General features: G+C 74.1%; 116 protein-coding genes (1 of these 116 cut by a window edge). 84 read left to right on the forward strand and 32 right to left on the reverse strand.

Annotation, left to right across the window (positions count from 1 at the left end):
• The first annotated feature begins 41 nt into the window (after positions 1-41).
• Positions 42-557, forward strand: coding sequence for a hypothetical protein (locus HC251_RS10630; RefSeq protein WP_219945263.1), 516 nt, complete (start codon positions 42-44; stop codon positions 555-557).
• Positions 558-695: 138 nt separating this feature from the next.
• On the opposite strand, the gene trpS is transcribed toward HC251_RS10630, so the two are convergent.
• On the reverse strand, positions 696-1676 hold the full coding sequence (trpS, locus tag HC251_RS10635; protein WP_219945264.1) for a tryptophan--tRNA ligase: 981 nt from the start codon (positions 1674-1676) through the stop codon (positions 696-698).
• Positions 1677-1904: 228 nt separating this feature from the next.
• On the opposite strand from trpS, the gene HC251_RS10640 reads away from it, so the two are divergent.
• The 5 genes from HC251_RS10640 to aroA are packed head-to-tail and all read left to right on the forward strand — an operon-like array spanning position 1905 to position 5914.
• The gene (locus HC251_RS10640; RefSeq protein ID WP_219945265.1) at positions 1905-2705 is read left to right on the forward strand and encodes a ScpA family protein; all 801 of its coding nucleotides are present in this window, start codon (positions 1905-1907) and stop codon (positions 2703-2705) included.
• The gene (gene scpB / locus HC251_RS10645; RefSeq protein ID WP_219945266.1) at positions 2705-3460 is read left to right on the forward strand and encodes an SMC-Scp complex subunit ScpB; all 756 of its coding nucleotides are present in this window, start codon (positions 2705-2707) and stop codon (positions 3458-3460) included. Before HC251_RS10640 ends, scpB begins: the two co-directional genes overlap by 1 nt.
• On the forward strand, positions 3444-4193 hold the full coding sequence (locus HC251_RS10650) for a pseudouridine synthase (protein WP_255566678.1): 750 nt from the start codon (positions 3444-3446) through the stop codon (positions 4191-4193). The genes scpB and HC251_RS10650 overlap by 17 nt, the downstream gene beginning before the upstream one ends.
• 55 nt (positions 4194-4248) lie before the next feature.
• Positions 4249-4617 (forward strand): chorismate mutase, encoded by a 369-nt coding sequence (gene aroH / locus HC251_RS10655; RefSeq protein ID WP_219945267.1) that lies wholly within the window; start codon positions 4249-4251, stop codon positions 4615-4617.
• A 1-nt stretch (position 4618) separates the two neighbouring features.
• Positions 4619-5914: a 3-phosphoshikimate 1-carboxyvinyltransferase gene (gene aroA, locus HC251_RS10660; RefSeq protein WP_219945268.1), complete on the forward strand. Its 1296-nt coding sequence runs from the start codon at positions 4619-4621 to the stop codon at positions 5912-5914.
• 65 nt (positions 5915-5979) lie between these two features.
• On the opposite strand, the gene HC251_RS10665 is transcribed toward aroA, so the two are convergent.
• Both HC251_RS10665 and HC251_RS10670 read right to left on the reverse strand, forming a co-directional pair.
• On the reverse strand, positions 5980-6495 hold the full coding sequence (locus HC251_RS10665; RefSeq protein ID WP_219945269.1) for a dihydrofolate reductase: 516 nt from the start codon (positions 6493-6495) through the stop codon (positions 5980-5982).
• Positions 6496-6499: 4 nt separating this feature from the next.
• Positions 6500-7345 (reverse strand): thymidylate synthase, encoded by an 846-nt coding sequence (locus HC251_RS10670; protein WP_219945270.1) that lies wholly within the window; start codon positions 7343-7345, stop codon positions 6500-6502.
• A 73-nt stretch (positions 7346-7418) separates the two neighbouring features.
• Here HC251_RS10670 and cmk point away from each other — a divergent pair, with 73 nt between their 5' ends.
• Both cmk and HC251_RS10680 read left to right on the forward strand, forming a co-directional pair.
• Positions 7419-8054, forward strand: coding sequence for a (d)CMP kinase (gene cmk / locus HC251_RS10675; protein WP_219945271.1), 636 nt, complete (start codon positions 7419-7421; stop codon positions 8052-8054).
• Positions 8051-8854 carry a 1-acyl-sn-glycerol-3-phosphate acyltransferase gene (locus tag HC251_RS10680; RefSeq protein WP_219945272.1) on the forward strand — a complete coding sequence of 268 codons (804 nt, stop codon included), beginning with the start codon at positions 8051-8053 and terminating at the stop codon, positions 8852-8854. Before cmk ends, HC251_RS10680 begins: the two co-directional genes overlap by 4 nt.
• Before the next feature lie 57 nt (positions 8855-8911).
• Here the strand turns inward: HC251_RS10680 and HC251_RS10685 are convergent, their stop codons facing one another.
• From HC251_RS10685 to HC251_RS10695, 3 genes are read right to left on the reverse strand one after another with little or no spacing between them, the layout of a single operon-like run.
• Positions 8912-9319, reverse strand: coding sequence for a hypothetical protein (locus tag HC251_RS10685; protein WP_219945273.1), 408 nt, complete (start codon positions 9317-9319; stop codon positions 8912-8914).
• A gap of 26 nt (positions 9320-9345) precedes the next feature.
• Positions 9346-9609 carry a hypothetical protein gene (locus tag HC251_RS10690; RefSeq protein ID WP_219945274.1) on the reverse strand — a complete coding sequence of 88 codons (264 nt, stop codon included), beginning with the start codon at positions 9607-9609 and terminating at the stop codon, positions 9346-9348.
• On the reverse strand, positions 9599-10312 hold the full coding sequence (locus HC251_RS10695) for a hypothetical protein (RefSeq protein WP_219945275.1): 714 nt from the start codon (positions 10310-10312) through the stop codon (positions 9599-9601). Before HC251_RS10695 ends, HC251_RS10690 begins: the two co-directional genes overlap by 11 nt.
• A 174-nt stretch (positions 10313-10486) precedes the next feature.
• On the opposite strand from HC251_RS10695, the gene HC251_RS10700 reads away from it, so the two are divergent.
• Positions 10487-11326 (forward strand): IS5 family transposase, encoded by an 840-nt coding sequence (locus tag HC251_RS10700; protein ID WP_255566721.1) that lies wholly within the window; start codon positions 10487-10489, stop codon positions 11324-11326.
• Between the two features lie 29 nt (positions 11327-11355).
• Here HC251_RS10700 and ispH read toward each other — a convergent pair whose 3' ends face one another.
• Positions 11356-12387: a 4-hydroxy-3-methylbut-2-enyl diphosphate reductase gene (ispH, locus tag HC251_RS10705; protein WP_219945276.1), complete on the reverse strand. Its 1032-nt coding sequence runs from the start codon at positions 12385-12387 to the stop codon at positions 11356-11358.
• Between the two features lie 63 nt (positions 12388-12450).
• On the reverse strand, positions 12451-13647 hold the full coding sequence (eis, locus tag HC251_RS10710; protein WP_219945277.1) for an enhanced intracellular survival protein Eis: 1197 nt from the start codon (positions 13645-13647) through the stop codon (positions 12451-12453).
• 308 nt (positions 13648-13955) lie between these two features.
• On the opposite strand from eis, the gene HC251_RS10715 reads away from it, so the two are divergent.
• The gene (locus HC251_RS10715; protein ID WP_219945278.1) at positions 13956-15437 is read left to right on the forward strand and encodes a DUF512 domain-containing protein; all 1482 of its coding nucleotides are present in this window, start codon (positions 13956-13958) and stop codon (positions 15435-15437) included.
• 12 nt (positions 15438-15449) lie between these two features.
• Positions 15450-16871, forward strand: a complete 1422-nt coding sequence (gene der, locus HC251_RS10720; protein ID WP_255566679.1) for a ribosome biogenesis GTPase Der — start codon at positions 15450-15452, stop codon at positions 16869-16871.
• A gap of 53 nt (positions 16872-16924) precedes the next feature.
• Here der and HC251_RS10725 read toward each other — a convergent pair whose 3' ends face one another.
• The gene (locus HC251_RS10725; protein WP_255566680.1) at positions 16925-17692 is read right to left on the reverse strand and encodes a glycerophosphodiester phosphodiesterase; all 768 of its coding nucleotides are present in this window, start codon (positions 17690-17692) and stop codon (positions 16925-16927) included.
• 59 nt (positions 17693-17751) lie between these two features.
• Between HC251_RS10725 and HC251_RS10730 the strand changes: the two genes are divergently transcribed.
• Positions 17752-18573: a transglutaminase-like domain-containing protein gene (locus tag HC251_RS10730; RefSeq protein WP_219945279.1), complete on the forward strand. Its 822-nt coding sequence runs from the start codon at positions 17752-17754 to the stop codon at positions 18571-18573.
• A 67-nt stretch (positions 18574-18640) separates the two neighbouring features.
• Here the strand turns inward: HC251_RS10730 and HC251_RS10735 are convergent, their stop codons facing one another.
• Positions 18641-19855, reverse strand: a complete 1215-nt coding sequence (locus tag HC251_RS10735) for an acyl-CoA dehydrogenase family protein (RefSeq protein WP_219945280.1) — start codon at positions 19853-19855, stop codon at positions 18641-18643.
• A gap of 26 nt (positions 19856-19881) precedes the next feature.
• Complete coding sequence (locus HC251_RS10740) at positions 19882-20475, reverse strand: histidine phosphatase family protein (RefSeq protein WP_219945281.1); 594 nt, start codon at positions 20473-20475, stop codon at positions 19882-19884.
• A gap of 56 nt (positions 20476-20531) precedes the next feature.
• Between HC251_RS10740 and HC251_RS10745 the strand changes: the two genes are divergently transcribed.
• The 4 genes from HC251_RS10745 (at position 20532) to HC251_RS10760 (ending at position 22844) form a co-directional block, all read left to right on the forward strand.
• Positions 20532-21542, forward strand: coding sequence for a patatin-like phospholipase family protein (locus HC251_RS10745; RefSeq protein ID WP_219945282.1), 1011 nt, complete (start codon positions 20532-20534; stop codon positions 21540-21542).
• Positions 21543-21654: 112 nt separating this feature from the next.
• Entirely contained in the window at positions 21655-21849 is a 195-nt protein-coding gene (locus tag HC251_RS10750) for a Flp family type IVb pilin (protein ID WP_219945283.1), read from the forward strand.
• A 215-nt stretch (positions 21850-22064) separates the two neighbouring features.
• Positions 22065-22259, forward strand: a complete 195-nt coding sequence (locus tag HC251_RS10755; protein WP_219945283.1) for a Flp family type IVb pilin — start codon at positions 22065-22067, stop codon at positions 22257-22259.
• Positions 22260-22391: 132 nt separating this feature from the next.
• The gene (locus HC251_RS10760) at positions 22392-22844 is read left to right on the forward strand and encodes a DUF3151 domain-containing protein (protein ID WP_219945284.1); all 453 of its coding nucleotides are present in this window, start codon (positions 22392-22394) and stop codon (positions 22842-22844) included.
• A gap of 39 nt (positions 22845-22883) precedes the next feature.
• Here the strand turns inward: HC251_RS10760 and HC251_RS10765 are convergent, their stop codons facing one another.
• The gene (locus tag HC251_RS10765; protein ID WP_219945285.1) at positions 22884-24326 is read right to left on the reverse strand and encodes an aldehyde dehydrogenase; all 1443 of its coding nucleotides are present in this window, start codon (positions 24324-24326) and stop codon (positions 22884-22886) included.
• A gap of 111 nt (positions 24327-24437) precedes the next feature.
• On the opposite strand from HC251_RS10765, the gene HC251_RS10770 reads away from it, so the two are divergent.
• The 9 genes from HC251_RS10770 (at position 24438) to HC251_RS10810 (ending at position 32221) form a co-directional block, all read left to right on the forward strand.
• Positions 24438-25208, forward strand: a complete 771-nt coding sequence (locus HC251_RS10770) for an SDR family oxidoreductase (RefSeq protein ID WP_219945286.1) — start codon at positions 24438-24440, stop codon at positions 25206-25208.
• 58 nt (positions 25209-25266) lie between these two features.
• Complete coding sequence (locus tag HC251_RS10775) at positions 25267-26646, forward strand: glutamine synthetase family protein (protein ID WP_219945287.1); 1380 nt, start codon at positions 25267-25269, stop codon at positions 26644-26646.
• Between the two features lie 13 nt (positions 26647-26659).
• On the forward strand, positions 26660-27220 hold the full coding sequence (locus tag HC251_RS10780; RefSeq protein WP_219945288.1) for a flavin reductase family protein: 561 nt from the start codon (positions 26660-26662) through the stop codon (positions 27218-27220).
• Positions 27221-27275: 55 nt separating this feature from the next.
• Positions 27276-27914: a thymidine kinase gene (locus HC251_RS10785; protein WP_255566682.1), complete on the forward strand. Its 639-nt coding sequence runs from the start codon at positions 27276-27278 to the stop codon at positions 27912-27914.
• Positions 27915-27968: 54 nt separating this feature from the next.
• On the forward strand, positions 27969-29234 hold the full coding sequence (locus HC251_RS10790; protein ID WP_219945289.1) for an aminotransferase class V-fold PLP-dependent enzyme: 1266 nt from the start codon (positions 27969-27971) through the stop codon (positions 29232-29234).
• Positions 29231-29803, forward strand: coding sequence for a molybdenum cofactor guanylyltransferase (locus HC251_RS10795; RefSeq protein ID WP_219945290.1), 573 nt, complete (start codon positions 29231-29233; stop codon positions 29801-29803). The genes HC251_RS10790 and HC251_RS10795 overlap by 4 nt, the downstream gene beginning before the upstream one ends.
• Positions 29804-29906: 103 nt before the next feature.
• Positions 29907-30524, forward strand: coding sequence for a histidine phosphatase family protein (locus tag HC251_RS10800; RefSeq protein ID WP_219945291.1), 618 nt, complete (start codon positions 29907-29909; stop codon positions 30522-30524).
• A gap of 167 nt (positions 30525-30691) precedes the next feature.
• Positions 30692-31015, forward strand: a complete 324-nt coding sequence (locus HC251_RS10805; RefSeq protein ID WP_255566683.1) for a rhodanese-like domain-containing protein — start codon at positions 30692-30694, stop codon at positions 31013-31015.
• 9 nt (positions 31016-31024) lie between these two features.
• Positions 31025-32221 carry an HRDC domain-containing protein gene (locus HC251_RS10810; protein ID WP_219945292.1) on the forward strand — a complete coding sequence of 399 codons (1197 nt, stop codon included), beginning with the start codon at positions 31025-31027 and terminating at the stop codon, positions 32219-32221.
• Positions 32222-32302: 81 nt separating this feature from the next.
• On the opposite strand, the gene HC251_RS10815 is transcribed toward HC251_RS10810, so the two are convergent.
• A complete protein-coding gene (locus tag HC251_RS10815) occupies positions 32303-33853 on the reverse strand; it encodes an alpha-amylase family glycosyl hydrolase (protein WP_219945675.1) in 1551 nt (516 codons plus the stop codon).
• Positions 33854-34028: 175 nt separating this feature from the next.
• Here HC251_RS10815 and HC251_RS10820 point away from each other — a divergent pair, with 175 nt between their 5' ends.
• Positions 34029-34223: a hypothetical protein gene (locus tag HC251_RS10820; RefSeq protein ID WP_219945293.1), complete on the forward strand. Its 195-nt coding sequence runs from the start codon at positions 34029-34031 to the stop codon at positions 34221-34223.
• A 120-nt stretch (positions 34224-34343) separates the two neighbouring features.
• Entirely contained in the window at positions 34344-36197 is a 1854-nt protein-coding gene (gene typA, locus HC251_RS10825; protein ID WP_219945294.1) for a translational GTPase TypA, read from the forward strand.
• Between the two features lie 98 nt (positions 36198-36295).
• Here the strand turns inward: typA and HC251_RS10830 are convergent, their stop codons facing one another.
• Positions 36296-36550 carry a hypothetical protein gene (locus HC251_RS10830; protein WP_219945295.1) on the reverse strand — a complete coding sequence of 85 codons (255 nt, stop codon included), beginning with the start codon at positions 36548-36550 and terminating at the stop codon, positions 36296-36298.
• A gap of 185 nt (positions 36551-36735) precedes the next feature.
• On the opposite strand from HC251_RS10830, the gene HC251_RS10835 reads away from it, so the two are divergent.
• Complete coding sequence (locus HC251_RS10835) at positions 36736-38697, forward strand: penicillin-binding transpeptidase domain-containing protein (protein WP_255566722.1); 1962 nt, start codon at positions 36736-36738, stop codon at positions 38695-38697.
• A 145-nt stretch (positions 38698-38842) separates the two neighbouring features.
• Here HC251_RS10835 and HC251_RS10840 read toward each other — a convergent pair whose 3' ends face one another.
• The 3 genes from HC251_RS10840 to HC251_RS10850 form a co-directional block, all read right to left on the reverse strand.
• Positions 38843-40021, reverse strand: coding sequence for an HNH endonuclease signature motif containing protein (locus tag HC251_RS10840; protein WP_219945297.1), 1179 nt, complete (start codon positions 40019-40021; stop codon positions 38843-38845).
• Positions 40022-40338: 317 nt separating this feature from the next.
• A complete protein-coding gene (locus HC251_RS10845; RefSeq protein ID WP_219945298.1) occupies positions 40339-41079 on the reverse strand; it encodes a hypothetical protein in 741 nt (246 codons plus the stop codon).
• A 52-nt stretch (positions 41080-41131) separates the two neighbouring features.
• The gene (locus tag HC251_RS10850; protein WP_219945299.1) at positions 41132-41875 is read right to left on the reverse strand and encodes a ParA family protein; all 744 of its coding nucleotides are present in this window, start codon (positions 41873-41875) and stop codon (positions 41132-41134) included.
• A gap of 14 nt (positions 41876-41889) precedes the next feature.
• On the opposite strand from HC251_RS10850, the gene HC251_RS10855 reads away from it, so the two are divergent.
• Positions 41890-42102, forward strand: a complete 213-nt coding sequence (locus HC251_RS10855) for a hypothetical protein (protein WP_219945300.1) — start codon at positions 41890-41892, stop codon at positions 42100-42102.
• Positions 42103-42159: 57 nt separating this feature from the next.
• On the opposite strand, the gene HC251_RS10860 is transcribed toward HC251_RS10855, so the two are convergent.
• From HC251_RS10860 to HC251_RS10875, 4 genes are read right to left on the reverse strand one after another with little or no spacing between them, the layout of a single operon-like run.
• Positions 42160-43242, reverse strand: coding sequence for an LOG family protein (locus HC251_RS10860; protein ID WP_219945301.1), 1083 nt, complete (start codon positions 43240-43242; stop codon positions 42160-42162).
• Between the two features lie 7 nt (positions 43243-43249).
• Positions 43250-43474, reverse strand: coding sequence for a hypothetical protein (locus HC251_RS10865; RefSeq protein WP_219945302.1), 225 nt, complete (start codon positions 43472-43474; stop codon positions 43250-43252).
• 37 nt (positions 43475-43511) lie between these two features.
• The gene (locus tag HC251_RS10870; protein ID WP_219945303.1) at positions 43512-44138 is read right to left on the reverse strand and encodes a LytR C-terminal domain-containing protein; all 627 of its coding nucleotides are present in this window, start codon (positions 44136-44138) and stop codon (positions 43512-43514) included.
• A gap of 42 nt (positions 44139-44180) precedes the next feature.
• Positions 44181-46532 carry a bifunctional FO biosynthesis protein CofGH gene (locus HC251_RS10875; RefSeq protein ID WP_219945304.1) on the reverse strand — a complete coding sequence of 784 codons (2352 nt, stop codon included), beginning with the start codon at positions 46530-46532 and terminating at the stop codon, positions 44181-44183.
• Positions 46533-46776: 244 nt separating this feature from the next.
• Here HC251_RS10875 and HC251_RS25990 point away from each other — a divergent pair, with 244 nt between their 5' ends.
• Positions 46777-49539, forward strand: a complete 2763-nt coding sequence (locus HC251_RS25990; protein ID WP_219945305.1) for a protein kinase — start codon at positions 46777-46779, stop codon at positions 49537-49539.
• 39 nt (positions 49540-49578) lie between these two features.
• Here the strand turns inward: HC251_RS25990 and pgl are convergent, their stop codons facing one another.
• Genes pgl through tkt form a run of 3 tightly spaced genes read right to left on the reverse strand, consistent with a single transcriptional unit; the run spans position 49579 to position 53428 of the window.
• Positions 49579-50256 carry a 6-phosphogluconolactonase gene (pgl, locus tag HC251_RS10885; protein ID WP_219945306.1) on the reverse strand — a complete coding sequence of 226 codons (678 nt, stop codon included), beginning with the start codon at positions 50254-50256 and terminating at the stop codon, positions 49579-49581.
• The gene (tal, locus tag HC251_RS10890; RefSeq protein ID WP_219945307.1) at positions 50253-51389 is read right to left on the reverse strand and encodes a transaldolase; all 1137 of its coding nucleotides are present in this window, start codon (positions 51387-51389) and stop codon (positions 50253-50255) included. Before tal ends, pgl begins: the two co-directional genes overlap by 4 nt.
• A 38-nt stretch (positions 51390-51427) precedes the next feature.
• Positions 51428-53428 carry a transketolase gene (gene tkt, locus HC251_RS10895; protein ID WP_219945308.1) on the reverse strand — a complete coding sequence of 667 codons (2001 nt, stop codon included), beginning with the start codon at positions 53426-53428 and terminating at the stop codon, positions 51428-51430.
• Positions 53429-53485: 57 nt separating this feature from the next.
• Between tkt and HC251_RS10900 the strand changes: the two genes are divergently transcribed.
• From HC251_RS10900 to HC251_RS10925, 6 genes are all read left to right on the forward strand, one after another.
• The gene (locus HC251_RS10900) at positions 53486-54196 is read left to right on the forward strand and encodes an acetoacetate decarboxylase family protein (protein ID WP_219945309.1); all 711 of its coding nucleotides are present in this window, start codon (positions 53486-53488) and stop codon (positions 54194-54196) included.
• A complete protein-coding gene (locus tag HC251_RS10905) occupies positions 54193-55026 on the forward strand; it encodes a matrixin family metalloprotease (protein ID WP_219945310.1) in 834 nt (277 codons plus the stop codon). Before HC251_RS10900 ends, HC251_RS10905 begins: the two co-directional genes overlap by 4 nt.
• Positions 55027-55450: 424 nt before the next feature.
• Positions 55451-56251: a hypothetical protein gene (locus HC251_RS10910; RefSeq protein ID WP_219945311.1), complete on the forward strand. Its 801-nt coding sequence runs from the start codon at positions 55451-55453 to the stop codon at positions 56249-56251.
• Positions 56252-56377: 126 nt separating this feature from the next.
• Positions 56378-57829 (forward strand): aldehyde dehydrogenase, encoded by a 1452-nt coding sequence (locus HC251_RS10915; RefSeq protein ID WP_219945312.1) that lies wholly within the window; start codon positions 56378-56380, stop codon positions 57827-57829.
• Positions 57830-57834: 5 nt separating this feature from the next.
• Entirely contained in the window at positions 57835-58944 is a 1110-nt protein-coding gene (locus HC251_RS10920; protein ID WP_219945313.1) for a phosphotransferase family protein, read from the forward strand.
• 216 nt (positions 58945-59160) lie between these two features.
• Positions 59161-60246, forward strand: coding sequence for a hypothetical protein (locus HC251_RS10925; RefSeq protein WP_219945314.1), 1086 nt, complete (start codon positions 59161-59163; stop codon positions 60244-60246).
• Positions 60247-60284: 38 nt separating this feature from the next.
• Here HC251_RS10925 and HC251_RS10930 read toward each other — a convergent pair whose 3' ends face one another.
• The 3 genes from HC251_RS10930 to HC251_RS10940 are packed head-to-tail and all read right to left on the reverse strand — an operon-like array spanning position 60285 to position 62964.
• A complete protein-coding gene (locus HC251_RS10930; RefSeq protein ID WP_219945315.1) occupies positions 60285-61439 on the reverse strand; it encodes an FIST N-terminal domain-containing protein in 1155 nt (384 codons plus the stop codon).
• 13 nt (positions 61440-61452) lie between these two features.
• Positions 61453-61839 carry a hypothetical protein gene (locus HC251_RS10935; protein ID WP_219945316.1) on the reverse strand — a complete coding sequence of 129 codons (387 nt, stop codon included), beginning with the start codon at positions 61837-61839 and terminating at the stop codon, positions 61453-61455.
• A 27-nt stretch (positions 61840-61866) separates the two neighbouring features.
• Positions 61867-62964 carry an N-acetylglucosamine-6-phosphate deacetylase gene (locus HC251_RS10940; protein ID WP_219945317.1) on the reverse strand — a complete coding sequence of 366 codons (1098 nt, stop codon included), beginning with the start codon at positions 62962-62964 and terminating at the stop codon, positions 61867-61869.
• A 48-nt stretch (positions 62965-63012) separates the two neighbouring features.
• Between HC251_RS10940 and HC251_RS10945 the strand changes: the two genes are divergently transcribed.
• The 10 genes from HC251_RS10945 to HC251_RS10990 all read left to right on the forward strand — a co-directional run bounded on the left by HC251_RS10945 (position 63013) and on the right by HC251_RS10990 (position 70847).
• On the forward strand, positions 63013-63633 hold the full coding sequence (locus HC251_RS10945; protein WP_219945318.1) for a TetR/AcrR family transcriptional regulator: 621 nt from the start codon (positions 63013-63015) through the stop codon (positions 63631-63633).
• 36 nt (positions 63634-63669) lie between these two features.
• Entirely contained in the window at positions 63670-65826 is a 2157-nt protein-coding gene (locus HC251_RS10950) for an acetate--CoA ligase family protein (RefSeq protein WP_219945319.1), read from the forward strand.
• A 68-nt stretch (positions 65827-65894) separates the two neighbouring features.
• Complete coding sequence (locus HC251_RS10955) at positions 65895-66524, forward strand: LON peptidase substrate-binding domain-containing protein (RefSeq protein WP_219945320.1); 630 nt, start codon at positions 65895-65897, stop codon at positions 66522-66524.
• A gap of 162 nt (positions 66525-66686) precedes the next feature.
• Complete coding sequence (locus tag HC251_RS10960) at positions 66687-67025, forward strand: hypothetical protein (protein ID WP_219945321.1); 339 nt, start codon at positions 66687-66689, stop codon at positions 67023-67025.
• On the forward strand, positions 67022-67252 hold the full coding sequence (locus HC251_RS10965) for a hypothetical protein (protein WP_219945322.1): 231 nt from the start codon (positions 67022-67024) through the stop codon (positions 67250-67252). The genes HC251_RS10960 and HC251_RS10965 overlap by 4 nt, the downstream gene beginning before the upstream one ends.
• A gap of 4 nt (positions 67253-67256) precedes the next feature.
• On the forward strand, positions 67257-67685 hold the full coding sequence (locus HC251_RS10970) for a hypothetical protein (RefSeq protein ID WP_219945323.1): 429 nt from the start codon (positions 67257-67259) through the stop codon (positions 67683-67685).
• A 67-nt stretch (positions 67686-67752) separates the two neighbouring features.
• Positions 67753-67956 (forward strand): MoaD/ThiS family protein, encoded by a 204-nt coding sequence (locus tag HC251_RS10975; protein WP_219945324.1) that lies wholly within the window; start codon positions 67753-67755, stop codon positions 67954-67956.
• Positions 67953-68897 carry an adenine nucleotide alpha hydrolase family protein gene (locus HC251_RS10980; protein ID WP_255566685.1) on the forward strand — a complete coding sequence of 315 codons (945 nt, stop codon included), beginning with the start codon at positions 67953-67955 and terminating at the stop codon, positions 68895-68897. The genes HC251_RS10975 and HC251_RS10980 overlap by 4 nt, the downstream gene beginning before the upstream one ends.
• Positions 68894-69682: a tRNA (adenine-N1)-methyltransferase gene (locus tag HC251_RS10985; RefSeq protein ID WP_219945325.1), complete on the forward strand. Its 789-nt coding sequence runs from the start codon at positions 68894-68896 to the stop codon at positions 69680-69682. The genes HC251_RS10980 and HC251_RS10985 overlap by 4 nt, the downstream gene beginning before the upstream one ends.
• A gap of 7 nt (positions 69683-69689) precedes the next feature.
• Positions 69690-70847: a MarP family serine protease gene (locus tag HC251_RS10990; protein ID WP_219945326.1), complete on the forward strand. Its 1158-nt coding sequence runs from the start codon at positions 69690-69692 to the stop codon at positions 70845-70847.
• Positions 70848-70966: 119 nt separating this feature from the next.
• Here HC251_RS10990 and HC251_RS10995 read toward each other — a convergent pair whose 3' ends face one another.
• Positions 70967-71206, reverse strand: coding sequence for a ferredoxin (locus HC251_RS10995; protein WP_219945327.1), 240 nt, complete (start codon positions 71204-71206; stop codon positions 70967-70969).
• A 211-nt stretch (positions 71207-71417) separates the two neighbouring features.
• On the opposite strand from HC251_RS10995, the gene arc reads away from it, so the two are divergent.
• The 12 genes from arc to lepB all read left to right on the forward strand — a co-directional run bounded on the left by arc (position 71418) and on the right by lepB (position 83136).
• Entirely contained in the window at positions 71418-73187 is a 1770-nt protein-coding gene (gene arc, locus HC251_RS11000; RefSeq protein WP_219945328.1) for a proteasome ATPase, read from the forward strand.
• 41 nt (positions 73188-73228) lie between these two features.
• Complete coding sequence (gene dop / locus HC251_RS11005) at positions 73229-74737, forward strand: depupylase/deamidase Dop (protein WP_219945329.1); 1509 nt, start codon at positions 73229-73231, stop codon at positions 74735-74737.
• Positions 74738-74776: 39 nt separating this feature from the next.
• Positions 74777-74971: a ubiquitin-like protein Pup gene (locus tag HC251_RS11010; RefSeq protein WP_219945330.1), complete on the forward strand. Its 195-nt coding sequence runs from the start codon at positions 74777-74779 to the stop codon at positions 74969-74971.
• Positions 74972-75012: 41 nt separating this feature from the next.
• On the forward strand, positions 75013-75837 hold the full coding sequence (gene prcB, locus HC251_RS11015) for a proteasome subunit beta (protein ID WP_255566686.1): 825 nt from the start codon (positions 75013-75015) through the stop codon (positions 75835-75837).
• Positions 75834-76640 carry a proteasome subunit alpha gene (gene prcA, locus HC251_RS11020; protein WP_219945331.1) on the forward strand — a complete coding sequence of 269 codons (807 nt, stop codon included), beginning with the start codon at positions 75834-75836 and terminating at the stop codon, positions 76638-76640. The genes prcB and prcA overlap by 4 nt, the downstream gene beginning before the upstream one ends.
• Before the next feature lie 192 nt (positions 76641-76832).
• Positions 76833-77585: an AzlC family ABC transporter permease gene (locus HC251_RS11025; protein WP_219945332.1), complete on the forward strand. Its 753-nt coding sequence runs from the start codon at positions 76833-76835 to the stop codon at positions 77583-77585.
• A complete protein-coding gene (locus tag HC251_RS11030) occupies positions 77585-77884 on the forward strand; it encodes an AzlD domain-containing protein (RefSeq protein ID WP_219945333.1) in 300 nt (99 codons plus the stop codon). Before HC251_RS11025 ends, HC251_RS11030 begins: the two co-directional genes overlap by 1 nt.
• Before the next feature lie 44 nt (positions 77885-77928).
• A complete protein-coding gene (pafA, locus tag HC251_RS11035) occupies positions 77929-79287 on the forward strand; it encodes a Pup--protein ligase (protein WP_255566688.1) in 1359 nt (452 codons plus the stop codon).
• Between the two features lie 6 nt (positions 79288-79293).
• Positions 79294-80325: a DUF3866 family protein gene (locus tag HC251_RS11040; protein ID WP_219945335.1), complete on the forward strand. Its 1032-nt coding sequence runs from the start codon at positions 79294-79296 to the stop codon at positions 80323-80325.
• Positions 80326-80351: 26 nt separating this feature from the next.
• Positions 80352-81350 (forward strand): YafY family protein, encoded by a 999-nt coding sequence (locus HC251_RS11045; protein WP_219945336.1) that lies wholly within the window; start codon positions 80352-80354, stop codon positions 81348-81350.
• Positions 81347-82327 carry a YafY family protein gene (locus HC251_RS11050; protein ID WP_219945337.1) on the forward strand — a complete coding sequence of 327 codons (981 nt, stop codon included), beginning with the start codon at positions 81347-81349 and terminating at the stop codon, positions 82325-82327. The genes HC251_RS11045 and HC251_RS11050 overlap by 4 nt, the downstream gene beginning before the upstream one ends.
• 11 nt (positions 82328-82338) lie before the next feature.
• The gene (gene lepB, locus HC251_RS11055; RefSeq protein WP_219945338.1) at positions 82339-83136 is read left to right on the forward strand and encodes a signal peptidase I; all 798 of its coding nucleotides are present in this window, start codon (positions 82339-82341) and stop codon (positions 83134-83136) included.
• Between the two features lie 193 nt (positions 83137-83329).
• On the opposite strand, the gene HC251_RS11060 is transcribed toward lepB, so the two are convergent.
• Positions 83330-84052 carry a glycerophosphodiester phosphodiesterase gene (locus HC251_RS11060; protein ID WP_219945339.1) on the reverse strand — a complete coding sequence of 241 codons (723 nt, stop codon included), beginning with the start codon at positions 84050-84052 and terminating at the stop codon, positions 83330-83332.
• A 159-nt stretch (positions 84053-84211) separates the two neighbouring features.
• On the opposite strand from HC251_RS11060, the gene HC251_RS11065 reads away from it, so the two are divergent.
• The 23 genes from HC251_RS11065 (at position 84212) to HC251_RS11175 (ending at position 106416) form a co-directional block, all read left to right on the forward strand.
• Positions 84212-84544 carry a hypothetical protein gene (locus HC251_RS11065; RefSeq protein WP_219945340.1) on the forward strand — a complete coding sequence of 111 codons (333 nt, stop codon included), beginning with the start codon at positions 84212-84214 and terminating at the stop codon, positions 84542-84544.
• Between the two features lie 34 nt (positions 84545-84578).
• Positions 84579-84827: a hypothetical protein gene (locus tag HC251_RS11070; protein WP_219945341.1), complete on the forward strand. Its 249-nt coding sequence runs from the start codon at positions 84579-84581 to the stop codon at positions 84825-84827.
• 89 nt (positions 84828-84916) lie between these two features.
• Positions 84917-85447, forward strand: a complete 531-nt coding sequence (gene tatB, locus HC251_RS11075; RefSeq protein ID WP_219945342.1) for a Sec-independent protein translocase protein TatB — start codon at positions 84917-84919, stop codon at positions 85445-85447.
• Positions 85448-85492: 45 nt separating this feature from the next.
• A complete protein-coding gene (gene tatC, locus HC251_RS11080) occupies positions 85493-86290 on the forward strand; it encodes a twin-arginine translocase subunit TatC (protein WP_219945343.1) in 798 nt (265 codons plus the stop codon).
• Positions 86287-88899: an RNA helicase gene (locus HC251_RS11085; RefSeq protein ID WP_219945344.1), complete on the forward strand. Its 2613-nt coding sequence runs from the start codon at positions 86287-86289 to the stop codon at positions 88897-88899. The genes tatC and HC251_RS11085 overlap by 4 nt, the downstream gene beginning before the upstream one ends.
• Entirely contained in the window at positions 88896-89507 is a 612-nt protein-coding gene (locus HC251_RS11090; protein ID WP_219945345.1) for a hypothetical protein, read from the forward strand. Before HC251_RS11085 ends, HC251_RS11090 begins: the two co-directional genes overlap by 4 nt.
• A 67-nt stretch (positions 89508-89574) precedes the next feature.
• Entirely contained in the window at positions 89575-90762 is a 1188-nt protein-coding gene (locus HC251_RS11095) for a M20 family metallopeptidase (RefSeq protein WP_219945346.1), read from the forward strand.
• Between the two features lie 67 nt (positions 90763-90829).
• A complete protein-coding gene (locus HC251_RS11100) occupies positions 90830-92437 on the forward strand; it encodes an FAD-dependent thymidylate synthase (protein WP_219945347.1) in 1608 nt (535 codons plus the stop codon).
• Positions 92438-92629: 192 nt separating this feature from the next.
• A complete protein-coding gene (locus tag HC251_RS11105) occupies positions 92630-93460 on the forward strand; it encodes a transglycosylase SLT domain-containing protein (protein ID WP_219945348.1) in 831 nt (276 codons plus the stop codon).
• Positions 93461-93583: 123 nt separating this feature from the next.
• Complete coding sequence (locus HC251_RS11110; protein ID WP_219945349.1) at positions 93584-94456, forward strand: ABC transporter ATP-binding protein; 873 nt, start codon at positions 93584-93586, stop codon at positions 94454-94456.
• Positions 94456-95265, forward strand: a complete 810-nt coding sequence (locus tag HC251_RS11115) for an ABC transporter permease (RefSeq protein ID WP_219945350.1) — start codon at positions 94456-94458, stop codon at positions 95263-95265. Before HC251_RS11110 ends, HC251_RS11115 begins: the two co-directional genes overlap by 1 nt.
• A 1-nt stretch (position 95266) precedes the next feature.
• Positions 95267-96133: an ABC transporter permease gene (locus HC251_RS11120; RefSeq protein ID WP_219945351.1), complete on the forward strand. Its 867-nt coding sequence runs from the start codon at positions 95267-95269 to the stop codon at positions 96131-96133.
• Positions 96130-97422 (forward strand): MlaD family protein, encoded by a 1293-nt coding sequence (locus HC251_RS11125; RefSeq protein WP_219945352.1) that lies wholly within the window; start codon positions 96130-96132, stop codon positions 97420-97422. The genes HC251_RS11120 and HC251_RS11125 overlap by 4 nt, the downstream gene beginning before the upstream one ends.
• On the forward strand, positions 97419-98534 hold the full coding sequence (locus HC251_RS11130) for an MCE family protein (RefSeq protein WP_219945353.1): 1116 nt from the start codon (positions 97419-97421) through the stop codon (positions 98532-98534). Before HC251_RS11125 ends, HC251_RS11130 begins: the two co-directional genes overlap by 4 nt.
• 5 nt (positions 98535-98539) lie before the next feature.
• On the forward strand, positions 98540-99742 hold the full coding sequence (locus tag HC251_RS11135) for an MlaD family protein (protein ID WP_219945354.1): 1203 nt from the start codon (positions 98540-98542) through the stop codon (positions 99740-99742).
• Positions 99739-101259 (forward strand): MCE family protein, encoded by a 1521-nt coding sequence (locus tag HC251_RS11140; protein WP_219945355.1) that lies wholly within the window; start codon positions 99739-99741, stop codon positions 101257-101259. The genes HC251_RS11135 and HC251_RS11140 overlap by 4 nt, the downstream gene beginning before the upstream one ends.
• Entirely contained in the window at positions 101256-102233 is a 978-nt protein-coding gene (locus HC251_RS11145; protein WP_219945356.1) for an MlaD family protein, read from the forward strand. The genes HC251_RS11140 and HC251_RS11145 overlap by 4 nt, the downstream gene beginning before the upstream one ends.
• A gap of 3 nt (positions 102234-102236) precedes the next feature.
• Positions 102237-103559 carry an MCE family protein gene (locus HC251_RS11150; protein ID WP_219945357.1) on the forward strand — a complete coding sequence of 441 codons (1323 nt, stop codon included), beginning with the start codon at positions 102237-102239 and terminating at the stop codon, positions 103557-103559.
• A complete protein-coding gene (locus HC251_RS11155; RefSeq protein WP_219945358.1) occupies positions 103556-104368 on the forward strand; it encodes a hypothetical protein in 813 nt (270 codons plus the stop codon). The genes HC251_RS11150 and HC251_RS11155 overlap by 4 nt, the downstream gene beginning before the upstream one ends.
• Positions 104369-104494: 126 nt before the next feature.
• Complete coding sequence (locus HC251_RS11160) at positions 104495-104974, forward strand: DUF4193 family protein (protein ID WP_219945359.1); 480 nt, start codon at positions 104495-104497, stop codon at positions 104972-104974.
• On the forward strand, positions 104971-105519 hold the full coding sequence (locus tag HC251_RS11165) for a hypothetical protein (protein ID WP_219945360.1): 549 nt from the start codon (positions 104971-104973) through the stop codon (positions 105517-105519). Before HC251_RS11160 ends, HC251_RS11165 begins: the two co-directional genes overlap by 4 nt.
• 4 nt (positions 105520-105523) lie before the next feature.
• Positions 105524-106009 carry a GNAT family N-acetyltransferase gene (locus tag HC251_RS11170; protein WP_219945361.1) on the forward strand — a complete coding sequence of 162 codons (486 nt, stop codon included), beginning with the start codon at positions 105524-105526 and terminating at the stop codon, positions 106007-106009.
• Positions 106006-106416 carry an NUDIX hydrolase gene (locus HC251_RS11175; RefSeq protein ID WP_219945362.1) on the forward strand — a complete coding sequence of 137 codons (411 nt, stop codon included), beginning with the start codon at positions 106006-106008 and terminating at the stop codon, positions 106414-106416. The genes HC251_RS11170 and HC251_RS11175 overlap by 4 nt, the downstream gene beginning before the upstream one ends.
• Positions 106417-106484: 68 nt before the next feature.
• Here the strand turns inward: HC251_RS11175 and HC251_RS11180 are convergent, their stop codons facing one another.
• From HC251_RS11180 to HC251_RS11190, 3 genes are all read right to left on the reverse strand, one after another.
• Positions 106485-107258: a crotonase/enoyl-CoA hydratase family protein gene (locus tag HC251_RS11180; RefSeq protein ID WP_255566689.1), complete on the reverse strand. Its 774-nt coding sequence runs from the start codon at positions 107256-107258 to the stop codon at positions 106485-106487.
• A 105-nt stretch (positions 107259-107363) separates the two neighbouring features.
• On the reverse strand, positions 107364-108959 hold the full coding sequence (locus HC251_RS11185; protein WP_219945364.1) for a hypothetical protein: 1596 nt from the start codon (positions 108957-108959) through the stop codon (positions 107364-107366).
• Between the two features lie 99 nt (positions 108960-109058).
• The gene (locus tag HC251_RS11190) at positions 109059-110198 is read right to left on the reverse strand and encodes a serine hydrolase (protein WP_219945365.1); all 1140 of its coding nucleotides are present in this window, start codon (positions 110196-110198) and stop codon (positions 109059-109061) included.
• Positions 110199-110250: 52 nt separating this feature from the next.
• Between HC251_RS11190 and HC251_RS11195 the strand changes: the two genes are divergently transcribed.
• The 3 genes in view from HC251_RS11195 to HC251_RS11205 are tightly spaced (at most 5 nt apart) and all read left to right on the forward strand, a layout consistent with a single transcriptional unit that may run on beyond the window.
• Positions 110251-110700 carry a helix-turn-helix transcriptional regulator gene (locus HC251_RS11195; protein ID WP_219945366.1) on the forward strand — a complete coding sequence of 150 codons (450 nt, stop codon included), beginning with the start codon at positions 110251-110253 and terminating at the stop codon, positions 110698-110700.
• Between the two features lie 5 nt (positions 110701-110705).
• Positions 110706-111116 (forward strand): VOC family protein, encoded by a 411-nt coding sequence (locus tag HC251_RS11200; protein WP_219945367.1) that lies wholly within the window; start codon positions 110706-110708, stop codon positions 111114-111116.
• On the forward strand, positions 111113-113465 hold the 5' portion of the coding sequence (locus HC251_RS11205) for an excinuclease ABC subunit UvrA (RefSeq protein WP_219945368.1). 8 nt of this gene lie beyond the right edge of the window; 2353 of the gene's 2361 nt are visible here — the first part of the coding sequence; its start codon is at positions 111113-111115; its stop codon lies off the right edge, out of view. Before HC251_RS11200 ends, HC251_RS11205 begins: the two co-directional genes overlap by 4 nt.

The raw sequence follows: 113465 nt of genomic DNA on the forward strand, positions 1-113465 counted from the left end.
CGGTGACCGCCGTCCAGCGCGCCCTGCCGTAGGTTCATGGGATGAGCGCGGGGCACCTGGTCAGGCGGTTCCTCGGCTCGCTGGCCCCGCGCCGGCTGTCCGAGGACGAGGCCGTGTGGGTGGCGAGCCACCTCCAGCCCGCCGAGGCCGAGCTGTGGGGTCGCATGAGCCGCGCCGACCGGCGCCACGCCGTCGGCGTCGCCCGGCGGGCCCAGGCCGCCCTCGGCGACGCCGCCACCCGCCCCGTCATGGCCGCCGCCCTGCTCCACGACGTGGGCAAGGTCGAGGCCGACCTGGGCACCTACGGCCGGGTGATGGCCACGCTCTCGGCCAAGGCCGCCGGTCGGGGCACCGCCCACGCCTGGTCCCAGACCCGCGGCATCACCCGCCGCATCGGTCTGTACCTCCTCCACGAGGAGCTGGGCGCGGACCTCCTGGCCCTGGCCGGGTCCGACCCGCTGACGGTCACCCTCGTGCGGGAGTGGTCCGTCGACCCCGCCGACCGCACCGCCCCGGCCGCCCTCCTCGACCCCCTCCGCGCCGCCGACGACGCCTGAGCACGCCACGCAGTGCCCGAGCGGTCCAGGGTCAAGGGCGCCCGAACGATCTCCGTCGCCGGCCTCGGTCCTGTTCGCGCCAGGCGACACGCCTGGCCGGCAGCGGTGTCGGAACGGCGGTGGCCGGGCCACCCGAGGTCAGGCGTCGAGCAGGCCGATGTGCTCCCGGGCCCGGGCCAGGGTGGCGGCGGCCGTCCCCCGGGCCTTGGCGGCCCCGACGGCGAGCAGGCGCTGGGTCTCGGCCGGGTCGGCCTCCAGCTCGCGGAACCGGGCCTGGATGGGCTCGAGCAGGGCGACCACGGCAGCAGCCGTGTCGGCCTTGAGCGGGCCGTACTGGGTGTAGCCGGCGGCCGCCTCCTCCGGGGTGCGACCGGTGGCCCCGCCCAGGATCGACAAGAGGTTGGAGACGCCCGGCTTGGCCGCGACGTCGAAGCGGACCTCGGACTCCGTGTCGGTCACGGCCCGCTTGATCTTCCGCTCGACGACCTTGGGCTCATCGAGCACCAGGATCGTCCCCGACGCCGTGGCCGCCGACTTCGACATCTTCGAGGTCGGGTCCTGGAGGTCCATCACCCGGGCGCCGGCCTTCGGGAACGTCGCCCGGGGGACGGTGAACGTCGGCCCGTAGCGGGAGTTGAACCGCTCGGCCAGGTCACGGGCCAGCTCCACGTGCTGGCGCTGGTCGTCGCCGACGGGTACCTCGTCGGTGTCGTAGAGGAGGATGTCGGCGGCCATGAGGGCGGGGTAGGTCAGCAGCCCGCCGGAGACGAACGAGGCCCGGCCGCCCTTGTCCTTGAACTGGGTCATGCGCTGGAGCTCGCCGATCGAGGCGGTGCACTCCATCAGCCAGGCGAGCCCGCTGTGCTCGGCCACGTGGCTCTGGACGAACACCGTGCAGACATCCGGGTCGAGGCCGACGGCCAGGAACATCTGGGAGAGCCGCAGCGTGGCGTCGCGCAGGGCGGCCGGGTCCTGGGGGACGGTGAGGGCGTGGAGGTCGACCACGCAGTGGATGGCGTCGGTCGTGTGCTGGTCGTGGACCCAGCGCTGCAGCGCCCCCAGCAGGTTGCCGAGGTGGACGTCGCCGGTCGGCTGCATGCCGGAGAAGACACGGGTCATGGGCGGCGAGCGTAGGGGCCGACGCCCGGAGCACCAGCCTCCGTTGCTCGACCTCGCAGCGGGCCAGCGTCGGGCCGGCGGCCGCGACGGCACCGGCGGAGCTCCTCGTCGCCCTGAACGCCGTGCTCCGGCACGGGGCAGACCGCTGACCAGGGCGTGGGCCGCCGCGCCGCCGCGCGGGAGGGAGGGGGTGCGGCAAACCACACCGGTGTCATATGATCTGCGGCGATGACCTACCAGGTGCAGACCCCCGTCTACGACGGGCCCTTCGACCTCCTGCTGCACCTGATCCTCCGCGAGCAGGTCGACCTGTACGAGGTCTCGCTGTCGGGGTTGGTCGAGGCCTACCTGGCCGAGCTCGACAAGCTCGACGGCCTCGACCTCGAGATCGCCACCGAGTTCCTGCTCATCGCGGCCACGTTGGTCGAGCTCAAGGCCCGCCGCCTCCTCCCCGGCGACGCCGAGGTCGACCTCGACGACGAGCTGGCCCTCTGGGAGGAGCGAGACCTGCTCCTCGCCCGGCTGCTCGACTGCAAGACGTTCAAGGACGCCTCCCACGTCCTGGCCGGGCTCGCCGACACCGCCGCCCGCTCGTGGGCCCGCCGGGCCGGGCCCGAGGACCGGTTCCTCGACCTCACCCCCGACTGCCTCGACGGCGTCACCCCCGACGACCTGCGCTCGGCCTTCCTGCGGGCGACGGCCCCCCGGCCCGTGCCCCGGGTCGACCTCGAGCACGTCGCCCCGATCCGCCTCTCGGTCGCCGACGCCGTCGCCGAGCTCGTCGACGAGCTGCCCCGGGTGGGCACCATCGGCTTCCGGGCCCTGACGGCCTCGCTGGTCGAGCGGCTCGAGGTCGTGCTCCGGTTCCTCGCCGTGCTCGAGCTGTGCAAGCAGGGCCTGGTCGACCTCGACCAGGCCGAGCTCTTCGGCGACATCCGCATCACCTGGACCGGCGGCGCCGAGGACGACGACGAGCGGGGCAGCGTGCTCGCCGGCGCCGCCCGCAGCGTCGACGACTACGAGGGCTGATGGCCGACCTCCCGGCCGGGGCCCCGGCCGACCTGCCCGTCGAGACCCGTCGCGCCCTCGAGGCCATCGTGCTGGTGGCCCCCGACCCGGTCGAGCCGCAGATGCTGGCCCAGCTGCTCGAGATCTCCGTCGAGCGGGTCGAGCAGGCCTGCGCCGCCCTGGCCGCCGAGTACGAGGCCCAGCAGCGCGGCTTCGTCCTGGTGCGGGTCGCCGGCGGCTACCGGTTCCAGAGCCACCCCGAGGCCTCCCCCTACGTCGAGCGCTACGTCCTCGAGGGCCAGTCGGCCCGGCTGTCGAGCGCGGCGCTGGAGACCCTCGCCATCGTGGCCTACAAGCAGCCCCTCTCCCGGGCCCAGGTGGCGTCGATCCGGGGCGTCAACGTCGACGGCGTGATGCGCACCCTCACCCACCGCGGCCTCGTCGCCGAGGTCGCCCGCGACCCCGGACCCGGCCAGGCGGTCCTCTACGGCACCACCCCGCTGTTCCTCGAGCGGCTGGGGCTCGACTCGCTCGAGGACCTGCCGTCGATCGCCTCGTTCGTGCCCGGCGCCGACGTGGTCGAGGCCCTCGAGCACAGCCTACGGGTCACCCCCGACGACGACCCCGCCCCGGACGACCCCGCCCCGGACGACCCCCCCGAGCCCGACGACGAGGCCGCCACCGATCCGACGGGACCCGAGGCGGCCGAGGACGTCGACCTCACCGCCCTGGGCGACGCCCAGGACTGGGAGGACCCCGATGCCGGAGGCGTCTGACCCCGACCAGGGCCGCATCCGGCTGCAGAAGGTCCTGGCCCAGGCGGGCATGGGCAGCCGGCGGGCCTGCGAGGAGCTGATCGCCGACGGCCGGGTCACCATCGACGGCGAGGAGGCGATGCTGGGTGACCGGGTCGACCCCGAGGTCTCGGTGGTCGAGGTCGACGGCGTGCCCATCGGGATCCGGCCGGGGTCGGTGTACTACCTGCTCAACAAGCCGACGGGGGTCGTCACCACCGCCGACGACCCCCAGGGCCGGCCCGTCGTGGTCGACCTGGTCCCGGAGACCCCGCGCGTGTTCCCGGTCGGCCGTCTCGACCTCGACACCGAGGGCCTCCTGCTGCTCACCAACGACGGCGACCTCACCCACCGGCTGACGCACCCGTCGTTCGGCGTCGAGAAGGAGTACCTGGCCGAGGTCGAGGGGACGCCCGGGCGGGGGGCCCTGCGCCGGCTGCGCGAGGGCGTCGAGCTCGACGACGGCCTCACCGCCCCCGCCACCGTCGGCACCGTCGGCCCGTCGGTCCTGCGGATCGTGATCCACGAGGGCCGCAACCGCCAGGTCCGCCGCATGTGCGAGGCGGTGGGCCACCCCGTGCGCCGGCTGGTGCGCACCCGCATCGGCCCCGTCACCGACCACTTACTGGCCCCCGGGGCGTGGCGGGAGCTCACCCAGGCCGAGGTCCGCGCCCTGGAGCGGGCCGCCGCCGAGTCCGCCACCGACGAGGGGTGACCCGGTCGGGGTCGCGATGGCGGGGCCCGGGGGACCGCTTCGGTAGGGTCGACGGATGGCCCCTGCGGTGCGAGCCCTCCGGGGCGCCACGACCGTCGACGTCGACACCCCCGACCACATCGAGGAACGCGTCGTCGCCCTGCTCGACACCCTGATCGAGCGCAACGGCGTCGACCACGAGGACCTCATCAGCATCCTCTTCACCGCCACCGAGGACGTGGTCAGCACGTTCCCGGCGACCGCCGCCCGCAAGAGCGGGCTGGGCGACGTGCCCCTGATCTGCGCCCGCGAGCTGTCGATCGAGGGGGGCACGCCCATGTGCATCCGGGTCATGGTCCACCTCACCACCGAGCGCACCCGCGACGAGCTGCACCACGTCTACCTCGAGGGCGCCCGCGGCCTCCGCGACGACCTGCCCGACTGAGGTGGACGACCCGCGGCCGATCACGCCGCTGGCGGCACCGCCGGCCGGTGTCGAGGTGCGGGTCCCGGGCGGGCGCAGCGTCACCAACCGCGCCCTGGTGGCCGCGGCCCTGGCCGAGGGCACCTCGGTGCTCCGGGGCGCCGGCCTGAGCGACGACAGCGAGGCCATGATCGACTGCCTCCGGGCGCTCGGCGCGACCGTCACCGTCGCGGGCACCGACGTCACCGTCGTCGGCGTCGCCGGCCGGCCCCAGGGCCGCACCGAGGTCTTCACCCGGCTGTCGGGGACCACGTCCCGGTTCGTCACGGCCGTGGCCGCCCTCGCCGACGGCCCGGTGCGGATCGACGCCCTGCCACCCATGCGGGCCCGCCCCATGGGCGACCTGGTCGACGCCCTGCGGGGCCTCGGTGTCACGGTCGACGAGCACGGCGAGCCTGGCCACCTCCCGCTCACGGTGGCCGGGCCGATCGCCGGGGACCGGGTCGCGGTGCCGGGCACGATCTCCAGCCAGTACACCTCCGGGCTGCTGCTCGCAGGTGGTGCCCGGATCGGCGGGCTCACGGTCGAGCTCGGGACCGACCGCCTCGTCTCGGCTCCCTACGTCGCCATGACCACCCAGGTGATGGAGGCGTTCGGGGTCGTCGCCGAGGCGACCGCGGCCGGGTTCGCGACCCGGGGCGGGGGCTACCGGGCCTCGGACTTCGACGTGCCCGCCGACGCCGCCACCGCGGCCTACCTCCTCGCCGCCGCGGCCGTCACGGGGGGCACGGTGACGGTCCCCGCCCTACCCACCGCCGACCTGCAGGCGGACGTCGAGCTGGTCGACGTGCTGGGGGCCATGGGCTGCACGGTGTCGTGGTCGGGTCGCGACGTGACCGTCACCGGGCCGGCCCGAGGGCGGCTGACCGGCGGCCGGACGTTCGACCTCACCGCCTTCTCGGACATGGCGCCCACCGTCGCCGTGCTGGCTGCCTTCGCCGACGGGCCCGTCGAGGTCGCGGGCGTCGGCTTCATCCGGGGCAAGGAGACCGATCGCATCGCCGCCTCGGTGGCCGAGCTGCGGCGGATCGGCGTCGCCGCCGACGAGACCGACGACGGCTTCGTCGTGTGGCCCGGCGGTCGCCCGGAGGGGGTCGACCCCCACGGCGCCGTCATCGAGACCTACGACGACCACCGCACGGCCATGTCGTTCGCCCTGGTCGGCCTGGTCGTCCCCGGCATCTCGATCAGCGACCCGACGGTCGTCGGCAAGACCCACCCCGGGTTCTGGGCCGACCTCGACCGTCTCCGCCCGTGACCCCCACCTCCTGCGTCACCCGCGGGAGGTTCTCCTGTCGGTGACGCAGGAACGCGTCGGGGTGATCAGCCGAGGGGGACGATGCGGTCGAGGACGTCGAAGGTGAGGCGCTCGTCGACGCCGGGCCGGCGGCTCACCAGCTGCCAGTCGGTGGTCGGGAGGGCGGGGAACCAGGTGTCGGCGTCGGGGACGTCGAGGGCGATGGTGGTGCGGTGGACCCGGGCCACGAGCGGGAGGAGGGCGTCGTAGAGCGTCGCCCCCCCGGCCACCACCGGATCGGGGTCGGTGTCGAGGGCCACCGCCAGGCCCTCGTCGGGTGACCCGGCGGCGGTCACGGTGGTCGGCAGGTCGGGGAGCGGTGACCGGGACACGACCACGATCCGCCGACCCGGCAGCGGGCGGCCGATCGACTCCCAGGTCAGGCGGCCCATGACCAGGGTGTGGCCCATGGTGACCCGCTTGAAGTGGGCCATGTCCTCGGCCGCGTGCCACGGGAGGCCACCGTCGCGGCCGATGGCCCCGTCGCGGGCGACGGCGACGACGATGCTCGTCCCGCCCGGGCCGCTCGCCGGCTCGTCCACGCCGTCAGACGGCGACCGGGGCGGGCAGGGCCGGCGCCGGGTCGTAGCCCGAGATCACGATGCTCTCGAGGCTGAAGCCGTCGATCTCGGTGACGGCGGGGTCGAGGGTGAGGCGGGGGAGCGGGCCCGGCCTGCGGCCCAGCTGGGTCAGGGCCTGCTGGTGGTGGTTGGCGTAGAGGTGCACGTCGCCGAAGGTGTGGACGAACACGCCCGGGCGCAGGCCGGTCACGTGGGCGACCATGTGGGTCAGCAGGGCGTAGGACGCGATGTTGAACGGCACCCCCAGGAACACGTCGGCCGAGCGCTGGTAGAGCTGGCACGACAGCCGCCCGTCGCCGGTGACGTAGAACTGGAACAGGGTGTGGCACGGCGGGAGGGTGACGGCCTCGGACTCGGCCGGGTGCCAGCCGCTCACGATCAGCCGGCGCGACGTCGGGTCGGTGCGGATCCGATCGACGACGCGGGCGATCTGGTCGACGCCGTCGTCCGCGAAGGTCCCGTCGGGGCGGACGGTCGCCCCGAAGTTCCGCCACTGGTGGCCGTAGACGGGACCCAGGTCGCCCTCGGCCCGGCCGAAGCGCGCCGCCTGCTCGGCGGTGGCCCACTCGTCCCAGATCGTCACGCCCCGCTCGTTGAGCCAGCCGTTGTCGGTGCGGCCCTGGAGGAACCACAGCAGCTCGACCACGATCGAGCGGAGGTGCACCTTCTTGGTCGTGAGCAGCGGGAACCCGTCGGCGAGGTCGTAGCGGGACTGCCACCCGAACAGGGAGCGGGTGCCCACGCCGGTGCGGTCGGGGCGGTCCTCCCCCTCGTGCAGCACGGCGTCGAGGAGGTCGAGGTACTGGCGCACGACCCCCGATCCTACGGCCGCGGCCGGGCCCGGGAGGGACCCCGGGCGCGCCGACCACTACGGTCCTCCCTTCGTGAGGATCATCGCCATCGACGGTCCGGCCGGGTCCGGGAAGTCCACCATCGCCCGCCGGCTGGCGAGCCGCCTGGGGCTCCAGTACCTCGACACCGGGGCCATGTACCGCGGGGTCACCTTCGCCGCCCTCCGGCGGGGGATCGACCCCGCCGACGCGGCCGACGTGGCCCGCATCGTGCGCGAGGTCGAGCTCGACGTCGGCCTCGACACGGTGACCGTCGACGGCGTCGACGCGACCATCGAGATCCGGGGCCCCGAGGTGACCCGGGCCGTCTCGCTGGTGGCCGCCAACCCCGACGTCCGGGCCGACCTGGTCCGCCGGCAGCGGGAGTGGGCCGCCGAGCGGGGGGGCGGGGTGCTCGAGGGCCGCGACATCGGCACCGTGGTGTTCCCCGACGCCCAGCTCAAGGTGTACCTGACCGCCCGCCCCGAGGTTCGGGCCGACCGCCGGTCCAAGGAGGTGGCCGACCTCTCCTACGAGGCGGTCGCCACCGACCTGGCCCGCCGCGACGCCCTCGACCAGGGACGGGAGACCTCGCCGCTGGCCGAGGCCGAGGGCGCCCTGGTGGTCGACACCAGCGACCTCACCATCGACGAGGTGGTCGAGGCCCTCGTCACCAAGGTCGGCGGGTGAGCAGCGAGCCGGCCGGTCCGGCCGAGCCCGTCGTCCCGACCGACGGCGACGTCGGTGCCACCGCCGCCGACGCCGGGACCACCCGCCGGGAACGGCGGGCGCTGGCCCGGGCCGAGCGTCGCAGCGGTGCCGTCATCCGCCTCGACCCGCCGGGGTTCGGCGAGCGGCTCCTGTACGGGGTCATCCGCGGCGCCCTGGTCGCCTTCGCCCGGGTGTGGCTCCGCGTCGAGTACCGGGGCCTCGAGCACGTCCCCACCGACGGGCCGTTCATCCTGGCGCCGGTCCACCGGTCGAACATCGACTTCCTGCTGGCTGCCGGGTGCGCCCGCCGCCGTCAGCGCTTCCTGGCCAAGGACACCCTCTGGGTGCCCGGCTTCGGGCGGCTGTGGTCGGCCCTGGGCGGGATCCCCGTGGCTCGGGGCACGGCCGACCGGGAGGCCCTGCACGCCTGCCAGGCCGTGATCGAGCTGGGCGAGCCCCTGGTGATGTTCCCCGAGGGCACCCGCCAGGAGGGGCCGGTCGTCGAGGAGCTGTTCGACGGGCCCGCCTTCGTCCAGGCCCGCACCGGGGTCCCCATCGTCCCCGTGGGCATCGGTGGCTCCGACCGGGCGATGCCCAAGGGGGCCAAGTACATCCGCCCGGTGAAGGTCGTCGTCGTCGTCGGCGAGCCCCTCCCGGCCCCGCAGATCGAGGGGGCCAAGGCCCGGCGGGCGTCGGTCCGGGCCCAGACCGCCGAGCTCAAGGGCCACGTCCAGGCCCTCTTCGACGAGGCCCAGCGCCGCGCCGGCACCCCCAACTGATGTCTCAGTCACTCGTTCGCTGGCGCTCTCTCGGCGAAGCGAGTGACCGAGACGTCGTCAGCCCCGCGCCAGCTGGACGCCGAGGAGGACGGCGGTGAGGGCGGTGAGGCCGGCGACGGCGCCGGTGGCGGCGAGGACCGAGCGGGTGCGGGTCGTGGCGTGGACGCCGGCGCTGACGCCGGACGCGGCCACGACGAGCAGCTTCACGCCCAGGGTCACGTGGTAGGCGGTGGTCCGGTCGCCCACGTCGACCTCCAGCAGGTTCCAGATGCCCGTGAGCACGAGCACCCCGTAGGCCGGCCAGGCGAGGCGCCCGAACGCCCGGGCGACCGTGCGGGCGGCGTCGTCGCCCATGCCCCGGAGGGTGGGCACCAGGCCGGCCAGGACGACCTGCCCGCCCACCCAGACGCACGCGGCCAGGACGTGGAGGGTCAGCCGGACCGTGTCGATCGTGATCGGGAGCATCGCCCGATCATGGGCGATGGCGACCGTCAGGTCAGAGTCCCGCCCCGCCGGCGCACCCGCGGCCGGGTGAGCTCCTTGCTCACCAGGTCGCCGACGGCGCCGTCGAGGCGGGCCACGGCGACGGCGAGGGCCACGCAGGCCACGGCGCCGACGACGGCCAGCGCCGGCAGGGCGTCGAAGGCGGCCTCGTCCCGGCGCAGCAGCACGATGCCGGCGCCCACGAGGAACAGCCCGACGGCGGCGCCCTTGACGTCCCAGCCCCGGTTCCACCCCCGGCGATCAACGGACACGGTGCACCTCCACGTTGCCGATGCCGACGTCGAGCCGGACGACCACCGTCGGGGCGGGGCCCGGCCGGGTCGCCACGTCGTCCATGAGGGCGGGGCCGGCGTCGCGCCCGATGGGCCGGATCTCGTCGTCGCGGGGGATCGGCACGCTGGCCCACCCCCCGGCGACTCGGGCCTGGATGTCCACCACCCCGGCGCGCACGTCGGCGTCGGGGACCTTGACGATCACCCGGCCCACGCCCACCTTGGCCGTGACACCCATCGGCCGCGGGCTCTCGGTCAGGTCGATGGTGAGGCTCCCGGCGGCCATCTCGTAGGACGCCAGGCCCTCGGTGGGCCGCTCGGTGGTCCACCGGGGTCGCTGGTCGAGGTCGGTGCCTGACCACCAGCAGGCGGCGAGCACGACGACGAGCACGCCGGCCACGACGACGGCGCCGGTCGGCAGCTGTCCGGACCGGGCGTCGACCACGGCCCGGGCACCGAGGGCGATGACCGCCAGCGTGATGGCGGTCGTCGGGGCCGCCCACCCGACGACGACCGTCGCCACCAGCCCGACCAGGACGACGATGGTCACGATCCCGGGCAGCTCCTCGGCCGGGAGCCGGGACCGGATGGCGGCCCAGCCCGCCGGCCGGGCGACGGCGGGAGGAGGGTCGTCGGCCGTGACCGGCCGGGGATCGGCGGAGGGAGACGTGGCCGCGGTCACCCCGAGAGGTTCGGGGCGCCGTCGTGGATCCCTGCCGCGCCGGCGGTCATCCCCCGAGAGCACGGATGGTGCCAGGAGGCCGCGCGGTTTGGTGACCATCCCCTGGTCGGGGTGGTGGCTCGCGTTTCATAGCGAGTGCGCCCAACAACCAGACCAGGGGAGGTCGAGTCCATGATGCGCGCGCTCGATCCTGAAGTCAGCGACGCTGTGTTCGTCACGGTCGAATGGCTGGTGCCTCCAGCACCGAAGCGTCGCCAAGGTGGTGGCCGGCGCCGGGTCCCAGACCGGGTGATCTTCCGGGGCCTGATGATCCGCCTCGTCACCGGAGTGGCGTGGGAGACCGTCGAGTTCTTGCTTCACCACGAGGTCTCCGACACCACCCTGCGCGCCCGCCGCGACGAATGGGTTCGGGCCGGTGTGTTCAACCGGCTCATGGCCCAAGCGCTGCGCGCCTATGACAAGGTCATCGGTCTCGACACCACCGACGTGGTCATCGACGGCAGCCACCACCCCGCCCCCTGCGGAGGCGAAGGAACCGGCATCGCCCCAGGTAACAAGGGTCGTCTGGCCTGGAAGTGGAGTACCGCGGTGGAGGCCGCCGGCATCCCGTTGGGCTGGGCCCTCGACGGCGGCAACCGCAACGACTACCGCATGCTCGAGCCCACCCTTGATGTCGTGACCACCGGGCCCACCGCCCGAGCCATCGGCACCCTCCACCTCGACCGCGGGTACGGCTACCCATCGCTTCCCGACCGTCTCGCCGGCTACGACATCTCCGAGTTCAACGCCCTGTGGCGCAACAAGCCCGGCCAAGGCGCCGTGGCCTTGGTCGGCTTCGGCAAACGATGGACCGTCGAACGCACCCACTCCTGGCTCACCAACTACGGACAGCTCCGCCGCAACACCGACCGCCGCACAGAACACCGCCACGCCGCCCTCTGCCTAGCCATCGCGTTCCTCATCACCGCCAAGCTGATCGACCACCGCAACCAGCACTACCGACCTATCCGCTGAGCCTCCAGGCACCATCCGTGGCGCGGCTCCTACAGGGTGGAGAGGACGTCGCTGGCGGGCAGGCCCCGGTCGTCGGCCGGGGGGCGGTCGGGCAGCGAGCCGCCGAGGGTCAAGGTGGCGACCACGTCGATGGCGGCGACCAGGTCCCGCAGGTTGCGGGGCGGGGGGAAGTACTCGTCCTCCTCGGTGACCCGCACCGCCTCGGCCGTCGCCTTGGTGTGGCCGAGGCGCTCGATGACGGCGTCGACGAGCTCCTCGTAGGCCGACGCCCCGGCGGTGATGCCGACGGTGCCGGTGAGGTCGTCGGGCAGCTCGTCGGCGCTGTTGACCCGGAAGACCCGGGGGCACCCGGCCTCGGCGGCCAGCTTGGCCAGGGCCATGGTGTTGGACGAGTTCGACGACCCGATGACGACGATGGCATCGCAGCGGGGGGCCATCTCCAGCAGGGCGGTCTGGCGGTTGGTCGTGGCGAAGCAGAGGTCGCTGCGGCCCGGGACCCACATGTCCGGGAACCGCTCCACCGTGGCGTCGCGCAGCCCCGACCAGTCGCGGTGGCTGAGCGTGGTCTGGGCCAGCATCGCCACCGGCTCCTCGAAGGCGGGGAGGGCGGCCACCTCCTCGAGCGTCTCGACCCGGTGGATGTTGGCGGGGGCGACGGCCATCGTGCCGACGGCCTCCTCGTGGCCCTCGTGGCCCACGTAGACGATCTGGTAGCCCTTGCCGGCCCGGACCTTCACCTCGTGGTGGACCTTGGTCACCAGCGGGCACACGGCGTCGACGACGTAGCCCCCGCTCTGGCGGGCGGCGGCCACGACCTCGGGGGCCGAGCCGTGGGCCGACAGCATCACCGGCCGACCCGGCGGCACCTCGGCGATGTCGTCGACGAACACCACGCCCTGGTCGCGGAAGCGATCGACCACCAGCTTGTTGTGGACGATCTCGTGGTAGCAGTACACCGGCGGCTCGAAGGCCCGCACCATCCAGGCCAGCGCCTTGATCGCCATCTCGACGCCGGCGCAGAAGCCCCGCGGCTCGGCGATCAGCACCCGGTCGACGTCCATGGGCCCAGCCTACGAGCGGACCCGCCGACCGGTGCCAGGCACCGGTCGGCGATCGCCCGAGGGCTAGAAGAACTGGGGGAGGGTGGGGGAGCCGGCGAAGGCGGCGCGCAGACCGCTGACCTGGGCCTCGGTCGCCCCGCCGAGACGCCCCTCGGTGAGGAGCTGGGCCGGGTCGAGGTGGCCCGAGTAGAGGGCGGCCAGGTCGGTGCCGGCGATCTCGACCGCTCCGGAGCCGCCCGGCGCGCACGTGGCCGCGCCGTCGGCGACCCGCAGCACCCAGTCACCACTGACGGGGTCGTCGGGGACCTGCGACGGCGCGGTGACGCTCAGGTGGACCTCGAGGTCGAGGCCGGCGGGCCAGCCCCGGGCGGCCACGGCGCCGGGCAGGTCGAGGATCCGCAGCATCCACGGCCAGTCCTCGAGGGTGGGGATGCGGGACGCCTGGGGCACGTGCCGGGCGAGGAGGGCGCCGGGGAGGGTGGTGCGGACCCGGTCGCCGGTGGTCCCGTTGGCACCGAAGAAGGCCAGGGCATCGGTCAGGCCGGGTCCGTCGACGCCCACGACGAGAGCGGCGTCGAGGTCGAACAGCGCCCGCTCGCCCTTCTGGTGGCCGTAGGACACCACCGCCACCGGGGAGCCGGCACGCCGGCCCACCCACGTCCAGGTGACCGTGCCCGATGCCGTGCGGCGCCGGGCCCACGACCGCCACCACCGGTCGGGCGGCACGATCCACCCGTCGCGACCGGCGGCGCACGCCGCGGCCACCTCGGCCACGGCGGGGTCGGCGGGGTCGATCGGCTCCCACGCCACCTCGCCGGTCGGGCGGGGCAGGTCGGCGACGGCGACGGCCCGCTGGGCCCACCACCCGGCGATCTCGTAGCCGACGCTGCGGTAGAGCGACGCTGTGGTCGGGTACAGCGCGCTGATGGGCTCCCCCCGCTCCCGTCCGGCGGCCGCCGCCTCGGCCAGCATCCGGCGGGCCAGCCCCGAGCCCCGCTGGTCGGGGGCGACCATCACCCCGGCGATGCCGCTGCAGGGCACGGCACGCCCCCCGAACCACTGCTGGTAGCGGTAGACGGCGGTGGTGCCGACCAGGCGGCGGCCGCGGTAGGCGGCCACGGTGTCCTCCAGCGCGGCGGCCCGGTCCTCGACCGTCAGCTCGAGGCGAGGGCCGCCGAAGGAGTGGGCGCCGAGGTCGGCGACCTGATCGAGGTCCCCCGGGTCGAGCGTGCGGATCTCCAGCGCTGCGGTGTCGGCCACGGGCGCACCGTACCGATGCGGACCCCCGGGACGAGGTCCGGTTCTGAGCCAGGAACGAGCCGTGGGTGGCCGGTCCCTGGCTCAGAACGAGGTGGGTCGGGCCGGGTTCCGTTCTGGGCCAGGAGCGAGCCGTGGGTGGCCGGTTCCTGGCTCAGAACGGGGTGGGTCGGGCCGGGTTCCGTTCTGGGCCAGCAGCGAGCCGTGGGTGGCCGGTTCCTGGCTCAGAACGGGGTGGGTCGATCGAGCCGGCGTCGCACGAGGATCCGGGCCGCGGGGATCTCGTCGCTCCCTCGTACACTTGTGCGGTCATGTCCTCGCCCCGCGTTGTCGCCGTCGCGCCCGGATCGCCGGCCCACCGGGCCGGCGTCGTCGTCGACGACGAGGTGATCGCGGTCGACGGCGAGGCGCCCCGCGACGTGATCGAGTGGCGCTGGCTCACCGACGAGGCCGACCCGGTGCTCGACGTCCGCCGGGGAGGCCTGGAGCTGACCGTCGAGGTGCCCAAGGCGGCGGGGGAGCCGCTCGGGATCGAGGTTCACTCGTCGCTGTTCGACCAGGTCCGCACGTGCGACAACCACTGCGAGTTCTGCTTCATCTACCAGCTGCCGCCGGGGATGCGGAAGAGCCTCTACCTCAAGGACGACGACTACCGGCTGAGCTTCCTCTACGGGAACTTCACCACCCTCACCCGCTTCACCGAGGCCGACCTCGAGCGGGTCGTCACCGAGGGCATCAGCCCCCTCAACGTCAGCATCCACGCCACCGATCCCGAGGTGCGGGCCGCGATGCTGCGCAACCGGCGGGGCGCCACCAGCCTGCGCTGGCTGCGGGCCCTGCTCGACCACGGCGTCGAGGTCCACGGCCAGGTCGTGTGCTGCCCCGGGGTGAACGACGGACCCGTGCTGGCCGACACCCTCGCCGGCGTCCTCGACCGCTACCCCGAGCTGGCCTCGCTGTGCGTCGTGCCGCTCGGGGTGAGCCGCCACAACCCCGAGCCCCGGATGCGCCCGACCACGCCGGCCGAGGCCGCCACCGTCGTCGACGTCGTCCACGCCGCCCAGGAGCGCTTCCTGCGGGTCCTCGGCCGGCGCCTCGTGTTCGCCGCCGACGAGTACTACCTGCTCGCCGACCGCCCCTTCCCCGAGCCCGACGCCTACGAGGGCTTCGCCATGCACGAGGACGGCATCGGCATGGCCCGCACCTTCGAGGCCGAGTTCCGCGGCGAGCTCGAGGGGACCGGTGGCGTCAAGGACGGCTTCTTCTCCTGGGCCGACGCCGCCGAGACCGGGAGGACCACGCGCTACGAGGCGGCCGGCGACCTGGGTGCCCCGGCCGAGGGGTACCGGGCCGTCCGCTGCGGCGAGGTCGGCCCCGAGCCCGCGGCCGCCCCCGCCTCACCTCCGGCGACGGCGGTCTCGCTCCGCCCGACGCGGCCCCGCCCCGACGCCCCCGTCGGCGTGCTGACCAGCCCCTACGGCGCCCGCGTCGTGGCCCCCCTCCTCGCCGAGACCGGTCGCACCGACGTGCGCGCCGTCCCGGTCGAGAACCGGTACTTCGGCGGCAACGTCGCCGTCACCGGCCTGATGGTGGGCGAGGACCTGGCCCGGACGCTCGCCGCCGAGCCCGCCGGCCACCGCTACCTCCTGCCCGACGTCTGCCTGTCGGGCGGCCGGTTCCTCGACGGCACCACGCCCGAGGACCTGCCCCGCGCCGTCGAGGTCGTCCCCACCGACGGTGCCGCCCTGCGGCGGGCCCTGACCGCCCCCGCCCTGGCCGGCGCGTCCCGATGAGAGCTGTTCACCATGACCGACTTCACCACGCCCGACGCCGACGCCCGGCCCACCCGGGCCGAGCGGATGGGGCTCGACGACCCGGTCGACCCCACCGTCGGCACCGCCGAGGTCCCCGTCCGGCCCGGGCTGCCGCTGGTCGCCATCGTCGGGCGCCCCAACGTGGGCAAGTCGACGCTCGTGAACCGGATCATCGGTCGGCGGGCCGCCATCGTCGAGGAGCACCCGGGGGTCACCCGCGACCGCAAGGAGGTCGCCGCCGACTGGAACGGGCGCGAGTTCATCCTCGTCGACACCGGCGGCTGGATGGCCCACGGCTCGGCCCTCGACGACAAGGTGAGCGCCCAGAGCGAGCAGGCCATCCGCGACGCCGACGCCATCCTCCTCGTGGTCGACGCCACCGTCGGGCTCACCGACGACGACGACCGCGTCGCCCAGATCCTCCGGGGCGCGGAGGCGCCGGTCCTCGTCATCGCCAACAAGGTCGACGGGCCCAACCGGGAGCACCTGATCTGGGAGCTGCTGCGCCTGGGGCTCGGCGACCCCCACCCGATCAGCGCCCTCCACGGCCGCGGGACGGGCGACATGCTCGACGAGCTCGTCGCCGTCCTGCCCGAGGGCCCCGCCGACGACGAGCCCGGGCCGCCTCCGGCCGAGGGCGACGCACGGGAGGTCTCGGTGGCCATCGCCGGCCGGCCCAACGTCGGCAAGTCCACGCTGTTCAACCGGCTGACGGGCGAGGACCGGGCCGTCGTCCACGACATGCCCGGCACCACCCGCGACACGATCGACACCCTCGTCGAGACCGACGCCGGGCCCATCCGCTTCGTCGACACCGCCGGCATGCGCCGCAAGTCCAAGATCGACGACGGCACCGAGTACTACTCGCTGGTCCGGGCCCTCCAGGCGGTCGACCTGGCCGACGTGGCCCTGCTGGTGATCGACGCCACCGAGGGCATCACCCACCAGGACCAGAGGCTGGCCGAGCGCATCGACGCCGCCGGCTGCCCGGTGATCGTGTGCCTCAACAAGTGGGAGCTGCTGGACGCCGAGCAGCGGGAGAAGGTCACCGAGGACGTGGGGCGCAAGATGGCGTTCGTGGGCGAGGCGCCCGTGCTCAAGATCAGCGCCGCCACCGGCCAGGGCACCCACAAGCTCCTGCCCGCCCTGGCGGGGACGATCTCCCAGTACCGCCGCCGGGTGCCGACCCGGAAGGTCAACGAGGTCCTGGCCAAGGCCCAGGCCGCCCAACCCGGCCCCCACGGGGCCAAGGTCCTCTACGCGACCCAGGGCGCCACCGATCCGCCCACGTTCACGTTCTTCACCAACAAGGACCTGCCGGCGAGCTACGTGCGCTACCTCGAGCGCAGCCTGCGCACCGCGTTCGACATGGGCCAGACCGCCATCAAGATCCGCGTCCGCCGCCGCAGCTAGCCGCTCGCGCCTCCGACCAGGTGCCCCGGCGGGGATGTCGCAGGCTCGGCGTCTCAGACCCACTCGCCGCGGTCGGTCAGGACCTGCTTCAGGGTCTCGGCCTGGTCGGTCATGAGGCCGTCGACGCCCATGTCGAGCAGCGCGGTCATCTCGGCCGGGTCGTCGATGGTCCACACGTGGACCTGGACGCCGAGGCGGTGCGCCGTCTCGACGAAGCGGGGGGTGACGAGGCGGCGGCCCTTGATGTCCTGTGGCACCTGGGCGCACGGGGCCACGAGCGAGCGGACGGGCGCCCCCTTGGCCGCGGCGGCGAGCTTGGCCGTGCCCCGCGGTCCCAGCGAGGTGCACAGCGAGGGGCCGAGCAGCGTCCGCAGGCGGGCCAGGCGCTTGTCGCTGAAGGAGCCGCAGCAGACGCGGTCGACGGCGCCTTGGGCCTCGATCACCTCGGCGAGGGCGTCGACCACCCGATCGTGCTTGGGGTCGATGTTCACCCGCACGTCGGGCCAGGTGGACAGGATCTCGTCGAGCCGGGGGACGGGGTCGCCGTCGGGACCGACCCGGGCCCGCTGGACCTCGGCCCACGAGAGGTCGGAGATGGCGCCGGCACGGTCCGTGACCCGGTCGAGGTGGTCGTCGTGGAAGGCCACGACCACACCGTCGGCGGTGAGGTGGACGTCGGTCTCGAGGTACCGGTAGCCGAGGTCCACGGCGGCGGCGAACGCGGCCAGGGTGTTCTCGCCGGGGCCCTCGGCGCGGTGGGCGCCCCGGTGGGCGAAGGCCAGCGGCCCGGCGTGCTCGAGGAACCCCCAGGTCGACCCCACGGAGGTCGACCTTAGGCCCACGCGGCGCGCCGGCGACGCGCCGGGCAGACTCTCGGGCTGTGGACGGCGAGCACCCGGCGGAGCTGACGGCGCGCTTCGCCGCCCTCGTCCGCCCCGGACCCGAGCCCCTCGCGCTCGACGAGGTGTGCACGGTCCTGGCGGCCCACTTCGCCGTGGGGGCCGACGGCGACGCCACCGACCTCGTCGCCGTGCGCGGCGGCCTCGACGAGCTGGCCAAGGGCCTGGTCGCGTCGACCGTCGAGGACGTCGTCGCCCACCTCGCCCGCCTCGGCGTCGGCGGTGAGCCGTCCGACTACGGCTCGCCGAGCGGATCGCTGCTCCCCGACGTCGTCCGCCGACGGCGGGGCCTGCCGATCCTGCTGGCCGTCCTCACCGTCGAGGTGGCCCGCCGGGTCGGCGTCGAGGCTCACGTCGTGGGGATGCCCGGCCACGTCCTGGTGAGCGATGGCACCGTCCCGCCCCGGCACCTGGCCGACCCGTTCCACCGTCGGGCCCACCTCGACCCTCCCGACGCCCGCGCCCTGCTCGCCCAGGTGCACGGTGACGCCGTGCCGTGGGACGACGCCCACCTGCGGCCCATCGGCCCTCGGGCCGTCGTGGCGCGGATCCTGGCCAACCTGGCCAACCGCTACCGGGCCGACTCCCGCCACCGGGACGAGGCCGTCGCCCTCGGCCTGCGCAGCCTGGTGCCCGGCGTGCCGGTGTCGGAGAAGGGGGCCCTCGCCGCCGCCCTGGCCCGCAGCGGGGCCTTCGACCGGGCCGCGTCCGAGCTCGAGGCGCTGGCCGACGCCGGCGGGGTCGGCATGGACCCCGAGGCCCTCCGGGGCAAGGCCGAGCGCTGGCGGGCCCGCCTCAACTGAACGGACGAGCGGACCCGGTGGCAGATGTGGGACGAACACCCCACATCTGCCACCGAGCTCGGCGGGCCTAGCGGGGGACCTCGGTCCAGGGGCGGTCCTTGTCGACGCGGACGTCGCCGGGCAGGCCGAGCACCCGCTCGCCGAGGATGTTCTTCATGATCTCGGTGGTGCCGCCCTCGATCGAGTTGGCCCGGCACCGGAGAAACGCCTTCTGGGCCGTCGAGAGGTCGAGGGCGTGCTCGGGGCGGACCTTGGGGAAGCCGCCGGGCATCAGCATCCCCTGCGGGCCCATGACGGTGACGGCGAACTCGGTGATGGCCTTGTTGAGGTCGGCCGAGGCGGACTTGCCGATGGAGCCCTCGGGCCCGGGGGTGCCCACGGCCCGGTTCTGCGACGCCCGCCAGTTGGTCAGCCGCACGACCTCGGCCCGCGACCACAGCTGCATCAGCTCGTCCTGGACGGCGCCACCCGGGCGGCCGGCCTCCTTCCAGGCCTTCACCGCGGTCTGGATGATCCCGGTGCCCTTGGGCGGGATGCCGCCGCCGATGGACACGCGCTCGTTCATGAGGGTGGTGATGGCGACCCGCCACCCGTCGCCGACGTCGCCGAGGCGCTCGGCGTCGGGCACCCGGACGTCGGTGAAGTACACCTCGTTGAACTCGGCCTCGCCGGTGATCTGGTAGAGCGGGCGGACCTCGACGCCGGGGGCGTGCATGTCGACCACGAAGTAGGTCAGGCCCTTGTGCTTGGGCTGGTCGGGGTCGGTGCGGGCCACGAGCATCCCCCAGCGCGACAGGTGGGCCACGGTGGTCCACACCTTTTGGCCGTTGACGATCCACTCGTCGCCGTCGCGCACGGCCCGGGTGCCCAGGCTGGCCACGTCGCTGCCGGCGCCGGGCTCGCTGAACATCTGGCACCACACCTCCTCGCCGGTGAAGAGGGGGCGGAGGTAGCGCTGCTTCTGGGCCTCCGAGCCGTGGGCGAACACCGTCGGGGCGCCCATGCCGTGGCCGATCGGGTTGCGGGCGAGGGGGCTCGGCGCCCCGGTGCCGGCCAGGACCTCCTGGACGACCTTCTGCAGCTTGGGGCGGAGGCCCAGGCCGCCGAAGCCCTCGTCGAAGTGGACCCAGGCCAGCCCGGCGTCGAACTGGGCGCCGAGGAAGGTCACCGGGTCGGTGGTCGCCGGCGGGTGGTCGGCGATGAGCTTCTCGGCCGCCTCCCGCACCCGAGCCTCGTCGGGGTCGGTGGGGGCGGTGGCGGGGGCGTCGGCCAGGTCGGTCATGGCCCCGACCTTACTTGACCGGTGGGTCAAGTTGCCCGGCGGTCCCAGTGCCAGGTCTCGTTCACGCTCAGGACCTGGCGGGCCCCGCCGGCGCCGGCCAGCACCCGGCTCACGCTCGTGTAGCCGGGCTCGAAGAAGAGCTGCTCCTCGAGCCCCAGCACCTCGGCCAGGGCGGCGTTGATGGTCCCGCCGTGGCACACGACCGCCACCCGCTGGCCCCGGTGGGCCGCGACGATCCGATCGACGGCGGCCACCACCCGGCGCCGGAAGGCGGCCCGCAGGGCGGCGCCCTCCGGTCCGACCCAGGCCTCCACCGCCTCGGCCCAGGCGAGGGGGTCGCGCCGGAGCTCCTCGAGCGGGATGTAGGCGTCGGCGTCGCGGTCCATCTCGGCGAGGTCGTCGTCGACGACCGCCTCCACGCCCAGAGCCGCCGCCAGCGGGGCGGCGGTCTCGCGGGCCCGCTGGAGCGGGCTCGTCCAGACGGCGTCGACGTCGCCGGCCCACACCGCCGCCAGGCGCTCTGCTTGGTCGCGGCCCTCGGCCGACAGGTGGGGGTCGGCGGGGACACCCGCGCCCTCGAGGCGGACGGGAAGGGCGTGGCGGACGAGGAGGAGCTCCACGGCGCGGAGCGTAGGGGCCGCGGCTCCGTGGTCCGGGGCCCCTACCCTCGGTCTCGATGGACGGGCAGGACGCGGGCAGCCGGCGAGAGCGGGTCGGGCCCGACGGTGCCCTCGCCCCGCTGACCGCGCTCACCGGGCTGACGGGCCGGCTCGCCCCCCTCCGGGACCGGCTCCGCCGCCGGGGGAGCGGGCCCAAGACGGCGTTCGTCCTGAGCGGGGGCGGGAACCTCGGCGCCCTCCAGGTCGGGATGCTGCGGGCTCTGCTCGAGCACCGGATCCTGCCGGACCTCGTCCTGGGCTGCTCGGTGGGGGCCCTGAACGGCGCCGGCATCGCCGCCGACCCCTCGCTGGAGATGGTGGGCCGGCTCCAGGACCTCTGGCTGGAGTTCGACGACCGCGACGTCCTCCCCGTCGGCTTGCTCCCCACGACCGTCCAGATGGCGCGACGCGGGGTGTCGATCCACGGCAACGAGGGGCTTCGGAAGGTGATCGATGACGTCCTTCCGGACGGTCGGTTCGAGGACCTGAGGGTGCCGTTCCAGTGCGTCGCCACCGACGTCGTCGCGGCCCGGGAGGTGTGGTTCTCGACCGGGTCGATCATGGAGCCCGTGCTCGCCTCGGCCGCCCTGCCGGCCATGCTCCCGCCGGTCGAGATCGACGGCGTCCGCTACATCGACGGTGCCGTCGTGAACGACGTGCCCGTCACCCGGGCCGTGGAGCTGGGGGCGACGACCATCTACGTCCTCCACGTGGGCGGCTTCGACCGGCCTCGGCCCGAGCCCAAGCGGCCCTTCGACATGGCCCTGCAGGCGTACTGGATCGCCCGTCGGGCCCGCTTCCGCCGGGACATGGCCGACCTGCCCGACACCGTCGAGGCGGTGCTGCTCCCGACCGGCGACGCCCCGGCGGCGCGGTTCATGGACTTCCGCCACTCGGCGGCCCTCATGTCGAGCGCCTACCAGGCCAGCGACGCCCTGCTGCGCGAGCGCGCCCAGCCCGCCGTCGAGCCCGACGCCGTCGTCGCCGGGCGCCCTGACCAGGAGATCAGCACGCTGCGTGAGGAATGAGCCGTTTGGCCCATCACGGAGAGGGGTGGGGGTGCCGAAGGAGTGGGGACACACCGTCACAGCGCTCCCGGACCAACGGGGTGGCGCACCACTTCAACAGGAGAACACCCCGATGCTCAGCACCCAGTGGGACTTCGTCACCAGCTACGTCCGGGCTCGCTTCGGCGACACCGAGCGGGGCGCCTCGCTCGTCGAGTACGCGCTGCTCGTGGCCCTCATCGCCGTCGTCTGCATCGTCGCCGTGACCTTCATCGGCACCAGCGGCAGCGACAAGCTCAACAAGGTCGGTTCCTCGATCAACAAGTAGTCGAGCGCGGCAGCCGCCGCACCTGACGGCACGAGAGGAGGCGGGGCTTCGGCCCCGCCTCCTCCGCGTCCGCCCACCGGCGACCCGCCCGACCGGAAGATGAGCCGTTCGGCCCATCACGGAGAGGGGTGGGGGTGCCGAAGGAGTGGGGACACACCGTCACAGCGCTCCCGGACCAACGGGGTGGCGCACCACTTCAACAGGAGAACACCCCGATGCTCAGCACCCAGTGGGACTTCGTCACCAGCTACGTCCGGGCTCGCTTCGGCGACACCGAGCGGGGCGCCTCGCTCGTCGAGTACGCGCTGCTCGTGGCCCTCATCGCCGTCGTCTGCATCGTCGCCGTGACCTTCATCGGCACCAGCGGCAGCGACAAGCTCAACAAGGTCGGTTCCTCGATCAACAAGTAGTCGAGCGCGGCAGCCGCCGCACCTGACGGCACGAGAGGAGGCGGGGCTTCGGCCCCGCCTCCTCCGCGTCCGCCCCCTCGCAGGCCGGCCGGGCGTCGGCCGAGTGGCCAAGGAGGCATAGGGTCGGGCCAGATGAGCGACCAGCCGATCTCCCTCAGCCCGTCGGGACCGCCCGAGACCGTGCTCGCACCGGAGCCGGAGGAGGCCCGCTCCCTGCTCGCCGCCGCCCTCGGGAGCGACACGATGCTCCCCGACGAGCGGCGGACCGCGGTGGCCGCCGTCGTGGCCCGCTTCCCGCGGTTCCTCGACGGGTGGGCTCGGCTGGGCCAGCTCGGGCGGGACGACGTCGAGGCCTACGCCGCCTTCCGGGTCGGCTACCACCGGGGTCTGGACACGCTGCGCCAGAACGGGTGGCGGGGGACCGGCTACGTGCGCTGGCAGCACGAGACCAACCGCGGCTTCCTCCGCTCCCTCCACGGCCTGGAGCGGGCGGCGGCCCGCATCGGCGAGGACGACGAGGCCGAGCGCTGCGCCCTCTTCCTCCGCCAGCTCGACCCTGCGTGGCCGCCGCCGGACCTCGACTAGGTCGGAGTGGTCGGAGTGGGTCTGACCCACTCCGACCGGTCAGTCCTCGGCGAAGTGGACGGTGCGGATCTCGGAGTAGTGGTCCATGGCCGCGGGGCCGAGCTCGCGCCCGAGGCCGCTGCGCTTCATGCCACCGAAGGGCGTCTCGACCCGCACCGACGAGTGGCTGTTGACCGACAGGGACCCGGTCCGGAGGCGCTTGGCGACCCGGACGGCTCGCGTCGCCGAACCGGTCCACAGCGAGCCCGACAGGCCGTAGTCGCTGTCGTTGGCGATGCGGACGGCGTCGTCCTCGTCGTCGAAGGGGATCACCGACGCCACCGGGCCGAAGATCTCCTCCCGGGCGATGCGCATCGAGTTGTCCACGTCGGCGACGACGGCGGGCGAGAGGTAGAAGCCGGGGCGGTCGAGGACCTCGCCGCCGCACACCCGGCGGGCACCCTCGCCCGACCCGATGTCGAGGTAGTCGAGCGACGTCTGGCGCTGCCCGGCGCTGACCATCGGGCCCATCTCGGTGGCCGGGTCGAGGGGCTCACCCACGACGACCCGATCGGTGGCGGCGGCGAAGGCGGCGACGAAGGCGTCGTAGGCCGGGCGCTCGACGAGGATCCGGCTCCGGGCGCAGCAGTCCTGCCCGGCGTTGCCGAACACCGCCATCGGGGTGGCCGCCGCCGCCCGCTCGACGTCGGCGTCGGCGAACACGACCGACGCCGACTTGCCGCCCAGCTCGAGGGTGACCCGGGTGATGGTGTCGGCCGACTGGCGGAGGATGTGGGCGCCGGTGGCGGTCTCGCCGGTGAACCCGACCTTGGCCACGCGGGGGTCGCCGACGAGCAGGTCGCCCAGCTGGGCCCCGGGCCCGGCCAGCACGTGGACGGCCTCGGCCGGGACACCGGCCTCGACGAGCAGGTCGCCCAGGACGAGGGCCGTGAGCGGCGTCAGCGAGGCCGGCTTCAGGATGATCGGGTTCCCGCAGGCCAGGGCGGGAGCGACCTTCCACGAGGCGATGAGCAGCGGGAAGTTCCACGGCACGATCAGGGCGCAGACGCCGACGGGCTCGCGCAGCGTCAGGGCGATGCCGCCGTCCATCACCGGGATGGTGGAACCCAGGTGCTTGTTGGCGAACCCGGCGTAGTACTCGAAGGTGCGGGCCGCCGCCTCGACCTCCCAGCGGGCGTCGCCGATCGGGTGGCCGGCGCCGGTGGCCTCGAGCTCGGCGACGGCGTCGGCCCGCTCCCGCAGGAGGGCGGCGACCCGGGCGAGGACCCGGCCCCGCTCGGTGGCGCTGGTGCGGGGCCAGGCGCCCTGGCCCTCGGCGAAGGCGCCGTGGGCGGCGGCGACGGCGGCCTCGACGTCGGCCGGGCCGGCCTGGGCCACGGTGGCGAAGGGCGCCCCGGTGGCGGGGGCGATCACGTCGCGGGTCGTCCCGTCGGCCGCCTCCCGGCGGTCTCCGGAGACGACGAGGAGGTGGGTCTCGGGCATGCTGCGGCTGATCCTCCGGCGACTCTGTCCTCCGCCCTCGCGGGGACGCGGCATCATACGGCCCGACCCCCGGCCGCTCGGCAGAGGGCACAGGCCACGCGAGGGAGACCGATGGGCCGGTTGGACGGCAAGGTGGCGCTCATCACGGGCGCCGGCGGCGACATGGGGAAGGTCGCGGTCGAGATGTTCGCGGCCGAGGGGGCCAAGGTCGCGGCCATGGACGTCCGCGGCTGCGACGACGTCGCCGCCGCCGCCCGCGCCGCCGGGGGTGAGGCGATCTCGCTCACGGCCGACGTGACCGACGCCGACGCCGTCGACGCCGCCGTGGCCGCGACGGTGGAGGCCTTCGGCCACCTCGACGTCCTCTACAACAACGCCGGCATCAGCCTGGCCGACGACGACGGCCCCACCACCACGCCGCAGGCCACGTGGGACGCGACCATGGCGGTCAACGTCACCGGCCTGTGGCACTGCTGCCGGGCCGGGATCCCGGCCCTGCTCGAGGCCGGCGGTGGCTCGATCATCAACGTGGCCAGCTTCGTCGCCCACCTGGGCGCCGCCACCCCGCAGCTGGCCTACACCACGTCGAAGGGGGCGGTGCTCTCGATGACCCGGGAGATCGCGGTGATCTACGCCCGGCAGGGCATCCGGGCCAACGCCCTGTGCCCCGGGCCGGTGCTGACCCCGCTCCTGGCCAAGTACCTGTCGGACGAGGAGAAGCGGCAGCGCCGCCTCGTGCACATCCCCATGGGCCGCTTCGGCGAGGCATCGGAGATGGTGCAGGGCGCCATCTTCCTGGCCTCCGACGAGTCGTCGTTCATGACCGGCCAGTCGCTCCTGATCGACGGCGGCATCACCGCCGCCTACACGACACCAGAGTGATGCTCGACCGCACCGCCGGGCGCCTGTGCGTCCACCACCCCCGAGCGAGGACACGCTGATGGCAGCCCACGGGATCATCACCGCCGACGACCTGCGCCAGCAGGTGGCGTCCGACGCGGTGGACACCGTCCTCGTCTGCTTCCCGGACATGCAGGGACGGCTGATGGGCAAGCGGGTCACCGGTCGCTACTTCGTCGACACCGTGCTCGAGGGGACGATCGAGGCCTGCGACTACCTGCTCGCCGTGGACGTCGACATGACCCCGCTGCCCGGCTACACCTTCGCCAGCTGGGACACGGGCTACGGCGACATGTCCCTCGTGCCCGACCTGGCCACGCTGCGACGGGTGCCGTGGATCCCGAAGACGGCGCTGGTCCTGTGCGACCTGGTCGAGGAGGGCGGGACCGCCCCCATCGAGGTGTCGCCCCGGCAGATCCTGCGGCGCCAGCTCGCGCGGGCGGCCGCCCGCGGCCTGACGGTCAAGATCGGCGCCGAGCTGGAGTTCTTCCTCTTCAAGGACACCTACGCCGAGGCCAAGGCCGCCGGCTACAAGGGCCTCACGCCCCACTCGGACTGGATCGAGGACTACCACATCCTCCAGACGACCCGCGACGAGCACATCATCCGCCAGATCCGCAACGGCATGGACGCGGCCGGCGTGCCCGTCGAGTTCTCCAAGGGGGAGGCGGGCTACGGCCAGCACGAGATCAACCTCGTGTACGCCGAGGCCCTGGAGATGGCCGACCGTCACGCCATCTACAAGAACGGGGCCAAGGAGATCGCCGCCGCCAACGACGTGGCGATCACGTTCATGGCCAAGTGGTCGATGGACGACGTCGGCTCGTCGTGCCACATCCACTCCTCGGTGTGGGCCGACGAGGGCCACCGCTCGCTCGCCCTCACCGACTCGGGCGATCCCAAGGAGCTGTCGGCCACCGTGCGGAGCTGGCTGGGCGGCCTCGTCGCCGCGTCGCGCGAGCTGTCGTGGCTGTTCGCCCCGAACGTCAACTCCTACAAGCGGTTCATGCCCGACTCGTGGGCCCCCACCGCCATCGCCTGGGGCGACGACAACCGCACGTGCGGGCTGCGCATCGTCGGCCACGGGGCCCACCGCCGGGTGGAGAGCCGCATCCCCGGTGCCGACGTCAACCCGTACCTCGCCTACGCCGGGATCGTCGCCGCCGGGCTGCACGGGATCGAGAACGAGATCGACCCCGGCCCGGCCTTCGAGGGCAACGCCTACGAGGCCCCCGACGTCGAGCGCATCCCGTCGACCCTGGTCGAGGCCATCGACCTGTTCGAGGGGTCGACCATCGCACGGGAGGCCTTCGGCGACGACGTCCACCACCACCTGCTCAACACCGCCCGCCAGGAGTGGCTCGCGGCCAACCGCACCGTCACCGACTGGGAGCTGATGCGCGGCTTCGAGAGGTTGTAGGTACGGTCGCCCCATGGCAGCACCTGGTGGATCCGGACCGATCGGACCGTTCCCCGAGGGGGTGAGCGGGCCCGAGGCCGAGGCCGACTACGACAAGCTCCGACGGCGGGTGCTGTGGTCGTTCCCCTACGGGCTCTACGTGCTGGGCAGCCGGGACGGCGAGCGCCGCAACGGCATGACCATCAACTGGGTGACCCAGGTGAGCTTCGACCCCAAGCTGGTGGGCGTCGGGGTCGAGAAGACGGCGTTCACCCACGAGCTGGTGGCCGCCGGCGGGGTGTTCAGCGTCAACACGATCAGCCGGGAGGATCGGGCCATCGTCCGCAAGTTCACCAAGCCGGTCGAGGTCGACGCGGCGGCGATGACGCTGAACGGCTTCCCGTTCCACGACGGGGCGTCCGGGGCGCCGATCCTCGACCAGGCCCCCGCCTACGTCGACTGCGCGGTCCGCCAGGCCGTCGACTGCGGTGGCCACACCTTCTTCGTCGGCGAGGTCGTCGACGCTGGCTTCCAGCACGCCGAGGACACCGAGGTGCTCCGCATGGAGGACACCCGCATGTCCTACGGCGGCTGAGCGCAGCGAAGCCGACCAGGCCGGCAACGTGGTTCCCACGCGCTAGACCCGACACGTGACCGACGTCGTGAGGCAGGGCGTCCTGCGGTTCTCGTACGGGATCATGGGCTCGGGCAAGTCGACCGTCGCCCTGCAGGTGCACCACAACCTGATCCGCCGCGGTCTGCGTGGGGTCCTGTGCACCCTCTTCGACCGGGAGGGGACGGCGGTGTCGAGCCGGCTGGGCGTGTCGCACCCCGCTGTCGAGGTCACGGCCGAGGTCGACCTGCTCGCCCTGGCCCGGGCCGAGGCCGCGGCAGGTGACGGCCACCTCGACTTCCTCGTCTGCGACGAGGTCCAGTTCTACGCCGAGGCCCAGATCGACCAGCTGGCCGCGGTGGTCGACGAGATGGGCGCCGACGTGTTCGCCTACGGGCTCCTCACCGACTTCCGGGGCCGCCTCTTCGACGGGACCCGGCGCCTGATGGAGGTCGCCGACGAGCGGGTCCCGCTGAGCGTCGAGACCCGCTGCTGGTGCGGGCGCCGGGCCACCCACAACGCCCGCCTCGTCAACGGGCAGATGACGCGGGAGGGCGAGACGGTGGTGATCGCCGACACCGAGGCGTCCGGCGTGGTGGAGACGCCGCTGTTCGGTGACGTCGTCACCTACGAGCTGCTCTGCCGTCGCCACTACAACGCCGGCGTCGTCAAGTAGGTCGCGCGCCGACCGGCCTGATCCCGTCGGCGGCGACGACGTACCCTCCTCGCCATGAGCGACGACGGTCCCGCCCGCCTGCCCCGGACCGGGATGCCGGCCGACGAGCTGCTCGAGCAGATCGACACGGCGCGCGCCGGCGACCTCGACTGGAAGGGCGGGCGGGCCTTCAGCCTCGTCTACAACTCGGGCGACGAGGCCCACGAGGCGGTGCTGCACGCCGTGGCCGACCGCTACCTGCACGAGAACGCCCTCAACCCGTTCCGGTACCCGAGCCTCCTGCAGATGGAGCTCGACCTGGTGGCCATGGGCGCCGACCTCTTCGGCGGCGTCGCCGACGCCGGCGCCGTCACCGCCGGCGGGAGCATGAGCATCTTCTGCGCCGTGCAGGTCGCCCGGGGCCACGCCCGGGCCGAGATGGGCATCCCCGAGCCCCAGGTCCTCGCCCCCGAGACGGCGCACCCCGCCTTCGCCAAGGCCTGCGACCTGCTCGACATCGAGCTGGTGACCGTGCCGGTCGAGGCCGACGGCCGGATCGACCCGGAGCGGCTGGGGGCGGCGATCACAGACCGGACGGCGCTCCTGGTCGCCTCGGCCGCGTGCTACCCGTTCGGCGTCATCGACCCCGTGGCCGCTGTCGCCGCCCTGGCTGACGAGCGGGGCCTGCTGTGCCACGTCGACGCCTGCCTCGGTGGCTTCCTGCTGCCGTTCTGGGAGGAGCTGGGCCAGCCGGTCCCGCCCTGGGACCTCTCGGTGCCGGGGGTGACCTCGTTGAGCGCCGACGTCCACAAGTACGGCTACGCCTTCAAGGGCGCGTCGCTGGTCCTCTACCGGGACCGCGACCTCCTCAAGCACCAGCACTTCTGGTACTCCGACTGGCCCGGCGGCCTCTACGCCAGCTCGACCCCGGCCGGTACCCGCCCGGCGCCGCCGATCGCCGGGGCCTGGGCCGCCCTCATGCACCTCGGGCGCGAGGGGTTCCTGCGCCTCACGTCCCAGGTGCTCGACGCCCACACCCGCTTCCTCGACGGGATCGCGGCCATCGACGGCGCCGTCGTCGACCCGGCGCCCGACATCTCGGTGTTCCAGGTCACGACGCCGGGGCGCTCCCACGACGCCGTCGGCGACCAGATGGACGCCCGCGGGTGGAACCTCGACCGCCAGCAGGGCGGGCTCCACGTCATGCTCTCGCCGTACCACGCCCAGGTGGCGGACCAGTTCGTCGCCGACCTCGGTGCGGCCCTCGCCGACGTGCCCCTCACCGAGGACGCCCCCACCTCCTCCACCGTCTCCACCTACGGCGGCATCGCCGAGGCATGACCACCGGTCTGGTCGGGGCCGTCCTCTGCGGCGGGTCGTCGCGGCGCATGGGGCGCGACAAGGCCCTCGTCGAGGTGGACGGGGTGCCGCTGGCCGCCCGGGTGGCCGCCGCCCTCGGTGCCGCCGGGTGCCGGCGCGTCCTCGCCGTCGGCGGTGATGCCTCGGCCCTGGGCGCGCTGGGCCTGGAGCCGGTGGCCGACCGCTGGCCGGGCGAGGGGCCGCTGGGTGGCCTCGCGACGGCGATGGCGGCGACGGTGGACCGGGCGGGGGAGGGCGCCGTGCTGGTCCTGGCCCCGTGCGACCTGGTGGCGCCCGCAGCCGGGTCGTTGGTGGAGCTGGTCGAGGCGCTGGACGAGACGGTGGGTGCCGCCCACCCGGTGGTCGACGGTCGGGCGCAGTGGCTCCCGAGCGCCTGGCGCGTCGGGACCGCCCTGGCGGCCGAGGTGGCGGGCCTCGTGGACGGGGGGGCGCGCCGCCTCGATGCGGTGGCCGCCCTCGGCGCCGCCCGGGCCGTGGTCCTCACCCGCGAGGCCGTGGCCGACGCCGACACCCCGGCGGAGCTCCCGTGACGCCTGCGACCCGGGCGTCGGACGGCGATTCGCTGGCGATTCGACGTCCGACGCTCCGGTGCGAGGGAGTCGCTGGTCAGCGGCCTGAGGGTGGCGGCGAGCGGTGGCCGAGATCATCGTGGTGCGACGGTTCACGCCACCGGGAGCGACGGTGACGACCCTCTGGTACGTCAGCCACCCCGAGGTCGCCATCGACCCCGACGTGCCCGTCCCCCGCTGGGGGCTGAGCGCCGTCGGGCGCCGGCGGGCCGAGGCCCTGGCCCGCGAGCCGTGGCTCGGCGGGGTGCGCCGCATCATCGCCAGCGCCGAGGCCAAGGCGGTCGAGACGGCCGAGCTCCTCGCCGCCGCCCGGGGCCTCCCCGTCGAGGTCCGCCCCGACACCGGCGAGAACGACCGGTCGGCGACCGGCTTCGTGCCCCCCGACGAGTTCGAGCGCCTGGCCGACGCCTTCTTCGCCCGGCCGGAGGAGTCGGTCGCCGGCTGGGAGCGGGCCGCCGACGCCCAGGCCCGGATCGTCGCCGCCCTCGCCGACCTGGTGGGCCCGGCCGCCGACGGCGGAGGCGACGTGGTGGTCATCGGGCACGGCGCGGTCGGGACCCTGTGGTCCTGCCACCTGGCCGGCGACCCCATCGACCGTCGATGGGACCAGCCCGGCCCCGGCCACCTCTTCGCCGTCGACCTGCCGACCGCCCGCCTGCTCCACCGCTGGCAGGCCTTCTGAGCCCGCGACGGGCCACCCGTGGCCGATCTCTGGCTCAGAACGGCGGCGCCACCCCTCGCCACGCCTCGCCACCGCGGACCGCGCGGCGCCCCTGGTCGACGGTGACGGAGGGTGCTGGCCGGTCCGGGCCGTCCCGGTAGGGTGGCCGGCGACGGAAGGAGCCCTGCGTGGACGTGCCCGAGGTGGACATCGAGGCCTTCGCCGGCCTGCACGGGTCCGGTGTGACCGTGATCGACGTGCGGGAGCCGCACGAGTACGAGGAGGGCCACGTCCCGGGGGCGATGCTCATCCCGCTCGGCGAGGTGCCCGACCGCGTGGCCGAGGTGCCCGACGACCGCACCGTCTACCTCGTCTGCGCCGTGGGCGGTCGCAGCATGCGGGCCGCCGAGCACCTGGCCGCCCAGGGCCGGGACGTGGTCAACGTCGCCGGCGGGACCAAGGGCTGGATCGCCGCCGGTCTCCCCACCGTCGCCGGCGACCAGCCGGGCTAGGGCCGCTCGATGCGCCGACGGTCAGGGGAGGGGGAGCGGTCGGCCCCGTCACCCGACGCGGCATGGATCGACACCGACGACGGCCTCGTCGCCCTGGTCGACGAGCTGGTGGGCGTGGGCCGCTACGCGGTCGACACCGAGTTCCACCGGGAGAAGACGTACTGGCCCAAGGTCGCCCTGATCCAGGTCGCGTGGGAGCGGGGTCCCGACGACCTCGCCATCGCCCTGGTCGACCCGCTGGCCGTCGACATGACCGCCTTCGCCCGCCTGTTCGCCGGACCTGGGCTCGCGGTCATGCACGCCGCCAGCCAGGACATCGAGGTCTTCCAGCACAGCGTCGGCGCCGTGCCCTCGGCCCTCTTCGACACCCAGATCGCGGCCGGCTTCCTCGGCTACGGCACCCCGTCGCTGACCGCCCTGGCCGAGGGTGAGCTGGGCATCCGGCTCCCCAAGGGCGACCGGCTGACCGACTGGCTGCGCCGTCCGCTCGACGACCGTCAGCGCAGCTACGCCGCCGCCGACGTGGCCCACCTCCTCGAGATCCACGACCGCCTCGCCGCCGAGCTCGAGGCCCTGGGCCGCACGCCGTGGGTCGCCTTCGAGAACGAGGCCCAGCGGACGTGGCGCCCGCTCCGCCACCCCGAGGAGTCCTACAAGCGCATCAAGGAGGCCCGGCAGCTGCGGGGCAAGGCCCTGGGCGTCGTCCGGGCCGTCGCCGCCTGGCGCGAGCGGCGGGCCGCCGAGCTGGACATCCCCGTCCGCCACGTCATGGCCGACCTGGCGGTGGTGAGCCTGGCCAACCGGGCCCCGTCGTCGATCGCCGACCTCAAGGGCGTGCGGGGCCTCGACGACCGGATGCGGCGCCCGCCCCTGGCCGACCAGCTCCTCGCCGCGGTGGCCGAGGGTCTGGCCACCGGCCCCCCCGCCCGGGCCGAGCGGGCCCAGGACCACGAGCTCGACCGCAAGCTGCGCCCGGCGGTGGCGCTGGTCTCGGCCTGGGTCGCCCAGCTGGCCCGCACCCACCGGATCGACGCCTCGCTCCTCGCCACCCGGTCCGACATCGAGGACCTGCTGATCGACGGGTCGGGCCGCCTGGCCGACGGCTGGCGCAACGACATCGTCGGCCAGCCGATCCGCGACCTGGTCGACGGCCGGGCCGCCCTGGCCTTCGACGGCGCCGACCTCGTCCTCGAACCCCGCGCCTGAGGCACCCTCGACCTCGCGCCGATCGGTCGGAGTGGGTCTGACCCACTCCGACCGGTCGCGCGTGGGTCGTCGGCGCCGACCTCAGGCGGGGCGGAGGACCACGGCGGAGTCGGGGTCCAGCGACCCGGTGAAGGGTTCGCCCTCGCCGGCGCCGGTGCTGGTTACTTCGACGACCCAGTCGCCGGCGAGCGCCAGCTCGGCGGGGGCGGCGGCGAAGCAGACGGCCACCACCCGGCGGTCGTCGCCGGCGGTCCGCTCCCAGGCCAGGACCCCGTCGGGCGTGTCGTCGAGGACCCGCTGGCCGCCGGCGACCATGGCCGGTGACGCCCGCCGGGCGGCCAGCAGCCGCCGGTACAGGTGGAGGATCGAGCCCTCGTCGGCCCGCAGCGTCTCGGCATCGCGGCCGGCGTCGGCGTGCGGCGGCCACGGCAGCCAGGGCTCGGGACCCCAGCCGTGGTCGGGCGCGGGGGTCCACGGGATCGGCGCTCGGCAGCCGTCGCGGCCGCCCGGGTCGACGACCCGCTCGGGCGGGACCACGGCGTCCTCCAGGCCCAGCTCCTCGCCGGCGTACAGGAACGGCGTCCCCTGGAGCCCGACGGTGAGGAACACGGCCGCCCGGGCCCGCTCCTCGCTGGTGTAGCGGCTGCGGTGCCGGATGTTGTCGTGGTTCGACAGCACCCACGTGGGCCAGCCCGCCGGCGTGATGAGGCGCTCGACCTCGTCGACCCGGTGCCGCCACACGCCGGCGTCCCACGGGGCGTAGAGGGGCGGGAAGTTGAACGACAGGTGGATGCCCCGCCCGTCGTCGTAGTACTGGGCGACCAGGGCGGTGTCGAGGAGGTACACCTCGCCCACGACCATGCGGTCGCCGTCGTAGGAGTCGAGCAGCTCCCGGATGCGGCGGAGGCGCGGGAGGGTCACCTCGGGCACGTGGTTGAGGCCCGAGTGGGGGATGGGGATGAGCTCCTCGGCGTCGTCGGGGAGGTCGGGGTCCTTGCCGATGGCGTGGAGCACGTCGGCCCGGAACCCGTCGACGCCCCGGTCCAACCAGAAGCGGAGCACGTCGTGCATGGCCGCCTCGACCTCGGGGTGGTCCCAGTTCAGGTCGGGCTGATCGGGCAGGAACAGGTGGAGGTACCACTGGCCGGTCGCCTCGTCGAGGGTCCACGCCGGCTCGGCCTCGGAGAAGGCGGCCACCCAGTTGTTGGGCGGGGCCCCGTCGGGCGTGGGCTCCCGCCACACGTACCAGTCTCGATGGGCGGCGTCGCGGCTCGACCGGGCGTCCTGGAACCACGGGTGCTGGTCCGAGCTGTGGTTCGGGACCCAGTCGATGACGACCTTGATGCCCCGGTCGTGGCAGTCGGCGACGAGACGGTCGAAGTCCTCGAGCGTGCCGAACAGGGGGTCGACGTCGCAGTAGTCCGACACGTCGTAGCCGAAGTCGGCCATGGGGGAGCGGAAGAACGGCGACAGCCAGATGGCGTCGACCCCCAGCCAGCTCAGGTGGTCGAGCCGGGAGCGGATCCCCTCCAGGTCGCCGACCCCGTCACCGTCGGCGTCGGCGAAGGACCGGGGGTAGATCTGGTACACGACCGCCCCCTGCCACCAGGGTCGGTCGTCGTCGGAGGGCATCTCGTCGGGCACGTCGGGAACCTAGGCGGCCGCCGGTGGGAGAGTGTCCCCGTCGCCCCGGGACCACGCACCGTGACCGGCGGACCCCCCGTCGGGTGGATGCGGTACCGGGTCGGTCGCCCTGTAGGGTGGCGGACCTGGATTGATCGCACACCAACACCGCTGGAGTGGGCCCGTGAAGAAGGGTCGGCATCGCCGTTTCGAAGAGGCACGGGCGCTGAAGCGCACCACGGAGCCTTCCTACGAGGACATCATCGAGCGGGCCAGCGAGCGCTCCTGCCCCGAGTGCGGGGCCGATCCGGGCCACGACCACGCCTCCTGGTGCCTGGCCGACACGGCCGAGGTCGAGGTCGAGGAGCCCTGGGCCTGATCGGCCCCTCCCCGTCCCGGTAGCCGCGCTCGGCCGCCGCCGCCGTAACCTGGGCGACCCTCCGTTCCCGCGCCCGCTCACACCCTGGAGCCGCGCCCTTCGCCTGTCGAGAGAAACCTGATGACCGCCGCGCCCCCCCACACCCGCAACGTCGCCCTGGTGGCGCACGTCGACCACGGCAAGACGACCCTCGTCGACGCCCTGCTCCGCACCACCGGGGTCTTCCGGGCCCACCAGGACCTGGTCGACCGGGTGATGGACTCCAACGACCAAGAGCGCGAGCGCGGCATCACGATCCTGGCCAAGGCGGCCTCGGTCGTGTGGGGGGACACCAAGATCAACCTGGTCGACACCCCCGGCCACGCCGACTTCGGCGGTGAGGTGGAGCGGGCCCTGGCCCTGGTCGACGGGGTGGTGCTCCTCGTCGACGCCGCCGAGGGACCCCTGCCCCAGACCCGCTACGTGCTCTCCAAGGCGCTGGCCATGCGGCTGCCGACGGTGCTGGTCATCAACAAGGTCGACCGCCAAGACGCCCGCCCCGAGGAGGTCCTCTCCGAGGTCGAGGAGCTGTTCCTCGACCTGGCCCACGACGCCGACGACATCGACTTCCCGATCATCTCGGCCGTCGCCCGCGAGGCTCGGGCGATCGAGGGTATCGGCATGCCGCCCGAGGACGCCGACCTCACCCCGCTCCTCCAGGCCATCGTCGACAAGATCCCGGCGCCCGAGGGCGATCCCGACGGCCCCCTGCAGGCCATCGTGACCAACCTCGACGCCTCCGAGTACCTCGGCCGCCTGGCCGTGGGCCGGGTGGTCCGGGGCACCATGCGCAAGGACTCCCAGATCGCCCTCCTCGACGAGGAGGTGGCCGAGGGAGCCCCGGCGGTGGCCCGCAAGCCCTCGGCCCTGCTCGGCTTCGAGGGCATCAGCCGCATCGAGGTCGAGACCCGTTCGGTCGGTGACCTGTTCGTCCTGGGCGGCTTCCCCGAGGTCGAGATCGGCGACACCTTCGCCGATCCCGGCACCCCCGAGGCCCTGCCCCGCCTGAGCGTCGACGAGCCCGTGCTGCGGATGACCTTCGGCATCAACACCTCGCCCCTCGCTGGCCTGTCCGGCAAGTTCGTCACGTCCCGGCAGCTGCAGGAGCGCCTCGACCGCGAGGTCCTCGGCAACGTCTCGATCAAGGTCAACGAGACCACCACGCCCGACGTCATCGAGGTGGCCGGCCGGGGCGAGCTCCAGCTGGCGGTGCTCATCGAGTCGATGCGCCGCGAGGGCTACGAGATGCAGGTCAGCCGGCCCGAGGTGATCGTCAAGGAGATCAACGGCCGCCGCCACGAGCCGCTCGAGCGGGGCGTGATCGACGTCCCCAGCGACCACGTCGGCACCGTCACCCAGGCGCTGGCGCCCCGGAAGGGCATCGTCAAGGACCTGGCCCCGGGCGACACCAACCGGACCATCGTCACCTTCGAGGCGCCGGCCCGAGGCCTGGTCGGCTTCCGCGGCCAGCTGCTGACCGCCACCCGGGGCACGGCGCTGCTCCACACCCACCACGTCGGCTGGGTCGAGTGGGTCGGGGACCTGCCCCACCGCATGGGCGGGGCCATGCTGGCCGACCGCAAGGGCCCGACCACGGCCCACGCCCTCGACAACCTCCAGCTCCGGGGCGAGCTGTTCGTCGGCCCCGGCGAGACGGTCTACGAGGGCATGGTCATCGGCGAGGCGTCCCGCGGCGGCGACATGGTCGTCAACGCCGTGCGGGAGAAGCAGCAGACCAACATCCGCACCCACAGCCACGACGACGCGGCCAAGCTGGCCCCGCCGAAGGTCCACACCCTCGAGACGGCCATCGAGTGGATCGCCGACGACGAGCTGGTCGAGGTCACCCCCGACGCCATCCGCATCCGCAAGCGGATCCTGGCCGAGCCCGACCGGCGCCGCCAGAACAAGAAGTCCGTCACCGCCACGGCGTAGGGACCGCCGGGGTCAGATCCCTTCCGACCAGACGACGACGGGTGGGGTGGTGACAGACGGTCGGATGGGGTCTGACCCACTCCGACCAGCGAGACGGATCAGTCAGGGGTTTCGCCGATCGTCGTCAGGGCGGTCGCCAGCGCGGCGCGGAGGCGGCGGGCGGTCGCCGGGGCGAGGTGGGCGGCGACCCGCTCGGTCGTGCCCGGGACCTCGAGCACGAGCTGCACCCGCAGGTCGTCGATGCCCTCGACATCGTCGACGAGGGCGACGATCCACCACGCCGGAGGGGTGTCCTCCTGGTCCTCGGGATCGGCCGGGTGATCGTCCCACGCGCTGTCGATCGACTGCTTCACGGCCCCCATGGAAGCGCACCGGGACATCCGGGGAGCCCCACCCGGCCCGCCCGGCCCGGAGATCACCGCGCCAACAGGGCTGGTGTGGTGGGCTTGGCGTCCCGCCGGTGGGGCGGGAGACGAGACGTGGAGGTGCCGTGGCCCCGAGCCATCGAGGACGAGACAGGGGTGCCGGTCCGGCCGTGATGGTCGGCATCCTCGGGGTGCTCGTCGTCGTGGCGCTCGCCGTCGCAGCTGTGGTGGTCCTCACCCAGGACGACGAGGGCGGCGGGGGCGGCGGAGGCGGCGAGCGCGAGGCGGCCACCGCCGCCGTGGCCCGCTTCGTGGAGGCGGTCAACGCCGGCACCCCCGGCGAGGGTGGGACGGTGCAGCCGGCGGCGGAGGTCGACGCCGCCTTCACCGCCCTCACCGAGGGCCTCGGGACGGTGACGGTGGAGGCCACGGCCGGCGACGTCAGCCTGGCCGAGGACGAGGACAGCGCCACCGCCCCCCTCACGGCCGTCTGGAGCGTCGAGGGGGCCACCTGGGACACCAGCGGCACCGTGACCGCCACCATCGCCGGCGCCGAGGGAGAGCAGGGCGAGTGGAAGGTCCTCTGGGACGTCGCCGCCCTCGACAACCGCCTGCGCGCCGGGGACTCCCTGTCGGTCACCCCCACCCAGCCGGGCCGGGCGCCGATCCTCGACGGTGCCGGCGAGCCCCTCGTCGCCCCGACGCCCGTGGTTGTCGTGGGCGTGGTGCCCGGCGACGTCCCCGACACCCTGGCCCTGGCCGACGAGCTGGCCCGGCTCCTGGACCTCGACGCCGCCGAGCTGGCCGGCCGGATCGACGCGACCCCCGACGACCAGTTCCTCGAGATCATCACCCTGCGGCGCAGCGACTACGACCCGATCCGGGACCAGCTCCAGCCCCTCCCGGGCACCCGTTTTCGGGAGGAGGAGGCCCTGCTCCCGCCCAGTCGCACGTTCGCTCGTCCGCTCCTGGGCACGGTGGGGCCGGCCGACGAGGAGGACGTGGCCGAGTCCGAGGGCCGGCTCGAGCTCGGTGAGCCCACCGGCCAGGGCGGCGTCCAGGGCCGCTACGACGAGCAGCTGAGCGGGACGCCAGGGCTCGAGATCCGGGTCTCGCGCCCGCCCGCCGACGCGCCTCCCGACGGCTCGAGCTCGACCGCGACGACGGAGCCGGCGCCGCCCACGGTCGAGACGCTCGAGCAGATCGACCCGACCCCCGGCACCCCGGTGCGCATGACGCTGGACCGGGCCGCCCAGGAGGCGGCCGAGGCCGCCCTGGCGGGCGACCCCCGCCTGACGGCCCTGGTCGCCGTGCGGGTCAGCACCAGCGAGGTCCTGGCCGCCGCCACCGGCCCGACGGGCAGTGCCCAGAACATCGCCTTCAACGGCCAGGTCGCCCCCGGCTCGACGTTCAAGGTGGTCTCGTCGCTGGCGCACATCCGCCGGGGCCTCACCCCGGACCAGATCGTCCCCTGCCCGGCGACGGCCACCGCCGGGGGCCAGCCGTTCCGCAACGCCGGTGGCTTCGTCCTCGGCGACGTGCCCTTCCGCGAGGATTTCGCCGCCTCGTGCAACACCGCCTTCGTCAACCTGTCGGCCGACCTCGAACCGGGTGACCTCGGCGCCGCCGGCGCGGCGTTCGGCCTCGGCGCCGAGTGGGACGTCGGCCTGGGCTCGTTCAACGGCTCGGTGCCGCCGTTCGAGAGCGCGGCCGAGGCCGGTGCCGCGTCGATCGGCCAGGGCCGGGTCCAGGCCAGCCCGCTGAGCATGGCGATGGTCGCGGCGACGGTCGCCGCCGGCCGGTGGAAGGCGCCCCGCGTCATCGCCGAGCCGGCCGCCGAGGACCCGCCGGCCGAGATCCCCCTCGACCCGACCGAGGCCGGCTTCCTCCGGGACATGATGCGCGCCGTGGTGGTCGACGGCACCGCCACCGGCTCGCTCGGGGGCCTGCCCGGCGAGGTCTTCGCCAAGACCGGCACCGCCGAGTTCGGCAGCGGCGAGGACCTCCAGACCAACGCCTGGATCATCGGCTGGCGCGACGACGTCGCCTTCTGCGTCTTCGTCGAGGGCGGAGCCGGCGGCGGCAGCGTCGCCGGCCCCATCGCCGCCGCCTTCCTCAACGCCTACGGAGGCTGAGCGAAGCGAGGCCGACCAGACAGGCAACGGAGGCTGAGCGAAGCGAGGCCACCAGACAGCGAGGCCACGGAAGGTGCCTGGCACCATCCGTGGCGGGGCGCGGTGGTGAGCCCGCAGCGTTGCGGACTCACCGGGGGTCGGCGTATCAGGCGGCGAGGGCCCGTCGGTCGACGGGCTGGGATCGTCGTCTCCGTCCGTCGGGGGTGGTGACGATGACGGTGGCGTCGGGTCGGAGCTCGATGGTCCAGCCGGGGCGGTGGACGACGCCGTGGTGGTACCGGCACAGCAGGACCAGGTTCCGCAGGTTCGTCGGTCCTCGGTGGGCGATCCACTCGGCCACGTGGTGCCCGTCGGTCCGATGGGCAGGCCGGTCGCACCCCGGGAACCGGCACCCGCGGTCTCTGATGCACAGCGCCTGGAACAACGGCGCCGGGATCGTCCGGGTGGAGCGTCCGTAGTCGAGGACGGTGCCGTCAGCGCGGGTGATGACCCGGTGGATGTTCGCATCGCAGGCCAGCTGTCGGGCGGCCTGGGCGGTGATCGGTGTGCCGTCGTCGAAGCACCCCTGCCCTCGGCCCTCGATCAGGTTCTCGAGGCCGATGGTGATGTTGATGTGCGGGCGGTGCCGTCCGCCCTTGTGGTCGGACTGGTGGTCGAGGAAGTGGGTGAAGATCTCGGCCAGCGCGTCGTGGCGGCGTTGGGCGGGTGTCCGCTCGTCGTCCTCGCCCTTCTTGCCCATGACGAGGCGGAGCGCGGCCTGGGCGGCGTGGAAGGCCTCGGGTTCGAGGTTCGCGTCCAACCGCCCACCGTTGAGCGTCGGCGACAGGTGCGCGGACCGGTCCGGGTCCGGTTCGCCTTCGTGGCCGTCGTCGACGATCTCCTTGGCATGGGCGGCCCAGGTCTTCATCGCCACAACCGCCCCGGCCACGTCGAGCTCACCCAACACCCGGACGAGGTGGTCCTCATCCGATTGGAACAACGGGGCGGTGCGGTCGTTGAGGTTCGCCACCACCGCGGCGACATGCCCCCCGGACACTGATCCGTCGAGCCACGCCGTCTGCAGGATCGGGAGGTGGCCGAGGCGTCGGGCGGTCTTGGCCATCCGTTGGGCGTCATGAGCGGTCATCCGCCCCTTGACCCGCAGCCAGGTCGCCATGGTGGGGCACCCGTCGGCGGTGTCGTACTCGTTGGTGGCCTCGAAGGACCCCACCGCCTGGAAGATCTTGGCGTCGAGGCGGTCACGCAGGAAGAGGGCTTCTTCGAGGGCGTCGCCGTCGACCGGGATGTCCAGGTCATCGATGGTGGTGGCGAGCGCCTCGAACATGACACCCATGGTACCCGGCAGACGGGAATCGAACCCCACAAGCCCAAGAAATCCAGGCATCTCTGGGCTCCTGTGTCGCCGTGTGAGGCGCGCAGGTCGGTTGTGGTCAGTTGGCCCGCAGACGACGATGAGACGCTCAGAAGGCCACACAGCGGCAGACCGGGAACGGCACCAGAACCCGCCTGCCGCAGGGCCCACCGAATCGCAGCGACTCCACCAGCCCGCGGCTCCGGACGCACCGCCGCCCGGTATGTCGCGCCGACGCTGGTCGGCACGGGCCACGGAAGGTGCCGGGCACCATCCGTGGCGCAGGGCGGCTAGCGGCGGCGGACGGCGGGGTGGGGGAGGAACGTGGTCGCCCCCCGGGCCTCGACGTACTCGACGAGCATCCGAAAGGCGGTCCGGCTGGTCATCTCGATGATCTCGTCGCGCATCTCGACGTAGACCGGTCGGGCGCCGTCGAAGGCGCCGGGCTCGGCCGTGCACCACCAGTGGAACTCGAAGCCGCCCTCGCCCCAGTCCCGGCGCTTCCACTCCCGGAGCGTCGAGGTGACGTGGCCGTAGGCGTCGGTCTCGTCCACGCGGCGCAGGGGCACCTGCCAGCACACTTCGGGCTTCCAGTCCATGAAGCGCTCGCCGGAGGCGACCGCGGCCTGGTGGAGGGCGCAGCCGGGCCCGGCCGGGAACCCGGGGCGGTTGAGGAAGATGCAGGCGTCGTCGACCAGGCGGGAGACGATCTCGCCGTCCTTGTTGACCTTGATCGGCCCGCCCCGCTTCTTGGCCGTCTTCTTGAACTGCCACTGGTCGGCCGTCATCCGCTCGGCCATGGCCTCGACGTGGGCCCGGTCCTCGGCGCCGGTGAAGTGGGCGCCGTAGGAGCAGCAGCCCTGGACCATCTCGGGGGCGGGGCCGTCGAGGATGCCGGGGCAGCCCTGGCCGAAGATGCAGTGCCAGGGGCTGGTCAGGAACGAGACGTCGAAGACCCAGGTGCGGTCCTCGTCGGGGTCGTCGAAGGAGACGTACTCGTGGAGGTCCTCGGGGGGGCGACGGCGGGCCACCGATCGACCCTACCGGCGCACGGCGGGCGCTCGGTCCACCGGACCCGCCCGCTCAGAGGTCGATGCGGTCGGCGACCTCGCCCCACAGGTCCCGCAGGGCGAGGGAGGCGAGGCTGCGGGGGGCGGCGATGACCGTGGGCACCTGCTCCATGGGCATGCGCTCGACCGCCGACGAGACGGGGACGGCGGAGGCGAGGAAGCGGCGCTCGGTCCGGACCTCGTCCATGAGCTTGCGGTGGAGGGGCTTGCGCCGGTCGACCAGCGACAGGAACGGGGCCAGCAGCTCGGGCGGCGCCCCCAGGTCGTCGATCACGTCGGCGAAGCGATCCAGGGCGCGCAGGTCGAGGGGGGCGGGGACGACCGGGACCAGCAGCAGGTCGACCGAGCGCACCAGGACCTCGGTGGCGGGGCCGACGCCCGGGGGGCAGTCGACGAGCACCACGTCGTAGTCCCGGGCGACGGCGCTGAGGATCCGCTTCAGCGAGCGGCGGGGCTTGCGGTTGCTGCTGACGATGACGTCCGCCTCGCGGAGGCTGACGTCGCCGGGGAGCACGTCGAGACGGTCGATCGAGCTGCGGCGGACGGCCCCGGACAGGTCCCGGTCGCCGCCGAGGAGGCGCTGGGCGCCACCCCGCAGCTTGGGCTTGACGCCCAGGCAGGCGGTGGCCCCCGCCTGCGGGTCGATGTCCCACAGGAGGGTCCGGTGCCCGGCGGCGGCGGCGAGGGCGGCCAGGTTGACCGCGGTGCTGGTCTTCCCGACGCCCCCCTTGAGGGCGGTGAGGGCGACGGACTGCACGGACCGAGCATGGCATGATCGCCCCCGTGGCCGGCGAGTTCGACGAGATCCGGGGGCGGCTGGAGGTCATCGCCGAGGAGCTGGCGGACCTGGCCATCGTGCGCCTGCGCGAGTCGATCGACGCCGGCGGCCACGAGCTGCCGGTCGACGAGAAGCGCCTGACCCGCGCCCGCCGGGCCGTCGAGAAGGCCATCGGCCTCCTCTCCGAGCCCGACGACACGCTGTAGCCCTCGAACCTTGTCCGGAACCCTGCCGAGGAGGGGGACTTCCGGACAAGGTTCGGCTCAGGCGGCGTTGACGGCGCGGACGAGGTGGTGCAGCCCGGCCATCTTGAACACGTCGAAGTGCAGGGCGAGGCGGGGGAGGTCGACCACGTCGTCGTCGGAGCGCTCGGGCGGGAAGGGGTCGGCCCGCTCGATGCGGCCCGACGTGCACAGGTGGGCGAACCGTCGGTTCAGGTCGTCCAGGGCGGCATCGCTCACCGGGGTCGTCATCCGGATCACCAGCCGGTCGCCGACCCACCGGATCGAGTGGTAGCGCCGGTAGAAGCCGGTGATCAGCTCCGACGCCACCGCCACGTCGTCGGTCAGGTCGGCCAGGTCGATGTCGTGGGGGCTGATGTAGCCGCCGGCCTCGACCTCGTCGCGCACGAACCTCGTCCAGCCGTGCCAGTAGGTGCCGCCGGGCTCGTCGAGCAGGACGACGGGGGCAGGGACGGCCTTGCCGGTCTGCTGGAGGGTCAGCAGCTCCAGGGTCTCGTCGAGCGTGCCGAAGCCGCCGGGGAGGGCCACGAACCCGGCCGACTCCTTCATCAGCATCAGCTTGCGGGTGAAGAAGTACTTCATCGTCACCAGCTTCGGGTCGCCGGTGATGACCTCGTTGGCGCTCTGCTCGAACGGCAGCCGGATGTTCACGCCGATCGAGCGCTCGACGCCGGCGCCCTCCATCCCGGCGAGCATGATCCCCGGTCCCGCCCCGGTGATGACCATCCACCCGGCGTCGGCCAGCTGCTTGGCGACCTGGCGGGTCTGCTCGTAGAGGGGGCTGCCCTCCTTGGTGCGGGCCGAGCCGAAGATCGTGACCTTGGGGACGTCGCGGTAGTCCGCGAAGAGGGCGAAGGCGTCGCGCATCTCGGCGATGGCGGCCCGCACGATCTTGAGGTCGAGCCGGGCGGTGTCGTCGCGGCCGAGCCGGGCGGCGGACCGGATGATGTCGCGGACCAGGTCGGCGTCGGTCGGGGGGTCGACGGCGTCGACCAGGGCGGCGATGGCGTCCTCGACGTGCTGGTCGAGGTGGGCGCCGAGGGCCTGCGCCGTCCGCGTCGTGCCGAGCGCGGCGGCCGTGGGGGGAGGGGCGTCGGTGCTCATGTCCGGGTCAGCCTCCCACGACCGGCTCGGGGACCTCCACGGGTGGGCTCCCGACCCCGCCCTCGGTCGGCTCGTCGTCGCCGGACGCCAGGACGAGGGTGAGCACCACGGCGGCGAGCATCGAGAGGGCGACGAGGACGGCGACGACGACCAACCGACGGGTGGGCAGCCCCGAGGGCGCCCGGCGATCCGGCGGCGCGGTCCGGCTGGACCTGTCCTCGGCATCGCCCACGGCGCCGGACGCTACAGGGGACGGCGCCCGGTGTCGCTCAGGGGAGGCTGTCGGCGCCGAGGACCACCACGATGTCCGCCTCGGCGGCGGCGGGCGCCTCGCCCAGCGGCTCCGCGGGCCGGGCCTCGACCGGGGCGTCGGGGAAGCCCAGCAGGTCGGCGATGGAGGCGGCGTCGGGCTCGAGCTCGGGCAGGGCGACGTACACGGTCGTCGTCTCGACGGTGTCGGTCAGGGCGTCGGACCGCTCGGTCTCGTACCCGGCCTCGTCGAGGCGGTCGCCGTTGTCGGCCGCCCACCCCCGCTGCGGGGTGCCGTTCAAGACGACGACGCTCACCGACGCCGGGTCCTGGGTCACCGGGGGGGCGGCGGTGGTGGTCGGGGCCGTGGTCGGGGGACCGGCGGCGGTGGTGGGGACGACCGACCCGCCCCGGGGGCGGTCCCGCTCGACCCGGTCGACGAGGAGGTAGGTGCCGGCCACGAAGGCGAGGACGACGGCCAGGACCAGGCCCAGCCACAGGACCCCGCCGCCGCGGCGGCGGGCTCTCGGCGGCCCCACCGGGGCCGACGGTCCGGGGGGCGGCGGGGGCGGGGCCGGCTCGGCCGCCGGCGCGGGGAGGTCCAGCTCGTCGCGGAGGAACCGCACCGTCTGGTCGTCGTCACCCACCTCGTCGGACGCTACTGCGCCCCACCGCCTCCGCCGCGGACGTCAGACCGGGGTGGGGGTCACCGGCTCGTAGAGGGTGGTCCGCTGGGCGAGGGTGCGGCCGAGGGGCTCGACGATCGCCCGGAAGCCGTCCTCCTCCATGCCCTGGCCGTGGGACGCCCCGGCCGAGCGGGAGATGGTCTCGTCCATCAGCGTGCCACCCAGGTCGTTGACGCCGGCCTGGAGGAGCTGGCGCACGCCGTCGGCGCCCAGCTTCACCCACGACGCCTGGATGTTGTCGACGAGACCGTCGTAGGCGATGCGCGCCACGGCGTGCATGAGCACGCTCTCGCGGAACGTCGGACCCCGCCGGCTCCGCTTCTGGAGGTAGAGCGGGGCCGCCATGTGCACGAAGGGCAGGGGCACGAACTCGGTGAAGCCCCCGGTCTCGGCCTGCAGGTCGCGGGTGCGGATGATGTGGCGGGCCCACGAGTCGGGCGCCTCGACCGATCCGAACATGATGGTGATGTTCGAGCGCAGCCCGACCTGGTGGGCGGTGCGGTGCGCCTCCAGCCACTCCTCGGTGTCGATCTTGTCGGGGCAGAGGATCTGGCGGATCGGGTCGTCGAGGATCTCGGCCGCCGTGCCCGGCAGCGTGCGCAGCCCGGCGTCCATCAGCCGGCGCAGGTAGTCGGCCAGGGGCTCGCCGAGGCGCTTGGCCCCCTCGGTGACCTCGAGGGCGGTGAAGCCGTGCACGTGGATGCCGGGGGCGGCCTCCTTCACGGCGCGGGTGACGTCGATGTAGTAGTCGCCGTCGAAGCTGGGGTGGATGCCCCCCTGGAGGCAGACCTCGGTGGCCCCCAGGTCCCACGCCTCCGTCACCCGGCCGGCGATGTCGTCGAGGGTGAGGAGGTAGGGCGTGCCCCGCAGGTTCAGCGAGCGGGGCCCCTTGGAGAAGCCGCAGAACCGGCACTTGAAGGTGCAGACGTTGGTGTAGTTGATGTTGCGGTTGCGGACGAAGGTGACCTCGTCGCCCACCGCCCGGCGGCGCAGCTCGTCGGCCACCTCGGCCACGGCGTTCACCTCGCGGCCGCGCGCCGCGAACAGGGCGACGATCTCGTCGTGGCCGACCTGCTCGCCGGCCGCCACCCCGTCGAGCACCTCGCGCACCGGGCCCCCGACGGGGGCCGACGGGCCGGGCACGAGCCGGGGTGGGTGGACGTCGGCGCCGGAGTACCACTGGGTCGAGCGCCGGCCCACCAGGACCACCTCGGCCCCGTCGCCCACGTTGCGGACCTCGCCGACCTTGTTCGGGTACACGGCACCGGGGTCGTCGCGGGCCAGGCCCTCGGCGTCGGCCCGGTCCATGACGGCGAAGCGCAGGCCCTCGTCGAGCCAGGTCTCGGCGGCGCCGTCCTGCACGTAGCGGGGGTGGACTGTCAGCCGGGGCGCCAGCTGGCGCCCGGTGGCCTCGGTGGCGGCCCGCAGGGCGTCGAGGTGGGGCCAGGGCCGCTCGGGGTTGACGTGGTCGATGGTGACCGGCGAGACGCCGCCGAAGTCGGACACGCCGGCGGCGAGCAGGGGGGCGACGTCGTCGGCCAGGTTGGGCGGGGCCTGGACGTGCACCTCGGGCGGGAGGATCAGGCGGGCCAGGGCGATGGCCCGCTGGTGGTCCTCGGGCGGGCAGGGCGGGTGGTCGCGCATCGCCGTGCCCGGCTTGGGCAGGAAGTTCTGGACGATCACCTCCTGCACGTGGCCGTGGCGGCGGTGCGACGCGGCGATGGCCTCCAGGGCCTCGACCCGGTCGGCCTCGGTCTCGCCGATGCCGCAGAGGATGCCGGTGGTGTACGGGATGCGGAGCTCGCCGGCGGCCTCGAGGGTGGCCAGGCGCCGCTCGGGGGTCTTGTCCGGCGCGCCCCGGTGGGCGGCCAGGTCGGCGCGGAGGGTCTCGACCATCATCCCCTGGCTGGGGCTGACGGCCCGGAGCCGGGCCAGCTCGTCGGCGGGCAGGGCGCCGGGGTTGGCGTGGGGGAGCAGGCCCGTCTCCTCCAGCACCGCGGCCGCGGCGGCGACGAGGTAGTCGGTGGTCGACGCGTAGCCGTGCTCGTCGAGCCAGGTGCGGGCCGACGGGTAGCGCTCCTCGGGGGCCTCGCCCAGGGTGAACAGGGCCTCGTGGCAGCCGGCGGCGGCGCCCCGGCGGGCCAGGACGAGCACGTCCTCGAGGTCGAGGTAGGGCGCCTCGAGCCGGGCCGGGGGTTGGGCGAAGGTGCAGTAGCCGCAGCGGTCGCGGCACAGCTTCGTCAGCGGGATGAAGACCTTGGGCGAGAAGGTCACCCTCGTGCCGTGGGCGGCGTCGCGGACGCTCCCGGCGCGGGCGATCAGCTCGGCCGTGGGGAGGCTCGAGAGGTCGGGCACCGCGGCAGGCTACCGGCGCGCCGGCCCGCTCCTCGCGCCGGCGCCACCCGTTCGGACGAGGACGCTCCTCGAGGGCCCACCGGGTGAGGTGAGCCGTCCCCGGCCCCCTCCGCCGCCGCCGGGAGCAGGGGTACAGTCGGGCTCGTCGGTGAGCGACGGCACGAGGGAACGGGCGACCTGGATGGCAGACGAACGACCTGGGGGAGCCCCCGGCGGTCCACCGCCGACGCCGGCCATCGCCGCCGTGCCGCTGCCTCCCGGGTACGTCGTCGTCGAGAGGCTGGGGTCCGGGGGGTTCGCCACGGTGTGGCTGGCCGAGCAGGGCCGCCTCGGGCGTCGGGTCGCGGTCAAGCTCCTGGGGGAGAGCCTCGACGACTCCGAGCGCGAGCGTCGCTTCATCGCCGAGTGCCGGGCCATCGGCCGCCTGTCGGGCCACCCCGCCGTCGTCACCGTCCACGACGCCGGGACCACCGAGGACGGCCACCCGTACCTGGTGATGGAGCACCTGCCCGGCGGCTCGCTGCACGACCGGCTGCGCCAGGGTCCGTTGCCGTGGCCCGAGGTGCTCGACGTCGGCGTCCACGTGGCCGACGCCCTGGCCGCGGCCCACGAGGCCGGGATCCTCCACCGGGACGTGAAGCCGGCCAACGTCCTGCTCGACGAGAACGGCTCGCCCAAGCTGGGCGACTTCGGCATCGCCCGGCTGTCGGAGGGCGCCAACACGGCCACCGGCGTCCTCGTGGGGACCATCCCGTTCACGCCGCCGGAGGTCCTGTCGGGCCACCGGCCCGAGCCGACCGCCGACGTGTGGGCCCTGGGCGCGACCCTCCACACCCTGCTGGCGGCCAGGAGCCCCTTCGGCGGGAACGGGGAGGAGCCGCCGGCGGCGACCATCGCCCGGGTGCTGCGGTCCGAGGCGCCGCCGCTCGGCCCACAGGTGCCCGCCGCCCTGCGCGACCTGATCACGGCGACGCTGCGACCCGACCCCGGGGACCGCCCCGACTCGGCCCGGGCCGTGGTGGAGCGGCTCCAGGCCATCCAGGCCGAGCGGGGCCTGCCCGTGACGCCGGCCCGCTCGACCCGCCGGGCGGCGCCGACGACGCCGACCGGCTTCACCGACGCCACCGCCGTCGGCCTGCCGGCCCTGCCGGCGACCGGGCCGCCCGGGACCCCGCTCCCCGGGCCGCCGCCCCCGGAGGCGACGCCACGACCGGCGGGAGCGACGCCCCCGCCGCCCCCGCCTCCGCCGACCCCGCCTCCGCCGACCCCGCCGGGACCGGCTCGGGGCCAGACCGCCCCGGCCGACCCCGACCCCGCGGCGGCGACGGTGTTCGCACCCACGCTCGGGCCGGGGCCGGCCCCGGAGCCGGGAGGCGCCTCGCCCGCCGATCCCCCGACCGTCGTCGGGGCGCCCGGCGGGGGCCAGGCGGCCGACCCGCCGGCCCCCGGGGCCGCGCCCGGCGCGCCCCCCGGGATCGAGGGGGCCACCTCGGTCCTGCCCGTCTACGACCCGTCCGTCCCACCCCCGGGCCCGGCCGGGCGGCCGGGGCCGCCCGCACCTCCGCGCCCGCCGGGTGCGGCCGGTCCGGGGCGGGCGCCCCGCAAGGCGACCGCCCCCGTGCTCGTGGGCCTCGCCGTCGCCGTGGTCCTGCTGCTCGTCGCCGGTGTGACCGCGGCGCTGGTCCTGGGCGGGGACGACGACGGGGGCGGCGAGACCGACACCACCGACGAGCCGGGCGGCACGACCGGGCCGAGCGGGCCGGAGGACACCGACCCCGGGACCGTCGACTCGCCGCTGGGGGCGACGCTGGCGGTGCCCACCGGTGTCGCCGACGAGCCGGTGCCGGGCTGGGACGTCGGCGCCGAGTGCGGCGAGGGGGCGTCGTGCTCGATCGGGACCGTCGGCGGAGACGTGGTCTTCGTGCGCTCGACGGGCGAGACCACGGCGAGGGTGGCCCGTCTGGCGGCGAGCGACGGCGCCGAGGTGTGGGCCCACGACATCGACGGGCTGGCCGGCGGGGTGGGCCTGGCCCTGCTCGGGGACCTGGTGGTCGTGTCGAACACGGTGGACGAGATCCGCACCTACCGGGCCTTCGACCCGGGCGGGCAGCGGTGGGAGGTCGCCGTCGAGCAGGGCCTCCGGCCCGTGTTCCAGAACCCGCAGTCCTCGGACACCCACGCCGTCATGCTCCTCGCCAACATCGGCGAGTACCTGGTGATCGACCTGGCGACCGGCACCCAGCAGCAGGCCGCCGGCCGGGTCCTGGCCACGGACAACCGCAACGTCTACGTCGCCGACGGGGACCGGGTGGTGGCCCGGAACCTGGCCACCGGGGCCGAGACCTGGGTGGCCGAGGGGGTGGTGTCGGCGGCGCCGGAGCCTCCGACCCTGCCCGCCTGGCGCTACGGGGTGGTGGCCCAGGGCTTCCTCCTCACGGCGACGGCCGACGCGCTGGTGGCCGTCAACACCGAGAGCGGCGCGGTCGCCTGGTCCCAGGAGCTCTCCACCGCCGAGACGCCGATGGGCCGGCCGTACGCGGTGTGGGCCGTCGGCGGCACCGCCATCGTGGGGACCGAGGGCGGCGACCTCGGCATCGACGTGGCGTCCCAGGAGCTCCTGTGGCGGACGCCCCGCGAGCGGCTGGTGCTGACCCCCGAGCACGACCAGGCCGTCATCGACACCGCCATGGGCGGCCCGGTGTGGGTCGGCGACGCCGGGCGGCTGGTGGCCGGTCACACCGGCGTCGGCCTCCGGGTGCTCGACGTGACCACCGGCGAGGTCCTGGAGTCGGTCACCCTCGATCCGAGCGGCGGGCGATCCTCGGTCACCTACTTCGCCGGTGGCCTCGTCGTCCTCCAGGGAGGCGTGGTGACGGCCTACTCCCAGCAGGACCTGTCGGTGCTGTGGGAGAGCACCGCCCACCCGGAGGCCACCGACGTGGCGGCCGTCGACGGTGGCCTGGCCGTGCTCGACCCCGCCGGGGTCCACCTGCTCGCCGCCCCCTGATCGACCTCCGCCGCGGCGGACCCCGGGACGGGACCGGGATCAGGCCGGGGGCAGGAGGGAGGCGGCCGCCTCGTCGACGAGCCAGATCACCCGCTCGGCCTCGATGCGGGAGGCGGGCACGTCGTCGCCCCGAGCCACCGCGGCGAGGGCCTCGGCCTTGGCCTCGCCCTCGACGGTCACGACCACCAGCCGGGCCCGGGCGATGCCGGCGAGGGTGAGGGTCATCCTCGGGTAGGGGTTGCGACCCGACGGGTCCTCGTTGAGGGCCACCAGCCGGCCGGGGTCGGCCTCCAACGCCGGCGACCCGGCGAACAGCGACGCGGTGTGGCCGTCGGGGCCGAGGCCGAGGTGCACCAGGTCGAACCGGCCCAGGTCCCCGACCCGGAGCTGGTAGGCGTCGACCTCGGCGCAGCGCATCAGGTGGGTCGCGTTGGCCGCCCCGACCCGGTCGAGCAGGGCCTCGCGGGCCAGGAGGTAGTTCGAGTCCTCGTGGTCGTGGGGGACGCAGCGCTCGTCGCCCCAGTACACGTCGACCTTCCACCAGTCGATCCGGGTGGCGGCGTCGGCCGCCAGGCGCTCGTAGCAGCGGCGGGCGGTGTCACCGCCCGAGAGGGCGATCGAGTACGTCTCCTCGGCGCGGGCCCCGAAGGAGTCGATCACCCGCTCGGCGAAGGCGGCGGGGACGTCGGGGACGACCGTGAGGCCGGCGATCGTCACGAGCCCTGGCCGGGCGGGGGGTCGGCCCTCAGCTGCTCGGCCTTCTCGGTGAGGGTGCCGAGGAGGTCGTCGTAGGACGCCTCGAAGGCGGCCACGCCCTCCTTCTCGAGCAGCTCGGTGACGTCGCCCAGGTCGATCCCGACCCGGGCGAGGCGGTCGAGGACCTCGAGGTCGTCCTCGGCGGAGGCGTCGACGGTCCGGGCCACCGTGCCGTGGTCGAGGAAGGCCTCGAGGGTGGCGTCGGGCAGCGTGTTCACCGTGTCGGGCCCGATGAGGGTGTCCACGTAGAGGGTGTCGGGGTAGCTGGGGTCCTTGGTCGAGGTCGACGCCCACAGGGGGCGCTGGACCTTGGCCCCGGCCGCGGCCAGCGCCTCCCAGCGGGGGCCGGAGTAGCGCTCGAGGAAGAGGGCGTAGGCCCGGCGGGCGTTGGCGACGGCGGCCCGGCCCTTCAGGGCGGTGGCCTCGTCGCTGCCGATGGCGTCGAGGCGCCGGTCGACCTCGGCGTCGACCCGGCTGACGAAGAACGACGCCACCGACGACACCCGGCCCACGACCTCGGGGGAGGCGCCCGAGGCGACGAGCTGCTCGAGCCCCGCCTGGTGCGCCTCGATGACCTCGCCGTAGCGGCTCAGGCTGAACAGGAGGGTGACGTTGACGCTGCGGCCCTCGGCGATCATCGCCTGGATGGCGGGCAGGCCCTCGGCGGTCCCGGGGATCTTGACGTAGAGGTTGGGCTCGTCGATCCGCAAGTGGAGGTCGCGGGCGGCGGCGGTCGTGCCCTCGGTGTCGCGGGCCAGGCTGGGGGCGACCTCGACGCTCACGTAGCCGTCGAGACCGTCGCTCTGGTCGTAGGTGGGCCGCAGCACGGCCAGGGCGCCCTCGATGTCTCGGACCACGAGGGCCCAGTAGATGTCCTCGATCGAGAGGCCCTCGGCCAGCCCGGCGGCGAACTGCTCGTCGTAGTCGGCCGATCCGGCGATGGCCTTCTGGAAGATCGACGGGTTGGACGTGACGCCTCGGACCCCCTTGTCGACCCAGGCGGCCAGCTCCCCGCTGTCGAGGAAGCTCCGGCGCAGGTTGTCGAGCCAGGGGCTCTGGCCCTGCTCGTCGTACAGCTCGTGCAGCGTGGTCATGGCAACAGCCCTCCGGGGGACGGGAGAAGGGGTCGGGATCAGACGGGTCCGACGGACGTGTCCTCGACGAGGTCGGCGATCAGCTCGCGGCCGCGCTCGGCCACGTTCTCGGGGGTGAACCCGAGGCGCTCGAGGGCCTCGGTGCCGGGGGCGGACTCGCCGAAGCGGCCGTCGATGCTGACGCTGGCGTCGGCCCACCGGTCCCAGCCGAGGGAGACGCCGGCCTCCACCGCGAGCGTGGGCACGCCGGCCGGGAGGACCTCGTCCTGGTAGTCGAAGTCCTCGGCCGAGAACATGTCCCACGACGGCATCGACACGACCCGGACGGTGCGGCCCTCGGCCCGCAGGATCTCGGCCGCCTCCACGCAGGTGTGGACCTCGGCGCCGGTGCCCAGCAGGACCAGGTCGGGCTCGCCGCCGTCGGTGACGCCACCGAGGACGTACGCCCCCCGGGCCACGCCGTCGGCGCTGGTGCCCTCGAGCACCGGCACCCCCTGGCGGGAGAGGGCCAGGGCGGTCGGGCCCTCCCCGGCGATGGCGACCCTCCACGCCGCCGCCGTCTCGTTGGCGTCGGCGGGGCGGATCATGCGGAGGCGGGGGATGGCCCGCAGGGCCATGAGGTGCTCGATCGGCTGGTGGGTCGGGCCGTCCTCGCCCAGGGCCACCGAGTCGTGGGTGAAGGAGTAGATGACCTTGGCCTGGCTGAGGGCGGCCAGCCGTACGGCGGGGCGGCAGTAGTCGCTGAACTGCATGAACGTGCCGCCGACCGGCAGGACGCCGCCGTGGAGGGCCATCCCGTTCATGGCCGCGGCCATGCCGTGCTCGCGGATGCCGAAGTAGATCTGCCGGCCGGCGGGCTCCTGGCGCGACTGGACGCCGACGCCCTTCAGGGCCGTGCCGGTGTTGCCCGACAGGTCGGCGCCGCCGCCGAGGAGGCCGGGCACGGAGCCCACCAGGGCCTGGAAGACGTCGCCGCTGGCGACCCGGGTGGCGGGCTCCTCGCCCACGTCCCAGCTCGGGAGGGCGCCCTCCCAGCCGGGCACGCCGGTCATGGCCTGGCCGGCGGCCCACGCCGCCTTGTCGCCGTCCCAGGAGTCGAAGCGGGACTGCCACGCCTCGTGGGCGGCCCGGCCCCGGATCCCCGCCTCGCGGTAGAGCTCGAGGACGTCGTCGGGGATGTGGAAGGTCTCGTCGGGCGGGAGGCCCATGACCTCCTTGGTCCGGGCCGCCTCCTCGGCGTCGATGGGGTTCCCGTGGGCCTTGTAGTTGTCCGTGAACCCGGGCGACGGGTAGCCGACCTTGCTCTCGACGACGATCAGCGTGGGACGGTCCTCGTCGGCCTTGGCCGCGACCAGGGCGGCCTCGAGGGCGTCGAGGTCCTCGGACGCCTCGCCCAGCTCGACGACCTCCCAGCCGTAGGCCCGGAAGCGGGCCGGGGTGTCGTCGCTGAAGGTGAGGTCCGTGCGGCCGTCGATCGAGATGTGGTTGTCGTCGTAGACGGCGATCAGGCGCCCGAGGCCCAGGTGGCCGGCGAGGGAGGCGGCCTCGTGGCTGATGCCCTCCTCCAGGTCGCCGTCGGAGACGATCACCCAGGTGTGGTGGTCGACGACGTCCTGGCCGTAGGTGGCCCGCAGCCAGCGCTCGGCCAGCGCCAGGCCCACGGCCTGGCCCAGGCCCTGGCCCAGCGGGCCGGTGGTGACCTCGACGCCGACGGTGTGGCCGGCCTCCGGGTGCCCGGGTGTGGCCGAGCCCCACTGGCGGAACGCCTTGAGGTCGTCCAGGGTCAGGCTCGTGCCGGTGAGGTGCAACATGGCGTACTGCAGGACCGAGGCGTGGCCGGCCGAGAGGACGAAGCGGTCGCGGTCGACCCAGTGGGGCGACTCGGCGTCGTAGGTCATCACCCGCGTCCACAGGACGTGGGCCAGGGGGGCGAGGGCCATCGCCGTGCCCTGGTGGCCGCTGTTGGCCTTGATGGGCATGTCCATGGCCAGGGCCCGGATCACGTTGATGGCGCGCTGCTCGAGATCGGCGTCGGTCACGCCTCGCACACTACCGATACGCCCCCGCCGGCCCCGCGGGCGCCGTAGGGTCCGGTCATGAGCGACGTGGCGACCACCGTGTGGGGCTCGATCCAGGGCCGGGAGATCACCTTCCCCATGGAGGTGGCCGAGATGAACGCCGCCACCCTGCTGTTCTCGGTCCCGGCCGCCGCCGCCGCCCGCCTCCTGCCCGGCGACGACTTCGAGGTCGTCGAGGTGGCGCCGGGGACGGCCCAGCTGGTCGTCGCCCTGTGCGACTACGTCCGGAACCCGTGGGGCGACTACGACGAGGTCAACCTCGGGTTCCTGGCCCGACCCGCGGGGGCCCCGGCGGAGGTCGTCGGCTCGTTCGTGTACCGCATGCCGGTGAACCAGGAGTTCACCTGCGAGGCCGGCAACCGGGTGATGGGGTTCCCCAAGACCGTCGAGGACATCGACGTCACCTACGCCGCCGACGCGGTCCGGGTCGCCCTGGCCACGGCCGAGGGCCCGCAGCTGGCGATCACGCTGCCGCGCGCCGACCCCCTCGGGCCGGCCCAGGGCGTCGAGGCCGCCAGCTACTCGTACCTCGACGGCGTCCCCCACGCCACCGCTCTCCGCATGGACATGGGCACCGGCGTGGTCGACCCGGCCGCCGTCGTCGTCGAGCTGGGCGAGGGCACCATCGCCGACGAGCTCCGGTCTCTGGGCCTGCCCACCACCCCGGACCTGGCCACCTGGGGCGAGGGCCTCACCGCCACGTTCCAGGCCGGCCAGCCCCTCGGGTGAGCGACGGCCGCCGGCGCGTGCTGCCCGGCCTGGCGGCGACCGTCGGGGCGGGCTGCCTGGTCGTGGCCGTCGTGCTGGTCCGAGCGGGCGGCACCGACGACCCGGTGACGGCCCCGACCACCGAGCCCACCTTCCGGTCGGGCGGTCGCACCTTCGCCTACCCGACGCCCGAGCCCGGGGCGACGACGCCGCGGGGCGAGCCGCCGGAGGCACCGGGCGGCGGCGCCCACGTCTTCTCCCGGACCCAGGACGGGTCCGACGACCCGGTGACGTGGGACCCGTGCCGTCCCATCCGCGTCGTGGTCGACGACCGCACGGCCCCCGAGGGGGCGGCGACCCTCCTGGCCGAGGCCCTCGCCGAGGTGGAGCGGGCCACGGGGCTGCGGATCGACGACGAGGGGCCGACCGACGAGCCGCCGGCGGAGGACCGGGCCCCGGTGCAGCCCGACCGCTACGGCGACAGGTGGGCCCCGGTCCTGGTGTCGTGGACCGATCCCGAGACGACTCCGGCGCTGGCGGGAGATGTCGGCGGGCTGGGCGGGAACGTCGCCGTCGCCCCGCCGGACCGGCCCGGGACCGAGGTGCTCGTCACCGGCACCCTGCTCCTCGACGGCCCGCAGATGGGCGCGGCCCTGCGGGTCACCGGCGGGCGCGACCAGGTCCGCTCGGTGCTGCTGCACGAGCTGGGCCACGTGGTCGGCCTGGGCCACGTCGACGACCCCGACGAGCTGATGCACCCCGAGGGCCAGCCGGGGGCGTCGGGCTACGGGCCGGGCGACCGGGCCGGCCTGGCCCGGCTGGGCCGGGGACCCTGCGTCCCCGAGCTGTGACGGCCTGGTCGGCGGCCCGCCGGCGGTCCGGACGGGGGCGGGACCCCGTCCCCGGAGGGCGGCGCCGGACCGCCGGGGGCCGGTAGCGTCCCGGGCCGGGGACGCACACGGAGGACCAGCGGGGATGAGCGACGACGGTGACCAGGCCCGGGACCCACGCGTCCCAGGGCCCCAGGCCCCGGGTGCCGGGGCGACCGTGTCGTGGTCGCCGCCGGGCGCCGCAGCCCCGGCGTCGGCTCCGCCGGCGGCCCCGTCGCCGGGCCCGTCGCCGGGCCCGTCGTGGACGGTCCCGGCCCCGCCCGTCGGCGCCCCGAGCGGGTACGGCCCGCCGGCGTCGGGCCCCCCCGGTGCGTGGCCGCCCGGACCTGGCGGGGTCGGACCCTGGCCACCGCCGGAGCCGGTCCACCGGGGGAGCGGTGCGGCGGTGGGCTTCGGTCTCGCCGTCGTCGCCCTGCTCTGCTCCCTGGTGTTCCTGGCCGGAGCCGTCCTGTACCGCGCCCAGGACGACGACACCGCGTCGGCCGCGGCCGAGGGCGCGACCGAGGAGGTCGCCGCCGAGGCGCCGCCGACGACCCGTGCCGACGGGCGCCTCGCCCCGCCGCCCGTCGCCGCCGCCACCGACGACCCGTTCACCTTCTTCACCACCGAGGCCGACGGTGACCCCGTCGCCTGGGACCCCTGCGACCCCATCGAGTACGTGGTCAACAGCGCCCGCGCCCCCGAGGGGGCCATGGGGATCCTCGACCAGGCCGTGGCCAAGATCGAGGAGGCGACGGGCCTGGTGTTCGTGGACGAGGGCGCCACCGACGAGATGGCCCCGGTCGGCGACGAGGTGCGCCCCGACTCCGACCCCGGCCGCTACGGCGAGGGCTGGTCCCCGGTCCTGATCTCCTGGACCGACGCCATGGCCGACCCCGAGCTCGACGGCGCCGCCGGCCTCGCCCTGCCCAGCTTCCGGGTGGCGGCGTCGGAGGAGGAGGTCTACGTCACCGGCTACGTCGAGATGGCCGGGGACTACGCCGCCGACCTCATCGCCGCCGGGCGCAGCGCCGACGTGCTCGGCGTGATGATGCACGAGCTGGGCCACCTGGTCGGGCTGGGCCACGTCACCCCCTCGGACCAGGTGATGACCGACGACCCCAACAGCACGCCGTCGGAGTGGGGGGACGGCGACCGGGCCGGCCTGGCCCTCGTCGGCACCGGGGAGTGCGAGCCCGACCTCTGAACCGGGGGCTGGCCAGCGCCGAACGAGAACACGTTCTACAGTGCACCTGGACACCCGTCCACCGACCCGCCCGCCGCCCTGAGCGGGTCGGCTGCGCTGCGACGTGCACCTCGAAGGAGACCCGCCATGGCTGACGTCATCGCCCACGACTCGTTCCTCATCGGCGGCGACTGGGTCGCACCGAGGGGCACCGGGACCATCGAGGTCATCAACCCGTCCACCGAGGAGCCCTTCGGGCGGGTCCCGGAGGGGACCACCGACGACATGGACGCCGCCGTCGCCGCCGCCCGGCAGGCGTTCGACCACGGCCCCTGGGCCCAGATGAGCCCCAAGGAGCGGGGCGCCGTCCTGGCCGCCGTGTCGGGCGCCCTCACCGCCGACATGCAGGGGTTGGCCGAGCTGATCTCGGGCGAGATGGGCTGCCCGGTGTCGTGGGGCGTGATGGGGCAGGTCTTCGCGGCGACCATGATCGCCGACCAGTACGTCGGGCTGGCCGACACCTACGAGTTCACCGACACCCGCGCCGGGATGATGGGCCCGTCGGAGGTCCGCAAGGTGCCCTACGGCGTGGTGGCCGCCATCGTGCCGTGGAACGTGCCGGTGTTCGAGGCCATGATCAAGCTGGCCCCCGCCCTCGTCGCCGGCAACACCGTCGTCCTCAAGCCGGCCCCCGAGACGCCGCTGTCGGCCCAGGCGCTGGGCCAGATCTTCCAGGACGCCGGCCTGCCCCCGGGCGTGGTCAACATCGTCCCCGCCGGGCGCGAGGTCGGCGAGCACCTCGTCACCCACCCCGGCGTCGACAAGGTCTCCTTCACCGGGTCGACCGCCGCCGGCCGGCAGATCGCCAGCGTGTGCGGCCAGCTCCTCCGCCCGCTCACCCTCGAGCTGGGGGGCAAGTCGGCGGCGATCATCCTCGACGACGTCGACCTGGCCGACGTCGTGGCCAAGCTGGTCCCCGTCGGCGTGATGAACAACGGCCAGGCCTGCGTGGCCCAGACCCGCATCCTGGCCAGCCGGGACCGCTACGCCGAGGTCGTCGACGCCGTCTCCGAGGCGGTCGGCGCCCTCACCGTCGGCGACGCCCTCGACCCCGCCACCGAGATCGGCCCGCTGGTGGCCGAGCGCCAGCGCGAGCGGGTCCTCGGCTACCTCGACATCGGCCGCGCCGAGGGGGCCCGCGTCACCGTCGGCGGCGGCCGGCCCGCCGGCCTCGACAAGGGCTGGTTCGTCGAGCCCACCGTCTTCGCCGACGCCATCAACGACATGCGCATCGCCCAGGAGGAGATCTTCGGGCCGGTGCTGACGGTGATCCCCTACGACGACGTCGAGGACGCGGTGCGGATCGCCAACGACTCGCCCTACGGCCTGTCCGGCTCGGTCTGGGGCGGCGACCACGAGGCCGCCGCGTCCATCGCCCGCCGCATCCAGAGCGGCACGGTGAACGTCAACACCTTCACCATGGACATGTGCTCGCCCTTCGGCGGGTTCAAGGCCTCGGGCATGGGCCGGGAGCTGGGGCCGGAGGGTCTCGAGGCCTTCCTGCAGACCCAGACGGTCGCCCACGCGGCGCAGGGCTGAGCGGGGTGGCCCTCCCGAGCCCGCGCGACCCCGACGAGCTGCGGGCGGCGCTGTCGCGCTGGCTCACGGACCGCGTCGGCGAGGATGTCGAGGTCATCCGGGCCGCCGGCCCGCCCACCACCGGCTTCAGCAACGAGACGATCCTGGCCGACGCCACGTGGGGCGGGGCCGAGCAGCGCCTCGTCGTGCGGGTCCAGCCGACGACCCACACGGTCTTCCCCGACGACCTCTTCGAGGTCCAGCACCGGGTCATGTCGGCGATCGGCGGGGGATCGGTGCCGGGTCTGCCCGTGCCGACGCTGCGGTGGTACGAGGAGGACCCGTCGATCCTCGGTGCCCCGTTCATGGTCATGGACCGCGTCGACGGCGAGGCCCCCTGCGACAGCCCGCCCTACTCCATGGAGGGCTGGCTCAAGGACGGCGGAGAGGACCTCCAGCGGGCGGTGTGGGAGCGGGGCCTCGACGCCATGGCCGCGGTCCACACCGTCGACTGGCGGACGCTCGGCCTGGCCGACCTCGACCCCTGCCCCGACGGCGGCAGCCGCCTCGGTGCCCGGGTCGACGCGTGGGCCGACTTCCTCGCCTGGTGCTCGCCCCACGCCCGCCAGGAGGTCCCCGAGCTGGGGATCGCCTGGCTGCGGGAGAACCAGCCCCCCGACCTCCCCGACGACGAGGTGGCCCTCTGCTGGGGCGACAGCCGCATCGGCAACCAGCTCTTCGCCGGGCGGGAGTCGGCCGAGACCGTCCGCGTGGCCGCCGTCCTCGACTGGGAGATGGTCCACGTCGGCGACCCCGTCCAGGACCTGGGCTGGTTCACCTGGCTCGACCACACCCTGTCCGCGGGGCTCGACCAGCCCCGGCTGCCGGGCCTCCCGTCCTCGGAGGAGACGGCCGCCCGCTGGGAGGCGGCCACGGGCCGCTCCGCCGCCCACCACCGGTGGGCCGAGATCAACGCCGGCGTCGGCTTCGCCATCGTCATGGTCCGCCTGACCGCCCTGCTCAAGGAGACCGACCTGTTCCCCCAGGACTCCGACTTCGAGCGCACCAACATGGCCTGCGCCGCCCTCGAGCGGGCGCTCGCGGCCATGGACGTCCACCCCTCCGACCTCCACTAGCTCGCTTCTGTCACCCCTGGTCCCCTCCACGGGGGATGAGGATCGACGGAACGGAACAGGAAGAACCGTCATGACCCTCTCGCCGCTCGACGAGCACCCGATCCACGTCCGCCGACCCCGCCCCGCCACCCCAGGGCGACGTCGTCGGACGTGGATGGATCCGTCCGCCGGACAGCCGTCTGGCGGATCCCCCCGCTGCTCCGGAGGTGGCGTGTCGTGACCCTGTCCCCGCTCGACGAGTACCCGATCCACCAGGCGCCGATCTCGATGCGGCACGTGGCCACGTCGGACCGGAACTTCTACGACCGGTACTACTTCAACGCCCACCCCAGCACCGACGAGCTGTTCGCCGTGTTCAGCATCGGCCAGTACCCGAACCTCGGGGTCCAGGACGGCTTCTTGATGGTGGCCGACGCCACCGACCACCGGGTCGTGCGGGCGTCGCGGGCCCTCACCCTCGACCGGATGGACACCAGCTGCGGACCGCTCCGGATCGAGGTGGTCGAGCCCCTCCAGGTCGTCCGGGTCGTCTGCGAGGAGGGCGACCGCGGGCTGGCCTGCGACATGACGTGGACCGGGGCCATCCCCGCCCACGAGGAGCCGGGCCAGGTGATGCGGCTCAACGAGCGCCAGACCTTCGACTCGATGCGCTACGCCCAGACCGGCCGCTGGGAGGGCTGGCTCGAGGTCGCCGGCACCCGCCACGAGGTCACCCCCGACCACTGGTGGGGGAGCCGCGACCGCTCGTGGGGCATCCGCCCGGTGGGCGAGCCCGAGCCGCCCGGCATCCAGGGCGCCCGTCCCCTGGAGGGCTTCTACTGGATCTACTGCCCGATGCAGTTCGACGAGTTCTCGATCCTGTGCATCTACCAGGACCAGCCCGACGGCTCCCCGGTCGTCCGCCAGGCGGTGCGGGTCTGGCCCGACGGCCGGACCGACGACCTGGGCACCCCGACCATCGACATCCGCTTCGAGGAGGGCACCCGCAACGCCCTCGGCGCGACCTGGCACCTGACCGACGAGGGCAAGCCGCTCGACATCGACGTCGAGGTGCTGCTGCCGGTCCACCTGAGCAAGGCCACGGGCTACGGCTCGGAGCCGGACTGGCGCCACGGCATGTGGCAGGGCGACCTGGTGGTGCAGGACCTGCACTTCGACCTGACCGACCCGGAGGTGCTGGCCTCCATCTGGGGCATCAAGGAGAGCGTCAGCCGCTTCACCTGCGGCGAGCACGTCGGCCACGGGCTCTTCGAGTGGCTGCTGATCGGTCGCCACGACCCCAGCGGCTGGACCGGCTGGTAGCGGACGCCGACCGGTGACCGCCGGGCGCCGGTCGGCGGTCAGGCGTCGAGGACGAGCGTGGACGCGGTGTAGCCGTGGAGGCGGTTGACGCCGCCGATGGGCCCGATCTCGCCGGCGCAGGCCATGCCGGCGACGGCGGGGCCGACGGCCTCGACCACCAGCTCGGCGTCGTGGTCGGGGTCGCCGAAGAACGCCGTCCCCCGCCCGTTGCACGTGAACAGCAACGCCCCGCGCGTGCGCGGCGCCCGAGGCCGGGCGACCTCGGCCATGAGCGACCGCAGCTCGTCGTCGGCGCTGGCCGCGTCGCGGACGTGGAACTGCACGGTCGTGCCCACCTCCACCTGGGCCCCGATGGCGACCGCCCGCCGGTCGGGGTCGACGCCGGTCACGTTGCGGATCAGGAAGTCGCCGGTGCGGAACTCGGGCTGGGTCTCGTCGACCACCACGCCGATCTGGGGGCCCAGCTCGAAGATCGAGCGGTCGCCGTCGCCCAGCGACTCGGCCGACGCGAGCAGGCGGTCGAGGGCGGGCTGGCCGGCGAGGCCGAGCAGCAGCTGGCCGTCCACCTCGGTGACGATCATGGGGTCGCCGACGGGCCGGCAGCCCTGGGACACGACCGGGCGGCCCACGGTGCCCGGCGGGAGCAGCACCCCGACGGCGCCGTCGCGGTGGACCGCGTCGTCGAGGACCAGGTGGTTGCCCCCCGGGCCGCGGGCGGCCGACGCCAGGCCGCCGACGACCGTCAGGTCGGGGAGGTCGCCGGCCATGGTGGCCAGGAGGGCGTCGAGCGGGAGGCTGAACGGGTCGGCCAGGAGGAGCAGCGTCCGGGGCCCGCCCTCGCCGGCCGCCTGGGGGACGCCGAGGATCCGCACGCCGCCGTCGGTCGGGTGGGCGGTGATGCGGACGGGGAGGACGGGGCCGGTGCGCCCGGCCCACAGGGCGATGGCCGGGCCCTCCTCGACCTCGCGTCGGCCGCCGATCACCGTGCTGGCGGCCGCCCCGACGAGGCAGCCGGGCCGGAGGGTGGCGCGGACCGCGGCGGCGATGTCGTCGGCCGCGCCGGCCACGGCTGGGGAGAGGAAGAGCACCGCCAGGTCGGGCGCGGGGCCGATCTCGTCGAGCACCGCGCCGACGACCTCGCCCACGGCCTCGGGGGGCGAGGGGTGCTCGGAGAGGGCGGCGGCGAAGGCCATCGATGGACCCGCCTCAGTCGACCGGGGGCAGCAGCGTCAGGGGGACGACCGTCGTCGGTCCGCCGTCGAGGCGGCAGTGGGCCTCGACGACCTCGTAGTCCGTGAACTCCAGCTGGGCCCGCACGAGGCGGTAGTTGAACTTGCCCGGCTCCACCTGCAGCGGCTGCACGTTCCGGGCGACCTGCTCCTCGCCCCGCCGGTACACGACCTCCAGCGCGCCCTGGCCGGGCTCGTCGGGCCGGCAGCGGACCAGGACGAGGAGGTGCGGCTCGAGGGTCACGGGCACGGGGGCCGGGGCGGCGAGGGAGAAGTGCACCCCGGTGAGGTCGATGCGCGTCGAGGGCCCGGGGACCTGGCGCATCTCCATCTCCTCGATGAAGACGGCGGCGACGATGTCCATGGCGACCCACCGTAGGGGTCGTCGTCGTCAGCCGTGGACCTGGTGGCCGCCGATCCAGGTGCCGGTGGCCCGCAGGGAGGTGGGGTCGAGGGCGACGATGTCGGCGTGGCGGCCGGCGGCGAGGGCGCCCCGGTCGTGCAGCCCCAGGAGCTGGGCCGGCGTCGTCGCCGCGGCCCGGACGGCGCGCTCGAGCGACACCCCGACCCGCTGGACGACGAGCCCGACGGCGGCGTCCATCGTCAGCGACGAGCCGGCCAGCGTCCCGTCGGGCAGCCGGGGGGCGCGACCGTCGTGGGTGAGCCCGATCGACCCGACCCGACCGGCTCGCCAGGCCACGGCGTCGGTGACGAGGACGACCCGCCCGTCGGGCTTGCACCGGAAGGCGACGTCGATCGCCGCCGGGTGGACGTGGACCCCGTCGGCGATGAGCGACACCGTGACCCGGTCGTCGGTGAGGAAGGCGCCGACCAGCCCGGGCTCGCGGTGGTGGAGGCCGGACATGGCGTTGTAGCCGTGGGTGACGAGGCGGGCCCCGGCGTCGATCGCCGCCGTCGCCTGGTCCAGGGTCGCGGACGAGTGCCCGACGGCGACGACCGTCCGCCCGGCCGAGAGGGCCCGGATGGCGTCGCCGGCCCCGTCGACCTCGGCTCCGAGGGTCACCAACCGCACGACGGGCGGCAGGGCGGCCAGCCACGTCGGGTCGGGGGGGCGCACCAGGGCCGAGGGGTGGGCGCCGTGGGCGCCGCCGAGGAACGGGCCCTCGAGGTGGGCGCCGGCGATCCGGGGCCGCGCCCCGGGCCGGGCGGCGGCCTCGGCGATGCGGTCGAGGCGGTCGGCGTAGGCGTCGAGCGGGGCGGTGACCAGCGTGGGGAGCCACGTCGTGGTGCCCTGGGCGGCGAGCAGCCCGTCGAGGCGGTCCCAGTCGGCGGGGGAGCAGGCGGCGGCCACGTCGACGTCCTCCACCCCGTTGACCTGGAGGTCGACGAAGCCCGGGGCCAGGATCCGCTCGGGCACGGGCCCGGTGGTGGGGACGACCGAGGTGATCCGCCCGTCGTCCACCTCGACCAGGCCGGGGGCGAGCACGCCCATCGGCGTCACCACCTGGGAGGCGGCGAGGACGGTCATGACCAGCGAGGCTACGTCGACCGGACGGCCCCGGTACCCTCGGCCCCGATGAGCGACGGAGGGGTGACGACGCGGGAGGCGATCATCGTCGAGGCCCGGCGCTGCTTCGCCGAGAAGGGCTTCGACGGCACCTCGCTCAACGACATCGCCGCCGGCGTCGGCATCCGCCGCCCCAGCATCCTCCACCACTTCCCGTCGAAGGAGGCGATCTACGCCGAGGTCTTCCTCGGGGTGATGGCCCAGTGGTCGGCCCAGGTCGAGCAGGCCGTCGAGGAACCGGTCCGCGAGGGGTGGAACAAGGTCGACCACGTCCTGACCGCCGGGTTCATGTTCTTCCAGGAGAACCCCGACTTCGTCCGCATCGCCCGGCGGGAGGCGCTCGAGGGTGGCCAGCACCTCCCGATGGACCTGGGCAAGGTGCTGCGCCCGCACTTCCAGCGGGCGGTGGCCTACTTCCAGCGGGAGATGGACGCCGGCCGGCTCCGCCCGCACGACCCGGAGCACATCATCCTCTCGGGCATCGGCGCCCTGATGAGCTACTTCAGCGACGGCCCCTTCCTCACCGGCCTCCTCGACCGGGACCCGTACACCGACGAGGAGCTGGAGGTGCGGCTCGAGGAGGTCCGGGGCCTGTTCCGCTCCGCCCTCCAGCCCGACTCGGAGCGGTAGGGAGCCGACCGGGGCGCGCGGGTAGGTTCCGGCGTCGTGTCGACCACCTCCAGCCGCACCCTGTCCGAGGCCGCCTCCAAGGCCCTGCTCCGAGGTCACGGGGTGCCCCTCCTGGACGAGCGGGTGGTGGCGACCGTCCCGGAGGCCGTCGCCGCCGCCGCCGAGATCGGCCACCCGGTCGTGGTGAAGCTGTGCGGCGACGCCATCGCCCACAAGACCGAGCGGGGCCTGGTCCGCCTCGGCCTGGGCGACGCCACCGCCGTCGAGCACGCGTCCGAGGCCCTGCTGGCCGCGGCCACCCCCGACGACGGCGAGGTCAGCCTCCTCGTCGCCCCGATGGTGAAGGGCACCCGGGAGCTGATCGCCGGCGTCAGCCGGGACCCGCAGTTCGGGCCGACGGTGCTGCTGGGGGTGGGCGGCATCCTGGCCGAGGCGGTCGGCGACGCCGTCGTGCGCCTCGTGCCCCTCACCCGGGCCGACGCCGAGGACATGATCGACGACCTGGCCACCCAGGCCCTGCTGGCGGAGTTCCGGGGCGAGCCCGCCGTCGACCGCGCCGCCCTGGTCGACGTGCTCCTCGGCCTCTCGGCCGCGGCCGAGTCCGACCCGACGATCGAGGCCATCGACCTCAACCCGCTGATCGTCGTGGACGGCCGCCCGATCGCGGTGGACGCCCTGGTCGAGCGGTCCGACCCGGCGGCCCCCGCCGCCCCGGCCGCCACCCGGGCCCGCCCCACGCCCGAGCAGTTCCGGGCCCTGTTCTCGCCCCGGGGCATCGTGGTGGCCGGGGCGTCCACCCACCCCGGCAAGTTCGGGTTCGTCACCCTGCACAACATCCTGGCCTGCGGCTACGAGGGGAAGGTCTTCGCCACCAACCGCGACGGCGCCGAGGTCCTGGGCGTCACCTGCGTGCCCGACATCGCCGAGGTGCCCGACGGGGAGGCCGACCTCGTCGTCGTCTGCACCCCTGCCAGCGCCAACCCCGACCTGCTGCGGGGCGCGGCGGCCAAGGGCATCACGGCCGCCTTCCTCACCAGCGCCGGGTACGGCGAGGCCGGCCCCGAGGGCGTGCGGGCCCAGGAGGAGCTGGTGGCCCTCTGCGCCGAGCTGGGGATCCTGCTCGCCGGGCCCAACGGCCAGGGCGTGGTGTCGACCCCGGCGCGGCTGTGCGCCCAGATCGTCGCCCCCTACCCGCCGGCGGGACGGATCGGGGTGGCCAGCCAGTCGGGCAACTTCGTCTCCAGCTTCGAGAACCTGGCCGTGGCCACCGGCGTCGGCATCAGCCGGGCCATCAGCGCCGGCAACGCCGCCGCCGTCACCGTCCCGGACTACCTCGCCCACTTCGCCGACGACCCCGAGACCGCCGTGGGGTTGGCCTACGTCGAGGGCGTCCCCGACGGGCGGGCCTTCGCCGAGTCGCTGGCCCCCGTCGCCGCCCGCCAGCCGCTCGTCCTCCTCAAGGGCGGGGCCACCGCCGGCGGCCAGAGGGCGGCGGCCAGCCACACCGGATCGCTGGCCACCGACGACCGCGTCTTCGACGGCGCGGCGCGCCAGCTCGGCATCACCCGCGCCGCGAGCGTGGAGGACGCCTTCGAGGCCGCCGCCTCGTTCGCCACCCAGCCGCTCCCGGCCGGTCCCCGGACCGTCGTGATGACCACCGCCGGCGGGTGGGGTGTGGTGTGCGCCGATGCCATCACCCGCTCCGACCTCGAGCTGCTGGCCCTGCCCGACGACCTGCGCGCCGCCATCGACGAGCACCTCCCACCCCGGTGGAGCAAGAGCAACCCGGTGGACCTGGCCGGCGGCGAGACTCGCGACACCATCCCCACGGTGATGGAGCTCATCGCCCGCCACGACGAGGTCGACGCCGTGATCTACCTGGGCCTCGGGATCCAGGCGAACCAGGCCCGCCTGATGCGCGACGGCGGGTTCCACCCCGACCACGGCATCGGTCGGATCGTGGACTACCACGAGCGCCAGGACGCCCGCTTCGCCCAGGCCGCGGCCGACATCGCCGACGCCACCGGCAAGCCCATCCTCGTCGCCACCGAGCTGGCGGTGGCCGACCCGGCCAACCCCGGTCCGGCGACCGTCCGGGCCACCGGCCGGCTCTGCTACCCCACGGCCGACCGCGCCGTCCGAGCCCTCGAGCACCTCTGGCGCCGACGCCAGTGGCTCGATCGGCACGTCTGACGCCGGGCCGGCCGGACCCCCCGGAGTGGTCCGGCACCCGCCGGGCAGGGCGGGGCACCATGGAGACCGTGGACCCCGTCCTGCCGATGTTCCCGCTGGGGAGCGTGCTGGTCCCGTCGATGGTCCTGCCCCTCCACGTGTTCGAGGAGCGGTACCGGCGCCTGGTGCGCGACTGCCTGGACGGCACGCCCGAGTTCGGCGTGGTCCTGATCAGCCGGGGGAGCGAGGTCGGCGGCGGCGACGTCCGCACCGAGGTGGGCACGGTGGCCCGCATGGTGGAGGCGGCCGAGATGCCCGACGGGCGCTACGCCCTGCACTGCGTGGGCACTCGGCGCATCCGGGTGCGGCGGTGGCTCGACGAGGTGCCCTACCCGCGGGCCGAGGTCGAGGACTGGGCCGACGACGACGACGGCACCGCGGCCGAGCGGATGGAGGGTCGGGACCGGGCCCTGGCCGAGCTGCGCCGGGCCCTCGCCCTCCAGGCCGAGATGGGCGAGCCCGCCCCGCCCGCCACCGTCGAGGTCGACGTCGACCCCACCGCGGCCAGCCACCAGATCGCCGCCCTGGCGCCCATCGGCCCCCTCGACCGCCAGCGGCTCCTCGAGGTCCCGGGGACGGTTGCCCGGCTGCGGGAGGCCCGGCGGGTGCTCGTCGACGCCGCCGAGCTGCTGGAGGCCCGCCTGGCCATGGGTGGGTGAGGCCGTGCTCCCAGGTCACTCGGCTCCGCCTCGCCGGCGTCGGCGGCCAGCGCGTCCCTTGTGTCGTGCGGGGGTCCGGGGTAAGTAGGGTCCCCGGATCGCCGATCCCGCCGCGCCTGCGGCACCCCGACCCCCGGAGCCGCAGTGGCCAAGAGCGACACCGTGAGCCTGAGCAAGGACGGTCCGTCTCCCAAGGAGTCGGCCACCGAGGTCTTCACCCTCGTCCGCGACTACGCCAAGCAGGAGACGGTCGACCCCCTGAAGGGCCTCCTCTCCTTCGTGAAGTGGGGCCTGGTCGGGGCCCTGCTGGTGGGCATCGGCGTCATCGAGCTCATGATCTTCGTCCTGCGCCTGGCCCAGTCGGAGGGGTCCGGCGTGTTCGACGGCCGCTGGTCGTTCGCCCCCTACCTCATCACCCTCGTCGTGGCGGGCGGGGTGCTGCTGATCGCCAAGCGGGGCATGTCGTCCAAGACGTCCCCCACCGCAGGAGCCCCCCGATGACCGCCACCAGCGCCCCCGCCGGGACCGACGGCAAGATCACCCGCGACGACATCGAGTCCAAGCTCCGCGAGATCCAGGGCGAGGTCGACGAGACGGCCGAGTCGGCCAAGGGCGTCGCCGTCGCCGTCGGCGCCGCCATCGCCGTCGGCGTGGTCGTGGTCATCTTCCTCCTCGGCAAGCGGCGAGGGAAGCGGGGGACCACGATCGTCGAGGTCCGGCGCTTCTAGTCCCGTGCCCCGGAAGGTCAACCCCCCACCCCGCGGCATCTGGAAGCAGGTCGCCCGCGTCCAGCGCCTCGGCCTGTCCGGTGGCATGGCCGGCAAGGGCGGCCCCTGGCTCGCCGTGGGCATCGGCGCCTGGGGCCTCCAGCGCCTGCGGTCCATGGCGGTCAAGGAGGACGAGATCCTCCTGCGCGAGCCGCTCGCACCGGGCGAGACGATGACGATCCGCCACCAGACGACGACCCGCGCCGAGGCGGCCGCGGAGCAGAAGCGGCTCCAGCGCGAGGGCAAGCAGCTCCAGCAGCAGGCGAAGGCGGCGGAGAAGGCGGCCAAGGAGGCACGCCGGCGGCTGAGCCGGGCCGAGAAGCGCCAGCGCGCCGCCCAGGAGGCGCAGGCCGAGGCGAAGGCGTCGCGCCGCACGCGCCGCCGCCGCTCCTGACGCCGGGCACCCCTGCCCCCGGTCCGCGGTGGGGGACCGGGTCGGCGCGGCGGCCATGATGGGCGCCGTGCAGGTCCGCCTCCGCAACCCGAGCCGCACCGTCGAGGTCGAAGGCCCCGTCACCGTGCGGGTCCTCGTCGACCGGCTGGGCCTCAACCGCGAGTCGGTGCTCGTGATCCGCGACGGCACGCTCGTCCCCGGAGACGAGATGCTGCCGGCCGACGCCGAGGTCGAGATCCGCCCGGTCATCTCCGGGGGGTCGGTCGCGTGAAGTGCCGCGTGTGCCGGGGTCCGGCGGTCATCGACATCCGCCGGCACAACTCCAACTTCTGCGTCGACCACTTCCTCAAGCTGTGCCGCGACCAGGTCGCCAAGGCGATCAAGCAGTTCTCGATGCTCGAGCCCGGCGACCGCGTCCTCGTCGCCGTGTCCGGGGGCAAGGACTCCCTCGCTCTGTGGGACCTGCTCGTCGAGCTCGGCTACCGGGCCGACGGCCTCTACGTCGGGCTCGGCATCGACGGCTACAGCGACGTCTCGGGCGAGTTCGTCCGCCGCTTCGTCGAGGAGCGGGGGCAGACGCTGGTCGAGGTCGACCTGCGCGCCGACGAGGGCTTCGACGTCCCCACCGCCGCCGCCGTCACCCGCCGGGTGCCGTGCTCGGCCTGTGGCCTGTCCAAGCGCCACCTGTTCGACCGGGCGGCCCGCGAGGGCGGCTACGACGCCGTGGCGACCGGCCACAACCTCGACGACGAGGCCGCGGTCCTCTTCGGCAACCTGCTCAAGTGGCAGACCGACTACCTCGGTCGCCAGCGGCCGATGCTGCCGGCGCGCGACGGCTTCCCCCGCAAGGTGAAGCCCCTCGTCCGCCTCACCGAGCGGGAGACGGCGGCCTACTGCGTGCTGCGGGGCATCGACTACCAGGTCGAGGAGTGCCCCATGGCCGCCGGCAACAAGCACCTGGGGTTCAAGGAGACGCTCAACGACCTCGAGGTGCGCTCGCCCGGAGCCAAGCACGACCTCTACTTCGGGTTCCTCGACCGGGCCGTCGACCGGTTCACCTCCGCTGGCGACGGGTCCGGGGACGTCGAGCTGGGGGCGTGCGCCGAGTGCGGGGCGCCGACGACGGGCGAGGTGTGCGCCTTCTGCCGGCTGGCGGCCCGGGCCCGCGACGCCGAGCCGGTCGCCCTCGGCCCGCCCCGGCGGCGACGATGAGCGATCAGCCTCCCCACCGGCCCCTCCAGCCCGGCGACATGGTCCTGCTGGTGGACGCCAAGCACCGGCGCTACCTCGTCACCCTCGAGGCGGGGGGCGAGTTCCACTCCCACGCCGGGTTGATCCCCCACGACGAGCTGATCGGCCGCGACGCCGGCCGCGAGGTCCGCTCGACCCGCAAGTCCAAGTACCTGGTGCTGCGCCCGACGCTGAGCGACTTCATCCTCAAGATGCCGCGGGGCGCCCAGGTCGTGTACCCGAAGGACATCGGCCCGATCCTGATGCTGGCCGACCTCCAGCCCGGCGTGCGGGTGCTCGAGTCGGGCGTCGGGTCGGGCGCCCTGTCGATGGGCATGCTCCGGGCCGGGGCCGACATCGTCGGCTACGAGCTGCGGGAGGACTTCGCCGTCCGGGCCCAGCGCAACGTGCGCGGGTTCCTCGGCGAGGCCGTCATGGACCGGTACCGGGTCCAGGTCCGCGACTGCTACGAGGGCATCGAGGAGACCGGCCTCGACCGGATCGTCCTCGACCTGCCCGAGCCCTGGCTGGTCGTGCCCCACGCCGTCGAGGCGCTGGTCCCCAGCGGCATCCTCGTCGCCTACACGCCCCAGATCACCCAGGCCGCCCAGCTGCGCGACGCCCTCGAGCGCCACGGCTTCGCCCAGGCCGAGACCCTGGAGATCATGCAGCGGGGGTGGCACATCGAGGGCCAGGCGGTCCGTCCCAACCACCGGATGGTCGGCCACACCGGCTTCCTCACCCACGCCCGGCTGCTGCGGCCCTGAGACCGTCGTGCTCGACCTGATCATCGTCCTCCTCCTGGTCGCCGCCGGGGTCGGCGGCTACCGGCTCGGGTTCGTGGCCCGGGCGGCGTCGTGGGCGGGGATGCTGGTCGGCCTCTTCCTGGCCGCCCGCCTCATGCCCCGGGTGATCGAGTCGCTGGGGGAGGACGCCAGCCGGCCCGGCCTCCTGCTGGTGGCGGCGGGCCTGCTGCTCGGGGGGGCGGCCATCGGCCAGGCCCTGGGGCTGCTGGTGGGGAGCCGGGCCCAGACCGGCATCACCACCACCGCCGGCCAGCGGGTCGACCGCCTCGGCGGGGCCGTCGCCGGGGTCGCCGGCTTCCTCGTGATCGTGTGGTTGCTCGTGCCCGCCGGCGCCGACATGAGCGGGTGGCAGGCCCGGGCCGTCCGCCAGTCGGCGATCGTGGCCACCCTCACCGACGTCCTGCCCCCGGCGCCCGACGCGACCCGCACCCTGCGACGGCTGCTGGGCGACGGCTACCCCCAGGTGTTCGAGGGCCTCGACCCGAGCCCCGAGGTCGGCCCCGTCCCCGAGCAGACCGGCCTCTCGCAGGAGGCGGCCCAGGCCCTGTCCGGGTCGATCGTCAAGGTCGAGGGCGAGGCGTGCGGTCGCATCCAGGAGGGGACCGGCTGGGTGGTGCAGCCCGGGGTCGTGGTCACCAACGCCCACGTGGTCGCGGGCGAGCCCGAGACCGTGCTCCAGCGCCAGGACGGCTCGGAGGTGGCGGCCACCCTCGTCGCCTTCGACCCCGAGCGGGACCTGGCCGTGCTCTCGTCGCCGGAGCTGGGCCTCCCGGCGCTGCCGGTGGCGGAGTCGGCCGTCGACCAGCGCGGCGCCGTCTTCGGCCACCCCGGGGGCGGGCCCCTCGAGCTGTCGCCCTTCGTGACCCGCCAGCGCATCCGGGCCGTGGGCACCGACATCTACGGCTCGCCCGGCACCGAGCGCGACGTGCTCGTGCTGGCCGCCGACCTGGCGCCGGGGGACTCGGGGTCACCGGTGATCGACACCGCCGGCCAGGTGGTGGGGGTGGCCTTCGCCATCGCCCCCGACCGCGACGGCGTGGCCTACGCCCTCTCGACCGACGAGCTGCGCGCCGTCCTGGCCGAGATCGGCGACCAGGCCCTCGACGCCGGCCCCTGTGCTGCCTGAGAGAGCCGTGCCGCCTGAGAGGCGGGCCGCCTGAGAGACGGGCCGCCCGAGCCCGGACGCGCCGACAGGCCCCGGCAGGGGCCTGTCGGTCGAGATCTGCAGAGCTGCGGGGGGGAGGGCTACTCCGGCGGCTCGATGTAGATGCACTCGCCGGGGCACTCCTCGGCCGACTCGATCACGGCCTCGAGCTGGCCGTCGGGGATGACGGCGAGGCCCTCGGCGCCCCCCGGGTCGGAGAAGACCTTGTCGCCCTCCTTGACGTAGGCCAGGCCGTCGTCGAGGAGCGTGAACACGTCGGGCGCGATCTCCTCGCACAGGCCGTCACCGGTGCAGAGATCCTGGTCGATCCAGACCTTCATCGTCGCGTTCGCCTCCTGAGCAGGGCTTCGTGGGTGCCTGGGAGCCAGGGTAGTCCGCCCGGCAATAAACCCGGCAACCACCGGACAAAGGTCGTCGGGCACAGGCCCGGGACCCGGGGGTTTTCGATCGCGTGACCGCTGTGTTGCCTGGCGCCGGGGCCGGGCGGGCTCCGGTTAGGGTGCCGAACGACCGGACCGGGAGGTGGTTCTGATGGCCGAACCCCGTGAGCACCAGGCTGAGGACGAGAGCGTCGACGAGCTGCGCGAGCAGGCCGCCGCCCTCGAGGAGGAGGTCGTCGCCCTGCGGCGCCGGCTCCAGGACGCCCCCAAGCGCGTCCGCACCCTCGAGGAGCGGCTCCTGGAGACCAAGGGCCAGCTGGCCCACGCCGTCAGCCAGAACGAGAAGCTCGCCTACACCCTGCGCGAGGCGCGCGACCAGATCGCCGCCCTGCGCGACGAGGTGGACAAGCTCACCCAGCCGCCGGCGGCCTACGGGTCCGTCCTCGGCGTCAACGACGACGAGACCGTCGATGTCATCTCCGGCGGCCGCAAGATGCGCGTCGCGGTGCTGCCCGACGTCCTCGCCGAGGGCCTCGAGCGGGGGGCCGAGGTCGTCCTCAACGAGTCGTTCACCATCGTCATGGCCCGCGCCGACGACGGCACCGGCGAGCTGGTGACCCTGAAGGAGGTCATCGACGGCGGCACCCGGGCGATCATCGTGGGCCGGGCCGACGAGGAGCGCGTCTGCGAGCTGGCCGACGCCCTCAAGGGCCAGCCGCTGCGCTCGGGCGACGCCCTGCGCATGGACCCCCGCTCGGGCCTGCTCTTCGAGCGGCTGCCCCGCCCCGAGGTCGAGGAGCTGGTGCTGGAGGAGGTCCCCGACATCGGCTACGAGGACGTGGGCGGGCTCGACAGCCAGATCGAGCAGATCGCCGACGCCGTCGAGCTGCCGTTCCTCCACGCCGACCTGTTCGCCGAGCACAAGCTGCCGGCGCCCAAGGGGATCCTGCTCTACGGGCCCCCGGGCTGCGGCAAGACCCTCATCGCCAAGGCGGTGGCCAACTCGCTGGCCAAGAAGGTCGCCGAGGTCGCCGGGGACAGCGAGGCCAAGAGCTACTTCCTCAACATCAAGGGCCCCGAGCTGCTCAACAAGTACGTGGGCGAGACCGAGCGCCAGATCCGCCTGGTGTTCCAGCGGGCCCGGGAGAAGTCCGAGGAGGGCTGGCCGGTCATCGTCTTCTTCGACGAGATGGACTCGATGTTCCGCACCCGGGGCACGGGCATCAGCTCCGACATGGAGTCGACGATCGTCCCGCAGCTGCTGGCCGAGATCGACGGGGTCGAGACCCTGCGCAACGTCATCGTGATCGGCGCGTCCAACCGCGAGGACCTGATCGACCCGGCCATCCTCCGCCCCGGCCGGCTCGACGTGAAGATCAAGATCGAGCGCCCCGACGAGGAGGCGGCGACGCAGATCTTCGCCCGCTACCTCACCACCGACCTCCCCCTCGACGCCGAGGAGGTGCAGACCCTGGGCGGCGGCGATCGCCACAAGTGCGTCCAGGCGATGATCGAGGCGACCGTCGACGAGATGTACCGCGTCGACGAGGCCAACCAGTTCCTGGAGATCACGTACCAGAACGGCGACAAGGAGATCATGTACTTCAAGGACTTCTCGTCCGGGGCCATGATCGAGAACATCGTCCGCCGGGCCAAGAAGCTGGCGATCAAGCGCCACCTCGCCGGGGCCGACAAGGGCATCCGCACCGAGGACCTCCTGGCGTCGATCCACCAGGAGTACAAGGAGCACGAGGACCTGCCCAACACGACCAACCCGGACGACTGGGCCAAGATCTCGGGCAAGAAGGGCGAGCGCATCGTCTACGTCCGCACCATCGTCATCCACGACGACGAGGAGGGCGACGGCGAGGTGGCCGGCGGTCGGTCGATCGAGCGCGTCGCCACCGGGCAGTACCTCTAGCCTCCGCGGGAGGGGTCCTCGACGGGCCGCCGAGGAGCACCATGGCCATCTCCAAGATCTGTGGGATCGAGACCGAGTACGGGATCGTCCACCGCGGCGTGGCGGAGTCGAACCCGGTCACGGCCAGCAGCCTGCTGATCAACGCCTACGTGTCGGAGCGGACGACGGGGGCGGCGCCTGCGACCCCGCCGGTCGGGTGGGACTTCGAGGACGAGACGCCCGGGCGCGACGCTCGCGGCGCCGCTCCGGTCGACGCCGCCCCGCCGGACGTCGAGACGCACCTGGTCAACGCCGTGCTCACCAACGGCGCCCGGTTCTACGTCGACCACGCCCACCCCGAGGTGTCGACGCCGGAGTGCGCCGACGCCCGCTCGGTGGTCGTGTTCGACCGGGCGGCCGAGGTGATCGTCCAGCGGGCCATGGCCGCCGCGATCCGCATCCTCCCGCCGGGCCAGGAGCTCGTCGTCCACAAGAACAACTCGGACGGCAAGGGCAACTCCTACGGCTGCCACGAGAACTACCTGATGGACCGGGCGGTGCCGTTCGGCCGCATCGTGGCCGCGGCCACGACCCACTTCGTGACCCGCCAGGTCTTCACCGGGTCGGGGAAGGTCGGCGTCGAGGCCAGCGGGGCGGCCGACCGCGACGTCACCTACCAGCTCAGCCAGCGGGCCGACTTCTTCGAGGCCGAGGTCGGGCTGGAGACCACCCTCAAGCGCCCGATCGTCAACACCCGCGACGAGCCGCACGCCGACGCCCAGCGCTACCGCCGGCTCCACGTCATCGCCGGTGACGCCAACCTGGCCGAGGTGGCGACGTTCCTCAAGGTCGGCACCACGGCGATCGTGCTGGCCATGGTCGAGGACGAGGCCCTCGACCGCGACCTCATCATCCGGGCCCCCGTCGCCGCGGTGCGGGCCGTGTCCCACGACCCGTCGCTCGCCCAGACCATCGAGACGGTCGACGGCGTCACCATGACCGCCCTCGAGGTGCAGTTCGAGCTGCTCGACCGGGCCCGCAAGTGGGCCGAGCAGCGGGGCCTGGCGGCGGTCGGGGAGGACGTGGGCGCCGAGGTGCTCCGCCGCTGGGAGGAGGTCCTCACCGGCCTCGAGGCCGACCCGGACTCCGTGTCGGGCCAGGTCGACTGGGTGGCCAAGCGGCGCCTCATCGACGGCTGGCGCGAGCGCCACGACGCCCCCATGAGCGACCCCCGGGTCGCCGCCCTCGCCCTCCAGTACCACGACCTCCGCCCCGAGCGGAGCCTGGCCGCCCGGGTGGGGCTCGAGCGCATGGTCGACGAGGCCGACGTGGTGCGGGCCGTCACCGAGCCGCCCCTCGACACCCGGGCCTACTTCCGGGGGCGCTGCCTGGCGAAGTTCGGCGACAGCATCGTGGCCGCCAACTGGGACTCGCTCGTCTTCGACGTGGGCGACGAGCCCCTCCGGCGGGTCCCCATGATGGAACCGTCCCGTGGGACCGAGGCCCATGTCGGTAGGTTGTTGGACGAGTGCTCCACCCCGGCCGAGCTGGTCGCCCGGCTCTCGCAGTGACCGGGGCGGGAACAGGAGACAGAGAGATGGCTGGTCGACATGGCTGAGCGTGAGCAGAAGAAGCGCACCGCACCCCAGCGGGAGACCGAGGAGGTCGCCGACGCGCCGCAGGGCAGCGAGCGGGGCGAGGAGATCAAGGCGGACATCGACGACCTCCTCGACGAGATCGACGACGTGCTCGAGACCAACGCCGAGGACTTCGTCCGCTCCTACGTCCAGAAGGGCGGGGAGTAGGCGGGGTCGCCTCCGCTGACGGCGCCGCTAGGGTCGCCGCCGTGACGCTGCCCATGTTCGGAACCCACGACGATCCGGGGCCCGACTTCGCCGGCCTGGTGCGCCGCGTCGGCCTGGCCCCCGACCACCCGACCCAGGCCCTGCCCGCCGGCCTCGGGGTCCCGCACGGCACCACCGTGGTGTCGATCCGCTACGCCGACGGCGTGATCATGGCCGGTGACCGGCGGGCCACCTCGGGCCACCTCATCAGCCACCGGACCATCGAGAAGGTGTTCCCCGCCGACCGCTTCTCCGGCATCGCCATCGCCGGCGCCGCCGGGCCCGCCGTCGAGATGGTCACCCTGTTCCAGCTCCAGCTCGAGCACTACGAGAAGGTCGAGGGCTCGCACCTCTCGCTCGAGGGCAAGGCCAACCAGCTCAGCCAGATGGTGCGCAACCACCTGCCGGCGGCCATGCAGGGCTTCGCCGTGGTCCCGATCTTCGCCGGCTACGACCTCAGCCGGGGCGCGGGCCGGCTGTTCGAGTACGACGTCACCGGCGGCCGCTACGAGGAGCAGGACTTCGCCGCCTCCGGCTCGGGCATGCTCCACGCCGGCACCGTGGTGAAGCTGGGGTACCGCCCCGGCCTCGAGCGCTCGGCGGTGGTCGACCTGGCCCTGCGGGCGCTGTGGACGGCCGCCGACGAGGACAGCGCCACCGGCGGCCCCGACGCTCGCCGGGGGATCTGGCCGATCATCGCCACCATCACCGCCGACGGGTACCAGCGGGTGCCCGACACCGAGCTGGCCGAGCGCTTCGCCGCCCTCCTCGAGGACGACGACGCCGCCCGGAGCACCGCCGCCCCGGCCGGGGGGTCGATCTCATGAGCATGCCCTTCTACGTGGCGCCCGAGCAGGTGATGAAGGACCGGGCGGACTACGCCCGGAAGGGCATCGCCCGGGGCCGGTCGCTGATCGCCGCCGTGTGCGCCGACGGCATCCTGCTCTGCGCCGAGAACCCGTCGGCCACCCTGCGCAAGATCAGCGAGATCTACGACCGCATCGCCTTCGCCGGGGTCGGCCGCTACAACGAGTTCGACCAGCTGCGCGTCGCCGGCGTCCGCCACGCCGACCTGAAGGGCTACTCCTACAGCCGCGAGGACGTCGACGCCCGCAGCCTGGCCAACGCCTACGCCCAGGCCCTCGGCCAGGTGTTCACCCACGAGATGAAGCCGCTGGAGGTCGAGATCCTGGTGGCCGAGGTGGCCCACGAGGGCGGGCGCGACCAGCTGTTCCACATCCTCTACGACGGCACCGTCATCGACGAGCCGTCGCGGGCGGTCCTCGGCGGCGACGCCGAGGCCATCGCCGACCGCTTCGAGGCCGCCCACGACACCAGCGCCTCGACCACCGACGTGCTCGCCGCCGCCGTGGCTGCCCTGGCCGGCCCGGATCGGACCCTCGACGCCGAGGCGATCGAGGCGGCGGTGCTCGACCGGTCGAACGGTCGGCGGACCTTCCGCCGCCTCACCGACGAGGAGATCACCGCGGCCATCGCCGCCACCTCCACCGAGGCGCGCGACGAGGGCGCCGACGAGGTGGAGCCGGCCCCGGTCGAGGTGCCCGTGGGCGAGGTCGACGTCGACCAGGTCGACGCGGTCCTCGAGGACGACGTCGACGACGACGACTGACCGGTCGCCGGCCCGTGCCGTTCTGTCGCGCTGAGCGCCCATCGGTGAGCGCTGGCCGCGACAGAACGGGACGGCTCGCCGGCGGTCACCCTTCTGTCGCGCTGAGCGCCCATCGGTGAGCGCTGGCCGCGACAGAACGGGTCGGCCGCCGACACCCCGACCGGTCGGACGGGCGGCGCGCCCTCCCGGGTCGTGACGCCCGAGCGGCGGGCGGTCATCACCGACGCTCTGACCATCGGGGCCGTGACCGGCGCCTACGGGGGCTCGTTCGGCGCCGTCGCCGTGGCCGCCGGGCTCAGCCCGGCCCAGGCGTGCGCACTGAGCCTGCTGATGTTCACCGGCGGCTCGCAGTTCGCCATGGTGGGGACCATCGCCGGTGGGGGAGGGGCGTGGGCCGGCGCCGCCACCGCGGCGCTCCTCGGGGCGCGCAACGCCTTCTACGGCCTCGAGCTGGCCCCGATGCTGCGGGTCCGGGGGCTGCGCCGCCTGGTCGGGGCCCACCTCGTGATCGACGAGAGCTCGGCCATGGGGGTGGCCCAGCCCACGCCCGCGCTGGGCCGGCTCGGGTTCTGGGCCACCGGGGCCGCCGTGTTCGTCGGCTGGAACGCCATGACCCTGGTCGGGGCGGTGGGGGCCTCGGCCCTCGACGACCCGGGCGCCCTGGGGCTCGACGTCGCCGGCCCGGCGGCCTTCGTCGCCCTGCTGGCGCCCCGCCTGGCGGGCCGGGAGCCGTGGGTGGTGGCCCTGCTGGCCGCCGCCCTGGCCCTGGCCGCCGCCCCCCTGGTCCCGGCGGGGGTGCCCGTGCTGGTGGCGGCGGCGGTGGCGGTCGTCGCCGGGCTCCGCCCCGGGTCGGGCCCGCCGGCGGTCGTCGCCGCCGGCGAGCGGACCGGGGACGTCGACGAGGGGACCGGGGACCTCGACGCGGCGACCGGGGACGACGCCTGATGTGGGCGGCGGTGCTGGTGGGCGCGGCGGCCTGCTACGGCATCAAGCTCGCCGGGCTGTCGGTGCCCGAGCGGGTGCTGGCCGATGCCCGCGTCCGGCGGGTCGCCGCCCTGCTCCCGGTGGCGCTGCTGGCGGCCCTGATCGCCCTCCAGGCGGCCACCGACGGGCGGGCGGTCGCCGTCGATGCCCGCCTGGCCGGCCTGGCCGTCGCCGTCGGGGCCCAGTGGCGCCGGGCGCCCTTCCTCGTGGTCGTGGGGGCGGCGTGCGCCACCACGGCGCTGGTCCGCCTCGTGACCTAGGCGGTGGCGCCGAACCGCGGAGCCGAGCCAATAGGGTGCCGACAGTGGAGAAGCGCATCTACGGACTCGAGAACGAGTACGGCGTCACCTGCGTCTCCCGCGGCCAGCGCCGGCTCAGCCCCGACGAGGTGGCCCGCTACCTGTTCCGGCGCGTCGTCTCCTGGGGTCGCAGCTCCAACGTGTTCCTCGCCAACGGCGCCCGCCTGTACCTCGACGTGGGCAGCCACCCGGAGTACGCCACCCCCGAGTGCGACTCGGTGCACGAGGTCGTCGTCCACGACAAGGCCGGCGAGCGCATCCTCGAGCAGCTGCTCGCCAGCGCCGAGGCCCGTCTGCGCGACGAGGGCATCCGGGGCGACATCTTCCTGTTCAAGAACAACACCGACTCGGCCGGCAACTCCTACGGCTGCCACGAGAACTACCTGACCAGCCGGCGTGACGACCTCGGCCACTACGCCGAGGTCCTGATCCCGTTCCTCGTCAGCCGGCAGATCTACGCCGGGGCCGGCAAGGTCATGCACACGAGCCGGGGCGCCCAGTACTCGATCAGCCAGCGGGCCGAGCACATCTGGGAGGGCGTCAGCTCGGCCACCACCCGCAGCCGGCCGATCATCAACACCCGTGACGAGCCCCATGCCGACGCCGAGCGCTACCGCCGCCTGCACGTGATCGTGGGCGACTCGAACATGAGCGAGTACGCCACGTTCCTCAAGGTGGGGGCGGCCTCCATCATGCTGCGGATGCTCGAGGACCCGAGCGTGGTGCTCCGCGACATGACCCTCGAGAACCCGATCCGGGCCATCCGCGAGATCAGCCACGACCTCACCTGCCGGGCCCAGGTGAAGCTGGCCAACGGGCGCGAGGTGAGCGCCCTCGACATCCAGTCGGAGTACCTGAACCGGGCCCTGCGCTACGCCCAGAGCCGTGACCTGCAGCCCTTCGAGCAGAAGGCGCTGGAGATGTGGGAGCACTGCCTGAAGGGGCTCGAGTCGGACCCCTTCACCCTCGACCGCGAGGTCGACTGGGTGATCAAGCACCGCCTGATCGAGGCCTACCGCGAGCGCCACGACCTGCCCCTCTCGCACCCGCGGGTCGCGCTCGTCGACCTGCAGTACCACGACATCTCGCGCGACCGCGGCCTGTTCCACCGGATGCAGGCCCGGGGGCTGGTCGAGCGGACCTGCACCGACGCCGAGATCGAGAAGGCCATCGACGAGCCGCCGCAGACGACGCGGGCCCGCCTGCGGGGCGAGTTCATCCGCAAGGCCAAGGAGAAGCGGCGCGACTACACCGTCGACTGGGTGCACCTGAAGCTCAACGACCAGGCCCAGCGCACCGTCCTCTGCAAGGACCCGTTCAAGGCCCACGACGACCGCGTCGAGCGCCTCATCGCCTCCCTCTGACCCGGCGTGCCCAGCTACCGCACCGCGACCGTCGTCGAGCTGATCTCCGAGCGGCCCGGCCTGACCCGCGTGCGGGTCCGGGGTGCCGACCGCGACGACGAGGAGCGGGCCTACGCCCTCACCGACGTCACCGGCCCGGTGGCGGTGGGTGACGAGGTCGTGGTGAACACCACGGCCGTCGACCTCGGCCTGGGCACGGGCGGGTGGCACGTCGTGCACTGGAACCTGGCCCGGCCGTCGTGGTCGGCCCCCGGCGGTGGCCACATCATGAAGGCCCGCTACACCAGCATCCAGCACGAGATGGCGGTGGCCGAGGAGAGCGACCACGCCGGCGACGGGACCCTCGACGGGACGCCCGTCGTGGCCTGCAGCCTCCACAGCCAGGTGGGGGTGGTGGCCGCCGTGCTGGGCCACCTCCGACCCGACCTGCGGGTGGCCTACGTGATGACCGACGGTGGCGCCCTGCCCCTCGCCCTGTCGGACCTGGTCGTCCAGCTGGGCGACGCCGGCCTCCTCGTCGGCACGGTCACGACCGGGCACGCCTTCGGCGGCGATGTCGAGGCGGTGAGCATCCCCTCGGGGCTGGCGGTGGCCCGCCGCCGCCTCGACGCCGACGTCATCGTGGCCGGGATGGGCCCGGGCGTGGTCGGCACCGACTCCCGGCTCGGGTTCACGGGGCTGGACCAGGCGACGCTGCTCGACAGCACGGTGTTCCTCGAGGGGCGCCCGGTGATGTGCGTGCGCGCCTCGGACGGGGACGCCCGGCCCCGGCATCGAGGGGTGAGCCACCACAGCACCACGGTCTGCGACGCCACCCGCTCGGGGGTCACGGTGGCGGTGACGGCGGAGGTGGGGCGCGAGCTGGAGCACGAGCTGGCCCCTCGCCACACCCTCGCGGTGGAGGACCCGCCCGACGTGGCGGCCATCCTCGATGCCGCCGGGATCCGCATCACGACGATGGGACGGGGCCCGGCCGAGGACCCGCTGTTCTTCCGGGTGGCGGCCGCCGCCGCCACCCACGCCGCGTCCCTGGCCTAGGGCGCCGACCCCCGTAACCTCGCCTCGTGTCCACCGAGAAGGTCGAGCGCCTCCTGACCCTGCTCCAGGTGCTGCTCGACGCCCGGACGCCGATCACGGCCCGGGAGATCCGGGCCCGGGTGCCGGGGTACAGCACCGACCCGGTGGCCTTCCGCCGCGCCTTCGAGCGCGACAAGTCCGAGCTCGGGGACCTCCTGGGCCACCCCATCAGGGCCGAGCCGGTCAGGGGCGCCGAGCCGCCCCTGGACGGGTACCGGCTCCGGCCCGAGGACGCCTACCTGCGGGACCCGGGCCTCACCTCCGAGGAGCGCCGGGCCGTCGCCGTCGCGGCGTCGGCGGTGCGGCTCTCGGGCGTCGACCCCCGTCGCGCCACGGCCAAGGTGGGGGCCGACGAGGCCCCGACCGCCGTCTCCGAGGCCGGCGCCGGTGGTGGTGTCGGTGGTGGTGTCGGTGGTGGTGTCGGCCTCGGTGTCGGCGCGCCCCGCACCGAGCTGCCCGCCGACGAGGCGGTCGTCACCTTGTTCCAGGCGGTGGTCGAGCGCCGGACGGCCACGTTCACCTACCGGGGCGAGGTGCGGGTCGTCCACCCGCTCCGGCTCCGCTTCGCCCGGGGCCGCTGGTACCTGAGCGCGTTCGACACCGGGCGCGACGCCGAGCGCCTCTTCCGCCTCGACCGCATGGACGGCGCCGTCGCCGTCGGCGACCGCGACGCCTTCCCGCCTCGCGTCCGGGGGCCGGTGGACGACCAGCTCGACGAGCCGTGGGCGCTGGGCGACGGCCCGGCGCAGGAGGTCCGCGTGCGCGTCGCCCCGGGCCGGGCCGAGGCGGCCCGTCGGGCCGCGCCGCGGGCCCGGGTCGAGACCGAGGCGGACGGCTCGATCGTCCTGGCCCTGGACGTGCGGATGGTGCCGGCGCTGCGGAGCTTCGTCCTCGGGTTCGGCGCCGATGCCGAGGTCCTGTCGCCACCGGCGATGCGGGCCGACATCGTGGAGTGGCTCACGGCCATCGCCGGGCGGGGCCGATGACGCCGGCTCCCCGCATCACCGCCGCCGGGCGGATGAACCGCGTCCTGTCGGCGCTGCTGTGGATCGCCGAGCACGACGGACCGACCCTGGCCGAGGCGGCACGCCGGTTCGGTGTCGGCGAGGCCACGCTGCTGGCCGACCTCGAGCTGGCCACCATGATCGGCGCCGACAGCGACGAGTACCTCGAGATGCCGGTCGAGATGTACGTGGAGGGGGACCGGGTCTTCGTCCACCTGCACGCCTTCGATCGGCCCCTGCGCCTCACCCCCGCCGAGGCGCTGGCGCTCATCGTCGCCGGCGTGGCCGGCGGGGGCGGCGGAGGCGCGCCGGGAGAGCCCGACCCGGCCCTGACCCGGGCCGTGGGGAAGCTGGCCGACCTCCTCGGGATCGACGTGGACGACCAGCTCGACATCGACCTCGGCCTGGGCGACGCCGACGTCGTCCGTGCCCTCCAGCAGGCGGTGGACCAGCGCCGGGCGGTGGAGATCGAGCACGTCAAGGCCGAGAGCGACGCGCCCACCCGCCGGGTCGTCGAGCCGTGGACCCTCTTCCGCGACCAGGGGGCGTGGTACCTCAACGGCTACTGCCGGGTCGCGGTGGGCGAGCGGTCGTTCCGCGTCGATCGGATCCTGTCGGCCCGGGTGCTCGACGAGGTCGTCGACCCGCCCGCCGACCCCCCGACGGCCTCGGCGCTGCGGCCCGACGCCGACGCCCCGCGCCTGGTGCTGGACCTGGAGCCGGGCGCCCGGTGGGTGGTCGAGAACCATCCGTGCGAGGCGGTGGAGGAGAGGGCCGGCGGGAGGCTTCGGGTCACCCTGGCGGTGGTGTCGCCGCCGTGGGCCGAGCGTCTGCTGCTGCGCCTCGGCCCCGACGCCACGGTGGTCTCGGCCGACCCCCCGCTGGGCCCCGCCGACCCGGGCCCGGCCGCGGCCCGGAGGGTGCTGGCGCGCTACGGGATCGGGGCAGGCGAGGAGTAGCGTGCCGCGTCGTGACCCCGGCTGACGACGCGCCCGACCCCGAGACCGGGGGGCGCGGCGAGACGGACGGGGGGGTCGGGACCTCCGACGTCGCCACCGAGGCGGCGCCGGCGGCCGCCACGCTCGCCCCGGAGGCCGCTGACGAGGCCGGGGGCCCTGGGGGCGACGAGGGCGGCGACGACGGCGGCGAGCCTGGTGACGGCGGCGCTGGCCGCCCTGACGATGATGCGGACGCGGCCCGACGTCGACGCATCCGGTCGCTGGTCGAGTGGGTCGCGGTGATCGCCGGGGCGGTCGTGATCGCCCTGGTCGTCCGGACCTTCCTCTTCACCACCTTCTGGATCCCGTCGGGCTCGATGGAGCCGACCCTGATGGGGGAGGGCCGCCGGGACCGGGTCGTGGTCAACCGGCTGGCCTACCAGTGGGGCGACCCCGAGCGGGGCGACATCATCGTGTTCGACGTACCCGATGGGGAGCCGAGCATCTCGGTGGACGGCCAGCGGGTCAACGACCTGATCAAGCGGGTCATCGGTCTCCCGGGTGAGACCGTCGAGCTGCGCGACGGAGACGTCTACATCGACGGCGAGAAGCTCGACGAGCCGTACCTCCCCGATGGCACCCGCACCGAGCCGGCCGACCCGTCGCGCGACACCTTCGTCGTGCCCGACGACGCCGTGTTCGTCATGGGTGACAACCGGGGCTCGTCGCGCGACGCGCGCTACTGGCAGCACCCCTGGGTCCCCGAGGACGACATCGTCGGCAAGGCGTTCATCCGCATCTGGCCGCTGTCGGAGTTCGGGGGGATCTAGCCGCCGTCCGGCGGGTCGACGTTCGAGGCCGCCATCGGGTGAGGCCGGTCCGTCGGAGGGCGATTCGCTGGCGATTCGACGTCCGACACGGCGGTCGCACTGCGGGGGCGGTCGTCTCGGGGTCGTACCCCCCTGCGATGATCGTCCACCGCGACGGCGACGTCATCGCCCACCCCACCCCGTCGAGGCCGCCTCAGGGGGCGACGGCGCGAGCGAGGGCGTCGGACATCCGGTCGGTGTGATCGCTGAACAGGGCATCGATGCCCATGTCGAACAGACCCTCGAGCACCCGGACGTGCTGGGCGTCCCAGGCCCAGGCCCGGATCCCGAACCGGTGGTAGAGGGCCACCAGCCCGCCGGACCAGTCGGTGTGGTGCAGGTTCACGGCGTCGATGCCCCGCTCGCGCAGCTGGGCGGCGTGGCGCTCGGGACCCTGGCCCAGCCGCTTGAGCCGGGTCGAGTCGACCAGCCGCACCTGCGGGGCCAGCTCCCGCCAGGCGACGAGCAGGTCGTGGTCGTCGTGGCAGAGCCACACCCGGGACAGCAGCGTGGGGTCGTCCGCGCCCAGGGCGTCGAGCAGGGGAGCGGCCGCCGCCGGATCCTTGACGTCGACCGACAGGTGGAGGTCGTCGCCCAGCAGCCCCACCAGCACGGCGGCGTCGGGGACGTGCTCGGGCAGCTCGGCCCGGGGCACCTCCCGCATGGGCCGCCGCCGCGGCCGCCGACCCACGACCCCGTCGTGGTCGAGGACCGCCACCCCGTCCGCCGTGACCCAGACGTCGGTCTCCAGGCCGGTGGCCCCCAGCTTGCGGGCCAGGGCGAAGGCCTCGACGGTGTTCTCGGGGGCATGGGCCCGCGCCCCACGGTGGGCGAAGGCGAGGGGAGGGTGGTCCAGCGACGCGAGCCGGGTGGGCATCGGTCCATCTTGCCCCGACCACCGGCTGAGCGTCGCTGTCCCGGACGCACCACCGTCCGTGAAGCCCGCTCGCGGCTCTCAACTCCGACCCGCGGCGGCCGATGGCCTCTTCGTCACGAGAGCGGGCCAGGAACGTCCTGGTCATCCTGGAGGAGACGCATGGCGACCATCCGAGCTACGTGCGCCGACTGCGGCGACGTGGAGATGACCAGCGACGACGTGATCGTGCGGGTCTGCGTCGACAACGGTCAGGGCGCCTACGCCTTCCGGTGCCCCGAGTGCACCATGGCCGTGTCGAAGCCGGCCGACAACCGGGTGATCGAGCTGCTCATCGCCTCCGGCGTGCGCCTCGACCGCTGGCACCTGCCGGCCGAGCTCGACGAGGTCCGGGCGGGCGAGCCCATCGACCACGACGACCTGCTCGACTTCCACCGCCTGCTGACCGACGAGGGCCGGCTCACCGCCGAGATGGGCCGCCTGGTCGACGGCTGACCGGCCGCGGCGGGGGACCCGGAGGGGAGCGCCGGTGACCTACTCTGACATCGTGATGTGGCTGTGGGTCGCCGCCCTGCTCGGCACCCTCGTCGCCTTCGCCTGCGCCTGGCGGGCCATCACCCGAGCCGACCTCGCCGTCGCCCGGGTGCGCACCGGCGCCACCACCACCGCCCACGCCGTCACCACCGCCCACGCCGAGCTCGAGGGGGCCACCCGGGCCGCCGCCGGCGAGCGGGTCCGACTCCACACCAGGGTCGCCGAGCTCTCCCCCGAGGCCTGAACGGGGGCTCGGGCCGACACGGGCCCCGGCCGAGCCGCAGGATCCCCGCCCGTCGATGGGCGGTGCGGGGGCTTCGGTAGGGTTGGGCCATGTTCAACATCGGCGGTGGGGAGATGCTCGTCATCTTCCTGCTGGCGCTCCTCGTGCTCGGCCCCGAGCGCCTCCCCAAGGCCATGGGCCAGGTGGGTCGCGCCGTCGCCCAGATGCGGAAGCTCTCGAGCGGGTTCCAGGACGAGATCCGCCGGGCCATGGACCCCATGGACGCCCCCTTCCGGCCCGGCGAGCAGACCCTGAGCGGCCCGGTGCCCTCGGTCACCGACGAGGTCCGGGTCGTCTCCGCCGGCACCGACGAGCCGGCCCCGACCGCCGCGCCCACCGATCCCCCCGCACCCGTCGAGCCCGCCACCGAGCCGGAGGACCGCCTCACCCCGGACGGTCCCTCGGACCTCCTGGTCAAGCCCCCGGTGGCCGACCACCCCGACGATCCCGCCGCCCCCATCGCCGTCGAGCCCGAGACCGACGCCCTCGTGGTCGAGCCCGACCCCGCCCCCCGGGGCACCGTGACCCCGCTCCGCCCCCGCCTCGACGAGGGCGACGGCGGCGACCGGGCCACCGGCTGACCGGCGCCGCACCGTGGACCGCCGAGCCCCCCAGGGGGACGATCGATGAGCGCCGAGGCCGCCCCGACCACGGGGGCCCAGACGGGTCACATGACCCTGATGGAGCACATCGCCGAGCTCCGCACGCGCATCGTCCGGGTGATCATCGCCCTCGGCATCGCCGCCATCGTCGCCTGGTTCCTGTACCAGCCGATCCTCGACCTCCTGCTCGGCCCGCTGCGGGACACCGCCCCCGACCGCGACCTGCAGCAGGCGCTGATCACCACCGAGCCCCTCCAGCCCTTCCAGACCCGCCTCAAGATCACCACCTACACGGCGATCGCCCTGGCCATGCCGGTGATCCTCTGGCAGATCTGGCGCTTCGTGGCCCCCGGGCTCTACGAGAACGAGCGCAAGTACGGCCTCGCCTTCATCACCGTGGGGACGGCGCTGTTCGCCAGCGGGGCCGCCATCGCCTTCTGGACCATGCCCAAGGCGCTCGAGTTCCTGCAGACGATCGGTGGCGAGGAGAACTTCACCCAGTTCTACACACCGACCAGCTACCTGCGGCTGATCGTGTACATGATGCTGGCCTTCGGCATCGGCTTCGAGTTCCCCCTGATCGTGACGACCCTCAACCTGGTCGGGGCGGTCACCACCGACACCCTGCGCCGGGTGCGGCGCTACGTCGTGGTGGTCGTGGCCGTGTTCGTGGCCGTCGCCACCCCCTCGGGCGACCCGATCAGCATGCTGGCCCTCACGGTGCCGATGTGCCTGCTCTACGAGGTGTCGATCGTCATCGGGCGGATCCGGGACCGGCGGCACCGCCGGGCGGGGGAGTCGGTGTCGGCGTCGCCGTCGTGACGGGCCCGGTGTTCACCCTCGACCGGTTCCAGGTCGAGGCGGCCGCCGCCGTCGACGAGGGTGCCTCGGTGCTGGTCTCGGCCCCGACGGGGTCGGGGAAGACGGTGGTCGCCGACCACGCCGTCGACCGGGCCCTGGCCCAGGGCCTGAAGGCCTTCTACACCACCCCCATCAAGGCCCTGTCGAACCAGAAGCACGCCGACCTCCGCGCCCGGCTGGGCGCCGACCGGGTGGGTCTGATCACCGGTGACACCACCATCAACGCCGACGCCCAGGTGGTCGTGATGACCACCGAGGTGCTGCGCAACATGCTCTACGCCCGGTCCCCGGCCCTCGAGGGCCTGGGCGTGGTGGTGCTCGACGAGGTCCACTACCTCCAGGACCGGTACCGGGGCCCGGTGTGGGAGGAGGTCATCATCCACCTGCCCCGCGGGGTGCAGATCGTCGCCCTGTCGGCCACGGTGTCGAACGCCGACGAGCTGGCCGGGTGGATCGACGCCGTGCGCGGCCGCACCGTCTCGATCGTCGAGACCGAGCGCCCGGTCGAGCTCGTCAGCCTGTACGCCGCCCACGACCGGGCCACCCGCCAGCTGGTCGTGGTCCCGGTGGCCGTCGACGGCGAGCCCAACCCCTTCGGCCCCCGGCTCGACCCCGAGCCCGCCGACCCGCGCCGCGACCGCCGGGACCGGGCCCGCAAGCGCTACGCCACACCCCGCCGGGTGGAGGTCGTCGAGCACCTGGCCGACGAGGAGCTGCTCCCCGCCATCGTGTTCGTCTTCAGCCGCAAGGGCTGCGACGACGCCGCCCGCACCCTGCTGGAGAGCGGGATCGTGCTCACCGACCCGTCCGAGCGGCGCCGCATCCGGGCCCTGGCCGCCGCCCACACCGCCGGGCTCTCCGACGCCGACCTCGACGTGCTCGACCACGCCCGCTGGCTGGCCGCCCTCGAGGCCGGCATCGCCGCCCACCACGCCGGGATGGTCCCGCCGTTCAAGGAGGCGGTCGAGGCCTGCTTCGTGCAGGGCCTGGTCAAGGTGGTGTTCGCCACCGAGACCCTCGCCCTCGGCATCAACATGCCGGCGAGGTCGGTCGTGATCGAGGCCCTGTCGAAGTTCACCGGCGAGCAGCACGAGATGCTGACGCCGGGGGAGTACACCCAGCTCACCGGGCGGGCGGGGCGGCGCGGCCTCGACGACGAGGGTCGGGCCCTGGTGCTGTGGAGCCCCTTCACCCGGTTCCAGGAGGTCGCCGACCTGGTCCTCAGCCGGCGCTTCGAGCTCCGGTCCCGCTTCCGGCCCACCTACAACATGGCCGCCAACCTGGTCCGCCGGCATGACATCGAGGAGGCCCGCAAGCTCCTCGACCGGTCGTTCGCCCAGTACCAGTCCGACCACGGCGTCGTGCGGCTGCGCGCGCGCCGCGAGGCCCGGGCCGAGACCCTCGCCCGGCTCGAGGGCGAGGCCCGGTGCGAGCGCGGCGACGTCGAGGAGTACCGGCGCCTGCGTCGGGCCGACGACGAGGACCGCCACCAGGCGGTGTCGCGGCGCGACGTGCTCAGCTCGCTCGCCCGCCTCCGACCCGGGGACGTGGTGTGGATGGGCCGCAACCGGGTCGCCGTGCTCTCGGTCGGCTGGCGGGGCCCCGAGCGGGGCCGGCTCCACGTCGTGGACGAGACCGGACGGGCCCGCACCGTGAGCAGCAGCGACGTCGACGAGGTCCTCCACCGGGTCGGGGAGATCGAGCTGCCGGTGCCCTACGCCCCGTCGAACCGGGCCTTCCAGCACGACGTCGGCCGCTCCCTCGCCCAGGTGCGGGGCATGCGGCGACGCAACCGGGGCGGGCGCACGCCGGCCCCGTCGGCTCCCCACCACCCGGTGGCGGACTGCCCCGACGCCGACCGCCACCTCCGGTCCCTGGCCCACGCCGCCCGCGTCCGCAGCGAGCTGGCCGACCTGGACCGCCGCATCGCCTCGTCGAAGGGCAGCCTGACCCGCGAGCTGGACCGGGTCGTCGAGGTGCTCGAGGCCCGGGGGATGGTGGCCGACTGGGAGCTCACGGCCCGGGGCGCCCTCCTGGTCCGGGTGTTCCACGAGTGCGACCTGCTGATCGCCGACTGCCTCGCCGCCGGCCTCCTCGACGGCCTGGGCCCGGCGGAGGTGGCGGCGGTGGCGTCGTGCTTCACCTACGAGCACCGCAGCAAGGTCCCGCCCCCGGCCCCGTGGTACCCGACCCGGGCCCTGCGCCAGCGGGTCGAGGCCGTGCTCGACCGGGCCGAGGAGCTGCGGTCGGTCGAGCTGGCCGCCGGGCTGCCCGGGACCCGCCCCCCGGACCCGACGTTCCTCCCCCTGGCCCACGCCTGGGCGTCCGGGCGCGAGCTCGACACCGTGCTCGACGACGAGGAGATGTCGGGCGGCGACTTCGTCCGCAACGTCCGCCAGCTGATCGACCTGCTGCGCCAGCTGGGCGACGCCGCCCTCGACCCGGCGACCCGGAGCGCGGCCCGCGCCGCCTCCGACGCCCTCCACCGGGGGGTCGTGGCGGCCTCGACCGTCACCCGCGCGGTCGGCGGGTCGGAGTCACCCGTGGCCCCGGCGCCGCCGGCCCGGTGACGGTCGAGAAGGGGGTCGACTGGGGCGGGGCCCTCCCCGCGCCCGAGGACATCGTGGTGGTGGCGACCGACGCCGAGGCCCGCGCCGCCATCGCCGGGCCGTGGCGCGCCGGGCGGCCCCTGCCCGCCGTCGGGCTCCTCGGCGGGGACCTGTGCCGGACCCTCGGAGGCCGGGGCGGCGACGGCGACCGCCTCCGCCGGGACGGGACCGGGGCCACCGTCGACCTCGGCGTGGCGACCCTCGACGGCGAGCGGCACGTGTTCGTCGCCCACCTCGTCGCCCGGCGCTCGTGGTGGCGGGGGCGGGTCGTGGCGATCATGAACGCCCAGTTCCTCGGGGCCTGGGACGTCGCCCCCCGCGCCCACCCGGGCGACGGCCGCCTCGACGTCGTCGACGCCGACCTGGTCCTGGGGGACCGGTGGAAGGCCCGGACCCGGCTCCCGTCGGGCACCCACGTGCCCCACCCCGGCATCGCCCAGACCCGCACCGCCCGGTGGACCACCACCTTCGCCCGGCCCACCCCGGTCCGGCTCGACGGAGAGGTGGTCGCCACCGCCCGCACCCTCGAGGTCACCGTCGAGCCCGACGCCCTGCAGGTCGTGGTCTGACCGGCCCGGCCCGGTCCGGTGGCCCGGCCCGGGTCGCCGGGCCGGGCCCACCGGTAGCCTGCGCCGGGTGACCGACCCCCACGACGTCAAGGCCCGGATCGAGGCGGAGGTCGACCGGCTGGCCGACACCCTCCTCGAGGTCTCCCACTCGATCCACGCCCACCCCGAGGTGCTCTTCGAGGAGCGCCACGCCCACGACGTCCTCACCCGGGTGCTGGAGGACGAGGGCCTGGCCGTCGAGCGCAGCGCCTACGGGCTCGAGACCGGCTTCGCCGCCCGGGCCGGGACCGAGGGGCCGCTGGTGGCGGTGTGCTGCGAGTACGACGCCCTGCCCGGCATCGGCCACGCCTGCGGCCACAACGTCATCGCCGCCGCCGGGCTGGGGGCGGGGCTGGCCGCGGCCACGGTCGCCGCCGACCTCGGCGGGCGGGTCCTGATCCTGGGCACGCCGGGGGAGGAGGGCGGTGGCGGCAAGCAGCTCATGATGGACGCCGGCGCCCTCGAGGGCGTGGAGGCAGCCGTGATGGTCCACCCCGCCGGGGTGGACCTGCGGTCCATGGACACCTTGGCCATCCAGCGGGCGACGGTGACCTACACCGGGCACGCCGCCCACGCCTCGGCCGCCCCCGAGAAGGGCCGCAACGCCCTCGACGCCATGGTCCTCGGCTACGTGAACGTGGCCGCCCTGCGCCAGCACATCAGCCCGTCGGAGCGGGTCCACGGCATCTTCCTGGAGGCCGGCCAGGCGGCGAACATCGTCCCCGCCCGCACCGTCGCCCAGTGGTACGTCCGCTCGCCGGGCCGGGACGGCCTCGCCGTGCTCCGCGAGCGGGTCGAGGCCTGCCTGCAGGCGGGGGCCACGGCGGCCGGCTGCGAGATGGACGTCGACTGGTACGAGCCCGCCTACGACGAGCTGGTCGGCCTGGACACCTTCGACGAGCTCTACGCCGCCAACGCCGCCCGGGTCGGGCGCACGCCCGGCCGCGCCGGCGACGAGGGGGTGCCGACGGTGCTGGGGTCGACCGACATGGGCAACATCAGCCAGGTGGTGCCCTCCATCCACCCGATGATCGCCGTGTCCCCGCCGGACGTCGCCATCCACACCGAGGCCTTCGTCGGGTTCGCCGGCGGCCCCGAGGGCGACGCCGCCGTGCTCGACGGGGCCAAGGCGCTGGCCTGCACCATGGCCGACCTGTGGCTCGACCCCGACGCCCTGCCCCGCATCCGCGAGGAGTTCGCCCGCCGCACCGGCTGACCCGAGCGGCCCTCGCGCGCTCCGTGGTCCGCTCCGGACGGGGAGGGACCCCGTAGAGTCGCCCGCTGTGACGGTCTACGTGCCGGAGGAGTACACGCCGGACGAGGCCGACGTCCTCCGCCGGTACTTCACCAACCTCGACGGGCCCGTCTTCGCCCTCGTCAACCTGCCCGAGGTGGTCAAGGGGGCCCTGTTCGCCCGGTACTCGCGCTCGCCCAAGAGCCTGCGCCGCCTCTTCCTCGACGAGTTCGTGGGCGAGCTCGACATCAGCGGCGACGTCACCATCGACGCCACCGTCGGCCTCCGGCGGGCCGAGGAGCTCTACGACCGGGTGTTCTTCGAGTACGGCGACGACTCGGTGGCCCAGCTGGGCGGCGTCCACCTGGCCTGCGAGCAGGCCTCGAACCTGCTCACCAAGGTCCTGGAGTGGGGCCGGCTCATGGCCTACCTCGAGCAGTCGACCCGCTACATCGCCTACGACAGCCGCCTGGGCGGACGCTTCCGCTACATGCGCGACCCCGACATCCTGGGCTCGCCCCTCGGCACCCGCTACGTCGGGGACATGGACCGCCTTTTCGACAGCTACGCCGCCCTGGTGCCCCGGCTCCAGGACTTCTTCCGCGAGCGCTTCCCCAAGACCCCGGGCGACTCCGACCTCGTCTACCGCCAGGCCGTCCGGGCCAAGGCATTCGACTCCCTCCGGGGCATCCTGCCGGCGGCGGCGCTGTCGAACGTCGGGATCTACGGCACCGGGCAGGGCTACGAGCAGCTCCTGCTCCGCATGCGCTCGCACCCGCTGCCCGAGGCCCGCCGCTACGCCGACCTCATGCTCACCGAGCTCCGGAAGGTGATCCCGTCGTTCCTGAAGCGGGTCGACCTCGACGACCGGGGCGTGGCCTGGAGCACCTACCTGGCCAGCACCCGGGTCGCCACCGAGGAGCTGGCCGCCCGCTTCTTCCCGGAGGACGAGCCGGCCGACGACGTGGCCGGCGTGACCCTGACCAGCTTCGACCCCGACGCGGAGGTCCGGCTGGTGACGGCGATGCTCTACCCGTCGACGCACCTCCCCGAGAGCCAGGTCGAGCGCCGGGTGCGGGACATGACCACGGCCGAGCGCATCGAGGTGATGCGGGCCTACGTCGGGGACCGGGCCAACCGTCGGCACAAGCCGGGCCGGGCCCTGGAGCGGCTGGGGTACCGCTTCGACGTCCTGGCCGACTACGGCGCGTTCCGCGACCTCCAGCGCCACCGCATGCTGACCATCGAGTGGCAGACCCTCAGCCCCCGGCACGGCTACACCCGGCCCGAGGCGGTCGACCTGGCCGGCCACACCGCCGAGTTCGACGAGGCCATGGACCGCTCGGCCGCCCTCCACGACGCCCTCGTCGACCGGTTCCCGGCCCAGGCCCCCTACGCCGTGTGCCTGGCCTACAAGGTCCGCTTCGCCATGCAGCTCAACGCCCGGGAGGCGATGCACATGCTCGAGCTGCGCAGCACGCCCCAGGGCCACCCCGCCTACCGGGTCGTGGCCCAGGACATGCACCGCCTGATCGCGACCGAGGCGGGCCACCCCGCCGTCGCCGAGCTGATGCGGTGGGTCGACCACAGCCCCGAACCGGCCCTCGAGCGACTGGACGCGGAGCGTCGCACCGAGGCCCGTCGTCAGACCCGCTAGGGGCGCGCGTCTGTTCTGACCAGGGCTGATCCCTCGGGGAACGCCCGCGCGTCGCCACGCTTCGTGGTTGTGGATCGGCGGCGCCGGGACGCTGCGGCGTGGGCCTCAAGAGGGGCTTCACACGTCCGACGAGTCAAGGGTACGGTGCGTCACCGTACGACCACCGGGGGGGATGACCCGGAGGACGACACCATGACCACTCGCACCCGAGCCCGCCGCCGCTGGTTGTTGCCCATCGCCCTGCTGCCGGCCGTGGTGGCGCTCGCCGTCACGACCCCCGCCGGGTCGGCGGCCGGGGCCCCGGCGTCCCCACCGCCGGCGCGGGTCGCGCCGGCCGCCGCGCCGGTCCCCGAGGTGGTGGCCCCCGCCCCGGTCGAGCACGCCACCGGGGCCACCCACGTGGTCCGCCCGGGGGAGACCCTCTCGCACATCGCCGTCCGCTACGGCGTCAGCACCGCCGCCCTCGCCGCCGCCAACGGCCTGCCCGACCCCGACCTCGTTCGCGATGGCACCACCCTGACGATCCCCGGTGCCGGTGCCGGTGCCGGTGCCGGGGCCGGTGCGGCGCCGGCCGCCGGGGCCCCTGCGGGGCCCGTCGCCGCCGGAGACCTGCCGGCGCGGCTGCAGGCGTCGCCGACCCGGATGGCGTACATCCCGCGCTTCGACCACTGGGCCGCGGCCAACGGCATCCCCGCCGACCTGCTCAAGGCCATGACCTGGCTGGAGTCGGGCTGGCAGCAGGGCCGGGTCTCGTCGACCGGCGCCGTCGGGATCGGCCAGCTCATGCCCGACACCGTCGACCACATGGAGATGCTGATCGGCCGGGACCTCGACCCGAACTCGGCCGAGGACAACATCCGGATGTCGGCCCGCTACCTGCGGCTCCTCCTCGGCCGGTACGGCACCGCCGAGGGCGCCCTGGCCGCCTACTACCAGGGCGCGGCCTCGGTGGACGCCAACGGCACCTTCGCCGAGACCGACCAGTACGTGGCCAACGTGCTCGCCCTCGTCGCCCGGTTCTGACCGGGACCCCGCCCGGGGGAGCGGAGGCGTACCGGGAGGAACCCACGGGCTCGCGGCGAACCCCCCTGTGGCGACGGTCACCGACCGTCGCGGCAGCACGCGACGCACGAGGAGACACGGCCGGTGGAGCCGATCATCCAGCTCAGGGGGGTCACGAAGTCGTTCGGCTCCCACACGGTGCTGGAGGACATCAGCTTCGACATCCCCCGCAACCGGATCAGCGCCATCATGGGCCCGTCCGGCACCGGCAAGTCCGTCCTCCTCAAGAACATCATCGGGCTGCTCCGCCCCGACCGCGGTGAGATCTGGATCGACGGCGAGGAGACGGTCCGGATGCGCGAGCGCGACCTGTACCGGGTGCGCCGCAAGTTCGGCGTGCTGTTCCAGGACGGGGCCCTCTTCGGCTCGCTGAACCTGTACGACAACATCGCCTTCCCGCTGCGCGAGCACACCCGCAAGAGCGAGGGCGAGATCCGCCGCATCACCATGGAGAAGGCCTCCCTGGTCGGGCTGGTCGACCACCTCCGCAAGTTCCCGGGGGAGGTGTCGGGCGGGATGAAGAAGCGGGCCGGCCTGGCCCGGGCGCTGGCCATGGACCCCGAGATCGTCTTCTTCGACGAGCCCGACTCGGGCCTCGACCCGGTGCGGGTCGCCTACCTCGACGAGCTGGTGCGGAAGATCCAGGAGGACACCCACGCCACCTTCATCATCATCACCCACAACATCCCGTCGGTGATGCGGACGGCGGACTACGTCGCCGTCCTGTTCCGGTCGGGCCTGGTCCGGTTCGCCTCGACGCAGGACATGATCACCTGCGACGACCCCATCATCCGTCAGTTCATGGCCGGCCGGGCCGGGGGCCCGATCGGCATGGACGAGCTGGCCAACGAGCGCACCGACGTCGAGCTCGAGCTGATCGAGCGGGCCGACCAGCGCACGGCCGAGCGGCGGGAGCAGTCCGAGATGGAACGGGCCCACCAGGTGATGCAGGTCTGATGGCGGTCGCGCTCACCAAGAGGCCCCGGCGGGTGCCCGGCACCGAGAAGGTGCGGGCCTTCCTGGCCGAGGTGGGCGCCATGTCGGCGGTCGGCATCGAGGCGGTGCGCTCGACCGTCCGGCGGCCCTGGCCGGTGGCCGAGTTCCTCGACCAGTGCTGGTTCGTGGCCAAGGTGACCACCGCCCCGGTGATCCTCATCTCCATCCCGTTCGGGATGGTCATCTCGCTCCAGGTCGGCTCGCTGATCAAGCAGCTGGGCGCCGAGGCGCACCTCGGGTCGGCGCTCGTGCTCGCCGTCGTGCGCGAGCAGGCCCCCATCGCCTGCGCCCTGCTGATCGCCGGGGCCGGGGGTTCGGCCATGTGCGCTGACATCGGGGCCCGTCGGATCCGCGACGAGATCTCCGCCATGGAGGTCATGTCGATCAACCCCATCCAACGCCTGGTGATGCCGCGCGTCCTGGCCGCCACGGTGATCGCCGTCCTCCTCGACGCCGTCGTGAGCGCCGCCGGCCTGGCGGGCGGCTGGTTCTTCGCGACCCAGGTCCTCGACGTCAGCTCGTCGAGCTTCTTCGCCTCGTTCAACGAGCTCAGCCAGCTGCCCGACCTCTACATGGCCCTCCTGAAGGCGGGGGTGTTCGGGTTCATCGCCGGCGTGGTCGCTTGCCACAAGGGCCTGTCGTGCAAGGGCGGTCCCAAGGGCGTGGGCGACGCCGTCAACCAGGCGGTGGTGATCACCTTCGTCCTGCTGTTCTTCGTGAACTTCGTGCTGACGGCCGTGTACTTCAACTTCGTCCCCCAGAAGGTCTGACATGGCGGCGACGACGGTCACGGCGAGGGTCGAGCGGGCGGCGTCGAAGCCCATCGGGGCCGTCTTCGGCGCCCTCGCCCTGCTCTACGACATGGTCGTCTTCTCCGGCCAGGTCGTGCGCAAGCTGCCCCGGGCCCTGAAGCACCGCAAGGTGATCGCCACCCTGATCTCCGACATGACGATCGGCGCCGGCGCCGTGGTCGTGGGCGGCGGGATGATCATCGTGATCTTCTTCCTGGCCTTCTTCACCGGCACCGAGGTCGGCCTCCAGGGCTTCACCGCCCTCGAGCAGATCGGCGCCGAGGCCTTCTCGGGCGTCATCTCCTCGGTCGGCAACACCCGCGAGATCACCCCGCTGATCGCCGGGGTGGGGTTGGCCGCCCAGGTCGGCGCCGGCTTCACCGCCCAGCTGGGGTCGATGCGGATCTCCGACGAGATCGACGCCCTCGAGGTCATGAGCGTCGACTCGATGGTGTACCTGGTGTGCACCCGGGTGTGGGCCGCCCTGGTGACGATGGTGCCGCTCTACCTGATCGCCCTGTTCTCCAGCTTCCTCGCCACGAAGCTGATCGTGACCCGGTTCTTCACCCTATCGCCCGGCGTCTACGACCACTACTTCCAGCTTTTCCTGCCGCCGATCGACATCTTCTACAGCTTCGTCAAGGCGATCGTCTTCGCCGTGGTGGTGACCCTGATCCACTGCTGGTACGGCTTCTACGCCACCGGCGGCCCCGCCGGGGTGGGGCGGGCGGCGGGCCGGGCCATCCGGGCCTCGATCATGGCCGTCACCATCTTGAACCTGGTGCTCTCGCTGATCTTCTACGGCGACCAGGACACCGCCCGCATCGTGGGGTTCATCGTCCTGTGAGCCGGCCCCCGTCGATCTCGAAGGGCCACCGGTCCGTGGCGGCCATCGCCGTGGCCTGCCTGATGATCGGGGGCGTCACGGTGGGGGTGCGGGCGTCCTACGGCCTCTTCGACGACACCGTCGAGGTGGCCGGGACCTTCCCCCGGGCCGGGCAGTCGCTGAACAAGGGGAGCGACGTCCTGTACCGGGGCGTCCCGGTCGGGGAGGTGCGCCGCATCGAGCTGGTGGGCCAGGACGTCCGCATCACCCTCGCCCTCGAGCCCGACGCCGAGATCCCCACCGACGTCGAGGCCGTCGTCGCCCCCAAGACGTTGTTCGGGGAGAAGTCGGTGGAGCTCCGGGGCGGCACGACCGGCGGCGACACCCTCGAGGCGGGCGACGAGCTCATCCACACCCGGGCCGGGACCGAGGTCGAGGAGCTGATCGCCGCCGCCGACCCCGTCCTGCGGGGGATCGACACCACCGAGCTGGCCGGCCTGATGACCGAGCTGACCCAGGTCCTCCAGGGCCACGGACGCCGCTTCAACGCCGCCCTGGAGCCGACGGTGGCCGCCGCCGGGCTGTTCGAGGAGACCCTCGACGCCCAGCTCCGGCTGCTCGAGTCGTCGGCCGCCTTCGCCGAGCAGATCCGCGACATCGGCCCCGGGCTCAACGGCGTCGCCGCCAACCTCGACGTGCTGCTGCCCACCCTGAACCAGGCCCGGGGCGACTTCGTCCGCTTCCTGCGCACGCTGCGCCCACTGGCCGACAACCTGGCCGAGATCCTGGTCACCGTCCGCCCCGACATCGACCGGCTGCTCACCGGCGGGGTCAACATCAGCCGGCTGCTGATCGCCCGCGAGGACGAGCTGGCCGACACCGTGAACGGCCTGGCCGTCTACCTCCAGACGCTGGCCGAGGGGGTCTCCCGCGAGACCTTCGACGACGGCACCAAGGCGGCCTTCTTCAAGGTGTTCGTCGTGCTGGACGACCTCAACGCCATGCTCTGCGCCCTGGTGAACCCGGGGGTCGACCTCCCGCCGGAGCTGGCCGGTGTCCTCGACCAGCTGAGCGAGGGCCTGGTCACCGGCACCGGCATGGTGGACTGCGACGCCCCGTACGGGGGCGACGAGGGCTCGCCGCCGGTGCCGACGCCGGCCGAGGGCGGATCCGGGGTCCCGTCGATCGAGGACCTGGCCCAGCCCTACTACCAGGGGGCGGCCACGCCCGACCCGTCGACGGCCACCGGCGGGCTGGACACCATCGTCGAGGGGGCCCTGCCGGCCCCCGGTGCGGGGGAGGCCGGATGACGTTCCTCACCCGCCTCCGTCGCTCGCTCGCCGGCCCCCCGGGGCGGGCCCTCCTGAAGCTGGCCGTCTACTCGGCGGTGTGCATCGCCGTCCTCGGCGCCCTCATCAGCGCCATCGGCAACCGCCCGATCTTCGGCTCGGGGACCACCTACGAGGCCGTCCTGCCCGACGCCACGGGCCTGTTCGCCAACGACGCCGTCAAGGTCGCCGGCGTCCAGGTCGGCCACGTCACCGGGATCGAGGTCGAGCGGGGGATGGCGGTGGTGTCGTTCTCGCTGGAGCGGGACCTCGGGCTGACCACCACGACCCGCACGGGCATCCGGTGGCGGAACGTCCTGGGCCAGAAGTACCTGTACCTGTACCCCGACGACGGCGGCGAGACGATCGAGGAGGGCGACCGGCTCCCGCCCGAGAACGCCGTCGGCTCGGCCGAGGTGGGCGCCCTGCTCAACGCCGTCGCCCCCGTGCTGCGCGCCATCGACCCGGCCAAGGCCAACCTGTTCATCCGGACGCTGAACGACGCCCTGGCCGGCAACGAGGAGCGGGTCCGGGACCTGCTCACCAACACCGCCACCCTGAGCCGCGACGTGAGCGCGTCGGACGAGCAGATCGGCACCCTGATCGAGGACCTCGACACGGTGGTCGGGGCGGTGGCCGAGCGCGACCGCGACATCGAGGACCTGATCGGGAACGTGGGGAGCGTCAGCGACTCGCTGGCGGCGCGCGCCGGGGACCTGGAGGACCTGGTGCTCGGGCTGGTCGAGGTCCAGACCCACCTGAACGACCTGCTGGAGCAGCGCGAGGGTGACATCGAGGGCGTGATCGGCGACCTCGACACCATCGCCGGGACCCTCGCCCAGCACCGCGACGACCTGGAGGAGGGGCTGGCCACCTTCCCGGCCGGCCTGGCGCCGTACCACCGCATCTCGGCCTACGGCCAGTGGTTCCAGGTGCGGCTCACGGTGACGTGCCTGGCGAACCAGGCCACCTGCACCCACGAGAGCGTGGCCACCGACGCCCTCGGCAGCGTGCAACCGCCCGCCCCCGCCGGGGGGGCCGGCCTCCTGGACTCGGTGTTCGGGTTCGCCTCCCAGGGGGTGCCGGCGCCGTGATCCGGGTGAGGTCGTTCACCGAGCGCAACCCGGTCGTCATCGGCGCCGTGGTCGTGACCCTCATCGCCGCCTTCACCGGGGCCGCCCTGATGCTGAACAGCGGCGTCCTGGCCGATCGCTACACCGTCCGGGCCCGGTTCTCCGACAGCGCCGGCATCACCCCCGGCTCCCACGTCAAGGTGGCCGGGATCACGTCCGGTGCGGTCGAGTCGGTCCGCCAGGAGGGCACCGAGGTCGAGGTCGTCCTGGGCGTCGACGCCGGCATCGAGCTCCCCGCCGACACCCGGGCGGACATCGTGGTCGACACCCTGCTGGGGTCGAAGTCGGTGCGCCTCGTCCCGGGCGACGAGTGGGACGACCTGCTGCAGGAGGACGCCGTCATCACCGACACCAGCACGCCCACCGAGGCGCTCGACCTGCAGAACATCGGCACCCCGCTCCTCGAGGAGACCGACGGCGAGGCCATCGACAGCCTGATCGACACGGTCCTGCGGATCACCGAGGGCAAGCGGGACGACGTGGCCGACATCCTCGACGGGCTCGAGGACCTGGCCGTGACGATCAACGCCCGGGAGCAGGAGGCGCGCGACCTGATCGACGCCACCCGCACCCTCACGGCGACGCTCGACGCCCGCGACGAGGAGCTGCTGGACGCCGTCGACGACCTCAACGTCGTGGTGGAGACGCTGGTCCGCCGGCGGGCCGAGCTGGTCGAGCTGCTGCGCCAGACCTCGGAGGCCGCGACCCGCATCTCCGACCTGGTCGAGGAGAACCAGCCCGCCCTCGACCGCATCCTCGACGAGCTCCACGCCGACCTGGAGATCGTGGGCCGCCACCAGGTCGACCTGGCCCAGTCCGTGGCCCTGGTGTCGAGTGCCATCCAGGGCTTCGCCTCGGTCGGCTACTCCGGTCCCGACGAGGTGTCCCACCCGTGGGCCAACCTCTACACCCAGCTGCTGGGCCCCGTCGGACCGGACATCCTCCTCGGCTCCTGCGGCGCCATCGACACCGCCCTCGACCTGGCCCTGGGACCCGACCCGGTCGTCGACTGCGACGACCGCACCGGGCCGTTGCCCGGCAGCCCCGGCCCCGGCCAGCCCGGATCGGGCGGCTCCGGCGGGGGCTCCACGGAGGCCGAGAGCGACTCGACCGGGCTGCTCGGCATCTACGGCCCGGCCCTGGCCGCGACCCCGGAGGCGGGCGGATGAGCCCGCGCCGCGCCCTCTCCGTCGTGCTGGTCGTGGTGACCGTCCTGTCGGCCTCGGCGTGCAGCGTCTTCGGCGACCGCTCCCACGGCTACGAGCTGACCGCCCGCTTCGATCGGGCCGTGGGCCTGTACCCGGGGAGCAAGGTCCGGGTCATCGGGATCGACGTGGGCCGGGTGGTCTCCGTCGAGCCCGAGGGCGACGGCGTCACCGTCACCTTGGACATCGAGGACGACCAGGACCTGCCGGCCGACGCCACCGCCACGATCGTCCCCCTCAGCCTGCTGGGGGAGCGCTACGTCCAGATCGGGCCCGCCTACACCGGTGGTCCCACGCTCGAGCCCGGCGCCGAGATCACCGACACCCGGGTCCCGGCCGAGTTCGACGAGCTGCTCCGCGGCCTCCAGGACCTCACCGGGGCCATCGACCCGGACGCGGCGTCGGAGCTGGTCACCGAGATGGCCACGCTCCTCGACGGCCAGGGCGAGGAGATCGCCTCGCTGCTGGAGGAGGGCGCCGGGGCGGTGGAGGTCGTGGCCGACAAGGCCACCGAGATCGGCGACATCGTCGAGTCGATCGCCGGGCTCAGCGAGGCCCTCAAGGACCGCACCGGGTCCGTCGAGGAGCTGCTGCGCAACTACAACCTGCTGGCCGAGGTGCTGGTGGCGAACCGCGACGACCTCGACGCCACCATCACCCAGCTGGACCGGGCCGTGGTCGCCCTCACCGGGCTGCTGGAGCGCCACGGCCAGGAGCTGCCCGCCGACGTCGAGGTGCTGGCCCAGGCGGGCAGCACCCTCGAGATCAACATCGACCGGCTGCAGGCCACCCTCTCGGACACGGTGCGGCTCTTCGAGGCGGCCGAGCGGGCCTACAGCCCCGAGCGCCGCACCCTGCGGGTCAACAACCAGCTCAACTCGTCGCTCACCCAGGACCTCATCGCGTCCCGCCTGCGGGACCGGCTGGCGGGCATCTGCCGCCGCCTGGGCCTGGCCGAGTGCAGCGACCCCACCTCGGACTTCTTCGCCGGCATCACCGAGCTGCTGCCCGGGCTGCTCGACCCCGAGGCGCTGGCGGCGCGCCACGGCGAGCCGGCCCCGACGACCGCCCCGCCGCCGTCGACGAGCGCCCCCGCCGCCGACCAGCCCCCGGCCACCGTGCCACCGGTCACCCTGCCCCCGCCGCCCGACCTCGACGAGCTGCTCCAACAGGTCCTGGACCGGATCGGCAGCCTCCTCGACGACGCCCAGCGGGACGTCCTGGCCGGCCTCGACGCCGGGCTGCTCGAGGCCATCCCCCGCCTCCGGGACCACCAGCTCGCCGCCCTCACCCGCCTCCGCCCCGAGCAGCTGGCCCAGCTCCAGGGCGTCGACCCGACGCAGCTGGGGGCGGCGATCGACGCCCTCCTCGCCCAGGACCCGGCGGCCCAGCTCGACCCGCTGCTGCCGGGGGCCGGCGGGACCGTGGACGGCCTGGTGGACGACCTGCTCAGCGCCCTCAGCGGGGAGGGGGGCCGATGAGGCGGCCGGTCGTCGGCCGGGTCGCGGCCGCCCTGGCCGTGGTGGCCGTCGCCCTCGCCGGCTGCTCGCGCGGCGACGACGGCCGCATCCAGGCGACCGCCGTGTTCGACGACGTGGCCGACCTGACCACCGGCGCGCCGGTGCAGATGTCCGACGTCCGCATCGGGCAGGTGACGAGCATCGAGCTGACCGACGACCACCGGGTGGAGGTGCGGGTCGCGGTCGACGAGGACGTCGCCGTCCCGGCCGAGGTCCAGGCCCGCCTCCGGCGCACGAGCGCCCTGGGCGAGAAGTTCGTCGAGCTCCGACCGCTGACCGACGACGAGGACGCGGCGCGGCTGGCCGACGGGGCGACCATCGACCAGGCCGTGGTCGTGCCCGACGTCGAGGACCTCGTGTCCTCGGGCACCGAGCTGTTCACCTCGATCAGCGCCTCGCAGCTGGCCGTGATCATCGAGGAGAGCGCCAACTCCGTCGAGGGGCGGGGACCCGACCTGGCGCTCCTCCTGACCCGCCTGGAGACCATCACCGAGGGCTACGCCGCCCGCACCGACACCATCACCCAGCTGATCGCCGACATCGGCCAGCTGGCGAGCGACGTCAGCCCCGAGGCCGAGGCCCACGCCGAGGCCCTGTCCCACCTGGCCGAGACGACCGAGATCCTCGACGAGACCTCGGCCGACTTCCTCGCCACCGTCCGCTCGCTGACCGCCCTGGCCGTCGAGGGGGCCGACCTCCTCGTCACCCACTTCGACCGCATCGACCTGGGGCTGCGGGCCCTGCGCTCGGCGACCCGCGCCGTCGCCACCGAGCAGGCCGCCCTGGCCCGGGTCCTCCAGTTCCTGCCCGAGCACAACACCCGGGTGCCCACGATCCTGCAGGGCGACTTCGGCCAGGTCATCGGGGACATCATCATCTGCGGCCTCCCCGGCGGCGGCGAGATCGACGGCGACCGGCTCAACGACTGCGACTGACCGATGGACCGCCGACTCGTCATCAACCTCGTCACCTTCTTCGCCGTCGCCACCGGGATCATCGGCTACGGCTTCCTCAACCTGTTCGGCAACCCGTTCCTCGAGCCGGTGACGCTGGTGACCCGGATGCCCGAGACCGCCGGCCTCCGTCCCGGGTTCAGCGTGACCCTCGACGGCGTGGTCGTGGGCACCGTCGACCGGGTCGAGCTGGTCGAGGACGGCGTGGACATCACGATTGCCCTCGACGAGGGCCGGGAGGTCCCCGGCGACGCCGAGGCCCGCATCGTGCGGGCCAGCGCCATCGGGGAGCAGCGCATCGACCTGTCGCCCACCCAGGGGGGCACCGCCCCGCCGTACCCCGACGGGTCGCGGGTGCCGGCCGCCGAGGACGCCGTGCCACCGAACGTCGAGGAGGTCATCACCACGGTCCAGGACCTGCTCCGGGCCATCCCCACCGAGGACCTCAACACGGTGATCAGCGAGACCGCCACCGCCCTCCGCGGCCGGGCCGACGACATCCACTCGCTCGTCCGCTCCACCGAGATCATCACCACCGAGCTGCTCCGGCGCGACGACGACCTGCGAGCCCTGTTCGAGAACGCCCCGCCGGTGCTCGACGACCTGACCGAGTCCGGTGACGACATCCGTGCCGCCGTCGAGAACACCCGCCTGGTCACCGCCATCCTCGCCGACCGGCGCACCGACATCGTCGAGCTGCTCCGGGACGGGTCGACCCTGGCCGAGCTGGCCGACCCCATCCTCCTCGACACCCGGGCCGACCTCCACTGCCTGGTGGGGTCGTTGGGCACCCTGGTGACCCAGCTCGACGGCGCCACCCTGGCCGACCTCGACCGGGGGCTGCAGCTGTCCGAGACCTTCTTCGGGATCATCGACGACGTCGCCGTCCAGGGTCACACCGAGGACGTCGGCCACGGGGGCGGCACCCGCGACGACCAGACCTGGCTGCGCACCCAGCTCCTCCTGCCGCCGCCCGGGCCCCCCGGCCTCGCCTACGACCCCAAGGTGGCCACGCCGACGACCCGGCTGGGCGAGGCGTGCGACTCGCCCTTCGCCGGCGGGACCGGCGCCCCCCGCCAGCAGGACCCGGCCCCGGTCGAGGCCGGCGGCCGCATCGTGGATGCCAGCGGCCGGCCTGTCGACGGGGAGCTGGCCGCCCCGCCCGCCGACGGGGTGGGGGAGCAGGACCGCACGGCGCGCACGTCGAACCCACCGCTGATCCCCATCGTCGCCCTCGGCGTGGGCGGTGCGGTGCTCCTCTGGATCGCCGGCCCCCGCGCTCGCCGCCCCCGGAGGACCCGCACGTGAGCCCCACCACCACCCCGGACGCCCGCCCTGGGACCCGCCGCCAGGCGCGGGCCGCGGCCCGCCGCCCGGATTCGACCCCCGCCGCCCCCGAGGCCGGGGCCACCGAGGCCGGGGCCCCCGAGGCCGGGGACGGTCCCGATCGCACCTCGCCGTCCTCGCCCGGGGCACCGCGGCGGGGCGCCGCCGCTCCGGCCCGATCCCGGGCGGCGGCCCGCCCCGTCCCGTCGGTGGCGACCGTCTGGAAGGTGCTGGCCGTCCTCGGGGTCCTGGGCACCATCGGCTTCGGGCTGGCGTGGCGGGCGGCCGACTCCCGGGCGGCCACCGAGGACGGGCTCGCCCCGGAGGTGGTCGAGATGCGCACCGAGGCGCGGGAGTTCGGCATCGCCCTGACGAACTTCGACGCCGCGACCATCGACGCCGACTTCGACCGGATCCTCGACTTCGCGACCGGCGACTTCGCCGAGGAGGCCGACCGCTTCTACGACGAGGAGATCCGGGCCCAGCTGCGCGACGCCCAGGCCACCAGTCGCAGCGAGATCCGTGACATCTACGTGCAGGGCTTCTCGGGGGACCGGGGCGTCGTGTTCTTCGTCGCCGACCAGACGGTGGCCAACAACCGCAGCCCCCAGCCCATCACCGACACCCTCCGGGTCGAGCTGACCATGGTGCGGGTCGACGGCGAGTGGAAGGTGCAGACGGTCGAGGTCCTCGACGCCCCGCCGGGAGCCCAGCTGCAGGGCGCCGACCTCGGGGCGGAGGGCGGGGCGGGCGGCGAGCCCCCCGCTCCCACCACCACCGCTCCGGGCTGATCGTCGGCTCCGGCCCGGCATGACGGACGCCACGTCCGGCCGGGGCTCCGGGTGCGTTGCATCGGGGTGGGCGCGGCCTATGATCCGCCGCGATCGCCGACCACCACCCGGCTCCCGAAGGAACCCATGGCAGACGAAGAACCGACCGACGACGACGTCGAGATCGACCCCGAGGAGCTCGAGGACGACGACGAGGTCGACATCGACGCCGATGTCATCGAGGACGACGACGACCCCCTGGTCGTCGACGCCGATGTCGTCGGGGACGATGCCGAGCTGGTCGACGACGACGATGACGACGACGACGACGAGCCCGTCACCGGGAAGGCCAAGCCGGCCGGCGACGACGATGACGACGACGACGAGCCCGACCCCGACGACGTCGAGGAGGACCTCGACACCATCCTCAAGGACCGCATCGCCGCCACCGACGACGACGAGGACGACGACGAGGACGCACCGGTGGTCGAGGCCACGCCGGCCGAGACCGGCGGCCGGGTCCAGCCCAAGCGCCCGGGCGAGTTCACCTGCCAGTCCTGCTTCCTCGTGAAGCCCCCCAGCCAGCTCGCCGACGCCGACCTCCAGTACTGCCTGGACTGCGTGTGACCGACGAGCGCAAGGACGCGGTGGAGGCCGCCCTCGACCTCCTGGTGTACGCCCCGCTGGGGTTCGCCCTCGAGGCGCGGGGCCTGCTCCCCAAGTTCGTCGAGCGGGGCAAGAACCAGGTCACCATGGCCAAGATGGTCGGCCAGTTCGCCGTCCAGCAGGGCCAGGTCGAGGCGAACAAGCGCCTCGGGCCCGTCCAGGAGCAGGTCGAGGCCGTCCTGGCCGACCTGGGCCTGGTGCCCCGCGGCACCGCCGCCCCGTCGTCCTCGGCGCCGCCGCCGGCCCCGGCCGACGATCGCGCCCCCTCGGCCGACGTGGCCCCCGTCGTCGAGCTGGTGCCCGAGCCCGAGCCCGAGGCCGACGAGGTCCCGCTCGACCCCACCGCCCTCGCCATCCCCGACTACGACAGCCTGGCTGCCAGCCAGGTCGTGCCCCGGCTCCGGGCCCTCGAGCCCGAGGAGCTGGAGGCGGTGCGGGCCTACGAGTCCGCCGGTCGGGGGCGCAAGACCATCCTGAACCGCATCACCCAGCTCCAGAACGGCTAGGCCCGTGGAAGAGGTCCGGGTCGCCACCGAGGCCGACCTCGATGAGCTGGTCCGTCTGGCCGTCCTCGCGCGCGACGAGCTGGGGGTGGAGCGGGGCGGGCTCATGTGGCAGCTCCTGCACGGCCGGCCCGAGCCCCTCCCGGCGACCTTCGCCGCCGACCTGGCCGAGGCGGCCAGCGACAGCGGGGTCGTCCTCCTCGGGCTGTTCGCCGGGGTGCCGGCTGGCTACGCCCACGCCCACCGCGAGCAGCTGGGGGACGGGACCGCCATCGCCGTCGTCAGCGACGTCTACGTCGAGGCCGGGTTCCGGGCCGTCGGCCTCGGCGGGGCGCTCATGGAGGAGCTGATGGCGTGGGCCACGGCCCACGGCTGCCGGGGCATCGACGCCCTCGTGCTGCCGGGCATGCGCAACAGCAAGAACTACTTCGAGCGCTTCGGGCTCACCGCCCGGGCGATCCTGGTGCACAAGGACCTGGGCGGGGCCCCGTGAGCCCGGCCCTCCCCGTCCTGGGCGTGTCCGCCGTCGTGACCGACGGGGACGACCTCCTGCTCGTCCAGCGCGGCACGGAGCCCTACAGGGGCCTGTGGGCGCTCCCGGGCGGCCACGTCGAGGTGGGCGAGACCCTCGCCGAGGCCGTGACCCGCGAGCTGTTCGAGGAGACGGGGCTCGAGGGCGCCTGCGGCGAGCTGCTGGCGGCGCGGGAGGACCTGGGCGAGGGCGGGCACTACGTCGTGCTGGTCCACCGGGCCCACCTGATGGAGCGGGGCGAGGTGGTCGCCGGCGACGACGCCCGGGCGGCCCGGTGGGTGCCGCGGGGCGACGTCGCCGAGCAGGTGCTGGTGCCGGGCCTGGCCGAGCTCCTCAGCGAGCACGGCATCATCCCGACCATCGCCTGAGGGCTGCTGGCCCACGTCCTCCGACCCCGCCCGAGGGTCGGACGACGTGCTGCGCAGGGCGGTCCGCCCTACCGGCCCTTCCAGACGGGGTCGCGCTTCTCGGCGAAGGCGGTCAGGCCCTCGCTGAAGTCCTCGGTGCCGAACATCTTCATGATCCCCTCGCCGGACATCTTCCAGCCGACCTCGTCGGGCTGGTCGGTGGCCTCGATCACGATCTTGCGGCTCTCGGCCACAGCCAGGGGGGCGGCGGTGCAGACCTGGGCGGCCAGCTCCTGGGCCCGGGCCAGCGCCCCGCCCTCGGGGGCCAGGTGGTTCACCAGGCCGAAGTGGTGGGCCCGCTCGGCCGGGAAGTCGAGGCGGCCGGTGAGGGCCAGCTCCATGGCGATGTTGCGGGGGATCTTGCGGGGCAGGCGGAACAGACCGCCGGCGGCGGCGACCAGGTTGCGCTTGACCTCGGGGATGCCGAACACGGCGGTCTCGGAGGCGACGACCATGTCGCAGGCCAGGACGATCTCGGTGCCCCCGGCCAGGGCCGGACCGTCGACGGCGGCGATCACCGGCTTGGTGCGCTCGCGCTGGACGAACCCGGCGAAGCCGCCGCGGGCCGTCGACATGCCGCCGGGGTCGGTGGCCATCTGCTTGAGGTCGGCCCCGGCGCAGAAGATCCAGCCCTTGTCGGTCTGGCCGCCGGTGACGATCCCCACCCAGGCGTCGGGGTCCTCCTCCAGCTTGTCGATGGCCGCCTCCATGCCCTGGGCGACGGCGGTGTTGACCGCGTTGCGGGCTTCGGGGCGCTTGATGGTGATGACGGCGACGTGGCCATCCAGCTCGTACTCGACCATGGCCGGGACCATAGACGGCCCGGCGCCCCGCTCCTAGACCGAGCGGTCAAGAGCCCGCTCCTGGCCCGGTGGCGGCGCGGGGCGCGCCGGAGGTGTCGGAAGGGGTCAGCCCTCGGAGCCCTCGGGGCCGGCCGCCTCGTCCTCGGCGGCGGGGGCCTCGACCGCCGGCGGGGCGGTCTCGGGCGCCGTGGCCTCGGAGGCCTCGGCGGCCACGTCGGCCGCGCCCACGGGGGCGGACTGCTCCGGGGTCGCCGCCGGCGGGGGCGGGGGGACCGGCTTGTTGCCCTGGGGCGAGCGGGCGCCCTCGCGAGGCCCACCACCCTTGCCGCCACCGCGCGGGGCGCCGGCGCCGGGACCGCCCTTGCCGCGCGGCGGGCCACCCCGACGGGGGCGACGGGGCGCGGCGGTGGGCTCGACGCCGAAGGCCTGGGCGACCAGCGGCACCCGCTCGCCGAACCCGGCCACGGTGGCCTTGAGCTCGTCGCTGGGCTCGGCCGGGATCGACGCCGGGGCGACCCGGGCGTGGATGGGGGAGAGGGACAGGGCGTCGAGCACCGTCTCCCACCGGTCGGCGAAGGTGTCGGCGGTGAGGGCGGCGGTGGCGCTCTCGATCATCCGGGTCGCCAGGTCGGGGGGCAGCGGGGCGCCGGCCTTGGGCGGGCGGGAGCTGACCCGCAGGGCGCGCACGACGCGGCCGTCGTCGAGCAGGCCGACCATCTCGGCCAGCCAGGCGGCGTGGTCGGCCTCGACGCGGCGCTCGAGGCCCTCGCGCAGCTGGGCGGCCAGGGCCTTGGCCTCGTCGTCCTTGGCCGCCGAGTCGGCCGCCACGACCACCGTGCGCAGGTCGCGCAGGTCGAGCTCGTCGATGTCGGCCAGGGCGGCGTCGGCCCGGTCCCGCCACTCGGCGGCGCGGAGGCGGGGGAGGAGACGCTCGGCGAGGGCCTCCAGCTGGGTGGGGTCGACCTCGGGGCGGCCCTCGGCCCGGGCCTGCTGGTTCTGCTTCTCGACGGCCTGGCGGACGGCGGGGATGCCGCCCTTGAGGACCTCGTCGGCGATGGGGCGCTCGTGGGCCTCGAGCGTGTCGAGGACGGCGCGCCGGTGGGTGCGCTGGGCTCGCAGCCGCTTGGGGCGCGGCTTCTCGTCGACGGGACGGCGCGGACGGTCGGTCCGCGGGCCCCGGCCGGATCCGGCGCCCTCGCGGCGCGGCCCCCGGTCACCCGGGCCGCCGCGGCTGTCGTCGCGAGGGTGGCGGGCCCCGCGCTCGCCGCCGGGTCGATCGCCGCCCGGGCGTCCGTCGCGGCCGCCGGGCCGATCACCCCGCCCGCGGCCGGGACCACCGGAGCGGCCGTCGCGGCCGCGGCCGCCGCCCCGGCCGCCGCGGCGATCGTCGTCGCGGTCGCGGCGGCCCCGCTTGCCGACCAGCTTGCTGGTGACCAGCTCGTCGTCGGTCAGCTCCCGCCCGAGCAGCTCGAGGCGCTCGGGCTCCTTGCGGGCCTTGGTCTTGGGGGGGAGGACGGCGGTGATCTCGGTCCCGTCGAGCCCGATCTCGACCTCGACCCGCAAGACGTCGCCGGCGGTCGGGCTGCCGGGCAGCTTGGCCGCCTCGACCACCCCCTTGGGCTCGCGCGCTCCAGCGGCGCGCCAGGTCCAGGTCCCGTCGTCGCGGGCGCTCGTCAGCTCGATCTCGATCCGGCGGGCCATAGGCGGGCCACCGTACTCGTCGCCCCCTCCAGCAACGCAGGCCGATCCGCGGTCTCCGCCGTCAAGGGCGGTGCGACCAGGCGCGGCGCGGTGCGGGCCTCAGGCGAGCGAGGCGTAGACGGCCTCGATGAGGGCCCGGTTGCGGGTGCTCTGCCAGCGGGGGATCAGGTGGTTCATGGCGTACCCGAAGGCGATGCCGGCATCGGGGTCGGCGAAGCCGAGGGCGCCGCCCGAGCCGTAGTGGCCGAAGGACCGGCCGTTGGGCCCGAGGGGGCGGCGGGCCGTGGTGGGCTGGAAACCGACGCCGTAGGTCACCTCGTCGCCGAGGATCGGGCACCGGGCCGTCACCCGCGGGGCGGTGGCCCGGGCGAGCAGCGTGGGGGAGAGGAGGCGGTGGGGCTCGAGGAGGGCGGCGTACAGGCGGGCGATGCCCGACGCCGATGCGTGCCCGCTGGTGGACCCGATCTCGGCGGCCCGCCAGGCCGGGGTGTTGACCAGGCCGATCGACGAGTAGCCGGGCGGGTTGAACAGGGAGAGGGCGTTCATGAGGAGGTCGCCCTCGAGGCCGGAGAAGGAGTCGAGCGGGGGGAGCGGGGAGCCCGGGTCCCAGATGATGTCGGCGCAGCGGTGCTGCTCGGCGTCCGGCACGCCGAACCACACGTCGGCCCCGAGCGGGCCGGTGACGGCCCGCAGCCGCTCGCCCGGCATCTGCCCGGTCGCCCGGTGGACGATCTCGCCCACGAGGTGCCCGAAGGTGTTGGTGTGGTACGCCAGCCGCTCGCCGGGCACCCACCAGGTCTCGGTGGCGGCGAGGGCGGCGGTCATCGTGGCCCACGAGAACAGGTCGGCGTCGGTGAGCGGCTCGCGGATGGCGGGCACGCCCGCCCGGTGGGTGAGGGCGTGCTCGACGGTGGCGCCGGCCTTGCCCCCGGCGGCGAAGTCGGGCCACACCTCGGCGACGGGCTGGTCGAGGGCCAGCACCCCGTCGTCGACGAGCTGCAGGGCCAGGACCGCCAAGATGGCCTTCCCGACGGAGTAGACGTCGACGATGGTGTCGTGCGTCCACGGCCGGGTGCGCTCCTCGTCGGCCCACCCGCCGACCAGGTCGACCACCACCTCGCCCCGGTGGACGACGTGGACGGCGCCGCCGACCTCGCCCCTGTCGGTGAAGTTGCCGACGAACGCCTCCCGCACCGCGGCGAAGCGCGGGTCGACCCACCCGTCGATCGGAACCGTCACCCGGCGAGTCTGCCGCACCACGCCCGCCGCCCCACGTGGCACCATCGGGCCCGTGACCGGCAGGCGGGCTGCGGCCCCGACCCTGGACGACCTCGTCCTCCTGCGGCGCGTCCGGGACCGCATGGACCGCGAGCACGCCCAGCCGCTCGACGTCGAGGCCCTGGCCCGCGGCGTCCACATGTCGGCCGGCCACCTCAGCCGGCAGTTCCGGCTGGCCTACGGCGAGTCGCCGTACTCGTACCTGATGACCCGGCGCATCGAGCGGCCCATGACCCTGCTGCGGCGGGGCGACATGAGCGTCACCGACGTCTGCTTCGCCGTGGGGTGCCAGTCGCTGGGCACCTTCAGCACCCGCTTCACCGAGCTGGTCGGCGTGCCGCCCAGCGTCTACCGGCGGGAGGCGGGCACGGCCACGGAGGGGATCCCGCCCTGCGTCGCCCGGCGGGTCACCCGACCGGTCAGGAATCGAGAAGCACGCGTCGCCGCCCCTCGCGCATCCTGATCGCCATGGACATCACCATCCACACCACGTTCCTGCCCCACACCGACCCGGAGGCCTCGCTGGCCTTCTACCGCGACCTGCTCGGCTTCGAGGTCCGCAAGGACGTCGGGTACGAGGACATGCGGTGGATCACGATCGGCCCTCCCGGCCAGACCGACACCAACGTCGTGCTGACGCCGCCGGCGGCGGACCCGGGCATCACCGACGACGAGCGCCGCACCATCGCCGAGATGATGGCCAAGGGCACCTACGCCAGCATCATGCTCGGGACCCCGGACCTCGACGGCACCTTCGAGAAGATCCAGGCCGGCGACGTCGAGATCGTGCAGGAGCCGACCGAGCAGGACTGGGGGGCCCGGGACTGCGCCGTCCGCGACCCCGCCGGCAACATGGTGCGCATCCAGGAGGTCCGATGACGGAGGCCGCGGCGGCCGACAGCCACGACATGATCCGCGTGCAGGGCGCGCGGGAGAACAACCTGAAGGACGTCAGCGTCGAGCTGCCCAAGCGGCGGCTGACGGTGTTCACCGGCGTCTCCGGGTCGGGCAAGAGCTCGCTGGTGTTCGCCACCATCGCGGCCGAGTCGCAGCGGCTGATCAACGAGACCTACAGCGCCTTCGTGCAGGGGTTCATGCCCACCCTGGCCCGCCCCGAGGTCGACCTGCTCGACGGCCTGACGACGGCGATCATCGTCGACCAGGAGCGGCTGGGGGCCAACCCCCGGTCGACGGTCGGCACGGTCACCGACGCCAACGCCATGCTGCGGATCCTCTTCAGCCGGCTGGGCCAGCCCCACATCGGCCCGCCCAACGCCTACTCGTTCAACGTCCCCTCGGTCTCGGCCAGCGGGTCGGTGGCGGTCGATCGGGGCGACAAGACGAAGCGGGAGAAGGTCACCTTCAACCGCCTCGGGGGGATGTGCCCCCGCTGCGAGGGGCGGGGGTCGGTCAGCGACTTCGACCTCACGGCGATGTACGACGCCACCAAGTCGCTCAACGAGGGGGCCCTGACGATCCCGGGCTACAGCATGGAGGGCTGGTACGGCCGGATCTTCCGGGGCTGCGGCTACTTCGACCCCGACAAGCCGATCGGGAGGTTCACCAAGCGGGAGCTCCACGACCTCCTCCACCGCGAGCCCACCAAGATCAAGGTCGAGGGGATCAACCTCACCTACTCCGGGCTGATCCCGCAGATCCAGAAGTCGTTCCTGTCCAAGGACGTCGACGCCATGCAGCCCCACATCCGGGCCTTCGTGGAGCGGGTGGTGACGTTCACGACCTGCCCCGACTGCGACGGCACCCGGCTCGGCCCCGAGGCCCGGTCGTCGACGATCGGCGGCACGAGCATCGCCGACGCGTGCGCCCTGCAGATCAGCGACCTGGCCGAGTGGGTCCGGGGGCTGGACGAGCCGTCGGTGGCCCCCCTCCTGGCCGGGCTCCAGCACCTGCTCGACTCGTTCGCGGCGATCGGGCTCGGGTACCTGTCGCTCGACCGGCCGTCGGGGACCCTGTCCGGGGGTGAGGCCCAGCGGACCAAGATGATCCGCCACCTCGGTTCGTCGCTGACCGACGTCACCTACGTCTTCGACGAGCCCACGATCGGCCTCCACCCCCACGACATCGAGCGGATGAACGCCCTCCTGCTCCAGCTGCGGGACAAGGGCAACACCGTCCTCGTCGTGGAGCACAAGCCCGAGACGATCGCCATCGCCGACCACGTCGTGGACCTCGGGCCCGGCGCCGGCACCGCCGGTGGCACCGTGTGCTTCGAGGGCACGGTGGAGGGGCTGCGGGGGAGCGCCACCACCACCGGTCGCCACCTCGACGACCGGGCGACGCTCAAGCCGTCGGTGCGTGCCGCCACCGGGGCGCTCGAGGTGCGGGGGGCGTCGACGCACAACCTCCAGGACGTCGACGTGGACATCCCGCTCGGGGTCCTGTGCGTGGTGACGGGCGTGGCCGGGTCGGGCAAGAGCTCGCTGATCCACGGCTCGGTCGCCGGCCGCGACGGGGTGGTGGTGGTCGACCAGGGCGCCATCCGGGGGTCGCGACGGAGCAACCCGGCGACCTACACCGGGCTGCTCGACCCGATCCGCAAGGCCTTCGCCAAGGCCAACGGCGTGAAGCCGGCGCTGTTCAGCTCCAACTCGGAGGGCGCCTGCCCGACGTGCAACGGGGCGGGCGTCATCTTCACCGAGCTGGGGGTGATGGCGACGGTCGAGTCGCTGTGCGAGGAGTGCGAGGGGAGGAGGTTCCAGGCCGCGGTCCTGGAGCACACCCTGGGCGGCCGGAACATCGCCGAGGTGCTGGCCATGTCGGTCACCGAGGCCGAGGCCTTCTTCGCCGACGGCGAGGCCAAGGTCCCCGCCGCCCACAAGGTCCTCGACCGCCTGGCCGACGTGGGGCTCGGCTACCTCAGCCTGGGCCAGCCGCTCACGACCCTGTCCGGCGGTGAGCGCCAGCGGCTCAAGCTGGCGACGCAGATGGCGGACAAGGGCGAGGTCTACGTCCTCGACGAGCCGACCACGGGCCTCCACCTGGCCGACGTCGGCCAGCTGCTCGGCCTCCTCGACCGCCTGGTCAACGCCGGCCGCTCGGTCATCGTCATCGAGCACCACCAGGCCGTCATGGCCCACGCCGACTGGATCATCGACCTCGGCCCCGGCCCCGGCCACGACGGCGGCAGAGTGGTCTTCGAGGGCCCCCCGTCCGCCCTCATCAAGAAGAAGACCCTGACCGCCAAGCACCTCGCCCAGTACGTCACCA

It is taken from the genome of Iamia sp. SCSIO 61187 (assembly GCF_019443745.1).
Classification (GTDB): Bacteria; Actinomycetota; Acidimicrobiia; order Acidimicrobiales; family Iamiaceae; genus Iamia.

Coding starts and splice junctions, on each gene's coding strand:
- HC251_RS10630 (WP_219945263.1), top strand. CDS start 42: ATGAGCGCGGGGCACCTGGTCAGGCGGTTCCTCGGCTCGCTGGCCCCG.
- trpS (WP_219945264.1), bottom strand. CDS start 1,676: ATGACCCGTGTCTTCTCCGGCATGCAGCCGACCGGCGACGTCCACCTC.
- HC251_RS10640 (WP_219945265.1), top strand. CDS start 1,905: ATGACCTACCAGGTGCAGACCCCCGTCTACGACGGGCCCTTCGACCTC.
- scpB (WP_219945266.1), top strand. CDS start 2,705: ATGGCCGACCTCCCGGCCGGGGCCCCGGCCGACCTGCCCGTCGAGACC.
- HC251_RS10650 (WP_255566678.1), top strand. CDS start 3,444: ATGCCGGAGGCGTCTGACCCCGACCAGGGCCGCATCCGGCTGCAGAAG.
- aroH (WP_219945267.1), top strand. CDS start 4,249: ATGGCCCCTGCGGTGCGAGCCCTCCGGGGCGCCACGACCGTCGACGTC.
- HC251_RS10685 (WP_219945273.1), bottom strand. CDS start 9,319: ATGCTCCCGATCACGATCGACACGGTCCGGCTGACCCTCCACGTCCTG.
- HC251_RS10700 (WP_255566721.1), top strand. CDS start 10,487: ATGCGCGCGCTCGATCCTGAAGTCAGCGACGCTGTGTTCGTCACGGTC.
- ispH (WP_219945276.1), bottom strand. CDS start 12,387: ATGGACGTCGACCGGGTGCTGATCGCCGAGCCGCGGGGCTTCTGCGCC.
- HC251_RS10715 (WP_219945278.1), top strand. CDS start 13,956: ATGTCCTCGCCCCGCGTTGTCGCCGTCGCGCCCGGATCGCCGGCCCAC.
- der (WP_255566679.1), top strand. CDS start 15,450: ATGACCGACTTCACCACGCCCGACGCCGACGCCCGGCCCACCCGGGCC.
- HC251_RS10735 (WP_219945280.1), bottom strand. CDS start 19,855: ATGACCGACCTGGCCGACGCCCCCGCCACCGCCCCCACCGACCCCGAC.
- HC251_RS10745 (WP_219945282.1), top strand. CDS start 20,532: ATGGACGGGCAGGACGCGGGCAGCCGGCGAGAGCGGGTCGGGCCCGAC.
- HC251_RS10750 (WP_219945283.1), top strand. CDS start 21,655: ATGCTCAGCACCCAGTGGGACTTCGTCACCAGCTACGTCCGGGCTCGC.
- HC251_RS10755 (WP_219945283.1), top strand. CDS start 22,065: ATGCTCAGCACCCAGTGGGACTTCGTCACCAGCTACGTCCGGGCTCGC.
- HC251_RS10760 (WP_219945284.1), top strand. CDS start 22,392: ATGAGCGACCAGCCGATCTCCCTCAGCCCGTCGGGACCGCCCGAGACC.
- HC251_RS10765 (WP_219945285.1), bottom strand. CDS start 24,326: ATGCCCGAGACCCACCTCCTCGTCGTCTCCGGAGACCGCCGGGAGGCG.
- HC251_RS10770 (WP_219945286.1), top strand. CDS start 24,438: ATGGGCCGGTTGGACGGCAAGGTGGCGCTCATCACGGGCGCCGGCGGC.
- HC251_RS10775 (WP_219945287.1), top strand. CDS start 25,267: ATGGCAGCCCACGGGATCATCACCGCCGACGACCTGCGCCAGCAGGTG.
- HC251_RS10780 (WP_219945288.1), top strand. CDS start 26,660: ATGGCAGCACCTGGTGGATCCGGACCGATCGGACCGTTCCCCGAGGGG.
- HC251_RS10790 (WP_219945289.1), top strand. CDS start 27,969: ATGAGCGACGACGGTCCCGCCCGCCTGCCCCGGACCGGGATGCCGGCC.
- HC251_RS10795 (WP_219945290.1), top strand. CDS start 29,231: ATGACCACCGGTCTGGTCGGGGCCGTCCTCTGCGGCGGGTCGTCGCGG.
- HC251_RS10810 (WP_219945292.1), top strand. CDS start 31,025: ATGCGCCGACGGTCAGGGGAGGGGGAGCGGTCGGCCCCGTCACCCGAC.
- HC251_RS10815 (WP_219945675.1), bottom strand. CDS start 33,853: ATGCCCTCCGACGACGACCGACCCTGGTGGCAGGGGGCGGTCGTGTAC.
- typA (WP_219945294.1), top strand. CDS start 34,344: ATGACCGCCGCGCCCCCCCACACCCGCAACGTCGCCCTGGTGGCGCAC.
- HC251_RS10835 (WP_255566722.1), top strand. CDS start 36,736: ATGGTCGGCATCCTCGGGGTGCTCGTCGTCGTGGCGCTCGCCGTCGCA.
- HC251_RS10840 (WP_219945297.1), bottom strand. CDS start 40,021: ATGTTCGAGGCGCTCGCCACCACCATCGATGACCTGGACATCCCGGTC.
- HC251_RS10855 (WP_219945300.1), top strand. CDS start 41,890: ATGATCGCCCCCGTGGCCGGCGAGTTCGACGAGATCCGGGGGCGGCTG.
- HC251_RS10860 (WP_219945301.1), bottom strand. CDS start 43,242: ATGAGCACCGACGCCCCTCCCCCCACGGCCGCCGCGCTCGGCACGACG.
- tal (WP_219945307.1), bottom strand. CDS start 51,389: ATGACCACGCTGCACGAGCTGTACGACGAGCAGGGCCAGAGCCCCTGG.
- HC251_RS10900 (WP_219945309.1), top strand. CDS start 53,486: ATGAGCGACGTGGCGACCACCGTGTGGGGCTCGATCCAGGGCCGGGAG.
- HC251_RS10915 (WP_219945312.1), top strand. CDS start 56,378: ATGGCTGACGTCATCGCCCACGACTCGTTCCTCATCGGCGGCGACTGG.
- HC251_RS10930 (WP_219945315.1), bottom strand. CDS start 61,439: ATGGCCTTCGCCGCCGCCCTCTCCGAGCACCCCTCGCCCCCCGAGGCC.
- HC251_RS10935 (WP_219945316.1), bottom strand. CDS start 61,839: ATGGACATCGTCGCCGCCGTCTTCATCGAGGAGATGGAGATGCGCCAG.
- HC251_RS10940 (WP_219945317.1), bottom strand. CDS start 62,964: ATGACCGTCCTCGCCGCCTCCCAGGTGGTGACGCCGATGGGCGTGCTC.
- HC251_RS10945 (WP_219945318.1), top strand. CDS start 63,013: ATGAGCGACGGAGGGGTGACGACGCGGGAGGCGATCATCGTCGAGGCC.
- HC251_RS10965 (WP_219945322.1), top strand. CDS start 67,022: ATGACCGCCACCAGCGCCCCCGCCGGGACCGACGGCAAGATCACCCGC.
- HC251_RS10985 (WP_219945325.1), top strand. CDS start 68,894: ATGAGCGATCAGCCTCCCCACCGGCCCCTCCAGCCCGGCGACATGGTC.
- HC251_RS10995 (WP_219945327.1), bottom strand. CDS start 71,206: ATGAAGGTCTGGATCGACCAGGATCTCTGCACCGGTGACGGCCTGTGC.
- arc (WP_219945328.1), top strand. CDS start 71,418: ATGGCCGAACCCCGTGAGCACCAGGCTGAGGACGAGAGCGTCGACGAG.
- dop (WP_219945329.1), top strand. CDS start 73,229: ATGGCCATCTCCAAGATCTGTGGGATCGAGACCGAGTACGGGATCGTC.
- HC251_RS11010 (WP_219945330.1), top strand. CDS start 74,777: ATGGCTGAGCGTGAGCAGAAGAAGCGCACCGCACCCCAGCGGGAGACC.
- prcA (WP_219945331.1), top strand. CDS start 75,834: ATGAGCATGCCCTTCTACGTGGCGCCCGAGCAGGTGATGAAGGACCGG.
- HC251_RS11030 (WP_219945333.1), top strand. CDS start 77,585: ATGTGGGCGGCGGTGCTGGTGGGCGCGGCGGCCTGCTACGGCATCAAG.
- HC251_RS11050 (WP_219945337.1), top strand. CDS start 81,347: ATGACGCCGGCTCCCCGCATCACCGCCGCCGGGCGGATGAACCGCGTC.
- HC251_RS11060 (WP_219945339.1), bottom strand. CDS start 84,052: ATGCCCACCCGGCTCGCGTCGCTGGACCACCCTCCCCTCGCCTTCGCC.
- HC251_RS11065 (WP_219945340.1), top strand. CDS start 84,212: ATGGCGACCATCCGAGCTACGTGCGCCGACTGCGGCGACGTGGAGATG.
- tatB (WP_219945342.1), top strand. CDS start 84,917: ATGTTCAACATCGGCGGTGGGGAGATGCTCGTCATCTTCCTGCTGGCG.
- tatC (WP_219945343.1), top strand. CDS start 85,493: ATGAGCGCCGAGGCCGCCCCGACCACGGGGGCCCAGACGGGTCACATG.
- HC251_RS11105 (WP_219945348.1), top strand. CDS start 92,630: ATGACCACTCGCACCCGAGCCCGCCGCCGCTGGTTGTTGCCCATCGCC.
- HC251_RS11115 (WP_219945350.1), top strand. CDS start 94,456: ATGGCGGTCGCGCTCACCAAGAGGCCCCGGCGGGTGCCCGGCACCGAG.
- HC251_RS11120 (WP_219945351.1), top strand. CDS start 95,267: ATGGCGGCGACGACGGTCACGGCGAGGGTCGAGCGGGCGGCGTCGAAG.
- HC251_RS11130 (WP_219945353.1), top strand. CDS start 97,419: ATGACGTTCCTCACCCGCCTCCGTCGCTCGCTCGCCGGCCCCCCGGGG.
- HC251_RS11140 (WP_219945355.1), top strand. CDS start 99,739: ATGAGCCCGCGCCGCGCCCTCTCCGTCGTGCTGGTCGTGGTGACCGTC.
- HC251_RS11145 (WP_219945356.1), top strand. CDS start 101,256: ATGAGGCGGCCGGTCGTCGGCCGGGTCGCGGCCGCCCTGGCCGTGGTG.
- HC251_RS11150 (WP_219945357.1), top strand. CDS start 102,237: ATGGACCGCCGACTCGTCATCAACCTCGTCACCTTCTTCGCCGTCGCC.
- HC251_RS11160 (WP_219945359.1), top strand. CDS start 104,495: ATGGCAGACGAAGAACCGACCGACGACGACGTCGAGATCGACCCCGAG.
- HC251_RS11180 (WP_255566689.1), bottom strand. CDS start 107,258: ATGGTCGAGTACGAGCTGGATGGCCACGTCGCCGTCATCACCATCAAG.
- HC251_RS11185 (WP_219945364.1), bottom strand. CDS start 108,959: ATGGCCCGCCGGATCGAGATCGAGCTGACGAGCGCCCGCGACGACGGG.
- HC251_RS11200 (WP_219945367.1), top strand. CDS start 110,706: ATGGACATCACCATCCACACCACGTTCCTGCCCCACACCGACCCGGAG.